The following is a 111,844-nucleotide window of genomic DNA, read 5'->3' as shown; positions in this document are numbered from 1 at the left end:
AACTAGACGCAGACGATGTGTTTTTTTACGAAGGCGTACCAAAGCTATCTTCGCTATCTGTTCTGGATCTAGAAAAGACCTATGTTGATTTTCACAAACTTGATCCAGTAAAAGACTGGCGCGGGAAGTTTTTGCTGCGTATTTTTGTGGATTTTCTTGTGCATTTAAAAATGGATCGCGGCTCAAAAAATCCGAAATTATTTATGAGGCGCGCCAAAATGACGTTCAGCCCCCTGAATGATGCAATTCGCGCACTGACGGTGCTCGCGACGCTTCCTGATTGCCTGAAGACCTTTCTCTGTTCGGTCCCTACGCCAAGGAATTGACTCCCCGTCCCCCGCCCTCCACCACTTCCCCCATGCCCAAGCTCCAAGCTGCCCAGATCCCCGTCACCCCCTTCCAGCAGAACTGCGCCCTGATCTGGGATGCGGAGAGTCTGCGCGGCACGGTCATCGACCCGGGCGGCGACGTGCCGCGCATCCTGGCCGCCATCGCCAAGGCGGGGGTAGCGGTGGAGAATATCCTGCTCACCCATGGCCATCTGGACCATGCCGGCGGCGCCGATGCGCTGCGCGCCGCGCTCACCGCGCAGCAGGGCGCGCCGGTGCAGGTGGAGGGGCCGCATGAGGCGGATGCCTTCCTGCTGGCGGGCATCGCCGCCCAGAGCCGGCAATACGGCATCGAGGGGCTGGAGAATGCCACGCCCGACCGCTTCCTGGCGGAGGGTGAAAGCGTCTCCATCGCCGGCCAGCCTTTTGGCGTGCTGCATTGCCCGGGCCATGCGCCGGGGCATGTGGTGTTCGTGAACCAGGCGCTGGGCTTCGCGGTGGTGGGGGATGTGCTGTTCCGCGGCTCCATCGGGCGCACGGATTTTCCCTATGGGGATCATGAGGCGCTGATCCAGGCCATCGTCACCAAGCTGCTGCCGCTGGGGGACGAGATGCGGTTCCTGTGCGGGCATGGGCCGGGGGGGACGTTCGGGGAGGAGCGGCGGGGGAATCCGTTTTTGCCGCGGTAGGGGGGGCGCTTTCGTCAGGGAGCGGTGGTCTGGGCGGCGAAGACCCCCTCACCCAACCGTTGGACGCATGCGTCCAACCCCCCTGTCAGGGGGAGAGGGCTCTTGCGGGCAAAGGGGTACCTTACGGCCGGCGCGCCGCCGCGCGTTCGCTCATGATGCAGGCGAAGACCACCACGGCGGCGCCGGCCAGCATGGCCAGCGGCGGCACGCGGCCCCAGAAGGCGAAATCCCAGGTCAGGCTCCAGACCAGGCCGGAATAGCCGAAGGGCGCCAGGCGGCTGGCGGTGGCGTGGCGAAACGCCTCGGCCAGGCAGACCGTGGCGATGCCGACGATCACGCCATTGCCCGCCATCTGCGCCAGGGTCAGCGCGCTGGGCGGCGACCAGTGGGTCAGCCCCAGCGGCAGCATCACCGCGAAGCCGAGCAGCGACGGCCAGACCAGCACGCGGCCAATCCCGGGCTCGGCGCGCAGTTGCCGGTTCAGGGTGAAGACCGCCGAATAGCAGAAGGTGCCGCCCAGGGCGTAGAGGTAGCCGAGCAGCGGCGCGCCGCCAGCCTCCCCGCCCCCCAGCAGCCCCGGCGCCAGCCCGATCGCCACCCCCGCAAAACCCACCGCGCACCAGGCCCAGGCTACGGGCGGCGGCGCCTCCTTCAACAGCCAGGCGGACAGCGCCAGCACCAGGAAGGGGGAGGTGAAGAACACCAGGTAGCCCTCCGCCAGCGGCAGCAGCCGGAACGCCTGGAAGAAGCAGATGGCGCTGCCCAGCATCACCAGGGACCGCGCGGCGTGCAGCCGCGGGAATCGGGTGGTCAGCGCGCCGCCCCAGCCGGGGACCAAAGCGCGGATGGTGAAGACCACCAGCAGCAGCGTGGCGAAGCGCACCAGCAGCACCTGCCAGACCTCATGCCCCGCGGACAGCAACTTGCTGTTGGCGTCGAGCAGGCCGAACAGGCCGATCCCGGCCAGCATCAGCGCGGGACCGCGCACATCACCCTCCCCCCCGGAACCCGACAACTATGGCGCGCGGGATATGGCCCGCGACACAGGGCGAAGTCCATGCGGGGCGCCGCGCATGGCAGCTTTGCGGCCCCTGCTCCGGCCCCGGATCGCGGGAAAGCTTCCCAGGGACGCCGAGACAGGGCACAAGCCGCGCGCCATGACCCCCCAACTCGCCTCCGTCCTGATGCCGCTGATGCGCGGCATGGACCCCGAACGCGCCCATGACCTCGCGTTGCGCGCCCTCCGATTCGGCCTCGCCGGCGCGGATCGCAGCGCGGACGACCCGATCCTGGCCACGCGCGCCCTGGGCTGCGACTTCCGCAACCCCATCGGCCTCGCCGCCGGCTTCGACAAGTCGGCGATGGCCATCCTGCCGCTGATGCGGCTGGGCTTCGGCTTCGTGGAGGCCGGATCGGTCACCCCGAAGCCGCAATTCGGCAATCCGAAGCCCCGCCTGTTCCGGCTGGCGGAGGACCGGGCGGTGATCAACCGCATGGGCATGAACAATGGCGGCCTGCCGGCCTTCCTGGCGCGGATCGCGCAGTTGCCTGCGGCGCGGCCGGCCGTGCTGGGCGTGAACATCGCCATCAACAAGGATGGCGCGGCGCCGCTGCGGGACTATCCGGCGCTCTATGCCGCGGTGGCGCCGCATGCGGCCTATGTCGCCATCAACATCTCCTCCCCCAACACCCCCGGCCTGCGGGATCTGCAGGGGGAGGCGATGCTGCGGGACATCCTGGCCGCCCTGGCCGAGACCCGCGCCGGCCTCACCGGCCCCCGCCCGCCGGTATTGATAAAAATCGCGCCGGACCTGTCGCCGGCGGCGGTGGAGCCGATTGTCGAGGCCGCGGTGGCGCAGGGGATGCAGGGGCTGATCGTCTCCAACACCACCATCGCCCGCCCGGCGCCGCTGCGCTCCGCGCTGAAGTCCCAGGCCGGCGGCCTCTCCGGCCCGCCCCTGCGGGCGGCGGCGACCGAGATGCTGCGCCGCGTGGCGCGGCTGGCGGCGGGGCGCGACCTGGTGCTGATCGGCTGCGGCGGCGTCTCCAACGGGGCGGAGGCGCTGGAAAAAATTCGCGCCGGGGCCGCGCTGGTGCAGCTCTATGCGGCGTTTGCCTATGACGGGCCGGCGCTGATCCCCCGCATCAAGCGGGAATTGGCGGCGGCGCTGCGGCGGGACGGGTTCAGGAACGTGGCCGAGGCCATCGGGGTAGACGCGCGATGATGATGCTGGACGGGGTTGCGAGCCTGGCGGACCGCTATGACGGCTTCATCCTGGACCTCTGGGGCGTGGTGCATGACGGCCGCAAGCCCTATCCGGGCGTGGCGGACGCGCTGGGCCGGCTGAAGGCCCGCGGCAAGCGCATCGCCTTCCTGTCCAACGCCCCGCGCCGGTCCTTCGTGGTGGATGCGCTGCTGACCGGCATGGGCCTGGACCGCGCGCTGTGGGACGGCACCATGACCTCCGGCGAGCTGGCCTGGCGGCATCTGAAACACCGCGACCGGCCGGACTTTGCCGCACTTGGCACCAGGGCCCTGCATATCGGGCCGGAGCGGGACCTTTCGGTGCCGGCGGAGACCGATGTGGTGCTGGTGGCCACGGCGGCGGAGGCGGATTTCGTGCTGAACACCGGGCCGGAGCCGGCGCGGGGCAATACCGACATCGCCCCCTACCGCGAGGCGCTGGCCGCCTGCGCCGCGCGGCAATTGCCGATGCTCTGCGTCAATCCGGACCGTCATGTGATGGTGGGGGATGAGCGGGTGCTCTGCGCCGGGGCGCTGGCCGATCTCTACCGGGAACTGGGCGGGCCGACGGCGATCGAGATCGGCAAGCCCGACCCGGCCTGCTACCCGCCGGTGCTGGAACTGCTCGGGCTGACCGATCGCAGCCGCGTGGTGGCCATCGGCGACAGCCCGCATACGGACCTCGCCGGCGCGCAATCCGCCGGCATCGACGCGGTCTGGGCGCTGACCGGCCTCGCCGCCCATGCCCATGGGGCGTCGCCGGACCCCGAGGTTCTGGCCCAGGTGGCGGCGACCGAGGGCGTGCGCCCGGTCGCCGCGCTGCTGGGGCTGCGCTGGTAGGACAGCCCCGCGCGGTGGGCGCGGGGGCGGGTTGCGGGCGGCGGGGCTGTCCCGCGCCCGGATGGGGGGCGTAAACTCCCATATCGTGGAACCTCATGCATTGACCGGGGCCGCGCCCGTGCCGCGCGCCGCCCCTCCCCGCCCGCCGATCTGGCTGCTGGTCGCGATCATCGGCATCGGCCCTTTCACCATGCAGGTGCTCGTGCCCTCCCTGCCCGCCATGGGGCGGGACCTCGGCGCCAGCACCTCCACCGTCCAGCTGACCGTCACGCTGTACCTGCTGGGGGTGGGTGCGGGGCAGTTGATCTATGGCCCGCTGTCGGACCGCTTCGGGCGGCGGCCGCTGCTGATGGGGGGCCTCGCGCTCTATGCCGTGGCGAGCCTGGCGGCGGCGCTGGCGCCGGGGATCGGGGAATTGCTGGTGGCGCGGGTGGCGCAGGCGGTCGGCGCCTGTGCCGGGGTGGTGCTGGTGCGGGCGGTGATCCGCGACGTCTGGGCGCGGGACGAGGCGGCGAGCGTGCTCGGCTATGTCACCATGGGCATGACCATCGCGCCCATGGTCGCGCCCATCCTCGGCAGCCTGCTGGAACAGAATTTCGGCTGGCGGGCGAGCATGGTGGCCTGCCTCGGCTTCGGCCTGCCGCTGGCGCTGGTCGCCTGGCTGCGGCTGGAGGAAACCCTGCCCGCGCCGCAGCCGCTGCCCGGGCTCGGCGCCATCCTGCGCGCCTATCGCAGCCTGTGGGCGATCCCGTCCTTCCGGGCCTATGCCGCGCTGACGGCCTGCGCCACCGGCATCTTCTTCGCCTTCCTGGGTGGCGCGCCCTATGTGGTGGTGCAGGGCATGGGCTATTCGCCGGTGCAGTTCGCCCTGGCCTTCGCCGCCATCTCGGTCTTCTTCGCCGCCGGCAACTGGCTGGCGGGGCGGCTTTCGCGCCGGCTCGGCATCCTGCGGATGCTGGGCGTGGGCACCATGATCGCCACGCTGGGCGCGGTCGGCGCGGCGGTCGCCATGGTGGTGTTCCCGCCGCATATCCTGGTGTTCTTCGTGCCGATGGCGGCGGTGGCGGTGGGCAACGGGATGACCCAGCCCAATGCCATCGCCGGCGCACTCAGCGCCCGTCCGCAACTGGCCGGCACCGCCTCCGCCCTGGTCGGCGCCTTGCAGATGGGCTTCGGTGCGCTGATGACCTTCATCGTGGGCCTGGTGGAATTCGGCAGCGGCATCGGCACCTCCCTCACCATGGCGGCAACCGGCGTGGCGTGCCTGATGGCGTTGCGCGGGGCGCGGCGTGCGGGTGGCTGAGGCAAAGGGAAGGGGCGGCGATGAGCGACAGCTACATGCAGGAACAGGCCGAGGCGCTGGCGCAGCATCTTCGGCTGACGGATGGCAAATCCGGCTATGTGGAGGCGACCGCGGACGGCTTCCGGGTGTTCGTGCGGAAGAAGTGGCCGGGCAAGCCGCCGACGAGTTGGGACGGGCTGCCGGTGGAATGGAACGAGAATGTGGGGACGAACAAGGCGCGGGGCCGGTAGCGCCTCTGCCTCGTCCCATGCCCGCACAGCCCAAGGCTATATCGCCCCTCGTCCGCGGATTATAGGAAGCTGGCACAGCCAGATGAGGAACGCCCCGCCATGACCCAGACCTACGACCTGATCCTGCGCGGCGGCACCGTGGTCCTGCCCTGGGGGATGGAGGCGACGGAGGTGGGCGTGCGCGCCGGCCGCATCGCCGCCATCGGCGACCTGCGCCTGGCAACGGCGGCCGAGGTGATCGACTGCACCGGCCTGCATGTGCTGCCCGGGCTGATCGACAGCCATGTGCATCTGCGCGAGCCCGGCGACCCGGCCGTGGAAACGATCGAGACCGGCACCAGGGCCGCCGTGCTGGGCGGCATCACCACCGTCTTCGACATGCCGAACACCAACCCCTCCATCACCAACCGCGAAAAGCTGGACTGGAAGCGGGACTTCGTCGCCGGCCGCGCCTGGACCGATATCGGCTTCTATGTCGGCGCCGCGAAGTCCAACATCGCCGAATTGGCCGCGCTGGAGGCCGAGCCCAATGTCTGCGGCGTGAAGGTTTTTGCGGGTAGCTCCACCGGCGACCTGCTGGTGGAGGATGATGCCAGCCTGGAGGCGGTGATGCGCAGCGGCCGGCGGCGCATCAGCTACCATTCCGAGGATGAGTACCGGTTGCAGGCGCGTAAGGGCGCCTACACCACGGGCATGCCGCACCGGATGCATGCCGAATGGCGCGACGTGGAATGCGCCTTCCTCGGCACCCGCCGGCTGATGGCGATCGCCCGCAAGACCGGCCGCCCGGCGCATATCCTGCACGTCTCCACGGCGGAGGAACTCGCCTACCTCAAGGATTACCGGGATGTCTGCACGGTGGAGGTGCTGCTGAACCACCTGACCCAGACGGACGAGGCCTATGACCGCCTCGGCGGCTATGCGGTGATGAATCCGCCGATCCGCGACGCCCGCCACATGGCAGCGGCGTGGGAGGCGGTGGCCAATGGCACGGTGGATTCCATCGGCTCCGACCACGCGCCGCACAGCCGCGCCTCGAAGGAGAAGCCCTGGCCGGAATGCGGCGCCGGGCTGACGGGCGTGCAGACCCTCGTGCCGGTGATGCTGGACCATGTCAGCGCCGGGCGGCTTTCCCTGCCCCGGCTGGTGGACCTGCTGAATGCCGGCCCGGCGCGGGTCTTCGGTCTGGTCGGCAAGGGGCGGCTCGCGGCCGGATACGACGCCGACTTCACCCTGGTGGACATGAAGAAGACCCGCAGCATCGAGGAAAGCTGGATCGCCTCCCCCTGCGGCTGGACCCCCTTCGCCGGGCATCGCTGCACCGGCTGGCCGGTGATGACCATCATCCGTGGCCAGGCGGTGATGCGGGAGGATGCGGTGCTGGGCGCCCCCATCGGCACCCCGGCGCGTTTCGCCCCCTGAAGCCCGCCGGCCGCATCGGCGGTTGAGACGTCCCGGCGCGGCTGGTAGAGCCGGGACAGGGATGCGGAGGCTCAGGATGGCGAAGCAGGACAAGGCGGGGGATTGGGGGGCCCGGCTGCGCGCGGCCCTGGTACCGGCGGCAGTGCCAATGGCTGCCCCATCGGCCGAGGCGCCGCCGCCCGCCGAACCAGACGCTGCCGCGGCGAGTCCCGCCGAGGAGGGTCCCGGCACGACCTTGTCGAGCGAGGCACCCGCCGGCACGCCGCCCGAGGATGCCTCCCTCGATGCGACGGCCGCCGCGCAGGCAGCACCGGCTTCCGATCATTTCAGCCTGCTCGCCACCATCATCCCCGGGCCATTGCAGCCCGCCCCGGCACCGGACAGCCCCTTGCTGGCCATGCTGGGCGCCCGCGGCCCGTCCCTGGCCGTGATGCCCCCCACCCCCATGCCCGCTGCCGCCGAGGCGGTGCCGGAGGCCCCGGTGGAGGCCCTCGAAGCGCAGTTCCCCATGCTCGTGCCGGCCCCGCTGGCGCCGGAGGCGGAACCGCCGGCCAGGCCGGAGGCCGAGACCCTCGAAGACCGCTTCCCGATGCTGGCGGCGGCCGGCCCCGGCGCGGCGACGCAGGCGCGGCACACCCCCGAAAGCGCGCCCTTCCCGCCCGTGACGCCGCCCGCCACGACAACCACGGTGGATATCCTGGCCGCGCCAGCGCATCTGGCCGAGGCGCCGGCCGGACCGACCGTCGCGCCGGAGGCCGCGCCTGTCGCCGAGCCGGAGACCGCGCCTGTCGCCGAGCCGGAGGCCGCGCCCGACGCCGAGCCTGAGGCCGCGCCTGTCGCGGAGCCGAAGGCCGCACCTGCCGTCGCGGCAGGGTCCGAGGGCGAAGCCGTGGCGCCGCAGGTCGCGGCCGATCCCTCCGCGGCCGCCGCCGATCGGCTCGCGGATCCGCTGGGCCAGGCGAGCATCGCCGCCGCCTATCTCGCGGTGCGCGGCCTGCCCATGCCAATGGCCGAGGCCCAGGCGGCGATGGGGGCGGCCATGGGGGCGGACTGGCTGGCCGTGGCGCTGAGCCTGGAGCAGGCGCGCGGCCATTGGCGGGCGCTGTTCATCGGTGCCGGCCCCGCCGATCTGGCCACCGCCGGCGCAGGCGCGGCCCGGCGCGCCGGCCTGACGCCTGTGCTGCATGTGGCGGAGGCGCATCCCGGCCTGTTCGGCCAGCTTCAGGCCGCCGTGGAGGCCGAGGGGCTGGCGGATGAGGACACCATGCTGCTCCAGGCCGTGATCGGCGCCGATGAGGCGCGCCTGCCGCCCCGCGGCGCCCTGGCTCAGGGCCTGATCGAAGCGCAGGAGAGCTGGGACCTTCTGCGCATCGGCACCGCCAAGGTCGTCGGCCAATTGCTGACCCATGCCGTGCCGCTGCTGACGGAAAGGGTGCGCTGGCTGGCCGTGGCCCCCATCAATCGCGGGGAGGAGGCCGCCGCCGTCCGCGTGCTGGGACGGAACGGGTGGACCCTTCGGGCGGAGCGCCCGGCGGCGATACGCCTCACCCGCCCAGACACCTCGAACAAGGCCGGCGTGCAGATCTGGCGCGGACCCCTGGCCTGATCCGACGTCCGGGGTCCTGGCGGAACCCCGCCAGGGCTTTCAGTGCAGTGGCGGATCCGCGACCGGGCGGGCGGCGCCGGAGGGCGGCGCGGTCCAGCAATCCACCGCGCCGAGGGAGCGGGTGCAGAAGGCTTGCGGGGCTGGCGGCGTGGCCAGCGGCGCGCACCACGGCTCCCGCCGCTCCACATGCACCAGGGAACAGTCCCGCCCCGTCACCAGGCTGGCCACATGGTCGATCGGCGTTCGCCCGGTCAGCACCAGCGACGCACCGCTGGCCACCAGGATGGGGCCGGAGGTGGCGGCCACGGTGGGCCCTATCTGACAGCCCGCCAGCGCCGGCAGGGTCAGGACCAGGCCAAGCACGGCCATCGGAGAGCGGACGAAGATCGCGGTTTTGCGGGGATCGGGCCGGGGCATGGCGGTAAGCTAACCGCTCGGGCTTAACGCGGCCTCACCGCGCGGCTATGGTCCGGCTCCCTGACGGTTCTGAAGGACAGACCTTGCCCGATATCTTCGACGAGATCGAAGAGGACCTCCGCGCCGACCGCGCCCGCCGCATGGCGAAGCGCTGGGGCGGGCTGGCCCTTGGCGTGGTCCTGCTGGCCCTGGCCGGGGCCGGCGGCGTGCAGGCCTGGCGTTGGCAGCAGGCGCGGGATGCCGCGACGGTCGCCAATACCTTCCTCACCCTGCACCGCAATGCCGAAGCCCAGGGCGCCGACCTGCCGGCCGTGGCCAATGGCTTCGCCGCGCTGTCCCGCGAATCGCCCGCCGGCTACCGCACCCTGGCCCGGCTGCGCGCCGCGGCGCTGAAGGCGGAAACCGGGGACCGCGACGCCGCGCTGGCGCTGTGGGACCAGGTGGCCCAGGACAATGAGGCCGACCGGCTGTATCGCGACCTCGCCAGCCTTCTGTATGTCGGCCATGCGCTGGACAGCGGCGATCCCGCCCAGCTCGCCAGCCGCATCGCGCCGCTGACCGAATCCGGCAATGCCTGGCAGGCCCCGGCGCGGGAATTGTCCGCCCTGGTCGCCATCCGCCGTGGCGACAATGCCGCGGCGCGGCAGCAATTGCAGGCCCTGGCCGCCGATACGGCCGCCACACCCGGGCTGCGCGAACGCGCGCAGCGCCTCGCCGCGGGGCTCGGCTCATGATGCACAAGAACCTCTCCCGCCGTGCCGGCCTGCTCGGCGCCGCCGCCCTGCTCTCCGGCTGTTCCAGCCTCGACAACCTGTTCGGCAGCAGCAAGACGCCGCTGCCGGGCGAGCGCCGCAGCGTGCTGCGCGCCGACCCGCCCCTGGCTGCCGATACCGGGGCCTCCGGCACCGTCGCGCTGCCGCCGCCAGAGACCATCTCCGAATGGCCGCAGGCCGGCGGCCCGCCGAGCCATGCGCCCGGCCATGCCGCCTTCACCACGGAGCCGCGCCAGGCCTGGCGCGCCTCGATCGGCGGCGGCTCCGGCTACCGCCAGCAGCTCACCGCCGGGCCGGTGATCGCCGGCGACACGGTCTATGCCGTCGATGCCTCCGGCCAGGTTTCCGCCTTCGCACTGGCCGATGGCGCCCGCCGCTGGCGGGTGGAGACGACGCCGGAGGATGAGAGTGCCGGCACGGTGGGCGGCGGCGCCGCCTTCGCCGATGGCGTGCTCTATGTCGCGACCGGCATGGCGGAGGTTCTGGCCCTGTCGCCGGAGGATGGCGCGGTGCGCTGGCGCGTCCGCACCCCCTCCCCCACCCGTGGCGCCCCGACGGTGGCGGGCGGACGGATTTTCGTCACCACGCTGGAAAACCATCTGCTCGCCCTGTCCGTCGAGGATGGCCGCCGGCTGTGGACGCATCGCGGCGGGGCACAGAACACCCTGCCGCTTGGCCTGCCCGCCCCGGCGGTGGAGGGGGAGGCCGTGGTGGCCGGCTTCGGCACCGGGGAGATGGTGGCCGCCCGCGTCACCGATGGCCGCGTGCTGTGGTCCGAGGGCCTGGGCACCACCGGCGCCACCAGCCTGGCCGATATCGTCGGCATCACCGGCCTGCCGGTGATCGACCGTGGCCGGGTGCTGGCCACCGGCCTCGGCAATACCACCATCGCCGTCGATCTGCGCAGCGGCCGGCGGCTGTGGGAACGCACCTTCGGCGGCGGCACCGGCGTGGCCTCGGCCGGCGACTATGTTTTCTCCGTCACCCGCGCCGGCGATGCGGTGGCGGTGGGGCGGGAGGATGGGCGCATCCGCTGGGTCGCCGAGCTGGACCCCACCCCGGAAGGCGGCCGCCGCCGCGACGCGGCGCGCTTCGGCCCGCCGATCCTGGCCGGTGGCTTCGTGATGATCCCCTCCAGCCGGTCGGAACTGATCCTGCTGGCCCCTGCCGATGGCACCATCGCCGGGCGCATCCCGCTGTCGTCCGGCGTGACCCTGCCGGTGGCGCTGGCGCAGGGCACGCTGGTGCTGCTGGGCGATGACGGGACGCTGATGGCGCTGCGGTAGCGCCAGCGGGCCGGGACCCGGCTATTCGCGGCAAGCGCGCGCCATCCGGCGCGCGTGGTGCTAAGAGGGGCACGGCCGCGCGCACCGCGGGGCCGGGACCTTTGGAATACCATGCAGACCGTTGCCATTCTCGGCCGGCCCAATGTGGGCAAATCCTCGCTGTTCAACCGCCTGGCCGGGCGGAAGATCGCGCTCGTGGACGACACCCCTGGCGTCACCCGCGACCGCAAGCAGGTGGAAGCCGAGATCGGCGGCGTGCCTGTCATGCTGATCGACACGGCGGGGCTGGAGGAAGCGGCGCCGGACACGCTGGCCGGGCGGATGACCGCGAGCAGCGAGGGCGCGCTGCGCCAGGCCGACCTGGTGCTGTTCGTGGTCGATGTCCGCACCGGGCTCACCGCCGCCGACCGCGCCTTTGCCGACTGGCTGCGCAAGGCGCCCTGCCCGGTGCTGCTGGTGGCCAACAAGGCCGAGGGCCGGCTGGGCATGCAATCCGCCATGGAGGCCTATGAACTCGGCCTCGGCGACCCCATCGCCGTCTCCGCCGAGCATGGCGACGGTTTCGGGAATTTGCATGACGAGGTGCGGGATCGCCTGCACGCCGATCCGCGGCGGGGCAAGGAAGACCGGGAGAGGCCGCTGCGGCTGGCCATCCTCGGGCGCCCCAATGCCGGGAAATCCACCCTGCTGAACGCCCTGGTGGGCGAGGAACGCATGATCACCGGGCCGGAGCCGGGCCTGACGCGCGATTCCATCGCCGTCGATTTCCGCGACGCCGAGGGCCCGATCCGGCTGGTGGACACCGCTGGCCTGCGCAAGAAGGCGCGGATCGAGAAGCTGCTCGAAAAGATGTCCACCGAGGCCAGCATCGCCGCGCTGAAGGAGGCGGAGGTGGTGATCCTGGTGGTCGACGCCCTTCAGGGCATGGATGAGCAGGACCTGCGCATCGGCCGCCTGGCGGAGCGCGAGGGCCGCGCCTTGGTGATCGCCTTCAACAAATGGGACGCGGTGGAAGACCGCACGGCGACCCGGCGAAAGCTGGAAGACACGCTGCTGAGCAGCTTTGCCCAGATGAAGGGCATTTCGGTGGTGCCAATTTCCGCCGCCAATGGGCGCGGCCTGGAAAAGCTGATGCCGACGGTGCGCACCGTCTATGATCTTTGGAACCGCCGCGTGCCGACGGGCGAGCTGAACCGCTGGTTCGAGACGATGAAGGAACGCCACCAGCCGCCGCTGGTGGAGGGCAAGCGCATCAAGCTGCGCTACGCCACCATGCCGAAGGCGCGCCCGCCCACCATCACCGTCTTCGGCACCCGCGCCGAGCAGCTGCCCGAGGACTATCGCCGCTACCTGGTGAACAGCTTCCGGGAGAAGTTCGACATGCCGGGCGTGCCGATCCGGCTGCATCTGCGGGGGACGGAGAACCCCTACGGCGAGGAAGAGTAGCCACTGGCACGGGGCATGCTTGCCTTTCGGCGGACCCCGCCGGAGAGGCCAGCATGCTCGCCACGCAGCACCCCGTCTTCCGCCGCTTCTGGTACCCCATCTTCCAACTGACCGAGCTCGCGGAGGGGCCGCGCGGCTTCCGGCTGCTGGGGGAGGATATCGTGCTCTGGCTGGATGCGGAGGGTGCGCCAGCCTGTCTCCAGGACCGCTGCCCGCACCGCTCCGCCAAGCTCTCCGTCGACAGCCAGGTGGTGAACGGCGCCCTGGCCTGCGGCTATCACGGCTGGCAGTTCGGCAGCAGCGGCACCTGCCTGTTCGTGCCGCAGATGCCGGAATTGCGGGCGGGGGCGCGCAGCGCCGCCAAGGCCTATGCCTGCGTCGCCCGCTACGGCTTCGCCTGGGTCTGCCTGGATGAGGACCCCTTGCTGCCGATCCCGGACCTGCCGCACGCGGAGGATCCCGGCTTCCGCCAGATCTTCGAATATGCCGAAGACTGGGACGCCAACTTCCTGCGCGTCGCGGAGAATGCGCTGGATGTCGGCCATGTCGCCTTCGTCCACCGCGCCACCATCGGCGACGACAGCAAGCCCACCATGCCGCGGCTGACCCTTGTGCCGATGGCCAATGGTGTGAACTTTCGGTGCCACCTGCCCGTTGCCAACCGCAGCGACCAGCAGCGCAACCTCCGCATCGCGGAGGAGGAGACGGTGCGGACCGTCGATATCAAATGGCTGATGCCGGGCGCCTTCACCCTGCACTTCACCTATCCGAACGGCCTGATCCACGCGATCTGCGGCTTCGCCACGCCGATTGATGACCACACCTGCCGCCGCATCCAGTTCGTCTATCGCAGCGATACGGAGGCGGATGCGCCGGGCGCGGATATCGCCGCCTTCGACCGCCGGGTCGGCAGCGAGGACCGGCGGCTGCTGGAATCCTGCCCCGCCGACTTCCCGCTGGACCCGAAGGCGGAGGCCCATATGATCCTGGACCGCCCCAGCCTGGTCATGCGCCAGACGCTCCGCCGCCTGCTGCGGGAGCATGACCCCAACGCCCATCTGGCGGCGGCGGAGCTGGCCGCGCCGGATACGCTGGCGGTCGAGGCGGCCTGACCCTTCTTCAGGCCGCGGTGATCGCGGCCTCGATGTCCTTCAGGGGATGGCCTGTCAGGTCCTTCGGGATCTCGCCCAGCAGCTTGGCCGACAGCGTCTTGTGGTAGTGCTTGCGCAGCTCCCCCAGGGTGCGCGGTGCGGCGATGATGACCAGGCCCCCCACATGGCCGGCCATGACCTGCTTGTTCAGCATGTCGGCAACCCCGGCCGCGAAGCCGTCCTCATCCTGCTGGCTGTCGGAGGGGTTGGCAGAGCTGCTGGCATGGCGGCCGCCCGAGCCCTTGTGGTCGCTGTCCACCTCTGGCGGCTGCATCTCGGTCAGTTCCAGCGCACCGGCATCGCCGGTGTTCATGAACAGGTTCAGCTTTTCACCGTCGACGACGGCGACATAGGCGTTGTTCGGAAGCTGCATGACATCTCCTGGGCCGCAAGGGCCGCATCGCGCCGGGTGACGGGCGCCGCCAGGGGCTGTTGCCCGCTGGCTCACAGCCTCAACGCGGCAGCGGGCGGTTGGCTCCATGCCCGTCGGTTCGGCGGCCCGGCCGCACAACTGTCACCTCGCTGCAACCGGCCTGCCGCCGGGCTTTCGCGCGCCTTCGCTAGAAGGCGGCAACCGAGCCAACAGCCAGGATGCCGCATCATGCCGGACACCCTTCCCAACCTGCCCTACGACCTCGAGGCGGGCGACGAGATCCCCTCCAACACCTCCGCCAACCCGCATTTCACCGAAATCGCCGAGGCGCGCCTCGGCCGCCGCGGGATGCTGATGGGCAGCCTCGGCGCCGCCCTCACCGGCTTCATCGGCGCTGGCGCCGCCCGCCCGGCCGCGGCCCAGGGCGCCGCGCAGGGCCCGGTCATCGGCTTCAAACCGGTGCCGATCAGCCCGAACGACACCGTCGTGGTGCCGGAAGGCTATTCCGTGCAGGTCATCATCCCGCAGGGCACGCCGCTCAGCGGCCAGCCGGCCGGCAAGAGCCTCGGCGAGATGACCGCCGCCGAACAGGCTGCGGCCGTCGGCGCGCATCATGACGGCATGCATTTCTTCCCCATCGAGGGGCGCGAGCCGGATCAGGGGAGCAGCTCCGACGGCTTCCTGGTGCTGAACCACGAATACATCGAGCCGCGCTTCCTGCATGCCCGCGCTGCCGGCATGTCCATCGGCAGCGGCCGCATGCCGCTGGTCGATGGCGGCCGCGATGCGGATGAGGCGCGGAAGGAAATCAACGCGCATGGCGTGTCGATCGTCCGCATCGCCAGGGGTGCCGATGGCGCCTGGGCGGTGAAGGCCGATCCGCGCAACCGCCGCATCACCGGCGCGACGCCGATGGAGATCGCCGGGCCGGTGCGCGGGCATGCGCTGGTCCGCACCCAGTACAGCCCGGATGGCACGCGGGTGCGCGGCACGCTGAACAATTGCGCGCATGGCGTGACGCCCTGGAACACCTACCTGGCCGCCGAGGAGAACTGGGCCGGCTATTTCCGCAACGAGGACCAGCAGGACCAGAAGCCGAACCTGCCGCGCGAACATGCCCGCTACGGCGTGCCGACCGGCCAGGGCCGCTACAACTGGGACCAAGTGCGCGGTGGCGGCGATGAATTCGCCCGCTTCAATGTCTCCACGACCGGGGCCGATGCGACGCAGGACTATCGCAACGAGGTCAATGCCTTCGGCTGGGTTGTCGAGATCGACCCCTGGAACCCGGACAGCACGCCGGTGAAGCGCACCAGCCTCGGCCGCTTCGCGCATGAGGGCGTGGTCTTCGGCCCGGCCCGCGAAGGCCGCCCGGTGGTTGCCTATGCCGGCGACGACTCGGTCAACGAGTACATCTACAAATTCGTCTCGGCCCGCCCCTTCGCCCGCGCCACCGCGAATGGCGGGTTGCTGGATGAGGGCACGCTCTACGTCGCGAAGTTCAACGCCGATGGCAGCGGCGAATGGCTGCCGCTGGTGCAGGGCCAGGGTCCGCTGACCGCGGCCAATGGCTTCGCCGACCAGGGCGAGGTGCTGGTGAACACCCGCCTCGCGGCGGATGCGCTGGGCGCCACCAGGATGGACCGCCCGGAATGGGGCGCCGTCGATCCGCGCGATGGCCGGGTCTATTTCACCCTGACCAACAACACCCGCCGCACGGCCGAACAGGTCGATGCCGCCAACCCGCGCGCGCGAAACCAGTTCGGCCAGATCATCCGCTGGCGCGAGGCGAATGACGACCACGCGGCGACGCGCTTCGCCTGGGACCTGTTCCTGATCGCCGGCCCCGAGTCCGACAGCCGCGTCGCCGGCAATGGCAACCTGACCGCCGACAATATCCTGGCCTGCCCGGACGGGTTGTGGTTCGACGCCGATGGCCGGCTCTGGATCCAGACCGATATCGGCGAGGGGCAGCAGTTGCGCGGCGATCTGGCCACCTTCGGCAACAATGCGATGCTCTGCGCCAACCCGATCACCGGCGAAACCCGCCGCTTCCTGACCGGCCCGAACGGCCAGGAAGTGACCGGCGTGGTGACCACGCCGGACCGCCGGACCATGTTCGTGAACCTCCAGCATCCGGGCGCCACCACCAGCGCGGCGGATTGGGCGGCGGGCAAGGTGAACACCAGCTTCCTGACCGGCGGCGTGCCGCTCTCCGCGACGCTGGTCATCACGAAGAACGACGGCGGCATCATCGGCACCTGATGGTGCCACCGACGCTGAAGGCGGGCCTGCCGGCCGGCCTTCAGCGGGCCGTGCCGAGGCCCTTCACCAGCAGGTCCAGCACCGCGTCCAGCCGCGCGGGCGCGGTTTCATCGGCGGCCTGGTCCCGGACATGGTGCGGGTGGTGGAAGCGCATGGTGGCCTCCAGCAGCAGCACGGCCGTGGCGTCGGGGTCGGCCACCTGCCAATCCCCCGCCGCCGCGCCCTGGCGCAGGATGGTGGCGACATGGCCGCGCAACGTCGCGACATGGGCGGCCACCGCGTCCCGGTGTTCCTCCGCCAGAAGGTGGTAGGCGGCGAACAACTCGGGGTCGCCCAGCACCTTCTGGCGCTTCAGCCCGGCCAGGGTGCGGATGTAGCGGGCCAGCCGCGCAGGGGCCGGGTCTGGGCTGGCGACGATCGGCTCCAGCGGCACCACCACCGCATGCAGCCAGCGCGCCACCACCGCCTCCCGCAGCGCCGCCTTGCTGGGGAAGTGGCGGTAGACATTGCCATGGCTCATGCCCAGGGCGCGGGCGACATCCACCACCGTGGCCTTGGCCGGGCCGTGCCGGCGGATCAACGCCTCCGCCGCATCGAGCATGCGCAGCGCGGCGGGGTCGAGGGTGGTGGAGTCGGTCATCCCATCCTTGTCATGCGGCAGGGCGCTCGCTGTCCAGCATGGCCATATGCTCCGCGGCGTAGCGGGTGCCGGCGACGGCCTCCGCCGGCACCGCCGCCTCCAGCGCGGCCAGGTCCTCCGGCGTCAGCCGCAGCGCCAGCGCGCCCAGCGATTCGGCCAGGCGGGTCGGCGTGCGGGCACCCACCAGCGGGATGATGTGCGGCCCCTGCGCCAGCACCCAGGCGATGGCGAGTTGCGCCGGCGTCGCGCCGCGTTCCTCGGCGACGCCGGCCAGCGCCGCGGCCAGGGCCTGGTTGCGAACGTAATTCGCGCCCTGGAAGCGCGGCGAATGGGCGCGGAAGTCGCCACGGCCCGGGGTGGTGCCGCCCAGCAGCCCGCGTGCCAGCACGCCATAGGGATTGAGCGCGATGCCGAGCTCGGCCAGCACCGGCATGATCTCCGCCTCCGGCCCGCGCGACATCAGCGAATATTCGATCTGCAGCGCCGCGATGGGGTGGGTGGCATGCGCGCGGCGGATGGTGGCCGGACCCATCTCGGACAGGCCGATGTGGCGGACATAGCCGGCGGCCACCAGCTCCGCGATCGCGCCCACCGTCTCCTCGATCGGCACGGCGGGATCGAGGCGGGCGGGCTGGTACAGGTCGATATGGTCGGTGCCGAGGCGCTTCAGCGTATAGGCCAGCGCGGTCTTCACCGCGGCCGGGCGAGTGTCGAAGCCGATGAAGGCACCGGTCGGGTCGCGCTGGGCGCCGAACTTCACCGCCAGGAAGGCGCGGTCGCGGCGGCCGCCCTTCAGCGCCTCGCGCAGCAGCATCTCGTTATGGCCCATGCCGTAGAAATCGCCGGTGTCGAGCCAGGTGATCCCGGCCTCCTGCGCCGCACGGATGGTGGCGATGGAGGTCGCCTCGTCGGCCGGGCCATAGAAGTCGGACATGCCCATGCAGCCGAGGCCGAGGGCGGAGATGCGGGGGCCGTTGGGGCCGAGGTTGCGGTAGTCCATGGGGGTCGCTCCGTCACTTGGTGTGACGGGCAGATAGATCGCACCCTGACGAATAACAATAGACAGATTTTGTCATTTTGTTTCTGGCATCAGCCCGTGACGTAGCTCCGGTAGATGCGCGCGGCCGTGCCATCCGCCTCCAGCCGCGCCATCGCCGCCTGCAATTCCACGATGGGCAGGTCGCGGGGGTCCGGATGGGCGGCGAGCCAGGCGGCAATGGTCTGCAAGGCCGGTCCGGTGCGGACACCGCCGGAGCGGCCGATGGCGGCGAATTGCTGGATGATCTCGGGCTCCGTCGCGTACCAGGCAGCGATCCGGCCCTCGGCCAGGGCCAGCGCCAGGTCCCGTCCCGTCTCCAGCACGACCAGGTTGTCGAAGCCGTTCTGGCGTAGGAAGACCTCCTGCAGCCCGTTGCGCACCACGCCGATGCGGGACAAAGCGCGGGCGCCCGCCAGATCCACCGCGGGCCGGTCGGCCAGGGTGCCCATCGCCTGCGGCACCTCCACCACCTGCGCCACCCAGCGAAACTGCGCCTCCCGCGCCGGGGTGCGGCCGATCGGGCAGAGCAGCGTGCCGGGGGTGCTCCGCGTGCGGTCCACCCCCTCGCCGAAGGTGAGGAAGGTGAAGCGTGGCGTGCGCCCGATGGCCGTGATGGCCTCGGCCAGGATGTCCAGGGTGATGCCGCGCCGCCCTGAGCCGGAGGGGTCGGTGCCCGGGAAGGAGAGCGGCCGGATGTCGGAGGTCACCACCTCCAGCGGCGCGTCGGCCCGCGCCAGCCCCGGCAGGGCCAGCGCGGCGGCGACCAGGCCGCGGCGCGGGAGGAGGGCCGTCATCCGGCGATCAATGCGTCGGCTGCGCGGGCGCGAAAAGCACCCTCTCGCCATGCCGCGTCTCGCTTGGCAGGCAGAGCGCGGCCAGGGCCGGCGCCACCTCCGCCGGCTGGGTCAGTTGCGAAGCGTCCTCGCCCGGCATGGCCTGGGCGCGCAGCCTGGTGGCGACGATGTCCGGGTCGAAGAGGTTCACCCGCAGCGGGGTATTGGCCACTTCCTGCGCCCAGCTCTGCACCAGATGCTCCATGCCGGCCTTGGTGGCGCCGTACATGCCCCAATAGGCCTTGGGCCGCAGCACCCGGCCGGTTGTGACGAAGACGGCACGGCCGGCCTCCGCCGCCCGCAGCGGCGGATCGCAGGACCGGATCAGGCGCCAGGCGGCAGTGAGGTTCACGCCCACGGTCTGCGCCCAGTCCTTCGGGTCGATATGCGCCACCGGGGTCAGCTTGTTCAGCACCCCGGCATTGTGCACCAGGATATCCAGCCGCCCGAAGCGTTCCATGATCGAAGGCCCGATCAGGTCGAGCTGCTTCTCGGCATCCTTGTGCAGATCGAGCGGCAGCAGCGTGGCGCCGCGGCCGGAGACGGCGCGGACCGCGTCATCCGTCTCCTCCAGCCCGCCCTGGGTGCGGGCGATGAGGACGAGCTGCGCACCCATCCGGGCCAGTTCCACCGCCAGCGCGGCGCCGATGCCGCGGGACGCGCCGGTGACCAGGGCAACACGGTCTTGGAGGGGAAGGCTCACGGCGATGTCCTGCTGCTGGGATGGCATGGCGTTGCTGGCCATCTCCTCCCCGTCCCGGGGCCGCGCGTCAATCCATCGGGTGACAAGTGGCGCCGACCGCGCATATCGGCTTCAACAAGGGCGCCGATGCCGGGCCGTGGGGACGATGGGAATGAGGCGTGCCATGATGATCCTCGCCGGGCTGCTCCTCGTCCTGATCCTGGGCGCCGGCGCCTGGCTCTACACGCCCGACCGGCCGCGCGCGGCGCTGGAGGCGGCCTATGCCACGCCACCCTCCGCTTTCCTGGATGTCGCCGGCCTGCGCCTGCATCTGCGCGACACCGGCCCGCGCGATGCGCCCGCCCTGCTGATGCTGCACGGCTTCGGCGCCAGCCTGCACACATGGGAGGATTGGGCGGCGGGGCTGGAGGCGGATTACCGCGTGATCCGCATCGACCTGCCCGGCTTCGGCCTGACCGGCGCCGATCCAAGCGGCGACTACAGCGACGCCCGCGCCCATGCGGTGCTGCTGGCGCTGCTCGACCGCCTCGGCCTGCCGCGCGCGACGCTGATCGGCAGTTCCATGGGCGGGCGGATCGCCTGGGGCTTTGCCGCCGCGCATCCGGACCGGGTGGCGAAGCTGGTGCTGGTCTCGCCGGATGGTTTCGCCTCGCCGGGCTCGGACTATGGCAGGCGCGCCTCGGTGCCGCTGCTGATGCGGGTGCTGCCCTATACGCTGCCACGGGGGATGCTGCGGGGGACGCTCGCCGCCGCCTATGCCGACCCCGCCCGCATGACGGCGGAGGTGGAACAGCGCAGCTACGAGCTGATGCTGGCACCCGGCGTGCGCCAGGCGGTGCTGGACCGCATGGCAGGGCATGTGCTGCCGGACCCGGTGCCGCTGCTCGGCCGGATCACCGCGCCGACGCTGCTGCTCTGGGGCGAGCGGGATGGGATGATCCCGGTGACCAATGCCCAGGACTATCTGGCGGCCCTGCCGGATGCGACGCTGGTGACGCTGCCCGGCATCGGACATGTGCCGCAGGAGGAAGCGCCGCGGGAAACGCTGGTCCCGCTGCGCGACTTCCTGATGCGGTAACCTACCGGTTGGCGACCTGCAGCAGCGGCAGCGGCCGTTCGGAAGGGTCGCCCTGGTCGGTCAGCGCGATGGCGTAGTCGCCGGTGAAGCAGGCGTCGCAATAGGCCGGCGCCTTGGGGTCGCGACCCTCGCGCCCCAGGGCCCGGTACAACCCATCGAGGGAGATGAAGGCCAGGCTGTCGGCGCCGATGATGCGCGCCATCTCCGCCACGTCGTGATTGGCGGCCAGCAGCTTGGAACGCTCCGGCGTGTCGATGCCGTAGAAGCAGGAATGCGTCGTCGGAGGAGAGGAGATGCGCATATGCACCTCCGTCGCCCCGGCCTGCCGCACCATTTCCACGATCTTGCGGCTCGTGGTCCCGCGGACGATGGAATCGTCCACCAGCACGACGCGCTTGCCCTCGATCATGCTGCGATTGGCGCTGTGCTTCAGCTTCACGCCGAGATTGCGGATCTGGTCCGTCGGCTCGATGAAGGTGCGGCCGACATAATGGTTGCGGATGATGCCGAGTTCGAAGGGGACCCCGGCCTCCGAGGCATAGCCCATCGCCGCCGGCACGCCGCTGTCCGGCACGGGCACGATGACATCCGCCTCGACGCCCGATTCCCGGGCGAGTTCGGCGCCGATGCGCTTGCGCGTGTCATAGACCGGCGTGCCCTCCACGATGGAATCCGGCCGGGCGAAGTAGATGTATTCGAAGATGCAGAAACGCGGGCTGGACGGCCGCGCGAAGGGGCGAACGGAACGCACGCCGGCATCGTCGATCAGCACGATCTCCCCGGGCTCGACGTCGCGGACGAAATCGGCGCCGACGATGTCCAACCCACAGGTCTCGCTGGCCAGCACGAAGCCGCCGGTGGCGAGCTTGCCCAGCACCAGCGGCCGCACGCCCAGCGGGTCCCGCGCGCCGATCAGCGCGCCATTGTGCAGCGCCACCAGGGAATAGGCGCCCTGCACCTGCTTCAGTGCATCGATCAGCCGGTCCATCACCGTCGAGTAGAGCGAGATGGCGATGAGATGGATGAACACCTCGGAGTCCGTGGTGGACTGGAACAGGCAGCCACGGCGCACCAGGGCGCGTTTCAGCACATGGGCATTGGTCAGGTTGCCGTTATGCGCCACGGCGAAGCCGCCGAATTCGAAATCGGCATAGAGCGGCTGCACATTGCGCAGTGCCGTCTCGCCGGTGGTGGCGTAGCGGTTGTGGCCCAGCGCGGCATGGCCGGGCAGGGCCGCGATCACCGCCGCGTCGCCAAAATTGTCGCCGACCAGCCCGCGACCCTTATGGGCGTGGAACTGACCCTGGGCGGCGAGGGAGACGATGCCCGCCGCCTCCTGCCCCCGGTGCTGCAAGGCGTGCAGGCCGAGCGCCGTGAGGGCTGCTGCATCGCTGCTGCCCCAAACGCCGACGACTCCGCATTCCTCATGCGGGTGGTCGTCGTCGCCAATGTCCCACTGGCTGGCAAACGGGGCCTGATCCATGCGCATCCTTCAGATCCGGCTGCGCGCGGGGGGGCGAAGCAGCTGGTCCATGCTCGGTTCCTGACGTCCCGCGCCTTCCGGCAGACGCGGGCGGAACTCCTCGGGCAATTGAGCCACAATCCAGGCCGCCCCCTGCGCCGCGAGGGGCAGGGAACGGGCCTGACGAACCGGATCCGGCCAGCGATCACTGTCCGGCAACACCAGGCCTGCCACGATATAGGCGATCACAACCACGAAAGCACCCCGCGCGAGGCCGAAGACCAACCCAAGCACGCGATCCACGCCACCCAGGGCCGAGCGCTGCACATGGCCGGCCAGCCAGGCGATCAGCAGCTTCAGGACCACCAGCACCACCAGGAACACGCCACCCACCGCGAGGCCCGTGGCAAGCCAGGGTGGATCGACATGCTCGGCGATCAGCGGCGTCACCTGCGGCTCCGCCATTATGGCCAGCACGATGGCGCCGGCCCAGGCGCCCACGCCCAGCACTTCCCGCACCAGGCCACGAAAATACGCCAGCACTGCCGAGAGCAGCAGCAGCGCGAGGATGATGGCATCGACCCAGGTCATTGGCGGAGCCTATAGCGGGCAAGGCGGCGGGTGTCATGCGCCCAACCCGGGCCGCACATCACACCCCGTTCCATTCCCGGAACCAGGTGACGAATTTCGGAATGCCCACGGAAAGCGGCGTGGTCGGGGCGAAGCCGCACAGGGCCTGGATGGCGGAGATATCGGCGAAGGTCTCCTCCACATCCGCCACCGGGCGCGGCGCGTCGATGATGGTCGCGCGGCGGCCGAGCCCTTCCTCCAGCAGCCGCACCAGGGTCATCACCCGTTCCGACCGATGGTTGCCGATGTTCAGCAGGCGGGCGCGGTCCCCCGCCCCGGGCGGATGCGGCAGGCAGCCGATCACGCCCTGCACGATATCGTCGACATAGGTGAAGTCGCGCTTGAGCTCCCCGCCCTCATACAGCGTGATGGGCTCGCCCGCCGCGATCGCCTTGGCAAAACTGTAATAGGCCATGTCCGGCCGGCCCCAGGGGCCATAGACGGTGAAGAAGCGCAGCCCGGTCTGCGGCAGGCCGTAGAGATGGCTATAGGCCTGGCCGATCAGCTCATCCGCCCGCTTGGTCGCGGCGTAGAGGGAGACCGGCAGTTCCACCGCATCCGTCTCCCGGAACGGCAGCCGGGTATTGCCGCCATAGACGGAGGAGGAGGAGGCATAGACCAGATGGCGCAGCTTCGGCATGCGCCGCGCCGCTTCCAGCATCACCACATGCCCCATGACGTTGGAGGCGACATAGGCATAGGGATCGACCATGGAATACCGAACCCCGGCCTGGGCGGCCAGGTGGATCACCTCCGTGATCCCGTCGAATTCCGGCGCCAGGGCGGCGAAGAACGCCTCCCGGTCGGCCAGGTCCAGCCGCAGGAAGTGGAAATCGGGCGACAGCCTCAGCCGGGCCAGCCGCGCCTCCTTCAACGCCACACTGTAGTAGCTGTTGACGTTGTCCACGCCCACTACGCGTTCCCCGCGCGCCAGCAGCGCCGCCGCCACATGCGACCCGACGAAGCCCGCGACGCCCGTGACGAGGATCGTCATCCGGTCCCTGTTCCCTGCCAAAAGCTGGTTACCGCGCGTCTTGGCGGGTGCCGTCAAGCCTCGCCGGTGCGTTCCGGATCATTCTTCGGGCCGCGCTTGACCGTGCGCGCCGCGAAGCCGGCGACCAGATCGGCCAGATGGCCGGTTTCCTCCAGCTTCAGGCCGGGGATGGCGGGGGGCGTGGCGCTGCCACGCGCCACGCGCCGCGGCAGGGTGGCGGCGGTGAAGCCGAGCTTCTGGGCCTCCCGCAGCCGCGTTTCCGCCTGGCTGACCTGGCGCACCTCACCGGAGAGGCCGACCTCGCCGAAATAGACGGCGCCCGGGTCGGTCGGCCGGTCGGTGGCGGCGGAGATCAGGGCGGCGGCCACGGCCAGGTCCGCGGCGGGCTCGACGATGCGCAGCCCGCCGGCGACGTTCAGATAGACGTCGTTCATGCCGACCCCCATGCCGCAGCGCGTTTCCAGCACCGCCAGCAGCATCGCCAGCCGGCCGGAATCCCAGCCCACCACCTGCCGCCTGGGACTGCCGCCGGCACTGGGCGAGAGCAGGCACTGCACCTCCACCAGCACCGGCCGCGTGCCCTCGATTCCGGCGAAGACCGCGCTGCCCGAGACATTGCCGCGGCGTTCCGCCAGGAACAGAGCGGAGGGGTTGGCCACCTCCACCAATCCGCGCTCCGTCATCTCGAAGACGCCGATCTCATCGGTGGCGCCGTAGCGGTTCTTCACCGCCCGCAAGATGCGGAACTGGTGGCCACGATCGCCTTCGAAATACAGCGTGGCGTCGACCATGTGTTCCAGCACCCGGGGGCCGGCCAGCGTGCCTTCCTTCGTCACATGGCCAACCAGCACGATGGCGAAGCCGCGCGCCTTGGCCAGGCGAATCAGCTCCGCCGCGCAGGCGCGCACCTGGCTGACGGTGCCGGGCGCGGAATCCAGCGCATCGAGCCAGACGGTCTGGATGGAATCGATGATGACCAGGGCGACATCGCCCTCCCCCTCCAGGCTGGCGACGATGTCGCGCAGGCTGGTGGCGGCGGCGAGGCCCATGGGGCTGTCGGTCAGGCCGAGGCGCGCGGCGCGCAGCCGCACCTGCTCCACCGCCTCCTCGCCGGAGATGTACAGGCTGCGGCGGCCGGTGCTGGCGATGCGGGCCGCGGCCTGGAGCAGGATGGTGGACTTGCCGATGCCCGGATCACCGCCGACCAGCACGGCGGAGGCCGGCACCAGCCCGCCGCCCAGCACGCGATCCAGCTCCGCGATGCCGGTCAGGATGCGCGCCGGCGGGGCCGACTTGCCCTTGAGGCCGACGAATTCCACCCGCCGCCCCCCCACCGCCTTGGCGGCCGGGCCGGGGCCGCGGGCCTCGGCGACTTCCTCGGACAGGGTGTTCCATTCGCCGCAGCCATCGCAGCGGCCCTGCCATTTCGGGAAGGCGGCGCCGCAGGCCTGGCAGACGAAGCGGGTGACGGGCTTGGCCATGGGTCAGCCCGCGACCTGGGAAACCGACGGGGCGGGACGCCCCGACCAGCGCAGCCGCCAGACCGCCCCCTGCGCCGGGGACTGCACCGCATGCGGCCAGAGCGCCACCAGGCAGGTGCCGCCGGCATCGCGCACGGAGGGGTAGAGGATGCCGTTATGCCCTTCCGCCATCACGGCGGCCGCGAGCGCATTGCCGGCCGGGTAGCCGATGGCCGGGTCCGGGTGCAGGCAGGCCGGCGGGGGTGTCGCCTCCCGCAGGTCGAGGAAGGCGCCGGCGAAGGCCGCATGCATCTCCACGTAATCCACCTCCGCTTCAAAGACCCCGGTTTCGGCCAGATGGCCGGTCAGATGATGCGTCACCTCCGCCAGCGCGGTGCGGACGGCAAGCGCCGCATACCAGGCGCCGCGTTCCGGCCCGTTGAAGCGGTTCAGCCCGCGCGGCCGCGCATAGGCGAAGGCGGCATTGACGAAGGCGGCATGCGGCACGCGCGCCACCAGATCCTCCGGCGGCAGACCCGGACGCAGGCCCATGGCGGCCTGCTGCCGGGCGCTGGTCGCGCCTTCCAGCGCGGCCAGCAGGTCCAGCTCCTCCGCCGTATCGACCAGGGCGCGCAGCACGGATTCCCGCAGCCGGGCCGTGGTGACCAGGCGGATGGTGCGCGGCAGGGCCTCCGTGCGGACCGGAAAGCCCGTCACAAGCCGCCGCGCATGGCGTCCACATGGCGCCGTACCTCGATCAGACGGGGGATGCCGCCCTCGATCATGGCGGCGACCGGCGAGAGCCCGCCAAACAGCGGGTTGCGGTTGGGCAGGCGCGGCCAGCGATCCGCCATGCCATCCGCAAAGAGCAGGTGCAGCGCCTTGAACACGCCGATCAGGGCGGAGGCGCGGGTGAGCTGGTCCTGCGATAGCGTGCTCGCCCAGCGCCCGGCCCGCATCCGGTCCCAGGTGGTGGTGGAGACGCCGAGCAGCGCCGCCGCTTCCTGCCCCGTCAGCCCCCAGGCCTCCGCCAGACGCAGCAGCGCCTTCAGGGCGACGGGGGTGAAACGCCCCCGCTCCGCCTCCGTGGCGAAACCCGGCGGGATGGGCGGGGATGGGATGAAAGGCAGGATCTGCATGGCTGGCTCCATCTGATGCCGAAGATGGCACCAGATGGGGCGATATTCAAGTTTTGTTCCCGGGACGACCGACTACCGCCGCAACTCCATCTGGATCGGCCCCTCACGCTCCCCGCGCGCGAACTGGTCCACCATGGCATTGCCTGTATCGCCCAGGCTCTGCGCCCCACCGCGCCAGATGATCTGGCCCTTATGGATCATCGCCGCGTCGTCGCCGATGCGCCGTGCGCTGGCCATGTCATGCGTGATGCTGACCGCCGTGGCGCCCAGGCGCTTCACGCAGTCCACGATCAGCCCGTCGATCACCGCGCCCATGATCGGGTCGAGGCCCGTGGTCGGCTCGTCGAAGAAGATGATGTCAGGCTCGGCGGCGATGGCCCGCGCCAGGCCGACGCGCTTCTGCATGCCGCCCGAAAGCTCGGCCGGCGACAGGTCGCCGACGCTGGCGGCCAGGCCCACCTGGGCCAGCACCTCCGCCGCCTTGTCGCGGGCGGCGCGGCGGCTGATGCGGTTCTGGGCGAGCAGCTTGAAGCAGACATTCTCCCAGACCGGCAGGCTGTCGAACAGCGCGCCATTCTGGAACAGCATGCCGATGCGGTCGTTGACGAGTTCCCGCTCCCGCCTGGAGAGGGTTGCGACATTCCGGCCGTCGATCTCGATCAGCCCCGCATCGGGCGGGATCAGCCCCAGGATGCATTTCAGCGTGACGGACTTGCCGGAGCCCGACCCGCCCAGGATCACCATGGAATGGCCGGCCCGGATATCCAGGTCCACGCCATCCAGCACCTGCTTCGCGCCAAAGGCCTTGCGCAGGCCTCGCAGGCGGATCTTCGGAACGTCGCTCGTCACAGCGGGCTGTGCGTCACTCATCGGCTGAACAACACCGCGGTCAGCACATAGTCCAGCGCCAGGATCAGGATGGAGGAGGCGACGACGGCCGAGGTCGTGGCCCGCCCCACGCCCTGCGCCCCGCCGCCCGACTGATAGCCGGACCAGCAGCCCATCAGCGTGATGACGAAGCCGAAGACCGCCGCCTTGATGAGGCCGGAGACCACATCCGCCACCTGGAGGAAGTCGAAGGTGGCCTTGAGATAGGCGCCCGAGCCGAAGCCGAGTTGCTGCGTGCCGATCAGCCAGCCGCCCATCACGCCCAACGTATCCGCCACGATCACCAGCAACGGCAGCGCCAGCGTGCCGGCCAGCAGCCGCGGCGCCACCAGGTATTTCATCGGGTTGGTGGACAGGGTGGAGAGCGCGTCGATCTGGTCCGTCACCCGCATCGTGCCGATTTCGGCGGCGAAGGCCGCGCCGATGCGCCCGGCCACCATCAGACCGGCCAGCACCGGGCCGAGTTCGCGGGTGATGGACAGCACCACCACATTCGCCACCGCGCCCTCCGCATTGAATCGCGCAAAACCGGTATAGGATTGCAGGGCCAGCACCATGCCGGTGAAGACCGCGGTCAGCGCCACCACGGGCAGGCTGAACCAGGCGATCTCGATGAAGGCCTTCAGGAACAGCCGGCCATAGAAGGGCGGCCGCAGCAGATGGCTGATCGCCTCCGCCGCGAAGAGCGCGATGGCGCCGACGCTGCGCAACAGGCCGAGCACGGCCCGGCCGAGCGCGGCGACGGGATCGAGGAGGCGGTCCACCAAGGTGCTGGCCAAGGCCTCAGGCGCCGCCGACATGGGCGCGCAGATAGCGCGGGCCAAGGGCGGTCAGCACCTCATAGCCGATGGTGCCGCAGCGCGCGGCGATATCGTCAGGCGTATTGCCCGGCCCGCCGACCAGCATCAGCCGGTCGCCAGGGCGCATTTCAGGAAACTCGGTCGCGTCGAACGTTGTCAAATCCATCGAGATCCGGCCTATGAGCGGCACGGCTCGGCCCTGGAAAAGCGCCAGGGACCGGCCGGACAGGCTGCGAAGGTAGCCATCGGCATAGCCCGCCGCAACGGTGGCGACCCGCAACCTGCCGTGCGCAGTGTAACCGGCGCCGTAACCCACCGTGGTGCCGGCCGCGATCTCCCGGATCTGGAGCACCGGCACCTCCAGCGTCACCACCTGCCGCATCGGGTTCGCCACCCCCGGCGTCGGGTTGATGCCATAAAGCGCGCAGCCCGGCCGGGCGAGGTCGGAGCGATAGGCCGGGCCAAGAAAAAGCCCGGAGGAATTGGCGAAGCTGCGCGGCACGCCCGGCGCGATACGGGCGGCCGCCTCGGCGAAGCGCGCGGCCTGGGCGGCGTTCAGCGGATGCGCCGGCTCATCGGCGCAGGCCAGGTGGGTCATCACGAAGCGCAGGTCGAGGCCCGTGAGGCGCGAACGGTCGGCCGCCAGCGCCGCCTGTTCCGCCGCATCCAGCCCGAGGCGGGACATGCCCGTGTCGAGATGCAGCAGCGCCGGGCGCGGCCTACCCTCGGCGCGGCCGGCCGCCGCATGGGCCGCGACATCGCCCAGGCTGTTCAGCACCGGCATCAGCCCGGCCTGTTCATCGGCGCCGGGCGGAAAGCCGTTCAGCACGATGATCTCCGGCCCGGCGCCGAGGCCGGCCCGCAGCACAAACCCCTCCGTCAGATGCGCCACGAAGAAGGTCCGGCAGCCGGCCGCCAGCAGCGCGCGGGCCACCGGCACCGCACCCAGCCCATAGCCATCGGCCTTCACCACCCCGGCGCAGGGGGCGCCGTGCCGGGCGCCAAGGTCGCGCCAATTCGCCACGATCGCATCCAGCTCGATGCGCAGCACCCCCTGCCCGGCCGCCGCCTCGCCCATGTTCACAGATCCTGCCGATAGACGATGAAGCCCGAGCGTTCCGCCACCTGGTCATACAGCCGCATGGCGACCGCATTGGTCTCATGCGTGTGCCAATAGACCCGCCGCGCCCCGGCGGCCCGCGCGCGGGCATAGACGCCCTCGATCAACGCCCGGCCGATGCCCCGGCCCCGGATGTCCGGCGCGGCGAACAGGTCCTGGAGGTAGCAGGTGGCGCCCGGCATGCCGGTGTTGCGGTGGAAGATGAGATGGGCCAGCCCGACCAGACGGCCGTCCAGCTCCGCCACCAGCGCCTCCATCGGCTCCAGCCCGTCGAAGAAGCGCGCCCAGGCCAGTTCGGTGACGGCGGCCGCCGGAGCGGTATCCCCGGCCCTGCCGTAGAAGGCGTTGTAACCCTCCCACAACGGCAGCCACTGGGCAAAATCCCCCGGCGCCGCGGGCCGGACCAGCAGGGGTTCAGTCCCCATAGCCGGCGTCGTAATGGGTATCCAGGTCGCCGAACCGGGTGAACTCGGCCTCGAAGAACAGGCGGATTGTGCCGGTGGGGCCGTGGCGCTGCTTGGCGATGATGAGTTCCGCCTTGTTATGGGCGTCCTCCATATCCTTCTGCCACTTCTCCATCGCCTCGGTGAATTTCTGCGGGTTGTCGAAGCTGAGCTCCTTCGGCTGCCGCTGCTGCAGGTAGTATTCGTCGCGATAGATGAACATGACCACGTCGGCATCCTGCTCGATCGAGCCGGATTCGCGCAGGTCCGACAACTGCGGCCGCTTGTCCTCCCGCTGCTCCACGGCGCGGGAGAGCTGGGACAAGGCGATGACCGGCACCGACAATTCCTTGGCGATGGCCTTCAGCCCCTGAGTGATCTGGCTGATTTCCTGCACCCGGTTCTCCGGCTTGCTGCCCGCCGCGGGCCGCATGAGCTGGAGGTAGTCGACGATGATGAGGTTCAGACCCTTGGTCCGCTGCAAGCGCCGGCACCGGGTCCGCAGCGCCGAGATGGTGATGGCCGGCGTGTCGTCGATATAGAGCGGCAGCGCCTGCAATTCCCGGCTGACCTCCAGGAACTTGTCGAAGTCGCGCTGGCTGATCTCGCCGCGGCGGATGCGGTCGCCCGAGATCCGGCTTTCCTCCGACAGCAGACGCGTGGCGAGCTGGTCGCAGGACATTTCCAGCGAGAAGATGGCGACGCCGCCGCGCGGGATGGCGTTGGGGTCCTTCTCCCGCGCCTCCCGCAACACAGCCCGGGCAGCGCCGAAGGCCAGCTTCACCGCCAGCGCCGTCTTGCCCATGCCGGGTCGGCCCGCGAGGATCAGAAGGTCCGAAGGGTGCAAGCCGCCGAGCTTGGCGTCCACATCCCGCAGCCCGGTCGGCAGGCCGGCCACGCCGCCCGGATTGGAGAACGCCTTCTCCGCATGCTGCACGGCCGTCGACAAGGCGCGTTCGAAGGAGACAAAGCCGCCGCCGGATTCGCCGGCCCGCGACAAGTCGAACAGCGCCTGCTCGGCGCTTTCCATCTGAAGCTTGCCGTCGAGGTCCGAATCCGCCCCGAAGGCGCGGTTCACCATCACCTCGCCCAGGTCCAGCAACTGCCGGCGCAACCAGGCGTCGTGAATGACGCGGCCATACTCACCGGCATTGATGATGCCGACCATCGCGGTCAACAACTGGCCCAGATAGGCCGGGCCACCGACATCATCCAGCAGGCCCGAATGCTCGAACTCCGCCCGCAGCGTCACCGCATCGGCCAACTGCCCGGCCTCGATGCGCCGCTGGATGGCGGTGAAGATGCGGCCATGCACCGCATCGGCGAAATGGTCGGCCGCCAGGAACTCGGAAACCCGCTCATAGGCCTTGTTGTTGGCGAGCAACGCGCCGAGCAGCGCCTGCTCGGCCTCCAGATTGGCAGGCGGCAGCCGCTGCGAGAGACCAAGAAGACCCTCACCACCAAAGCCGGCGGAGGGGGAGGCGGAAACCGAGCCGAACGTGTTCATCCCCCCATCCTACCCCGCCCCCCGAGTCGCGCGCGCCCCCACCAGCCTGTGGATCACTGTGGATAACGGGGGTGGTTTTCCAGCCGGGGTGTCTGGCGTTGGCAGGGAGGGCTCCGCCCTCCCCGCACCCCACCCGCCAAGGGGCAGTGGCCCCTTGGAACCCATTGATTCATGAGTGGAAATGGAGAGGGGGCCAGAGGAGCCGCTTGTTCAGCGGTCCTGCTGGCCCCCTCTCCATTTCCACTCAAGGTCCCGTGGTCCAGGAGGCCACTGCCTCCTGGTGGGGGGTGCAGGGGGGCAAAGCCCCTCTGCAAATCGCCCGGACCTCCCCGGCCGAAGCCGCCCCCGTAACCCGCGGTGGGGTCTTCAGTCGCGGTCGGCGGCGGCGCCGAGTTCGGCCAGTTCGGCGGCCAGTTCGGCTTCCAGGCTTTCTTCCTCGGCCTGGTCGGCGGCGCGCAGGTCTTCGCCGCGGGCCTGCTTCTCGGCTTCCTCGACCGAGCGGGCGACGTTCACGCCGACCTCGATCACGACTTCCGGATGCAGCGCGACGCGCACCGGGGTCAGGCCGAGCAGCTTGATCGGCTGTTCCAGCAGGATCTGGTTGCGCTCCAGCGTCAGGCCGCTGCCCTTGCAGGCGTCGGCGATGTCGCGGCCGGAGACGGAGCCGTAGAGGCCGCCGCTTTCGCCCGCCGAGCGGATGATGACGACGGTCAGGCCGTGCACGCGCTCGGCCACCCGCTCCGCTTCCTCGCGGCGCTTCAGGTTCTGGGCTTCGAGCTGGACGCGCTCACGCTCGAAACGCGCGAGGTTGTCCTTGTTCGCGCGGATCGCCTTGCCCTGGGGCAGCAGGAAATTGCGCGCATAGCCGGGGCGGACCGTGACCAGCTCGCCCATCTGGCCAAGCTTTTCGACCCGCTGCATCAGGATGACTTCGATCATGGCTGCACCGTTCAGCTTCGGGGGGGCGCAGCGCGCCGGGCCCGTGTTCCATTGAGAATGTCGTAGAAGCCGTAGCCCGCGACGCCAAGCGCCACTGGCACGGACAGAATCAGCAGCGCCGCATAGGCGCCACCCAGCAGGAAGGCGCGGCCCCGCAGCGCCACGCTGGCGCGATGCAGGCCGGCGAGCCCGTGCAGGAAGACCGGCACCAGCAGCACCAGCAGCACGGAGAGGGTGACGGCATCGCCGCCTTCCTCCGCCGCCAGCCAGAAGCCGGCGGCGACCGCCGGCAGGATGGGGTACCAGCCCGGCAGCCGGGCCTCGCGCCAGGATGGCGCGGCGGCGATGACCTTGGCCCGCACCAGCAGGGAGGCGGCGGCGGCGGCATTCACCAGCAGCGCCAGCGCCACCCAGAAGCCAATCGCCGCGGCCTTGATCCGCACCAGTTCCTCGACCAGCCCGTCATGCGCCGGCAGGCCCATGCGTTGCAGCCCGACCTCCGCCGCCTGTCGCATGGCCCCTTCCAGCCCGCCGGGCGCATCGCCCAGCAGGAAGGCCGCCATCAGCACGCCGATGGCCGGGATCACGCCGAGCAGCGCGAAGGGCAGGTCCAGCCGGCCGTCATGTCCCCGGGCCAGCACCAGCGCTGCGGCGGGAACGCCGAACAGCGCCAGGAACAGGCCAAGGCCGAGCGAGTTGCCCAGCACCAGCAGGACCAGGCTGGCCACGGCCAGCGCCGCCAGCGCCGCGAAGGCGCCAAAGCCGATGCCGGCCAGGAACAGGGGCATGGCGGTGAGCCAGAGCGCGAAGGCCCCGCCCGGTAGCCCGCGAAAGGCCCAGAGCGCCAGCACCGCTGACGCCAGGCCCGCCGCGCCGGCCGCGAGCAGGCGCGGATCGGCGGCGATGCCGCGACCCTCCCCCATCCCGCGATCCAGGCCGTCCGCCATCATCCTGTGTCCCGCGCCCTTGTCAGTCGTTGATGACGTAGGGCAGCAGCGCAAGGAAGCGGGCGCGCTTGATGGCATTCGCCAGTTCGCGCTGCTTCTTGGCGGAGACCGCCGTGATGCGGCTCGGCACGATCTTGCCGCGCTCGCTCAGGAAGCGGGACAGCAGGCGCACGTCCTTGTAGTCGATCTTCGGCGCGTTCGGGCCGGAGAAGGGGCAGGACTTGCGGCGGCGGTAGAACGGCCGGCGCGCGCCCACGGCGGGGCGGCGCTGGGCGGGGTTCAGGGCGACGTCTTCGTTACGGTCGGACATGATGGATTACTCCTCGCCCCCGGGGCCCATATCGAGTTCGTCGCGCGGACGGGCGCGGAATTCCTCGCGGTCGTCACGCTCGCGGCCACCGGTGCGGCCGGAGCTGAAGCGGCCGGCCGGGCGCGGGCCGCGGAAGCCGCGCTCACGCTCACGGTCGTCGGAGCGGCGGGCCAGGATGGCCGACGGCGCGTCGTCGATCGCCTCGATGCGCAGCGTCAGGCTGCGCAGCACGTCCTCGTTCAGGCCAAGCTGGCGCTCGACCTCAAGCAGGGCGGTGGGGGTCGAATCCAGGCCCAGCAGCATGTAGTGGGCCTTGCGGTTCTTCTTGATGCGGTAGGCGAGGCCACGGAGGCCCCAATATTCCCGCTTCTTGATCTCGCCGCCGCTCATTTCAGTGAGGGTCGCCTGCACCTGGTCGGCGATCGCCTCGACCTGGGCCTGCGTGATGTCACTGCGTGCCAACAGCACGCATTCATACAAGGGCATCCGGTTCCCTCCGGCTGTCTCAGCCCAGCGGCCCCGGGCACCATGCCTGGAACACGCACGAACGGGCATAGCCAGGACCGATGCCTCGGGTCCCGGCAGGGGAGCGCGGCGTAAAGCACGGCGGGGGGTGTGGGGGCAAGCGGATTCAGCGGCGGGCGGCGCTGGACCCTTGACGCCCGACCCGCGACCGCCCTAGGCCGCCCGACCGCCACAGACAGAATCGCACGGACCCAAAAAAATGGCGCTCGCCTTCACCTTCCCCGGCCAGGGTAGCCAGGCCCCCGGCATGGGCCGCGACCTCGCAGCGGCCTTCCCCGCGGCCCGCGAAGTGTTCCAGGAGGTGGACGAGACCCTGAAGCAGAAGCTGTCGAAGCTGATGTTCGAAGGTCCAGCGGAAGACCTGACCCTGACCACCAATGCCCAGCCGGCGCTGATGGCCGTGTCGCTGGCCGTGCTGCGGGTGCTGGAGGTCGAGGGCGGCTTCGTGCTGAAGGACCGCGTCGCCCTGGTGGCCGGCCATTCGCTCGGCGAGTACGCCGCGCTCGCCGCCGCCGGCGCCTTCGACCTGTCGACCACCGCCCGGCTGCTGCGGCTGCGCGGCGATTCGATGCAGCAGGCGGTGCCCGCCGGCATCGGCGCCATGGCCGCCCTGCTGGGCGCGGAGCCCGAGCAGGCGCAGGCGATCTGCGACGCCGCCGCCGAGGACCCGCTGACCAAGGCGCGGGAGGTGGTGCAGATCGCCAATGACAATGGCGGCGGCCAGATCGTGATCTCCGGCCATGCCGGCGCGGTGGAACGCGCCATGGAGGCGTCGAAGGCGGCCGGCGTGAAGCGCGCCATGAAGCTGCCGGTCTCCGCCCCCTTCCACTCCGCCCTGATGGCCCCGGCCGCCGATGTGATGGCGGAGGCCCTGGGCGCGGCCACCATGCGGGCGCCGCTGGTCCCCCTGGTGGCCAATGTCTCCGCCGCCAAGGCCACCGACCCGGTGGAAATCCGCGACCTGCTGGTGCGCCAGGTGACCGGCACGGTGCGCTGGCGCGAATGCATCCTGGCCATGGCCGGCATGGGCTGCGACCGCTTTGTCGAGATCGGCTCCGGCAAGGTCCTCACCGGGCTGATGAAGCGCCTGGCGCCCGAGGCCACGGCCAGCGCCATCGGCACGCCCTCCGATATCGAAGCCTTCCTGAAGTCGCTGTGACCCACTGGTTCGACCTCACCTCCCAGCCCAGCGCGGAGGAGGAGAAGGCGGCGCGGGATGCCCTCTGGGCGCATAACGGCGAGGCCGGCTATCCGCGGGACCGCAAGGGGCTTTCGGTGCTGCTGCGGGATGCGACCGGGCAGGTGGTCGGCGGGCTGGTGGGCGCCACCGGCTGGGGCTGGCTCTATGTCGAGAACCTGGCGGTCCCGCCGCCGCTGCGGGGCGCCGGCTGGGGAAGCAGGCTGATGGGCGCGGCGGAGGCCGAGGCCCGGCGGCGTGGCTGCACCGGTATCCGGCTCGATACCTATACTTTTCAGGCACGTGGCTTCTACGAGAAGCTTGGCTTTGGCGTCGTCGGCCAGATCGAGGACTGCCCGCCGGGGCATACCCGCTTCACCATGACCAAGCGGCTGGATCGACCCGAGCCGCTCGCCACGCCCTGGCCGGACGCGAGCACGCCGCGCGTGACCATCACGGAAACCACGGCGCAGGCCGATCCGGTGATCCCGGTGCTGGTCGCCGGCCTGACCGCCCATGCCGCGCCGCATGCCGGCCGGTCCACCCCCGAGAACTTCAATCTGGTGGTGCGCCTGCCCGGGGACGCCGCGCCGGTCGGCGGGCTGAATGGCAGCTTTTTCTACGGCTGGATGTACATCAACCTGTTCCACCTGCCGGAAGCGCTGCGTGGCCAGGGCCTCGGCCGTGCCCTGATGCGGCAAGCGGAAGCGGCGGCCCGCGCCCGCGGCTGCACCGGCATCTGGCTGGACACCCTCAGCTTCCAGGCGCGGCCTTTCTACGAATCCCTCGGCTACCGGGTCTTCGGCAGCCTCGATGACTGCCCGCCCGGCCATAGCCGGCACTACCTCATGAAGCGCCTCACGGACGGAGAAGCCTGATGTTCGACCTCACCGGCAAGGTGGCCCTCGTCACCGGCGCCACCGGCGGCATCGGCGCCGCCATCGCCACCGCCCTGCATGCGCAAGGCGCCAAGGTGGCCATCTCCGGGCGGCGGGAGGCGGAGCTGGCCGCCCTGGCCGGGACGCTCGGGGACCGGGTGCTGGTCGCCCCGGCCGACCTCGCCGACCCGGCGGCGCCCGCGGCGCTGATCGAGACGGTGGAGGCCGGGCTCGGCGGCTTCGACATCCTGGTGAACAATGCCGGCTTCACGCGCGACATGCTGGCGCTGCGCATGGGCGATGCCGACTGGAACGCGGTGCTGGAGGTGGACCTGACGGCCCCCTTCCGCCTGGCCCGCGCCGCGCTGCGGGGGATGATGAAGCGCCGATCGGGGCGAATCATCTCCATCGCCAGCATCGTCGGCGTGACGGGCAATGCCGGCCAGGCCAATTACGCCGCCGCCAAGGCCGGGCTGATCGGCATGAGCAAGTCGCTCGCCCAGGAAGTGGCGACGCGCGGCGTGACGGTGAATGTGGTGGCGCCAGGCTTCGTGAAGACGGCGATGACCGATGCCCTGCCGGAGGCGGCCCGCACCGCGCTGCTGACCCGCATCCCGACGCAGCGCATGGGCACGCCGGAGGATGTGGCCGGCGCGGTCGCCTATCTCGCCAGCGCCGAGGCCGCCTGGGTCACCGGCCAGACCATCCATGTGAATGGCGGGATGGCGATGATCTGACCGGCCGGGTTGCGGCCCTGGGTTGCGACCTCGGGTTGCGACCTTGGCGCCGCAAACCGGTGAAAATCGCCCCTGGGCGCTTCGCGCGGCTTGCGCGGCGGCGGCGCCTAGGCCAAGTGACGCTTCCATGTTAAGCCGCGCCGCCCCGGACCCGAAATCACGGGATTCCAGGCTCCGGGCGGCCAGACACGCACGGCACGACCAGCAGGAGACATCGCGGGATGAGCGACACCGCCGACAAGGTGAAGAAGATCGTTGTGGAGCACCTCGGCGTCGAGGAATCCAAGGTGACCACCGAGGCGTCGTTCATCGACGATCTGGGCGCGGACAGCCTGGACACGGTCGAGCTGGTGATGGCCTTCGAGGAAGCCTTCGGGGTCGAGATCCCGGACGACGCCGCCGAGAAGATCACGACCGTCAAGGACGCGATCGACTACATCGAGAAGCAGAAATCCGCCTGATTTCGACGGATTGACGAGTAGATAGGGGAAGCAGCGGTGTTCGGTCATCTCGTTGCGCCGCGGCGCGTTGTCGTCACGGGCATGGGTATCGCGTGCCCGCTGGGAGTTGGCGTCGAAAACGTCTGGAAGCGCATGCTCGCCGGCGAAAGCGGGCTGGCGGCGATCCAGAATTTCGATGTCAGCGCGCTTCCGGCCAAGATCGCGGGCCAGGTGCCCGTCGGCACCAGGGCCGAGGGCAAGCTCGACATCAATGAGTGGATCCCGGTCAAGGACCAGAAGAAGATGGACCGCTTCATCCAGCTCGCGCTGGTGGCGGCCACGGACGCGGTCGAGGACAGCGGCTGGAATCCTGGCGAGGACCAGGAGGAGGAGCGCTGCCGCACCGGCGTGATGATCGGCTCCGGCATTGGCGGCCTGCCGACCATCTACGAAGCCTCCATGCTGATCCAGCAGGGCAAGACGCGGCGGATCTCGCCCTTCTTCATCCCCTCCGCGCTGATCAACCTGGCCTCCGGCCATGTCTCCATCAAATACGGCTTCAAGGGTCCGAACCACGCCGTGGTCACGGCCTGCGCCACCGGCGTGCATGCGCTGGGCGATGCGGCGCGGCTGATCGCGCTGAATGACGCCGATGTCATGGTCGCCGGCGGCGCCGAGGCCGCGGTGGCGGAGATCGGCATGGCGGGCTTCTGCGCCTCCCGTGCCTTGTCCACCGCCTTCAACGACGACCCGACCAAGGGCAGCCGCCCCTGGGACCGCGACCGCGACGGCTTCGTCATGGGCGAGGGTGCCGGCGTGGTGGTGCTGGAGGAGCTGGAACATGCCAAGGCGCGCGGCGCCAAGATCTATGCCGAGGTGATCGGCTACGGCATGTCGGGCGACGCCTATCACATCACGGCACCGACCGAGGATGGCGACGGCGCCTTCCGCGCCATGCGCGCCGCGCTGAAATCCGCCAGCCTGACCCCGGCCGACATCCAGTACGTCAACGCGCATGGCACCTCCACGCCGATGGGCGACGACCTGGAACTGCAGGCGGTGGAGCGGCTGTGGGGGGATGAGGCGAAGAACCTCGCCATGTCCTCCACCAAGTCCGCCATCGGCCATCTGCTGGGCGCGGCGGGCGCAGTGGAAGGGATTTTCTCCATCCTGGCGATCCGCGACGGCGTCGCGCCGCCGACCCTGAACCTGCACAACCCCTCCCGCGAAAGCGCGATCGACCGGGTGGCGCTGGAAGCGCAGCCGCGGAAGATCGACACGGTGCTCTCCAACAGTTTTGGGTTCGGCGGCACCAACGCCAGCATCATCTTCCGCCGGGCGGGCTGAACACCCCGCCAGCCGCCTTGCCATGGGCGGCTGGCGAGGCCAGTCATAGGCCATGCGCCGTCTCATCGCCCTTCTGCTTCTCCTGCTCATCCTCGGCGCTGGCGCCGGGGGAGCCTTCTGGTATGCCCGGCAGCAATGGGAGGCGCCCGGCCCCCTCGCCGCCCCGGCCCAGATCGTGGTGCCGCGCGGCGGCACGACGGCCATCGCCGAGGCTCTGGCGGAACGCGGCGTCATCGCCCAGCCGCTGTATTTCCTCGCCGCCACCTGGCTGACCCGGACCGAGGGGCCGCTGCGCGCCGCCGAATTCCAGTTTCCCGCCCGCGCCAGCCTGCGCGATGTGCTGAACGTGCTGCGCGACGGTCGCCCGGTGCAGCGACGCCTGACCATTCCGGAAGGCCTGACCGCGCAGCAGATCGCCCGGCTGGTGGAGCAGGCGGAGGGCCTGGTTGGCGACCTGCCCACCTTCGCCGAGGGCGAGATCCTGCCCGAGACCTACGCCTATCAATGGGGTGACAATCGCGGCGCCCTGCTGCGCCGGGCGAAGCAGGCCATGGACCAGGCCCTGGCCGAGGCCTGGGCCGCGCGCGCACCCAACCTGCCCCTGCAATCGCCACGGGAAGCCCTGATCCTGGCCAGCATCGTCGAGCGTGAAACCGGCCAGCGGGAGGAACGCGCCCGCGTCGCCGGCGTCTTCATCAACCGCCTGCGCCGCGGCATGCCGCTGCAATCCGACCCCACCGCGGCCTATGCCGCCGCCGATGGCGGGGTGCTGGACCGGGCGCTGACCCGGGCCGACCTGGACCGCGACCATCCCTTCAACACCTACCGCATCCGCGGCCTGCCGCCGGCGCCCATCGCCAGCCCGGGATTGGCCGCGCTGCGCGCCGTGATGCGGCCGGAAGCCACGGACTACCTGTATTTCGTCGCCGACGGCACCGGCGGCCACGCCTTCGGCCGCACGCTGGAGGAGCACAACCGCAACGTGGCGCGGTGGCGGGAGATCGAGAGGTCCCGCGCGCCCCAGCGATGAACCCCCCGGCGCTGCTCAGCGGCCCGGCCCTGTGGTGGCGGCTGCTGGTGATCGGCGGGCTCTGGGGCAGTTCCTTCCCGCTGCTGCGGCTGATCGCGGCGGAGATGTCGCCCTTTGCCCTGGCCGCCGTGCGGGGCGGCTTCGCGGCGCTCGCGGTGCTGGCCTTCCTGGCGGCCAGCGGACAGTTGAAGGGTCCGATCCGGCGCTATGCGATCCCGGCGCTGGTGCTGGGCACCTGCAATGGCTGGGTGCCCAACCTGCTGACCGCCTTCGCGCTGGGTCATATCCAGGCGGCGCCGGCGGCGCTGATCCATGCCGGCACGCCGCTGCTGGTGGCGCTGATCGCCTTCGTGGTGCTGCGGGAGGAACGGCCTGGGCCGCGCGGCCTGGCGGGGTTGCTGCTGGGCTTTGGCGGCATCGCGGTGATCCTGGGGCCGGATGCGCTGGCGGGCGGGGCGAGCTTCACCGGCGGGCTGATGATCGTCGTCTCCGGCGTCTTCTACGCGCTGGGCACCGTCTATGCCCGCAAGGCGCGGATCGGCGCGGCGCCGCAGATCGTGCTGGGGCAGCAGGTGGTGGCGGGGCTGGTGGCGGGCGGGCTGTCGCTGCCGCTCGGCGGGGTCGAATCCTACGCCCAGCCGGCCTGGGTCTATGGCGTGCTGGCGCTGCTGGGCGTCGTCACCTCCGCCTTGCCGCTGACCATGTTCCTGCGGCTGCTGGCCCGGGCGCGCGTCACCGATGCCTCCATGGTCGGCTATATCCAGCCGCCCTTCGCCGCCGGGGTGGGGGCGCTGCTGCTGGGGGAATGGCCCTCGCCGCTGGTGCTGGTGGGCGGCGCCATCGTGCTGGCCGGGGTGTGGCTCGCCACCTCCCGCCGCTGAGGTCAGCCCTCCCGCGGCTTGGCCGGCACCTGGGACATCAGGCGGTTGCGCCAGGCCGGCGGCAGGGCACCGATGATCCGCGCCAGGGCATAGAGCCGGCGCGGATAGACCACGCGGACCTTCCCCGCCGCGATGCCGGCCAGGGTCCGCGCCGCGGCCTGTTCCGGCGTCATCAGCCAGGGCATGGGGAACGGGTTCTTCGAAGTCATCGGAGTGCGGATATAGCCGGGGCAGATGGCATGCAGGCGGATGCCGAGCTTCCGCTGCGACCCATCCGTCGCCTCCGCCCAGCGCTGCACCGCGGATTTGCTGGCGCAATAGGCCGGCGCGCCCGGCGCGGCGACGAAGGCGGCGAGGCTCGCCACCACCGCCACCCGCCCGCGCAGCCCATCCGGCCCCGCCTCCTGCCCGGCCATCTTCTCCAGCGCCGGCAAAGCGGTGTTCAGCACGCCGGTGATATTGGTGGCGAAGACGCGGGCGGCCTGCGCCGGCGGCTCCGTCGCATCGCCGGTGCCGCCCGAGATGCCGGCATTGGCGATCACCAGGTCGAGCCGCCCCGCCCCGCCGATCCAGCCCGCCATCGCCGCCGCATCGGTCACGTCCAGCACCACGGGCCGCACCGCGGCGCCCTTCGCCGTGCAGGCGGCCGCGACATCCTCCAGCCGCCCGGCATCGCGGCCGGACAGGTGCAGGGTCACGCCCGGCGCGGCGCAGGCCTCCGCCAGCGCCCGGCCCAGGCCGGAGGAAGCGCCGGTGATGAGCACGCCCTGCCAGGAATCGCTCCGCATGCCTTGCCCTCCGTCACGGCCCGGAGGACAAGGCGCGCATGAGCACCCTCGCCTCGATGACCGGTTTCGCCCGCGACAGCGGTTCGCTGCCGGATGGCTCCTCCTTCGTCTGGGAGTTGCGCAGCGTCAACGGCCGCGGCCTGGATGTGCGGCTGCGCCTGCCGCCCGGGCTGGATGTGCTGGAAGCGCCTTTGCGGGAGGCGGTGGGCAAGCGCCTGAAGCGCGGCAATCTTTCCGCCAATCTGACCCTGAAGCGCGAGGATCGGGCGCCGCGGCTGACGCCGGACCCGGTAGCGCTGGAAGCTGCCATCGCCCTGGTGCTGGAGGTTTCGGCCCGCCTGCCCGGCGCCCCGGTGCCGAGCGCGGAGGCCGTGCTGTCGCTGCCTGGCGTGCTGCGGGCGGAGGTGTCCGAAATCGACGAGGCCGATGAGGCAGCCAAGCGCGCCGCTTTGGCCGCCTCCTTCACCGTGGCGCTGGATGGGCTGGTCGACTCCCGCGCCCGCGAAGGCGCGCAATTGCAAAAAATCCTGGAGACGCTGCTGGGCGAGATCGCGGCGTTGCGGGAGGCCGCGGCCGTGGAGGCCGCCGGCCAGCCAGCCGCCCAGCGCGCCCGGCTGCTGGAAAACCTAGCGAATCTGCTCGGCGAGGGCGATGTCCGCGCCCGGGTGCCGGAGGAGCGGCTGGCCCAGGAAGTGGCCATGCTCGCCCAGCGTTCCGATGTGCGGGAGGAGCTGGACCGGCTTTCGGCGCATATCACGGAGGCTCGCACCCTGCTGGCCTCCGGCGACGCGATTGGCCGCAAGCTGGAATTCCTGACCCAGGAATTCGTCCGGGAGGCCAATACGCTGTGCAGCAAGTCAGCCAGTGTGGCGCTGACGCGGGTCGGGCTGGAGCTGAAGGCGGCGATCGAGCGGTTGCGGGAGCAGGCGGCGAACGTCGAATGACCGACCCTTCGCACGCCCCCCGTCGCGGCGTCTGCCTGGTGCTGGCCTCCGCCCCCGGCGTCGGCAAGACCAGCGTCTCCCGCGCCCTGCTGGAGATGGAGCCGGAGCTGGCGCTGTCGGTCAGCGCCACCACCCGCGCGCCCCGGCCCGGGGAGCTGGAGGGGGTGCACTACTTCTTCCGCACGCCCGAACAATTCGACGCCATGGTCGAGGCCGGTGAGTTTCTGGAATACGCCAAGTTCATCGGCCGGTCCTACGGCACGCCGCGCGCGGCGGTGGAGGCCAGCCTCGCCGCCGGGCGGGATGTGCTGTTCGATATCGAGTGGCAGGGCCACCGCCAGTTGCGGGAAAGGCTGCCCGGCGATGTCGTCGGTGTCTGCCTGCTGCCGCCCAGCATGGCGGAGTTGGAACGCCGCCTGCGCGGCCGCGCCCAGGACAGCGAGGCGGAGATCGCGCGCCGCCTGATCGCCGCGAAGGACGAGATCGCCCATTGGGCGGATTTCGACCACGTGCTGGTGAACCGGGATTTCGACCGCACGGTGGCGGAAGTGCGCGCCATCCTGCACGCTGCCCGCAACACCCGCGCAAGGCAGCCCTGGCTGCCGGACTTCATCGCCGGGCTGATCGGGGAGTAGCGCGCCGGATGGGTGGGGTGGTGGAGGTCGTATTGCCGGTCTTCGCCCTGATCGCCCTGGGCTATGCGGCGGTGAAGCGAAAGATGGTGGGGGACGAGGCGCTGAAGGGCATGACCCTTTTCGTCTTCGGCCTGGCCGCGCCGGCCCTGCTGTTCGCCGGCGGCACCCAGCCGCATGAGGGTTCGGGCGGCGGCGCGCTGGCGATCCTGACAGCCTCGATCCTGATGTATGGGCTGGTGGTGGTCGGCGCCCGGCGGATTTTTGGCGTGACGCTGGCGGAGGCGGCGCTGTTCGCCCTGGCCTGCGTCTTCGGCAATTCCGTGATGATGGGCGTGCCGATCATCGTCGCCGCCTATGGCGCGCCGGGCGTGCCGCCGATGCTTGGCATCCTGGCGCTTCAGACCATGATCCTGCTGGGGCTCGCCACCATCGTCACGGAGGTCGGGCTGCATGCCAATGCGCCCTGGCGGCGGGTGCTGACCTCATCGGCGCAGGGCATCCTGAAGAATCCGGTGGTGCTCTCCGTCATCGCCGCCTTCATCTGGGTGACCTTCGGGCTGCCGGTGCCAGGCGTGGTGCGGCGGACGCTGGAATTGCTCGGCGGCGCGGCGCCGCCGCTGGCGCTGTTCTGCCTCGGCGGCGGGCTTGCCGGGATTTCGGCGGCGGCGGCGTGGAAGGAGACCGCGGCGATTGTCGGTCTCAAGCTATTGGCGCTGCCGCTGATGACCTGGGGGCTGGCGCTGGCCCTCGGCATCTCCGCCATCGACACGGCCGTGGCGGTGACCATGGCGGCGCTGCCGACCGGGGCCAATGCCTTCATCCTGGCGCGCCGCTACGCCACGGGCACGGACCGCTCCGGCGCGGCGGTCGTGGTCTCCACGGCGATCTCCATCCTGACCCTGTCGGCCCTGATCGGGCATTTCCGAGGCGTGCTGTCATGACATTGGTGATCGACCCCGGCTGGGTCTGGGATGCGGATAACGGCCTGCGCATGGGCCATTCGGTCATCATCCAGGACGGCGTGGTGGCCGATGTGGTCGCCGGGTCGCCGACGCTGGAGGCGGAGCGCATCGTCGCGCCCGATTCCCTGCTGATGCCGGGCCTCATCAACCTGCACAACCACGCTTTGTCCGCGCCGCTGTTCCGCGGCTTGGCGGATGACCTGGCGCCGGGGGACCTGCCCGGCCACATCGTCTATTCGCTGCTGATGCCGCTGGGCGATGTGGCGGCGCAGGTGATGACGGCGGAGGATATCGGCGACGCCGCCGAAATGGCGCTGCTGGAGGGGCTGCGCAGCGGCACCACCGCCCTGCTCGACGTCTTCCGAGTTGCGCAATGGCCCTTCATCGAGCGCGCCAGGCGCCTCGGCCTGCGAAGCTGGTCCTGCCCCTATCTGTTCTCGGCCCCGGTCGGCATGACGCCCGACGGCAAGCCAACCTACAGCCCCACCAGCGACACCGGCTTCGACGCCATCCTGAAGCTGTACGACCGCTACGACGAAGGCCCGCGCGGCGTCACGCGCGTGGGCTTCGGCCCGCACGGGCCGGATAGCTGCACGCCCGAGCTGCTGCGCGCCATCGATGCGGCGGCGCGCGAGCGCAACACCATCGTCTCCATCCACGCCGCCCAGAACCTGATCGAGATCGAGAAGGTACAGGCCGCCCATGGCAAGGGCTCCATCGAACATATCCGGGAGATGGGCCTGCTGCGGCCGGGCGTGGTGCTGGCGCATGGCATGTTCGCGACCGATGCCGAGATGGCGATGATCGCGGAATCGGGTGCGGCGCTCGCCTCCTGCCCGCTCGCCTTCGCGCGGTCCGGCCGCTTCGTGCCGCTGGCGCGGGTGGAGGCTTCGGGGCTGCGGCTCGGCATCGGCACGGATGGCGTGACGCTCGACATGCTGCACGAGTTGCGCACGGCTTCCGTCTTCGCCAAGGCCCAGTCGGGCACGCCCTATGGACTGGCTGCCCCGCGCATCCTGCGGGCGGCGACACGGGATGCGGCGCTGGCTTTGGGGCGGGAGGATCTTGGCCTGGTGGCGAAGGGCGCGCGGGCAGATCTGGTGATGTTCGACCTGGGATCCTCGCGCTACCAGCCGGTCTGGGACCCGCTGAAATCCCTCATCACCAATGGCAGCGCGGCCGATCTGACGCTGGCGATGGTGGAAGGGCGCGTGCTGCTGCGGGACGGGAAGGTGCTGACCGCCGATGCCGCCGCCGTCACCCGCCGCGGCCGCGCCGCCATCGAGCGGGTGTGGCGGGAGGCCGCCCGGCGCGGTGCGATTCCGGCATCGATCGCCGCGCGGGCCGCGATCGCGTTGCATTGAATCGATCCGTTTCCCTAGGGTGTGACGATCCTGGGAGACTCCGTCGCATGACCATCCTGAAGCCCGGCCGCCGCGCGCTTCTGCTTGGCGCCCTCGCCACGCCGTCGCTCGCTTTCGCACAAACCCGCCGGCCGCTGCGCGTGGTGATCCCGTTCCCGCCCGGCGGCGGCGTGGACAGCCTGGGCCGGCTGCTGGCGGAGCGCCTGACCCCGCTGCTGGAGGGCCAGCAGGTGGTGGTGGAAAACCGCAGCGGCGGCGGCGGGCTGATCGGCGCGGATGCGGTGGCCAAGGGGCCGGCGGATGGCACGATCATCGGCGTCATCGGCGCCGCCACGCTCTGCGCCGCGCCCTTCATCCAGCCCAGCATGCCCTTCGACGTGACGAAGGATTTCCGGGCGATCTCCCAGATCTCGGACAGCGCGGTGGTGATCGCGGCGGGCGCAGATGTGGCGGCGCGGCATGGCTGGACCGACATGGCCGCCCTGCTGGCCTGGGCGAAGGCCCATCCGGGCGGGGTGCGCGTCGCCAATGCCGGGGTCGGCACGGTGACGCATCTCGTGCTTTCCGCCATCAACACCGCCGCGGGGGTGGATCTGACCAGCGTGCCCTATCGCGGCGGCGCGCAGCAGGCGATGGATGTGATCGCCGGCACGGTGGAGGCCACCGCCGACCTGCCGGCCGCCCTGCTGCCCCACATCGCTTCCGGCCGCATGAAGGCGATGGGCGTCAGCTCCGGCAGCCGGCTCGCCTTTTTGCCGGAGGTGCCGGCGCTGGCCGAGACCGGCGGGTTGCAGACCATCGACGTGCGGTCCTGGAACACCATCCTGGCCCCGGCCGCGACGCCGGAGGCGGAGGTGCAGCGGCTGTTCACCGCCATCCGCCGCGTCGGCCAGGACCCCGGCTTCGCCACGGCGCTGCGGCCCTTCGGCTATGACGCGGTGGTCAGCGAGAGCCCGGCGGCGATGACGGCGCAGATCGCGCGGGAGACGCCGGTCTGGCGCCGGCTGGTGGAAATTTCGGGGGCGGCGCGGCAGTAGCGGGGGGGGGGCGGTTCGGCCCCCGCGCTGAGGCCCCCCTCACCCCACCGTTGAACGCATGCGTTCAACCCCCCCGTCGGGGGGATAGGGTGCGACGGGTTGCTCAATCCACCCGGGCGCCGACGGCCTCGATCACCACGCGCCACTTGGCGCTTTCCGCCGCCATATAGGTCGCGAATTCGGCGCGGCCCATGGCGCGCGGAATGGCGCCGCTGGCCGAGAGCCGCGCGGCCAGTGCCGGGTCCCGCACGATGGCCTGCAATTCCGTGTCGAGCTTCGCCAGGATCGGCTCCGGCACGCCGGCCGGGGTGCACAGGCCGAACCAGCCGGTGGAGGTGATGTCCACGCCCTGCTCCTGCATCGTCGGCACATCGGGAAAGGCGTCGACGCGACCGGTGCCGCTGACCGCGATGGGGCGCATCCGCCCGGCCTGCGCCATCTGCGTCACCGCCGAGATGGATTGGAACAGCATGTCGATGCGGCCCTCCATCAGGTCCGAGTTCATCTGGCCGCTGTTGGTATAGGGCAGGTGCTGCAGTTGCAGCCCGGTGATGATCTGGAATTGCGACCCGGCCAGGTGCTGCGAGGACCCGGCGCCGACCGAGCCGAAATTGATCGGCCGCCCCTGCGCCTTCGCCCAGGTGATGAATTCCTGCAGGGTCCGCGCCGGCACCGCAGGCGGAATCACCACGATATTCGGCACCAGGGCGATCAGCCCGACACTCGCAAAATCCTTCTCCGGGTCGAAGGGCATGTTGCGGTACAGCCACTTGTTCGCGGCATTGGCGGCGATGGTGGCCAGGCCGACCGTGTAGCCATCCGGTGCCGCGCGGGCGACCGCCGTCATGCCGATATTGGTGCCCGCCCCCGGGCGGTTGTCCACCACCACCGGCTGGCCCAGCGCGCCCTGCAGGCGGTCCGCGATCAGCCGCGAAATCACATCGCCCGCGCCGCCCGCCGGGCCGGGATTGATCCAGCGGATCGGCCGGTTCGGCCAGTCGCCGACCGAGGCGGTAGTCTGCGCCCGGCCGCCCGCCAGGGGCAGGCTGGCGGCAGCAAGTCCCAGCAGCGCCGCGCGGCGCGGCAGAAGCGGTTCGGCCATCGTGAAGTCTCCCTTATTTGTACGGACAGCAGACGTCGGACGACACCTTCTTGCAAGGGGATAGCTGCTGAAAAGTGGCGCATCGGGTCTGGCGCCCGCCCGGCGATGTGGCAAGCTGCCGCCGATTTCGGCGCAAGGATGCGGATGATGGGCGACGTTCTCGGCTGGCGGTGCAAGTTCGGCGTGATGGGGCCCTCCACGAACACCGTGGTGCAGCCCGATTTCGACATGATGCGGCCCGCCGGGGTGACCAACCACTACGCCCGCATCTTCACGCCCAATGCCGATGCCGTCTCCAACGAGACCTTCCGCGCCGGCGCGGAACTCATCGGCCGCAACACGCTGGATGCGGTGAAGTCGGTGATGACCTGCCTGCCGGATGCGCTGGTGATGGGCATGTCCGCGGTCACCTTCTTCGACGGCGCCAAGGGCGCCGACCGCTTCGTGAAGGAGGTGGAGGAGGTCTCCGGTCTGAAGATCAGCGTCGGCAGCCATGCCTGCACCGCCGCGCTGAACGCCTATGGCGGCGTCAGGCGCCTGGCCATCATGTCCCCCTACTGGCCCGCCATGAACATCGAGGTCGCCCGCTATTTCACCGACATGGGCTTCTCCGTGGTGCGCGACACCGCCTTCCGCTGCACCTCCTGGACCGACATCGCCGCCCAGACCCCGGCGCGCTGCGTGCAGGGCATCAAGGAGATCGATGGCGACGACGTGGACGCCATCGTTCAGGTCGGCACCAACCTGTCGATGGTGAAGCTGGCCGCCATGGCGGAGATGTGGCTCGGCAAGCCCGTCATCGCCATCAACACGGCCACCTATTGGCACGCGCTGCGCTCGCGCGGCATCACCGACAAGGTCGCCGGATGCGGCAGCCTGCTCGAACGGTTCTGACATCGGCGGGCGCGGCCTGAACGGGATTTTTCAGTCGGTCGCTAAACCCGCCCGGTGGCGATCCAACGCGCCACCGCCGGCTTGCCGTTCTCCCGCGCCTGCCGGGCGGCACCCTCCCAGTCATAGGCGACCGCGCGCAGGTCGATCGACCAGCGGCCGCCCGGCCCTCGCGTGGCCACCGCGTAGCGGGCATGCGGCGCCCCGGTCTCGATCGCGTGCGGCACCGGGTTGTCGTCGCTATAGGCCGGCATGCCGATGCTGCCCGGGTTCACCACGGTGACGTCCCCGAGCTGGACGATGCGCGGCATATGCGTATGGCCGCACAGGACGAGGCGTGCCGGCCCGATACCGGCCATTCGTGGCCGGATGACCTCCTCCGAAGCAAGCACCGCCCGGCCGCTGGCCACATCCTCCAGAAAGTAGTCGAGGTCGCCACCGGCAGGGCTGCCATGGCAGGCAAACACCTCCTCATCCGTGAGCCGAAGCGTCCCGGGCAGGCGACCGATCCAGTCCATATGCGCCGCCGATAGCCGCGGACGTGCGAAGGCGACGGAGCCGCTGGCGTCGTTGCCTTCAAGCAGGTCGCGCTCATGGTTGCCGGCCAGGGTCGGGCATCCCAGTGCGATCTGTGCATCGGCGCTGCCGGCCGGATCGAAAGGGCCCGCGCACAGGTCGCCCAGATTGACGATCAGGTCCGGCGCCTGCGCCCGCATATCCGCCAGCACGGCTTCGAGGGCCAGCAGATTGCCATGGGCATCGGCGAGGACGGCAATGCGCATCAGCCCGGACCCTGGCCGGGCCGCGGAACAACACCCAACGGGCCGCCAGCCTGCCGCCCCGAACCATGCGCGGCATTGTCGAGAATCAGAGCGTCATGCGCCATGTCCAACCTCCGCCTCGTCGAGCTGATGGACGCCGTGGCGGTGACCCGTTCGATTGCCGGTTCGGCCACATCCTTCCTTGCGGGAGCACCACCTTGCCCGGGTGGGCAGGTTGGCGTGGGGCGTCCACCCAACTCCTGATGTGCTGCCGCTACCAGGATTTCCCATGCAGCCCCGCAATCCTGCCCGCTCGGCGACGATCGCACCCCTGTCCTCGCCACAGCGCGACGCGCCGCCTCGCAACCACTTGTCATCCGCAGTGTTACCTCCGCAGCCACAAGCTATGGAGCAGTCATCATGAGCGACGAGAAGGCGAAGGACGCGATCCGGGACGCAGCCGCCAAGGGGGGCGAGACGGCCAGGAAGGTGGCGGATCGCGCCGAGGACACCGCGCGGGACATGGGCGATTCGGTGCAGAACGAACTCGCCTCGCTGCGGGAGCAGGTGAAGAAGCTGATGGACGAGCGTGTGACGCCCGCCCTGGCGAATGCCGCGGATACCGCCGGCAGCTATTCCCGCCAGGCGCGGGACAGCGTCGTCAGCGGCGCCGAGCGGACCACCGCGATGGTCAAGGAACACCCGGCCTATGCCATCGGCATTATCGCGGCGGTCGGCGTGCTGGTGGGCTGCATCATCGCGCAGCGCTCCACCCCCCGGCCCTGGTATTCCCCCGACCGGTATCGGTGATTGACCGGGACTGGCCCCAAGGCCGGTCCCGATCCGTGATGCCGGCTGACGCGAGTGAGTCGGCATCTTTCGTTCACCCCGCCGTGGCGCCACTGGCGCGGACGATGGGACCCCAGCGGGTGATCTCGGACTTGATGAAGGTCGCGAAATCCGCGGGATCGGCGTTCAGGATCTGCATCCCTTGCCCGGCCAGCCTTTCGCGGATGGCCGGGACCTGAAGCGCCTCCCGCGTCGCATCGTGCAGGCGGCTGATGACCGGCGCTGGCGTGCCGGCCGGGGCGACCAGGCCGAACCAGGCGGAGACGTCGAAGCCCGGCAGGCCGAGTTCGGCCAGGGGCTTCACCTCCGGCCAGCTCGCCATGGGCGTGGCGCTGCTGAGGCCGATGGCGCGCAGGGCCCCGCCGCGCACCTGGCTGAGCGCCACGGGGACCGAGGCGAAGGTCATGCTGGTGGTGCCGGCCAGCACCGCATTCACCGATTCCGGCGCGGATCGGAACGGCACATGCGTCAGCTTCACCCCGGTCATCTGCTCCAGCACCGCGCCGCCCAGGTGCTGCGACGTGCCGGACCCGCCCGAGGAATAGGTCAGCTCCCCCGGCTTCGCGCGGGCGGCGGCAATCAGCTCCGCCACGCTGGTGATGGGGGAGGATGGGTGGACCACCAGCACATTCGGGCTGCTGGCCACCAGGGTGATGGGCGCGAAATCCGCCACCGGGTCGAAGGGCATCCGGGCATAGAGCGCCGGATTGATGCCATGGGTGCTGACGGTGGCCATCAGCAGCGTATGGCCATCCGGCTCGGCCCGGCGCACCACCTCCCCGGCAATGTTGCCGCCCGCGCCGGGACGGTTTTCCGTCACCACATTCTGGCCGAGGCGCCGGCCGAGATCATCGGCCAAAGCGCGGGTCAGGATATCCGCCGCCGACCCCGCGCCGATGGTGACCAGGATGCGGATCGGCCGTGTCGGGAAGCCTTGCGCCAAGGCCGGGGCGGCCAGGGCCAGGGCGGGCATCGCGCCGAGCAGGCCGCGACGGGTCAACATGCTCATGGCACCACTCCAATACCCTGGATTTCCACCACGATGCCCGGCCGGGCGAAGGCGCTGACGGTCAGCAGGGCGCTGCAGGGGAAGTGGCCGCCGGGGAAATGCTCCGCCCGCAGCTTCACCAACTGGTCGCCATGCCGGGGGTCCAGGATATAGACGGTGGTCCAGACGAGGCTGGCCAGGCTGCCGCCGGCGCGCGCCAGGGTGCGGTCCATCAGGGCATAGCAGGTGCGGACCTGCGCCTCGAAGTCCCAGGAAATGTCACGGCCTTCCAGGTCCTGGGTGGCGGTCTGGCCGGACATCCAGACGGTGCGACCGCCCTGGGTGATGACGGCCGGCGAGAAGGCGCGGGACTTCTGGAACTCCGTGCCTTCGAGATGGGTGACGCTGAGGCTCACGATGATCCCTTTCACGGAAACGCGAGGGGATTATGCAAACGATTGCATCGACGTCAAATAAATCTCCGTCAACCTTTGGACGAAAATCTAGCGTCCCGAGGCCAGCGCCCGCGCGAAGACCGGCACCGCGTCCCGCAGATCCTGCGCCCGCACGCATTCGCGCGGCGTATGGGCCATGCCGATATCGCCCGGCCCGAGCACCACGCAGGGGGCGAGCGCCTGCAACTCGCTGGCATCGGTGCCGTAGGGGGCGGTCTTCGCGGCGTGGTTGGTCAGCCGGGTGGCGAGGCCGACCAGCGGATGCGTCGCGGGCAGTTCCGGCGGCGCGCCCTCCACCTGCTCCGACAGGTCGATCCCGGCCTCCCGCGCCGCGCTGCGGACGGCGTGGAGGATCGGCTTCGGGTCCACCTTGGCGCTGTAGCGGAACTTGATCTGTGCGGTGGCTTTCGCGACCGTGACGTTCATCGCGGTGCCGTGGTTGTCGAGGATCAGGTTGAAGTCGGAGAAGGGCGGGTCGTAATCCGTATCCTGCAGCGCGGGATTGCTGCGCAGCTCGTCATGCACCTGCCGCATCGCGGTCAGGAAGGGCAGCAGCTTCCAATTGGCGTTCGTGCCCTTGCCGGTGGAGGAATGCGCCTGCACCCCATGCGCCGTCGCGGTGAAGGCGATGTGGCTGCGATGGCCGCGCACCGGCACCAGACCGGTCGGCTCCACCACGAAGATGCCGGCCAGGTTCAGCGACCGCGCCAGCGCGCTGTCCCGCGCGATGCGCCGCGCGCCCTGCTTGGTGGTTTCCTCATCGGTGGTGATCAGCAGCGTCACCGGCACATCCGCCGGCGCCTGCTGCGCGGCGATGATGGCGGCGGCCACCTGGCCCTTCATGTCCACGCTGCCCAGGCCGTGCAGCAGGCCCGCTTCGTCCAGGCGCGGCGCCCAGGGGTCACTCTCCCATCCCGTCGCCGGCACCGTGTCCATATGGCCGGACAGGGCATACCCGCCCTTCGGCCCCTTATGTGCCACCAGCGCCCGCTTCGGGATGCCGTTCGCGTCCGTGTAGTCCAGCCGCTCCACCTCAAATCCCGAGAGCTCCTGCGCGATCCGGTCGGCGACCGGCAGGTTGGAGAGGCTCGATCGGCTGTCGATCGCGATGAGGTCGGCTGCCAGGCGCAGCACCGGTTCGGTCAGGCTCATGCGCCCCAGGGTCGCTTGCCGGGACCGGGCCGGCAAGGGAGGATGGCGGCATGAACGCGCAAAGCTATCTCGACCCCCGCAGCGGCCGCACCTGGTCGCTGGATGCCCCCCGCTGGTGCGGCGACGAACAGGCCCCCCTGCTGCTGACGCCGCGCCCCGGCCTCACCCGCGAGGAGATCATGGGCGGCACCCGCAGCATCTGGCGCTACGCCGCCGCCTTTCCCTGGATGCCCAAGGCACCGATCAGCATGGGCGAGGGCTGCACCCCGCTGGTGGAGCGCGCCTTGCCCGGCGGCACGGCGCTGCTGAAATGCGAATGGTTCATGCCGACCGGCAGCTTCAAGGACCGCGGCGCCAGCGTCATGCTTTCGTTGCTGCGCGACCAGGGCATTTCGAGCGTGCTTGAGGACTCATCCGGCAATGGCGGCGCAGCGGTTTCCGCCTATGCGGCAGCAGGCGGGATGCAGGCCACCATCTTCGTCCCCGCCAGCACCAGCCCGGCCAAGACCGTGCAGTCCCGCGCGGCGGGTGCGGCCATCGAGCTGATCCCCGGCAGCCGCCAGGACTGCGCCGATGCGGCCCTCGCCAAGTCGGCGGAGCTTTTCTACGCCAGCCACAACTGGCAGCCCTTCTTCCTGGAAGGGACGAAAACCCTCGCCTATGAGCTGTGGGAGGATCTGGGCTTCAAGGTCCCGGACAACGTCATCGTCCCCTGCGGCGCCGGCTCCAACGTTCTGGGCTGCTGGCTCGGCTTTTCCGAACTTTTACGGGCTGGCCAGATCGCGAGGCTCCCAAAAATCTGGGCGGCGCAGCCGGCGAATTGCGGGCCGATCGCGCGCGCGGCGCTGGGCCTGCCGGCCATGGAGGCCAAGCCCACCGTCGCGGAGGGCACGGCCATCGCCCAGCCGATCCGCCTGCCGGAATGCCTGACCGCGCTGCGCGAATCGCAAGGCGGCGCCGTGCTGCTGGAGGAGGCGGAGATCGCCGAGGCCGCGCTCGCCCTGGCCCGCACCGGCCTCTATGTGGAGCCCACCTGCGCCCAGGCCGCCGCCGCATTCAGCAAGCTGCGCGCCGAGGGCCGGATCGCGGAGCGGGAGACGACCGTGGTGGTGCTGACCGGCACCGGGCTGAAGGCCACGCCGCGCTATGCCGAATTCCTGGGAGTCGCGATCTGATGTCGCTGGATGACCTGCCGACCCCTTGCCTGCTGCTCGACCTGCCCATCCTGAAGCGCAATATCGCCCGCATGGCGGCGGCCATCGCCCGCCACCCCGGCCTGGTGCTGCGCCCGCATCTGAAGACCGCGAAATCCGCCGCCGTCGCGCAGCTTGTGGCGCCAGGCGGCGGGCCGATCACCGTCTCGACCCTGGCGGAGGCGCGCTACTTCGCCGCCCACGGTTTCCGGGATCAGGTCTATGCCGTGGGCATCACGCCGTCGAAGCTGGACGCCATCGCCGCGCTGAACGCGGAAGGTGGGCAGGTGCGGATCATCACGGATGACCTGGAGACGGCGCAGGCGATCGCCGCCCATCCCGGCCGCCTGCCGACGCTGATCGAGGTGGATATCGGCGAGGGCCGCGCCGGCGTGGCGCCGGACAGCGATGCGCTGTTGGCAATCGGCGCCGCACTGGGCGCGAAGCTGGCGGGCGTGCTCTCCCATTCCGGTCATTCCTATGCCGGCCGCAGCGAGGCCGCGATGGCGGAACTCGCGGAGGTCGAGCGCGCCGGCATCGTGCTGGCCGCGACGCGGCTGCGCGCGGCGGGGCATGTCGTGCGCATCGTCTCCGCCGGCGCCTCCCCCACCGCCATGTATGCCGCGCATCTGGAAGGCGTCACGGAGATGCGGGCCGGCGTCTATATGATGGGCGACCTGCTGCAGGCGCAGCTCGGCGTGCATCCGCTGGAGGATATCGCCGTCACCGTGCTGACCAGCGTCACCGGCCGCTACCCGGCGCGCAACGCCGTGCTGGTGGATGCCGGCGCGCTGGCCCTGTCCAAGGACCGCAGCACGGAAGCCGCGCCGCGCGACTGGAAGTTCGGCCGCGTGCTGGATGCGGCGGGGCAGCCCAGCCTGGGCGACGCCATGGTGGTCCGCGTCCATCAGGAACATGGCGAGGTCCGCGCCGCGGAGGGTGGCACGCTGGATCTCGACCGGCTCAAGGTCGGCACAAGGCTGCGCATCGCGCCGAACCATGTCTGCCTGACGGCAGCGGCGCATGACCACTACCATGTGCTGGATGAGACGGGCCGCGTGGTGGCGGTCTGGGACCGGGTGAACGGCTGGTAGGGGCGGATCAGCCCGCCAGCCAGGCCTCGAAGCGCCGCTCCAGCATTTCCAGGTGCCGCGCCCAGAAGACCTCGTCGACCGGCACGGCCTGGGCCAGCGCGGCCGGCGCGGTCGGCAGGCTGGCCTGGACCGGGGCCGGGATCAGCGCCGCCGCGTCCCGCACCGTGACCCCGTGCAGGATGCGCTGGGCGAGGCGTGCCTGCACCGCGGGGCGCCCGGCATAGGCCAGGAAATCCAGCGCCCGCACCCGGTTCGGGCTGCCGCGCAGGATCGCCCAACTGTCCATCGCCGACAGGTTCTGGGCCCAGACCAGGCCGAAATCCCGCCCATCGACCGCATTCGCCACGGAAATGCGGCCATTCGGGGCGACGACCAGTGCCACCTCCCCCCCCGCCAGCCAGGCGGAGGGCTGCGCGCCACGCTCCCACCAGACCGTCTCCGCCCGGATGGATTGCAGGCGGCGGAAGGCGCGGTCCTGGCCCTCCGTCTCCGCCAGCGCCGCATAGAGCTCGGCCGGTGCCACACCATCGGCCAGAAGCGCGATCTCCAGCGTGATGCGGGGGCCACGGCGCAGCGCCCGGCGGCCGGGAAAGCGCTCCAGGTCGAACAGGTCGGCCCAGCCGGTGGGTGCGCCCTGCGACCGGGTGCGATCCCAGGCGAGCACATAGGCATGGCGGCTGGCGCCGACACCGCAATCCTGCACCGCTTCCGGAATATAGGCGTCCCGCCCGCCGATCGCCGCCCAGTCCATCCTTTCGAACAGCCCTTCGGCGCAGCCGATCAGCAGCTCATGCCCCGGCACCTGCACCAGGTCCCAGGTGCCGGCCTGGGCGCGTTGCCGCAGGGTGGCGAGGCCACCATCCCAGGTCTCCTCCAGCAGCCGCGCCTCGCGTTCCGTCATCCAGGGGCGGAAGACCGCGTCGCGCTGGGCGTCCTGGTAGGCGCCGCCGAAGGATACGATGGTGAGGTCGCGCGGCGCCTGGGCGCTGGCCTCGGGCGCGCCCCGGCCCAGCAGGGCCCCCGCGCCAAACCCCGCCAGCCAGTCCCGCCGTCGCATCGCCCGCACTCCCGTCAAGCTGGCGGCAGCCTATCCCAGGCGGCGGTCGCTCCGGAAGGCGCGCCGCGCCGGCCCAGGCAGATTCGGGGCCATTGAAACGGCATCATCATGGCTTCACACTGCAACCGGGCCCAGATTGGCGCGTTCCGATGGCGCCAATGATCCCGAAGGAATACGACCATGTCCCAGATGGGCAACGACATGCGCAACATCCGCGACGAAGCCAACGCCGCCGGCGGCCGTCTGGCCGATGACGCCCGCGCCGAACTGGCCCGCCTGCGCAGCCAGGTGGAGCGGCTGATGGAGGAGCGTGTGACCCCGGCGCTGGGCCAGGCCGCCGAGACGGTCGAGGATTACGGCCGCCGCGCCCGCCACAGCATCGAGGACAATGCCCATGCGATGTCCGAGACGGTGCGCGCCCAGCCGCTGCTCTATGTCTCGATCGCGGCGCTCGGCGGCTATCTGATCGGCCGGCTGATGGGCACGCGCACCTACGTCTACCCGGATCGCAAGTAAGCGGCGGCCGGCCTCATGCGCCTGATCAGCCTTGCCCGAGCCGCATTCCAGGCGGAGAAGCTGTATCTGCGCCGCAGCGGCCGGGGCTATGCCATCCAGGCCGGCTACGGCGTGGCGGCGGCGGTCTTTGGCATCCTGATGCTGGTGATGCTGCATATCGCCGGCTTCGCCGCCCTGGTGCCCAGCCAGGGCCCGGTGGTCGCTGCGCTGATCCTGGCCGGTGCCGACCTGGTGCTGTTCGCGATCCTGGCGTTGATGGCCCGCAACCCGCCGCGTGACGCGGTGGCGGAGGAAGCCCTCCAGCTTCGCCAGGCAGCGCTGAACCAGATGGGTGACACCGCCACCCAGGCGCTGATCCTGGCGCCGCTGCTGCGCAGCCAGACGCTGAAGAAGGGCGCCTTCGGCGCGGCGATCACCGCCGCGCTGGTGGCCTTCTTCAACCGCCGCTGAGGGCCTTCTTCACGCGGCGCGAAGCTGCGTGACGAAGCGCGCCATCTCATCCCGCAACCCGCGCGACTGGGTGGCGATATCGCCGGAGGCGGCGCGCACCGCCTCCGCCGCCTCCCGCGCCGTCTCGGCCCGTTCCTCCACCGCCAGCACGGCGCCGGACACGGCGGCGGTGCTTTCCGCCGCCTGACCGACGCTGCGGGCGATCTCCGCCGTGGCGGAGCCCTGTTCCTCCACCGCCGCGGCGATGGAGGCGGCGATCTCGTCCAGCTCCGCGATGGTGGTGCCGATGCGCGCCACGGCGGCGGCATTGCCGGCGGCGGCCTGGCGCATCTCCTCGATCTTCTGGCTGATCTCCTGCGTCGCCGTCGCGGTCTGCGCGGCAAGCTGCTTCACCTCGCTCGCCACCACGGCGAAGCCCTTGCCGGCATCGCCGGCGCGTGCCGCCTCGATGGTGGCGTTCAGGGCGAGAAGGTTGGTCTGGCCGGCGATATTGGTGATCAGCCGCACCACGTCGCCGATGCGCGACGCCGCCTCGTTCAGCGCCTCCACCTGCTGGGTGGTGCCCATCGCCTCCTCCCGCGCCCGGCGGGTGACGGTGGTGGTCTGGCCCATCTGCCGGGCGATTTCGGAGATGGAGGCGCTGAGTTCCTCGGTCGCCGCGGCCGCGGTGGTCGCGTTGCGGCTGGCATCGCCACCGGCACCACGCGCCAGGCTGCTTTCGCGCCGGGTATCGGCCACCGCCTCCCCCATGCTGTCCGCCGCGCCGGTCAGGCCGGTGGCGGATTGCGCCAGGGCGCCGGCGATGCCGCCGAGGCTGGCCTCGAAGCCGCGCACCAGCGTCTCCCGCATCGCATGGCGTTCCGTCCGCGCTGCCTCGGTCGCCGCCTTCTGCTCGGCTTCCATCGCATGCTGGCGCTGGGTATGGCCGCGCAGCACTTCCAGTGCCCGGGCCATCACGCCGATCTCATCGCCGCGTGACACGCCCGGAACGGCCTCAGCCGTTTCACCCGCCGCGAGGCTCTCGGTGCGCTGGATCAGCCCGCCGATCGGCCGGGCGATGCCGCGCGCCAGCAGCAGGCTGCAGAGCAGCGCCACCACCAGGGCGGCCGCCATTGCGCCGAGCAGCCACATACGGTCGGCGGCCGCGCGCGCCACCGTGCCTGTCTGGTTCAGCAGCAGTTCGGCGGTGGCCACGGGGCGGCCGGCGAAATCGGTCAGCGGCATCGTGGTGACGGCGAGATGACGGTCACCATCGGCCAGCACGCGCGCCGGGGTCATCCCCACCAGCCCCGCCTGCAGCATCGCCGCATCGGCGAGGCCCTGCGGCCGGGTGCCGGAAATGCGGGCCAGGCGACCCTCCGGCCCGGCATGGATCACGATCTCCGCATTCACCGCCTGGCCGATGCGGCCGAGCAGGTCGGGGCCGATATTGGACTGCGCCAGGATCACACCCAGCACCTGGCCCTGGCGCGTCACCGGCACGACGGAGGCGGCGGTCAGCCCGGTGCTGCCGCTGGCGAGCCCGGCGACGGCGCGCCCGTCGCGTGAGCTGGCGACCACATCCGGGCGGCGCCCGCCGATATCCTCGGGCGCCGACATGGCGGCGTGCGAGCGGTAGTGCAGCATCGCGGGTGGCGTCGCGATGCCGAAATTGGTTACCAGTCGTTCTGCCGTCAGCGCCGCATGCACCGGCGCGATCACCGCCGCCATGCCCGCCTGGTCGGCGCGGCCGACCGCCTCCACCAGGGCCGGATCGGCGGCCAGGGCGCGGTTCAGGGTCTCCAGCCGCGTCAATTCCAGGGCGAAGATCTGCTGGGTGGCGGAGGCGGTGCGGCGCGCCGCCACCTCCACCGCCGCTTCGTGCTGGGCGTTCTGCTGCATCAGGGCCATGCCCAGCAGCAGCGCCGCGACCGCACCCGCAAGGGCCATGAAGGCGAGGATGAGTCGTGACTGGATGGAGCGAAGGCGATGCATGCGCGTTTTCCCGGACTGCTGGGGGCAACTTGCGGGCACCGGGGTTCCGGGAGCGTTAAACGGCGCGGCTGCCGTCCCTGCGATCACAGACTCGTGACAATACCAGTGCACCGGTATTCCGATAAAGCTGTGCCATGCCCCGCCCCCGCCTCGCCGCCCTGCCGGACCGCCTGCCCGACCTGCCCGCCCTCGACCGTGGCCGCCCGGCGCCCGAACAGATCTACACCGCGCTGCGCCGCGCCATCCTGCGGCTGGATTTCGCGCCAGGCGCCCCGGTGCCGGAACCCGCCCTCGCCGCCCAGGCCGGCGTCAGCCGCACCCCGGTGCGCGAGGCACTGCGCCGGCTGCGGGAGGATGGGCTGGTCGAGATCTTCCCCAATCTCGGCAGCTTCGTCTCCCGCCTCTCGGCCGCGCGGCTGGAGGAAGCGGTGGCCCTGCGCCTGCTGCTGGAGGGGGAGGCCGCCGCCCGCCTCGCCGCCACCCCGGCCCAGGCCGGCCTGCTTGCGCTGCGCCGCGTGCTGGCCGACCAGCGGGCGGCGATGGCGGAGGCCAATCGCGACGCCGTCTATGCCCTGGACGATGCCTTCCACGCCCTGATCTTCGAGACCGCCGCTCTGCCCCTGATGTGGTCCGCCTGCCGCGCCGCCCGCGCGCATATGGAGCGCGTGCACCACGCGGCCGTGGCCGACCTCACCCGCGCCGCCGCCGCCATCGCCGCGCATCAGGCGATCCTCGACCGCATCGCCGCCGGCGACCCGCCTGGTGCCCGCGCGGCGATGGAGACGCATGTGCGGGCCAATACCACCGACTTCGCGGCGATCGCCGCGGCCCATCCGGAGTGGCTGGCGTGACCCCCTTCCCCGACCGCATGCTCGGTATCACCGTCATGCCCGAATACCTCCAGACGGAGGGGGCGGAGGCGGTGCTCGACAACCTCCAGCACCGCGCCGGCGCCACCGCCATCGCCACCTCCCCCTATGTGCTGGCGCAGGCGCCGGATGGGCAGGGCGGGCGGGAACCGCCGATCGATGGCGGGGCGGGCGCGGTGCGCCTGCTCGACCGGCCGCTCTGGGGCCGGCGGGAATTGTGGGTGCGCACGGCGCCAGCCTTCGTGCCGGACACCTCGCTGTATCGTGGCCTGCGCTACCAGCCCGCCGAGCCCGATGCGCTGACCCTGGCCGAAGGCCCGCGCCTGACCGCCGCCATCACCGCCGCCAAGCGCCGGGGCCTGGCCGTGCATCTCCAGGTCCAGGCCGCCATCCCGCCCGGCTACCGCGTGCAATTCGGCGGCCCGCTGCCGGAGGACCGGCCGCGCCTGCCGGATGGCAGCGAAGTGCCGGGCCGTGTGGACCTCAACGCCTCCCTCGCCTCCGACGCCGTGCTGGACTACCAGCGCGCCCTCCTGCGCGACCTGGCGCGGGCCTATCCGATGGTGGACGCCATCCGCCTCGACTGGCCGGAATACCCGCCCTACGCCTTCCGCGCGCTGTTCTTCGACTTTTCCCCGCCCGCCTGCGACCTCGCCCGCAGGCTCGGCTTCGACCTCGATTCCATGCGGCGGGATGCCCAGGCGACCTTGGACGATGTGGCCAGCGGCGCGGCGGCCCACGCCCTGGTCGCGGCGATGGCGGGCGGCGCCACCCAGGCGGCGCTGCGCCTGTTCGCCGCACGGCCGGGCCTGCTGGAACTCGCCCGCTTCAAGGCCGCGGTCACCACCCGCTTCCTGGCCGCCCTGGCCGAGACCCTGCACGAGGCCTCCGCCGGCCGCATCGCCCTGATCCCGCAGGCCTTCCCGCCGCCCTTCAGCTTCGCCAGCGGCTTCGACTTCGCCGCCGTCGCGCCCCATGTCTCGGCCATGGGCATCAAGTTCTACACCATGCACTGGCCGATGATCCTGCATGAATGGGCCGGCGCCCTAGGCGGCGCACAGGACCCCCGCCTGCTCTCCGCCCTGGCCACGGCGCTCGACCTGACCGACGGCCCCATCGACCCGGCCCGCTTCCGCTACCCGGAGCCGGAGGAGCCCCACCCCGTCGGCCTCGCCGCCCAATCCCGCAAGATCGCCGCCGCCCGCGCCGCCGCCGGCACCACCCCGGTCATCGCCTATTCCCACGGCTACGGCCCGCCGGAGGATGTCGCCGCCCGCTTCCAGACCGCCTGGGACGCCTCCGGCGGCCGCGTCTTCGTCAATCGCTACGGCTATCTCTCGAACGACAAGCTCGACGCCATCGGCCAGATCGGGCGAACAGGAGGAACCTCATGCTGACCCGCCGCGCGACCCTCGCCGCGACTCTTCTCCCCCTCGCCGCCCAGGCGCAGGAAGGCTATCCGAGCCGTCCCGTCACCCTGATCGTGCCCTTCGCCCCCGGCGGCGCCACCGATATGATCGGCCGCATGGTCGCCGAAGCCCTCACCCCCCGCCTCGGCAAGCCCGTGGTGGTGGAAAACCGGCCCGGCGCCGCCGCCAATATCGGCGTCGCCGCCCTCGCCCGCGCGGCACCGGACGGCCACACCATTGGCATCGTCAGCCTGACCACCCTCGGGCTGAACCCCTGGCTCTACAAGGACCGCCTGCCCTTCAACCCCGAACGCGACTTCGCCCCGATCAGCAACGGCGCCATCACACCCAACGTGCTGGTCATCAACCCGCGCAAGATCCCGGCGACCAACCTCGCCGAACTCGTCGCCTGGCTGAAAGCCCATCCGGGCCAGGCCAATTACGGCTCCTCCGGCGCCGGCACCGCCATCCACGTCGCCATGGAAATCTTCCTCGCGGCCGCCGGACTGACCGCGACCCACGTGCCCTATCGCGGCTCCGGCCCGATGATGACCGACCTCATCGGCGGCCAGATCGACCTGGCGGTGGACGGCGCCGCCGTGGCCTGGCCCCATGTGCAGGGCGGCAGCGTGCGCGCCATCGCCACCACCGGCGCCGAACGCGCCTTCTTCGCCCCCGACCTGCCCACCCTGGCCGAAACCTACCCCAACGCCATCATCGCCCCCTGGCACGGCTTCGCCGCCCCCGCCAACACCCCCACCCCGATCGTCGAACGCCTGTCCCGCGACATCCAGGCCGTGCTCGCCGACCCCACCATCATCACCCGCATGCGCACCCAGGTGATGATCCCCGCCCCCATGTCCCCCACCACCTTCGCCACCTTCATCACCACCGAACGCACCCGCTACGGCCGAGTGATCGAAGCCGCCGGCATCCGGGTGGAGTAGGGCGCGGCACTGGGCGGTTCTGCAGGGGGACGCTGTCCCCCTGCACCCCCTGCCAGGAGGCAGTGGCCTCCTGGACCTCAGGACCTTGAACGGAAATGGAGAGGGGCCGGAGGAACCGCCGAACATGCGGTACCGCTGGCCCCTCTCCATTTCCGTTCATGAATCAAAGGGTTCCAAGGGGCCACTGCCCCTTGGCAGGGAGGGTGCGGGAGGGGCAGCGCCCCTCCTGCGAACAACCAGCGCTGCCCTACCCCACCCCCGGTGCCAGTGCTTCGAACACCAGCATGTGGCGGCTGCGGTGGGTGAAGGTGTCGTGGGGGGTCATGCCGATGTCGGTGAGGACTTGGCGGGAGGCGGTGTTCTGGTCCCAGGCGATGGCGATGATGCGGGGCAGGCCGCGTTTGAAGCCGAAGGCCAGGGCGGCGCGGGCGGCTTCGCGGGCGTAGCCTTTGCCGCGGCAGTGGGGCCATAGGGCGAAGCGCAGCGCGATGCCGCGGCCGTCCGGCCGTTCCATGAGGCCGGTGATGCCGAGGAAGTCGCCGGTCGCGCGGTCGTAGACGGCCCAGGTGCCGTAGCCGCGCACCAGCCAGAATTCCATGTCGTCCTCCAGCTCCTCCCGCGCCCGTTCGGGGGTGCGGGTGCCGTGGAGCATGAGGCCGAAGGCGGCTTCGTCGCTTTTGAGGGCGATGAGGTCCGGCAGGTTTTCCGGCGCGACCGGGCGCAGCGAAAGGCGTGGCGTGGTGATGCCGTTGCCTTCCGCCAGACGCGGGACGACCAAATCCCTACCGGGCCAACTTGAGGACCATGTGGCCCTACCGGGCCAACGGCCGGTATTTGATGCGGTGCGGCTGGTCTGCCGCGGCGCCGAGTCGACGTCGCTTATCCGCTTCGTAGGCTTCGAAGTTCCCCTCGAACCACTCGACGTGGCTGTCGCCCTCGAAGGCGAGGATGTGGGTGGCGAGGCGGTCGAGGAACCAGCGGTCGTGGCTGATGACCACGGCGCAGCCGGCGAATTCCTCCAGCGCGTCTTCCAGGGCGCGCAGCGTGTCGATGTCGAGGTCGTTGGTCGGCTCGTCCAACAGCAGCACGTTGTGTTCGCGCTTCAGCATCTTGGCGAGATGCACCCGGTTCCGCTCACCGCCCGAGAGCACGCCGACGCGCTTCTGCTGGTCGGCGCCCTTGAAGTTGAAGGCGGCGACGTAGGCGCGGGAGGGGATGGTGCGCTTGCCGATGGTGATCTGGTCCATCCCGTCGGAGATTTCCTGCCAGACGGTGCGCGTGTCATCCAGGCTGTCGCGGGACTGGTCGACATAGCCGAGCTTCACCGTGTCGCCGACGACGAGGCTGCCGCCATCGGGCGTCTCGACGCCGGTGATCATCTTGAACAGCGTGGACTTGCCGGCGCCGTTCGGGCCGATGATGCCGACGATGCCGCCGGGGGGCAGCTTGAAGGTCAGGTCCTCGATCAGCAGGCGGTTGCCGTAGCCCTTCCGCAGATCCTCCGCCTGGATGACAATATTGCCGAGGCGGGGCGCGGGCGGGATGACGATCTCGGTATCGCCGCTGGCCTTCTCCTGGCTCTTCGCCAGCATTTCCTCATAGGAGGCGATACGCGCCTTGGACTTGGCCTGGCGTGCCGCGGGGCTGCGGCCCATCCATTCCTGTTCCTTGGCGAGTTGCCGCTGCCGGGCGCTTTCCTCGCGCTCCTCCTGCTGCAGGCGCTTCCGCTTCTGGTCGAGATAGGCGGAGTAGTTGCCCTGGTAGGGGAAGCCCCGGCCGCGATCGACTTCCAGGATCCAGTTGGTGACGTTGTCCAGGAAGTAGCGGTCGTGGGTGACGATCAGGACGGCGCCCTTGTAGTCCTTCAGCGTCTGTTCCAGCCAGGCGACGGATTCCGCGTCCAGGTGGTTGGTCGGCTCGTCCAGCAGCAGCAGGTCCGGCTTTTCCAGCAGCAGCTTGCACAGCGCCACGCGGCGGCGTTCACCGCCCGAAAGATGCGCAACGGGGCTGTCGAAGGGCGGGCAGCGCAACGCGTCGAGCGCGATCTCGATGCGCCGGTCCAGTTCCCAGCCTTCGGCGGCCTCGATCTTTTCCTGCAGCTCGGCCTGCTCGGCGAGCAGATCGTTCATCTGCTCCTCCGTCATCTCCTCGGCGAATTTGTCGGAGATTTCGTTGAAGCGCTTCAATTGGCCGGTGAGGTCGGCGAAGGCTTCCATGACGTTCTCGCCGACCGTCTTGGTCTCATCCAGGTGCGGCTCCTGCGGCAGGTAGCCGACCTTGGCGCCTTCCGCGGCCCAGGCCTCGCCGCCGAACTCCTTGTCCTGGCCGGCCATGATCTTCATCAGCGTGGACTTGCCGGCGCCGTTCGGGCCGAGCACGCCGATCTTCACATCGGGCAGGAAGGACAGGGTGATGCCCTTGAAGACCTCTCGCCCGCCCGGATAGGACTTGGTGAGGTCTTTCATGACGTAGACGTACTGCCAGGCGGGCATGAGCAGAGGATCCCAGCGCAGAGGATGAAGCGGCGGGTTCTACCGCGCCGGGGGGGTGGATGCCAACCGCGGTGGGATAGAGGCTCATTCGGGCTGCTGTCACCAACAACCACGCTGATCGCGCCACCACATGAGATTGAGCTTTTATCACCAACGCGGTCGGCGTATCTTTTTCGTAACGTTGCGGAACAATCCGATGTGGCCCTTCAAGAGTAAGTCCCCGAAGCTTACAGCACCTAACCGAAGACTCACATTCAAGAACGGTCATAGTTACTTAGAGTACCAGTGCAAATTCGGGCACACGTCAATAGAGCCCCGCGTGGCGATCGCCGCGCTTGTTCTTGATGCACGGAAGGAGTTCGGAACTGACACCGCTGTCGCGGTCAACAAGGACGGCGTCCAGACCGCTGTGCTACGCGTCGCAAGCGACGACGGCGGCTTTATCGTCCCAAGCAAGACCGCTACCGGAAAAGGATTGCGGCTCCGGCCTGATGATGTGGTGCTTTGGGTGCCGCTGCTGAAAGGAGTCGCTCTTGGCAACGATGAACGCAGCGCCTGGATTGGTACAATCGTTGCTACGATCGCGCCGGAGCTGGACTTCGAAAACCCTGAATTTCGAATCTTGTGCCGCTATACCTAGGTTGCGTGATCACCGTCCAAACCTCTTCGGCATGTACAAGGTGGTGAAGACGCGAAGTAACATTGATCCGCGCTTCGCGCGGTGCCTCATGCCTCCGGCGGATTTCGCCCTCGCGCGGCAGTGCCGCGCGCCGCTCCGCGGGCGGGCGAAATGGGCCCGGAGGGACTCGAACCCCCAACCAAGCCGTTATGAGCGGCCCGCTCTAACCATTGAGCTACAGGCCCAGAGCCCCCGCCTGCATGGCAAGCGCCGGGCTTTCATGCAAGCCCGGCGAGCACCTTCGCCGTCGCGCCGCTGACATCGCCGAGCTTGACGCCCCCGGCCACGCGCCCCTGCGTCGCCAGCCCGCGTTCCTGGCGGGCGATGGCGGCGCGGGCTTCTTCCTCCGCCTCGCCGGGCGGCAGGATCAGCACGCCGGACTCGTCGGCCAGCACGGCATCGCCCGGCATCACCACCACGCCGCCGATGGACACCGGCACATTCATCCGCCCGCCCAGGTCGTAGATGCGCGTGGTGATGGGCGCGAGGCCACGGCACCAGAGCGGGAAATCGCTCGCCTCCACCTCCTCCACATCCGTGCAGGCGCCGTCGACGATGCCGGCCTTGGCGCCGGCCGCCTTGGCCGCCACGGTCACGCCGCCGCCCCAGCAGGCGTGGCGGTCATCGCCCAGCCGGTCCACCACAAGGATGTCGCCCGGCCGCAGCAGGCCCAGCGCATGGTGCAGGATGGTGGAATCCGGCCCCGGGCACTGCACCGTCACCGCGGTGCCGGCGACCCGGCGGCGCAGCAGCCCCTGGATCTTCCGGTCCACGAAGCCCCAATGGCGCCAATGGCCGACAGTGGCGGTCTCGGTCTGCTCCAGCAGGGCCACCACCTCCGCGCTGATCTGGCCGGGCATGGGTTCGACGACATAGCGGGGCGGCATGTTCAATTCCTTCCAACGGCGCGGGTGAAGCCGACAAGACGCTCCACCAGCAGGACAATGGCAAGAGCGACGACGATCAGCGTCATCGCCAGCGCCGCCACCAGCGGATCGGTGCGGCTTTCCGCATAGCGGAACATCTCGACCGGCAGGGTGGTCAGACGGGGGCCGACGAGGAACAGGCTGATGACCGTCTCGTCGAAGGAGATCAGGAAGCACAGCGCCCCGGCCGCCAGCGCGCCGGGGGCGGCCAGCGGCAGGGTCACCCGCAGCGCCGCGCGGAAGCGGCTGGCGCCGAGCGTCCAGGCGGCTTCCTCCAGATCCTTCGGCACGGCGCCGAAGGCGGTGGTCATGATCCGCACCGCGAAGGGCACGGCGACCATGGCATGGGCCAGCAGCAGCCCCGGCCAGGTCGCCGCCAGCCGCGCCGGCTGCAGCGCCAGCAGCAAGGCGAGGCCGAGCACCAGCGTCGGCAGCAGCAGCGGCGCGGCGAGGAAGCCCGCCATCGCCGTGCGGCCGGGGAATTCCAGCCGCGCGATCGCATAGGCAGCCGGCATCCCCGCCGCCAAGGCCAGCGCGGCGACGCAGAGCGCCAGCAGCGCCGAATTGCGCAGCGCGGTCATCAGCTGCGCATTGTCCAGCAGCGCCACATACCAGCGCAGCGAGAACCCCGGCGGCGGGAAATTGAGAAAATCTCCCGCCGAGAAGGAGATGACGCAGACCAGCAGGGCCGGCGCCAGCAGCAGCGCATAGCCGCAGAAGGCGGCCGCGCGCAGGAACCAGCCGGGCCTCATCCCGCCACCTTGCGCGCGGTCAGCACGCCGCGCAGCACCATGGCGGCGATCAGCGTGCCCAGCAGCAGCATCGCCATGGCCGCCGCCGCCGGCCAGTCCACCGTCTCCAGCGCCAGGTCGAAGATCTCGGTGGCCACCACGAAGACCCGCCCGCCGCCCATCAGCCGCGGCGTGATGAAGGCGGAAACGCCCAGCACGAAGGCCAGCAGGAAGGCCGCCAGCAGCGCCGGGAAGGCGAGTGGCAGCGTTACCCGCAGGAAGGTGCGGCTGCGCGTGGCACCCAGCGTCGCCGCCGCTTCCTCCAGCCGCGAATCCAGCCGGCCGAGCCCGGCGATCAGCACCAGGCAGCAATAGGGCATCAGGCTTTCGGTCAGGCCGATGCGCACGCCGGTCAGGTTGTTGATGAGGCGCAGCGGGTCGCTGGTGATGCCGAGGCCGGTCAGCAGCGCGTTCACCATGCCCTGGTCGCCGAGGATCGCCATCCAGCCGACGATGCGCGCGGTGCCGGAGACCAGCAGCGGCGCCACCGCCATCAGCGCCATCAGCCCGCGCCAGCGCGGCGGGGCGTTGCGGATCAGCAGCGTCACCGGCAGGGCCAGCGCCACCGCCGCCGCGGCGCAGCCCGCCGAGAGCGTGATGGTGTTCCAGGCGAGGTCCCAGGTGAAGTCGTCGGTGACGATCCGGGCATAGGTGTCGAGGGTCCAGGCCTCCTCCATCGCGCCCATGTCGGTGGTGCGGTTGAAGCTGATTCGGGCCAGCAGAACCACTGGCCAGACGAAACCCACGCCCAGGATCAGCGCCGCCGGCAGGCACAACAGGAGGCCAATCATGCTGCGGACCTCAGGCGCCGGCGTGCCCTCCGGGCACTTGGCTCATCGCGCCGAAGGCGCGCCTTCGGCGCGACGCATAGGCGGCGGGCCGCATTCCGGGACCCCAAGCACGTTGCAGAGCAACGTGTTTGGGCACCCGTCGCGGCCTCGGCCGGCAGTGCCGGCCGCATATCGCAAAGACCGGTCATGCGGGGAACACCCGCAGATCGGCGGCGGCAAAGCCCAGGCGCACCTCCTGCCCCGGCTGCAGGGCGGCGCCGGGGGAACCGCCGGCGACCTCGGCCAGCAGATTGCCGGCCGCCGTCTCGCAATCCAGGGTGATGATGTCGCCGGTATAGACGCGGCGCAGCACCCGGCCCGGCAGCACATTCTCGGCCATCACATCCCCGGCCAATGGGCGGATGTGGTGCGGGCGGATGAAGATCTCGGCCTTGCCGGGGCGCGGCGTTTCGGCCGCCAGCAGCGTGGCGCCGCCGGCGCGCAGCATGCCCTCCCCCACCACCTCGGCGCCCAGGATCGCGGCGCGGCCGACGAAGGTGGCGACGAAGCGGGTGGCGGGACGCTCGAACACCTCCTCCGGCGTCGCCAGTTGCTCGATGCGGCCCTGGTTCATCACGGCGACGAGGTCCGCCATGGCGAGGGCCTCCGTCTGGTCATGGGTGACGAAGACGGTGGTGGTGCCGAGTCGCTGCTGCACGGCGCGGATTTCATCCCGCACCTCCTCCCGCAGCTTGGCGTCGAGCGCCGAGAGCGGTTCGTCCAGCAGCAGCAGGTCGGGCTGCGGCGCCAAAGCGCGGGCGAGTGCCACGCGCTGCTGCTGGCCGCCGGAGAGCTGGCGCGGCTTGCGCTGCGCCAGGGCCTCCAGCCCCACCAGTTCCAGCGCGCGCGCCACGCGCGGGCCACGCTCGGCCCTTGGCACGCCGCGCATCTCCAATCCGAAGGCGACATTGCGGGCCGCGGTCAGATGCGGGAACAGCGCATAGGACTGGAACACCACCCCCATATTGCGCCTGTGCGGCGGCAGCGCCGTCACGTCCCGCCCCGCGACCAGGATGCGGCCGCCATCCGGCGCCTCCAGCCCCGCAATCATGCGCAGCGTCGTGGTCTTGCCGCAGCCGGAGGGGCCGAGCAGCGCGAGCAGGGCGCCCTGCGGCAGGTCGAGCGAAATCCCATCCACCGCGGGTGTCGCGGTGCCGGGGAAGCGCCGTGTCAGGCGCTCCAGCCCCAAATGGCTCACAGGTGATGACTCACCGGCTGCTGGCGGCGATCACTTCACGACGCCAGCGCTGGTTCCAGCTATCCCGCAGCCGCACCATCTCGTTCCAGTCGAGCGGGATGACACGCTCGCGGAACTCCGGCGCCAGGGCGGTGCGGCCGAGGGCGGCGGCGGAGACCTGGGTGCGGGTATTGGTCGGGCCGTAGAACATGCGCTCAGTGAAGGCGGCCTGTGCCTCCGGCGACAGGGCATGGGCCATGAAGGCCAGCGCCTGGGCGCGGTTCTTGGAATTGGCGACCAGGTTGATGGTATTGATCTGGAACACCGTGCCCTCCGAGGGCAGCGTCACGCCTATGCGGCCCTGGGACTGGTCGCTGTAGAGCTGGGCGCGGGCGTTCCAGCCGGTGGCGAAGCGCACCTGGTCGTTCAGGATCAGGGTGTAGCCGTCCGGATTGGGGGTGAAGGTCTGCACGCTGGGGGCCAATTCCCGCAGCCGCGGCATGGCCGCGTTCAGGTTGCGCCAGTTGCCGCCATTGGCATGCGCCAGGATGGCCGTCAGCGCCAGGCCCTGGATGTTCGGCGGCGCCGACAGCGCGATGCGGCCGCGATGCTCCGGCGCCCACATGGCGGCGAGGCTGGTCGGCGCCGGCGTCACGGCGCGGCTGTCATAGACCATCACCAGGTGGTCATAGGTGACGGCCGGCCCGCATTCGCCGCCCGCCTGCCGCCCCTGTTCGCCCACATCGGCGATCACCGGCAGGGTGGTGGCGTCGATCTTCTCCACCAGCCCCTCGGCGCAGGCGATGGCGGCGGTGGTGACATCCATGATGACCACGTCGATCTGCGGATCGGCGCGCTGGGCGCGCAGCGTGCCGAGCATCGCCGCGCTGGTGCCGCCATCATGATACTGCACCGCCGTGCCGCGCGCGGCGGTGAAGGGCGCGACCACGGTCTCGGTGTAGTTGTCGCGGAAGATGCCGGCGTAGGCCTGGAGGGTCATGCGCCCGCCATCCTGGGCGGCGGCGATATCGGGCGCCGCCAGGGCCAGACTGGCGCAGGCGGCAAACAAGGTGCGGCGCATGGTTTTGAAGCCCCCGGGTCTGTTCTGGTGACAATCATGGCAAGCACCGCCACCCCTTGCCAAGCACCCCGATCACGACCAATTGAGGTCGTTGCGCTTCCGTCTGCCTATGGCGCGGTCAGAAAGGCGCGGATGCGGTCGGCCAGCGGTGCCATGCCGACCACGCCGTTCAGATGGCCAAGCGGCCCCGTCACCTCCAGCAGTTCCGCCGGCCGGCCGGCCCGTTGCAGGGTCGCCAGCAGCTCCCGGTTGTAGTCCAGCATGAAGACCCGGTCGGTGGGGCTGGCGATGACCAGCCAGCGCGCCTGGCTACGGCCCAGCGCCGCCTCCGTGCTGGGGTAGTCGTTCAGGAAAAGCTGGTTGGCGCGGGTCAGGTACAGGAAGTGGTTGGCATCCGAGGCGCGGGCGCGGGCCATCGCCGCCTCATCCAAGACCCGCTCCGCCTCGAACCGGTCGCCCAGGCGGCGGGCGGGGTCCTGGCCCTCCGGCACCGCGCGGCCGAAACGGGCCATGGCGGGGCGGTCCTGCGCATGGACGCTGACGATCTTGAGCGCCGCCGCCAGCCCGGCCAGCGGCGGCTCCCGCCCTGCCGCGTAGTAGTCGCCATTGCGCCAGTTGGGGTCGAGGCGGATCGGCGCCTCCCAGATATCCAGCCAGTTCAGCATCCAGGGATCGACGGCCCCGGTGCCGATCACCGGCATGACGCGGTCGATCATCTCCGGATAGGCGGCGGCCCATTCGATGGCTTGCAGCGCGCCCATGGAGGGGCCGGTGACCAGGGCCAGCCGCTTCACGCCCAGGCTGTCCAGCAGCCGCTTCTGCACCTCGATGAAGTCGCGCATGGAAACCACGGGGAAGTCCGTGCCCCAGTTCCGCCCGGTGGCCGGGTTCACCGAGACCGGGCCGGTGGTGACGGTGCGGCCATCCCGCACATTCAGGTTCACCAGCGTGTCGGAGGAGACGACGAAGAAGCGATCCGTGTCGATCGCCTTGCCCGGGCCGATGATGGCGTCCCAGTAGCCGGGCGGCTGGTCGGCGGCGTAGCGGCCGAAGGCGTGGCTGTTGCCGGAGAAGAAATGCGCCACCAGCACGGCATTGTCGCCCGCCGCGTTCAGCGTGCCGGCCGTCTGGTAGCCGATGCGGAGCCCGGGCAGGGTGGCGCCGGAGCGCAGCCGGTGCTCCCCGGCCTCGAAGATGCGCTTCTCGACGATGTCGGTCTGGGCCAGGCCGGGGACGGCCCGGCACAGGGTCACGGCCGCCAAAGCGGCGGCCAGCAGCAGGCGAAGGCGCATTCTTTTGTATCCCTCCCAGGAAACGGCGGGAGCCTGGGGCCGCGACCAGCCTCGGCGCAAGGCACCAGTTCGGGAGGGTCCGACAGCCCGTCTCGCCCGCCGTCGCGGGGCGCGCTAAACTCGCCGCCACAACTGCCAGCCAAGGTCCTCCCCACCATGAACCTCGCCAAGATCCCCACCGGCAAGGCGCCGCCGCATGACATCAATGTGGTGGTGGAAATCCCCCAGGGCAGCCAGGTGAAGTATGAGCTGGACAAGGACAGCGGCGCGGTGGTGGTGGACCGCTTCCTGTTCACGCCCATGGCCTATCCGGCCGCCTATGGCTTCATCCCGGGCACGCTGGCCGATGACGGCGACCCGGCCGATGTGCTGGTGCTGACCCCCGCCCCCGTGGTGCCCGGCTGCGTCATCCGGGCGCGGCCCATCGGCGTGCTGCACATGGAGGATGAGGCCGGGTCGGACGAGAAGCTGATCTGCGTGCCGCATGACAAGGTGCATCCGATGTATTCCGGCATCACCAGCGCCGAGGAACTGCCGCAGATCACCCGCGCCACCATCGAGCACTTCTTCGCCACCTATAAGGACCTCGAATCCGACAAGTGGGTGAAGGTTCGCGGCTGGGGCTCGGCCAATGAGGCGGCGGACATCATCATGGCCTCCATGGCCGCCTATGAAAAGACGGGCGAGAAGGACCCGGCCGAGTAACAACCGGCCCCAATCCCCCCTCCCCGGCCCGATTTTTCTTTCTGATTTTTCTTGGGCCGGCCTGACCGGCGGCGTGGACAGCGCGTCTCCTGACCTGCAAGCTTCCCCCGGCCCGCGGTGCGGGACGGCATCCGTGCGGCTCCCCCCGCGCCTGGAACCGGCCCGCCGAGGACCGGGGGACAGGAAAGAAAAAGCAGGGGGAGTTCGTCGCTTGATGACGCTCGCATTGTTGCTGATAATCGCACTGGGCACGCTGTCCATCGCCTATGGCGTGGTCACGGCGAAGGAGGTGCTGGCGCGGGACGCCGGCACCGCCCGCATGCAGGAAATCGCCAAGGCCATCCAGGAAGGCGCCAACGCCTATCTGAAGCGCCAATACATCACCATCGCCGTCGTCGGCGTGGTGCTGTTCTTCGTCATCCTCGCCGCCTTCGGCTTTGGCGGCCACGCCTTCGCGGTCGCCATCGGCTTCCTGATCGGGGCACTGCTGTCGGGGGCGGCCGGCTTCATCGGCATGAACGTCTCCGTCCGCGCCAATGTCCGCACCGCCCAGGCGGCGACGCAGTCGCTGGCCGCGGGGCTCGACCTCGCCTTCAAGTCGGGCGCCATCACCGGCATGCTGGTGGCCGGCCTCGCCTTGCTCGGCGTCGCGACCTATTTCCTGATCCTGGTGCCGATCGGCGGGTTTTCCGCGAACAGCCGGCTGGTGATCGATGCGCTGGTGGCGCTGGGCTTCGGCGCCTCGCTGATCTCCATCTTTGCCCGGCTGGGCGGCGGCATTTTTACAAAAGGCGCCGATGTGGGTGGCGACATGGTCGGCAAGGTCGAGGCCGGTATCCCGGAGGATGACCCCCGCAACCCGGCCACCATCGCGGACAATGTGGGCGACAATGTCGGCGACTGCGCCGGCATGGCGGCAGACCTATTCGAGACCTATGCCGTGACCATGGTGGCGACGATGGTGCTGGCCGCCATCTCCTTCACCGAGGAAGCGCGGATCGCCGGCATGCTGTTCCCGCTGGCCATCGGTGCCGTCTGCGTCGTGACCTCCATCGCCGGCACCTATTTCGTCAAACTGCCGGCCAGCAACAACATCATGCATGCGATGTATCGCGGCTTCATCGTCACGGGCGCGCTGTCCCTCGCGGTGCTGCTGCCGCTTTGCTACCTGGTCTTCGGCACCGGCACGATCGTGGCCGGCGGGCACACATTTGGTGCCTTCGCGCTGTTCCTGTGTGGCGCCGTGGGGCTCGCGGTGACGGCGGCCATCGTGGTGGTGACGGAATACTACACCGGCACCCAGTTCCGCCCGGTGCGCTCCATCGCGGAGGCTTCGCAGACGGGCCATGGCACCAATGTGATCCGTGGCCTGGCCGTGTCGATGGAAAGCACGGCGCTGCCGGCGCTGATCATCATCGCCGGCGTGCTGTCCTCCTATGGTCTCGCCGGGCTGTATGGCATCGCCATCGCCACCACCACGATGCTGGCGCTGGCCGGCATGGTGGTGGCGCTCGATGCCTTCGGCCCGGTGACGGACAATGCCGGCGGCATCGCGGAGATGGCGGGGCTTCCGGCGGAGGTCCGCGTTTCCACCGACGCGCTGGACGCGGTGGGCAACACGACCAAGGCGGTGACGAAGGGCTATGCCATCGGCTCCGCGGGCCTCGGCGCGCTGGTGCTGTTCGCGGCCTATACCCAGGACCTGAACCACTTCATCGCCAACCCCGAAACCTACCCCTATTTCGCCGGAATCGGCGTGCTGAACTTCAGCCTGTCGGACCCCTATGTCGTGGTCGGCCTGCTGTTCGGCGGGCTGCTGCCCTATCTGTTCGGCGGCATGTCGATGACCGCCGTGGGCCGCGCGGCGACCGCGGTGGTGGAGGAAGTGCGCCGCCAGTTCCGCGAGCATCCGGGCATCATGACCGGCGCCGAGAAGCCCGATTACGGCCGCGCGGTGGACATGCTGACCAAGGCGGCGATCCGGGAGATGATCATCCCCTCCCTGCTGCCGGTGCTGTCGCCGATCGTGGTGTTCTTCGTGATCCTGACCATCGGCGGCAAGGCGGCCGCCTTCTCCGCCGTCGGCGCCATGCTGCTCGGCGTGATCGTCACCGGCTTCTTCGTCGCGGTCAGCATGACCACCGGCGGCGGCGCCTGGGACAATGCCAAGAAGTACATTGAGGAGGGCCATTTTGGCGGCAAGGGGTCCGAGGCACACAAGGCCGCGGTCACCGGCGACACGGTGGGCGATCCCTACAAGGACACCTCCGGCCCGGCGGTGAACCCGATGATCAAGATCACCAATATCGTGGCCCTGCTGCTGCTGGCGGTGCTGGCACATAGCTGACTGACCGGTCGCCATCGCGGCCATGGCCGGGGTCCTCCCCGGCCATGGCGAAACCCCCGACCGGCATGGTCCGCCGGGGCATCCAGCCGCTGCCGGCCGGCATGGCGGAGAGCAGGTCCTTCTGCGCCTCCACGATCGCGACCCCGGCCAGCCTGGGGCAGATCTGCCGGCCCAGCCTTTCCCAGGGGCCGGCGGCCGGGCTGAACAGGCGGAGCCCGAAGGGCGGCAGGAACAGCGCCGCCTCCCGCCGCTCCGTCCGGAACAGGTGCCGCGCCAGAAGGCGGGAAAGCTGGCCGGCGGAATAGGGCTGGCCATGGCCGAAGGGCGTGCGCTCCATCTGCGCCCAGAGGCCGACGCGGTTCGGCGCCACCACGATCAGCCGCCCATCGTCGCGCAGCACGCGCCAGACCTCCCGCAGCAGGCGCCGGGCATTGTCCGCCTGTTCCAGGCCATGCACCAGCAGCACGCGGTCGAAGCTGGAATCGGCGAAGGGCAGCGCATCCTCCTCCGCCATCAGGGCGGCGGAGCGGCTTCCGGGGCCGGGTGGCGGAGACTGGGGCGGCCAGGGGGCCAGCGCGCCCTGTGCCGGGGTCATCGCGATGCAGCGCGCCGCCTCCCGCGCCCAGAGGCCGAGATAGGGCGCCGGATGGCCGATGCCGAGCACATCGAGCCCCGGCAGCGCCGGCCACAGCACCGCCAGCCGGTCCCGCACCAGCCGCGCCGCCACCGCACCACCCGGGCTGGCATAGAATCCCGGTAAACCATGGACCTCGATCGTCATGCCGGGGATATAGGGAGGAACGGTCCCGATTGGGACCGGCATCTGTCCCCGCTGGGGACCAGCACTTGTCAGGGAAGGGGCTCGGCATGTCGGTCAAGGTGGAGGCAGTGGCCTGCCTCGAGGACAATTACCTGTGGCTGCTGAAGGACGGGCCGACCGGCGCGGTCGCCATCTGCGACCCCGGCGAGGCCGGCCCCGCCATCGCGGCGGTGGAGGCGGCGGGCGGCAAGCTCGATCTCATCCTGCTGACCCACCATCACGGCGACCACATCAATGGCGTGGCGGAGCTTCACGCCCGCTTCCCGGAAGCGCGCATCGTCGGCGGCAAGCCGGATGCGCACAGGCTGCCGAAGCTCGACCTGGCGGTGGATGAGGGCGACGTGGTGAAGTTCGGCGCGGCGGAGGCGAAGGTCATGCACCTGCCCGGCCATACCACCGGCCATATCGCCTTCCACTTCGCCGCCGACCATATTCTGCTGTGCGGCGACGTGGTCTTCGCGCTCGGCTGCGGACGGCCGCTGGAGGAAGGCGGCATGGAGGCGCTGTACAAGTCCTTCCGCCGCCTGGCCAAGCTGCCGCCGGAGACGCGCTTCTGCTGCGGTCATGAATATACCGAGGCGAATGCCCGATTCGCCCTGAGCATCGACTCCGAGAACAAGGCGCTGCGGGCGGAGGCGGAGGCCGCCGGCGCGTTGCGCGCGGCGGGCCGCCCCACCGTGCCGACGACGCTGGCGCAGGAACTGGCGGCCAACCCCTATTTCCGCGCCCGCGACCTGGCGGAATTCACCGCGCGGCGGGAGGCGAAGAACCACTTCCGGGGATAGGTCGCGCCAAGCTTTCATTTCCCCCCGGCACGGATGCCTGCGATGCTGCGGCGCACACGCGCTTCGCCGCGGCGCCTTGCCGCGGCCAGATCGGGAAACGCCTCATGAAACTGCACCACGCCCATGCCAGCCCCTTCGCGCGCAAGGTCATGGCCTGCGCCATCCTGCGCGGCATCGAGGGGCGGATCGAGATCATCGTCACCGATCCGCATGCCTCTCCGGCCGAGCTGCTGCAGGACAATCCGCTGTCGAAGGTGCCGACGCTGGTGGCCGATGACGGCCGGCCGATCTTCGACAGCCGGGTGATCTGCGAATATCTGGATACGGTGGGGGAGGCCGTGCCGCTGTTCCCGCCGACCGGCAGCCTCGCCCGGCTGGCCGCCCAGATCCGCCATGCTTTGGCGGATGGCATCATGGATGCGGCGGTGGCGCGGCGGATGCGCTTCGGCAAGCCGATGGACGACACCCGCCTCGCCTATGTCGCCCGTCAGAAGGCGGCGGTGGAACGTGGCCTGGCGGCGATGGAGGCCGATCCGCCGCAGGGCCTGTCGGATATCGGCGCCGTCGCGACCGCCTGCGCCCTCGGCTACCTGGATTTCCGCTTCGCCGATGAGCCCTGGCGCGCCGGGCATCCGCGGCTGGCCGACTGGTTCGCCGAGGTCTCGCGCCTGCCGGCTTTGGCCCGCACCGCGCCGCCCGGCTGAACCATGGACCTGACCGATCCCAGGCTGACGGCAGCAGAGGTGGTGGCGGCGCTCGGCCTCGCCCCGCATCCGGAAGGCGGGCACTACCGCGAGGTCTGGCGCGATGCGCCGGAGGGCGGCGGGCGCGGTGCCGGCACGGCGATCCATTTCCTGCTGGAGGCCGGGCAGCGCAGCCATTGGCACCGGGTGGATGCCGCCGAATGCTGGTTCTGGCAGGGCGGCGGGCCGCTGATTCTGGCCCTGTCGCGGGATGGCGGGCAGGTGGATGCCGAAATCCTGCTCGGCCCCGGCATCGGCGCGGGGGCGGCGCTGATGGGCGTGGTGCCCAAGGGCTGGTGGCAGGCGGCCTGGCCGGTGGCGGATCGCTGGAGCCTGGTCTCCTGCACCGTCTCCCCGGCCTTCCACTTCGCCGGATTCGAGCTGGCGCCGCCGGGCTGGGCGCCGGGCGCATGAGCACCTCGATCGCCTGGGACGAGCGCTATGCCGGCGGCGACTTCCAGTTCGGGCAGGCGCCGAACCGCTACCTGGAAAGCCTCACCCCCTGGCTGCGGCCGGGGATGCGGGCGCTGGCGCTGGGCGATGGGGAGGGGCGGAACGGCGCCTGGCTGGCGGGGCAGGGGCTGGCGGTGACCTCGCTGGACTGGTCGCCGGTCGCCTCCGCCAAGGCCGCCGCGCTGGCAGCGGCGCGCGGGGTTGCGATGGCGACCGTCACCGCCGATGCCGCCGCCTGGACCTATCCCGAAGCCGGTTTCGACCTCGTCGCCTGGATCTTCCTGCACCTGCCGCCCGAGGATCGCGCCGCCGCCGCGGCCGGGGCGCTGCGCAGCCTGGCGCCGGGCGGGCTGCTGGCGCTGGAGTGCTTCTCCCCCGCGCAGCAGGGCCGCCGCAGCGGCGGGCCGAAAATGCCGGAGCTGCTCTGGACCCGTGCGATCGTGGAACAGGCCTTCGGCGGGCTGGAGGTGCTGGAACTGCTGGAAGGCACCGTCCATCTGGACGAAGGCCCGCGCCACCAGGGCCATGCGGAGGTGGTGCGGGCGCTGCTGCGGAAGCCGGCCGCGGCCTGATCTGGGTCAGACGCGCCGCGACAATGGGCCTGCCTCATAGGGCAGACCGGTCGAACGACCGGTCTGAGCGGCCGAATGGCCGCCGCCGCTCATGCGTCGCGCCAAGGGCGCGCCTTCGGCGTGATGAGCCAAGCCCGCGAAGCGGGCGCCCGGCGACTGAGGGTCGCATGAGCAGGCTCAGCCTGCGACCGGCAGGCCCTTGCTGGTCGAATACTCGAAATGCAGCGCCTCTCCCGGGAAGACCCGGGGGTGGATCGCATGCGCCGCCATCGCAGCCTCGGAAAAACCCTGCAGGATCAGCTTGAGCTTGCCGGGATAGGTGGCGATGTCGCCGATGGCATGCACGCCGGGGATATTGGTGGCGCAGGTCGCAGGCTCCACCGTGATGTGGCTGCGGTCGAGGTCGAGGCCCCAATCGGCGATCGGGCCGAGTTCCATCGACAGGCCGAAGAAGGCCAGCAGATGGTCCGCCGGCACCGTCTTCACCTCCCCCTTCAGGGTCGCCAGCGACACGCCGGTCAGCACGCCGCCCTCTCCTTCCAGGCCATGGAGCTGGTAGGGGATGGCCATCTCGATCTCGCCGCGATCCGCCGCCTGCTTCAACTGCGCGGCGCTTTCGGGCGCGCAGCGGAACTTGTCGCGGCGATGCACCACCGTCACCTGGGCGGCCACCTGCTTGAGGCTCAGCGCCCAGTCCACCGCCGAATCGCCGCCGCCGGCGATGACCACGCGCTTGCCCCGGAACTCCTCCCGCTTGCTGACCAGGTAGCGCACGGCGCCGCTGGCCTCGAATTCCGGCAGGCGTTCCAGCGGCGGGCGATTCGGGCCGAAGGCGCCGGCGCCGGCGGCCAGGATGACGGCGCGGCAGGTGATGCTGTCGCCCTCGCTGGTGGTCAGCACCAGCTTCTCACCCGCCTGCCGCAGGGATTCGACGCGGCGGCCGAGCATCATCAGCGGGTCGAAGGGCGCGCATTGCTTGTGCAGCGCCGCGATCAGGTCGGCGCCGGCAATCTCCGGATAAGCGGGGATGTCGAAGATCGGCTTTTCGGGATAGAGCGCGCTGCACTGGCCGCCGATCTCGGACAGTGCATCGATCACCACCGTTTTCATCCGCAGCATGCCGCATTCGAACACGGCGAAGAGCCCGACCGGACCCGCGCCGATGATCGCCACATCCGTCTCGACAACCGCCGACATCCTGCCCTCATCTTCCAGATCGGCAGGGTGCTTGGACCATGGCGCCGGCCGGATCAAGGCCAGGGGGCCAAGGCCGCGCCTTGTGCGGCGCGGCAGCGGCGAGGCAAATAGCGCCCGCGCATGACCCTGACCCTCCCCCTGGATGATGAGGCCGCGACCGTGGCGCTGGCGGCGAAGCTGGCGAAGCGCGCGCGGCCGGGCGATGCGATCCTGCTGGAAGGGCCGCTCGGCGCCGGCAAATCGGCGCTGGCCCGTGCCTTCCTGCGCGCGGCCTGCGGCGATCCGGGGCTGGAAGTGCCCTCCCCCACCTTCACCTTGGTGCAGTCCTACGACCTGCCCGCCGGCCCGGCCTTCCATTTCGACCTCTGGCGGCTGGATGGCCCGGCCGGGCTGGACGAGTTGGGGTGGGAGGAGGCGCGGGAGGGGATCTGCCTGATCGAATGGCCCGACCGGCTCGGCGCGCTGCGGCCGGCGGATGCGCTGGCCATCACCCTGGCGCCCGGCGCCACCGAATTTTCGCGTGTCGCGACACTGACCGGCTGGGACGGCCGGCTTGAAGGATTGGCGGCATGAAGGCCGAAGCGGTGGCATTCCTGACGGAGCATGGCTTCGTCCAGGCCGAACGGCAGCCCCTGCCGGCCGATGCCTCCTTCCGCCGCTACACGCGGCTGGTCGGCGGCCCGCGCCCGGCCTTGCTGATGGAGGCGCCGCCGCCGCAGGAGGATCTGGGCCCCTACCTCCACATCGCCGTGCACCTCGCCACCGCCGGGCTCTCGGCGCCGGAGGTGCTGGCCGCCGATCCGCATCAGGGCTTTGGCCTGATCGAGGATTTCGGGACGGAGACGGTGGCCCAGCGGCTCGATGCCGGCGAGGATCCGGCGCCGCACTACCTGGCCGCCACCGCCGCCCTCGCCCGACTGCATGCGGTGCCGCCGCCCGACGGCCTGCCGGACTGGGGCGCGGTGCGCATGGCGGACACCGCCGCGGCCACCTTCCTGGAATGGTGGTGGCCGGAGGCGCTGGGTGAGGCGCCGACCGAGGCCATCGGCGTTCAATTCGGTGAGGCGATCCACGCCATGCTGGCGCCCTTCGCCGCCGCCGGCTTCGTCCATCGTGACTATTTCCCGGCCAACCTGATGCCGCTGCCGGATCGCGCCTCGCCCGCCGATGTCGGGCTGCTGGATTTCCAGGACGCGGCGCTGGGCCACCCGGCCTATGACCTGGTCTCCCTGGTCGAGGATGCGCGGCGGGATGTGGACCCGGCGCTGCGGGAGGCCTGCATCGCGCATTACCTGGCCCTGCGGCCGGATCTGGACGCGGCGGATTTCCGCGCCGCCATGGCCGCCCATGCGGCGCAGCGCCATCTGCGCGTCGCCTGCCTCTGGGTGCGACTGGCGCGGCGGGACGGCAAGCGGCATTACCTGCGCCACGGCCCGCGCTGCTGGGCGCTGCTCGGCCAGGCGCTGGCGCATCCGGCGGCGGCGCCGCTGGCGGATTTTCTCGACACGCATGTTCCCCCGGCGCTGCGGCGCAATCCGGCGGGGCTGGAGACGGACGCGGCATGATCACCCTGACCCATGGCATGGTGCTCGCCGCCGGCCTCGGCACGCGGATGCGGCCGCTGACCGACGACCGGCCGAAGCCCTTGCTGGAGCTGGACGGCAAATCCCTGCTGCACCACGCGCTGGACCGGCTGCGCGATGCCGGCGTCGCGCATCACGTGGTGAACGCCCATTGGTTCGCCGACCAGGTGGCCGCGGCCGTGGACAGCCACGACGCCCCCGGCCGCGTGGTGGTGCGGGAGGAGGTGCTGCTGGAAACCGGAGGCGGCGTGGTGAACGCCCTGCCGCAACTCGGAGAAGGCCCCTTCGCCGTGGTCAATGGCGACGCCTTCTGGCTGGACGGCCCGACGCCGGCGCTGGACCGGCTGGCGGCGCGCTTCGACCCGGCGGAGATGGACGGCCTGCTGCTGCTGGTGCGCACCGCCCAGGTGGATGGGGAGGCCGGGCGCGGCGACTTCTTCATCGACCCTATGGGCCGCATGCGCCGGCCGAAGGAGCGGGAGATTTCCCCCTACATGTTCGGCGGCGTGCAGATTCTCTCGCCCGCCCTGTTCCAGGACGTGCCGGAAGGCCCCTTCAGCCTGAACCTGCTCTATGACCGCGCCATCGAGAACGGCCGGCTGTTCGGCCTGGTGCATGACGGCGCCTGGTTTCATCTTTCGACGCCGCGTGACCTGGAACGCGCGGAGACGATGCTGCGGGCGGGGATGCTGACCGCACTGTTCTGAAAGACGCCGGGCTGTTAGGCTGGGAACGGACCATGAATCTGTTCGATATCCCCGCCGAGCTGCCCTTCCTGGACTGCCTCGCGGCCGGGGTCCTGGCGCAGCATCGCGACCAGCCGGCGGAGGCGCTGTCTCGCGCCACCATCCTGCTGCCGACGCGCCGTTCCGCCCGTGGGTTGCGCGATGCCTTCCTCGCCCGGGCCGGCGGGCGCGCCCTGTTGCTGCCGCGCATGCGGGCGCTGGCCGGGCTTTCGACCGAGGATGCGGATGAGCTGGCGCTGCCGGCGCTGCTCGACCTGCCGCCGGCCGTGCCGGCGCTGACGCGGCAGGCGGTGCTGACCAGCCTGGTGCTGCGCCTGCCGCCACGCCATGGCGGCCCGACCACGCCGGAACAGGCCTGGGGCCTCGCCGCCGAAATGGCGCGGCTGTTCGACGAGATCGCGCTGGAGGAGAAGGACACCGACCTGCTCGCCGAGGGCAGCCCCGCCGACTTCGCCGAGACCTGGCTGACACGCCTCGAATCCCTGGTGCCGGAAAGCCAGGCCGTCCATTGGCAGATCACCACCACCTTCCTGCGCGGCGTCGCCACCACCTGGGCCGGATGGCTGGAGGAGGCGGGGCTGCTGGATATCGGCCTGCGCCGGGTGCTGGCCCTGCGCGAACAGACCAGGGCGTGGCGGGAGCATCCGCCCGAACATCCGGTGATCGCGGCCGGCATCGGCGTCGGCGGCACCATCCCGGCGGCGGTGGAGCTGATGCGGGTGCTGGCCGGGCTCGACCAGGGCGCGGTGGTGCTGCATGGCGTGGACCGCATCGGCCTGGCGGCGGTGTGGGACGCCATCCGCGCCGCGCCCACCCACCCCTTTTCCAGCCAGGCGCGGCTGTTGGATGCGATGGGGGCGGAGCCGCGGCAGGTGCGCCCCTGGCCCGGCTGTGCCGAGGTGGCGGGCGCCATCCCCGCCGCGCGCCCCCGGCTGCTGGACATGGCGCTGCGCCCGCCGGAGGGGATGGCCGACTGGACCCGCCCCGATCCCACACGCTGGTCCCCCGGCCTCACGGGATTGCAGATTCTCGCCGCGCCGGATGCCCAGGCGGAGGCCGCCGGCATCGCGCTGCTGCTGCGGGAGGCGCTGGAATCGCCCGGCGCCCGCGCCGCGCTGGTGACGCCGGATCGCGACCTGGCGCGGCGCGTCTCGGCGGAGCTGGTGCGCCACGGCATCCGCGCCGATGACAGCGCCGGCCAGCCTTTGGCGCAGACCCCCACCGGCGTCTTCCTGCGCCTGCTGGCGCGCACCGTGGCGGAGGATTTTGCGCCGGTCCCCCTGCTGGCCCTGACAAAGCACCCGCTGGCGGCGGCGGGCATGCCGCGCGCGGCCTTTCTGGACGCCGTGCGTCTGCTGGAACGCCGCGTGCTGCGGGGGCCAAGGCCCTTGGGTGGGTTGGACGGGCTTTCGCAGGCCATCGAGGCCCTGCCCGACGACGACCGCAAGCCGCTGCTGCTTCGGCTGCATGAGGCTTTGGCGGGCGCGCTCGGCGATTTCGCCCTGTCCCACGCGGCGGCCCGGCCGCCCGCCGACCTGCTGGCCGCGCATCTGGCGGCGGCGGAGGCGCTGGCCTCCACGCCGGAGGAGCCGGGTGGGCTGCGGCTCTACGCGGCGCAGGAGGGAGAGGTGCTGGCCAGCCACATGGCCGACCTCGCCCCGGCCCTGCGGCATCTGCCGCCCGTCGATCCGGCCCGCTGGCCGGCGCTGTTCGAGGCCTGCCTGGAAGGCGTCGCCACCTACCAGGTCCGAAAACACGAGACGGCGCATCCCCGCGTCGAAATCCTCGGCCTGCTGGAAGCCCGGCTGCTGACCTTCGACCGGCTGGTGCTCGGCGCGCTGGACGAGACGGTCTGGCCGCTGGCCACCGATCCCGGCCCCTGGATGAGCCGCCCGATGCGCGCGCAATTCGGCCTGCCGGAGCCCGAGGCCCGCATCGGCCGCGTCTGCACCGACTTCTTCCTGTTCGCCTGCGCGGCGCCGGAGGCCGTGCTGTCCCGCGCCGCGCGGCGCGGCGGGGCGCCGACGGTGCCGGCGCGCTGGCTGACGCGGCTGGAGACCTTTCTGGCCGGCCAGGGCCTGGCGCTGGCCGACAGCGTGGCGGCGCGGCTGGCGGCGGCGCTGGATACGCCGGAGCGTGTCACCCCGATCGGCCGGCCAGCGCCTCGGCCCGCCTTGGCCCTGCGGCCGAAGGAGATTTCGGTGACGGAGGTCGCCACCCTTCTGGCCGACCCCTACGCCTTCCATGCCCGCCGCGTGCTGCGGCTGCGGCGGCTGGACCCGCTGGATGCCGATGTCGGCGCGCTGGACTACGGCATCATCGTCCATGCCGCCCTCGCCCATTTCATCCAGGCCGTCGGCGCCGCCCCCGGCGGCTGGCCGGGGGAGGAGGCGGCACTGGCCGCATGGGGGGAGGCCGCGGCCGCCGCCCTCGCAGCCCAGGGGCCGCGCCCCTCGCTGGCCGCCTTCTGGCGCCCCCGCCTCGCCCGGATCGGTGCCTTCGTGGTGACGCTGGAGGCGGAGATGCGGCGCGACGGCCAGATCGCCCGGAGCTGGACGGAGGTGGAAGGCCGGCTGGAGCTGAAGCGCCCGCGCGGCAGCGTGGCGCTGAAGGCGCGGGCCGACCGGATCGACCGCCTGGGCGACGGCAGCCTGCAGATCCTCGACTACAAGACCGGCACCCTGCCGAAGCCCGACGACCTGGCCGATGGCAGCGCCCCGCAACTGCCGCTGGAAGCCGCTTTGGCCGAGGCCGGCGCCTTCACCGGCCTGCCCGCCGCCACGGTCCGGGCGCTGTCCTACTGGAAGCTCTCGGGCGGCGAGACGGCCGGGGAGGTGAAGGGCATGCTGTCGGAGCCGGAGGATGTCACGGCCCTGGCGGCGCAGGCGCTGGAATCCCTGGGCCGGCTGGTCGACCGTTTCCTGCTGGGCGACGCCGCCTTCCCGGCGAGGCCGCATCCGGGGCGCGCGGCGCGGGGGGGCGACTACGACCACCTGTCGCGGATCGCGGAATGGGCGGATGCGGAGGCCGAGGAAGGATGAGCCTCACTCTCACCGCCCGCCAGGAAGCCGAGCGCGACCAGGAAGCGGCCTCCGACCCCAATGCTTCCGCCTGGGTCGGGGCCTCGGCCGGCTCCGGCAAGACCAAGGTGCTGACCGATCGCGTGCTGCGGCTGCTGCTGGCGCCGGGCACGCGGCCGGGGGCGATTCTCTGCCTGACCTTCACCAAGGCCGCGGCGGCCGAGATGGCGCAGCGCCTCGCGCGCAGCCTGGGCGCCTGGGCGGTGCTGCCGGAAGCCGATCTGGCGTCCCGGCTTGCCGGGCTTCTGGGCCGGGCGCCGGACCGCCGCGACCTGGATGCGGCGCGGGGTCTCTTCGCGCGGGTGCTGGACCTGCCGGGCGGCATGCGCATCAGCACCATCCACGCCTTCTGCCAGTCCCTGCTGCGTGCCTTCCCGCTGGAAGCCGGCCTCGCCCCCCAATTCGGCGTGGTCGAGGACGCCGATGCCGCCGCCTTGCTGGCGGAGGCGCGGGAGGCGGTGCTGGCCAGCCCCGCCCAGGCCCCGGCGCTGGAGGCCCTGGCCAGCCTGGTGCCGCCGGATGCTTTTGCGCGTCTGGTCGGCGCGCTGGACCGGGACCGGGAAAGGCTGGGCGCGGCCTTGCGCGGCGCCGGCTCCCTGCCCGCGTTGTGCGACGCCATCGGCCGCCATCTCGGCCTGCCGGAGGGGGCGGAGGAACAGGCGCTGGTCAGCGCCGGGGCGCAGATGGTGGAGGAACAGGCGGTGGTCGCCGCCCGGCTGCTGCAGGGCAGCCGCAACGCCAATGACCGGGCGCGCGGCGACCGGCTGCTGGCCTGGCTGGAGCTGCCCCCCGCCACCCGCGCCGCCCGCTGGTCCGACTGGGTGGAATGCCTGCTGACGCTGGAAGGCACGCCGCGCGCCCGCATGGCGACCAAGGATGTCGGCCCGCGCCAGGCCGAATGCGCCGAAATCCTGCGGCGTGAGGGCGAACGTGTCGCCGCCGTGGAGGGCAGCCGCAGGGCGGGCCGTCTGCTGGCGGCGACCCGCGCTTTGCTCAGCCTCGGCGCCCCGGTGCTGGAGGGCTATCGCGCCCGCAAGCAGGCACGCGGGCTGATGGATTACGACGACCTGATCCTCGCCGCGCGGCAGGTGCTGCGCGACCCGGGCAGCGCCTGGGTGCTGTTCAAGCTGGATGGCGGGCTGGACCATGTGCTGCTGGACGAGGCGCAGGACAGCAACCCGGCGCAATGGGGCATCGCCGCCGCGCTGACCGAGGAATTCTTCGCCGGCGACGGCGCCGAACGGCGCAGCGAGGCGCCGCGCACCATCTTCGCGGTGGGCGACGTGAAGCAGTCCATCTATGGCTTCCAGGGCGCCGACGCCGCCGGCTTCGGCCGCTGGAAGCGGCATTTTGCGGAAAGGTTGGCGACGCGCGGGGCGAAGCTGCGGGACGTGCAGCTTCAGGTCTCCTTCCGCTCCACCGCGCCGGTGCTGGCCCTGGTCGATGCCGTCTTCGCCGAGGGCGCGGCGCGGGAAGGTGTGGTGGCGGAGGGGGAGGGGGAGGTGCTGCGTCACCGCCCCGACCGCATCGGCCAGGCCGGCTGCGTCGAGCTCTGGCCCGTGCTGAACGGCACGGAGACGGAGCCGCCGCCGCCCTGGGAGGTCCCCGAGACCCCCGCCGCCGCGACCGGCGCCGATGCGCAACTGGCGGAGGCGATCGCCGCCCGCATCGCCACCTGGCTGCGGGATGGCGAAATGCTGCCCAGCCGGGGACGGCCGATGCAGGCCGGCGATATCCTGGTGCTGGTCCGCAAGCGTTCCGGCGGGTTGCTGCCGCGGCTGGTACGGGCGTTGAAGGAGCGCGGCGTGAAGGTGGGCGGCACCGACCGCATCCGGCTGGTCGAGCAGATCGCCGTGCAGGATCTGCTCGCGCTGGCGGATGCGCTGTTGCTGCCGGAGGATGATTTGCAGCTGGCGGCGGCGCTGAAATCACCCCTGGTCGGGCTGGATGACGACCAACTTTTGGCACTTGCGGCGGGCCGGGAGGGCAGTCTTTGGCGGCAGTTCGCGATGGCGCGCGGGCAGGCGACGCCGGAGGGCCGGGCGGCCGATTTCCTCGCCGGCCTGATGTCCCGCGCCGATGTCATCACCCCGCATGCGCTCTTCGCCGAAATCCTGGGCGAGCATCGCGGCCGCCAAAAACTGCTGGCGCGGCTGGGGCCGGATGCGGCGGATCCGGTGGATGAATTCCTGAACGCCGCGCTGGACCATGGCAGCCGCCACCCACCCAGCCTGCAGGGCTTCGTCGAATGGCTGCGGCGCGGCGGGGCGGTGGTGAAGCGGGAACAGGAAGCGGCCGGCGACGCCGTGCGGATCATGACCGTGCATGGCGCCAAGGGCCTGCAGGCCCCGGTGGTGATCCTGCCGGACACGGTGGGCAGCGGCCGCGACAGCACGGAGGTGCGGTGGGTGGAATCGGAGGCCTCGCCGCCCCTGCCCCTCTGGGCGCCCAACAAGGACCACCACGCCCCCGCCTTCACCGCCTTGCTGGCGGAGGAAAAGGCGGCGCGGGCGGCGGAGGAACACCGGCTGCTCTATGTCGCCTTGACCCGGGCGGAGGACCGGCTGCTGGTCTGTGGCTGGCAGCGCCGCCGCCCCAAGACCCGCGACCTGCCGGAAGGCTGCTGGTACGACCTCATCGCCCAGGGTTTCGGGCGGCTCGACGCGGCCGAACTGCCTCTGGGCGATTTCGGCGCCCCGGCCGATTGCGGTTTTGCCGGCACCACGCTGCGCCGGGCGGAAACGCCGCAGGAGGCGCCGCCCCGGCCGGATGGGCGCGACGCGCCGCCGCCCGCCGCCGCCGACCTGCCCGAATGGGCCCGCCGCCCGGCGCCGCTGGAGGTGGTGGTGGATGCGCTCGCCCCCTCCGCCGTGCCCGGGGAGAATGCCGAGGGTCCCGCCGCCGCGCCGCATGGCGTCGCCGACCCCACGGGCCAGCGTTTCCGCCGCGGCCGGCTGGTGCATGCCCTGTTGCAGCACCTGCCCGACCGCCCAGCCGCCGAGCGGGAAGCGGCGGCCCGCGGCTTTCTCGCCCGGCGCGGCCAGGGGCTGGCAGCGGAGGAGCAGGCGGCGACGCTCGCAGAGGTGATGGCGCTGCTGTCCGCGCCGGAATTCGCCGAGGCCTTCGGCCCCGATGCCCTGGCGGAGGCGCCGATCGCCGGGCGGGTGGGTGACCGGCTGGTCAGCGGCCAGGTGGACCGGCTGCTGGTGACGCCCGGTCGCGTGCTGGTGCTGGACTACAAGACCAACCGCCCACCGCCGGCGGAGGCCGCGCAGGTGCCCGCGCTGTATCTGCGCCAGATGGCCGCCTACCGCGCCGTTTTGGCCCAGGCCTTCCCCGATCGGCCGGTGGAATGCGCCCTGGTCTGGACTTTCGGGGCACGCCTCATGCAACTGCCAAAGGGGCTTCTGGACCAGCATGCGCCGGGCGCATGACGGCCTGCGCCCAGCGCAACATGGCCCTTGCTTGACCCGGCCCCTCCCCGCCACGATCTTGCCTTCAAAGCGCCAGCCCCCCGCGAGGCGCCCGGAGACTCCCGATGAGCGAATTCACCAAGGCTGTCACCGATGACAGCTTCAAGCAGGACGTGCTGGAAGCCTCCGGCCCCGTCCTGGTCGATTTCTGGGCCGAATGGTGCGGCCCCTGCCGCATGGTGGCCCCGATCCTGGACGAGATCGCCCAGGAATATGCCGGCAAGCTGACCATCGCGAAGGTCAACATCGACGACAACCCGATGACGCCGAACGATTATTCGGTGCGCGGCATCCCCACCATGATCCTGTTCAAGGATGGCAAGCCGGTGGACACCAAGGTCGGCGCCCTGCCGCGCAGCGCGCTGAAGGACTGGGTCGCCACCAAGCTGGCGTGATCGGGCTGGCGGTGGGCCGCGAACGCCTTACATCGGCGTCATGATCCACCGTCTCCTCCCCCTCGCTTTCGCCGCCCTTCTCCCCCTGTCCGCCTGGGCGCAGGAGGGTGAAGTGGTTCGTTCGGAGCACGCCAGCTTCCGCCTGACCACCTTCGCCACCGGCCTGGAACGCCCCTGGGGCGCCGCGCTACTGCCGGATGGGCGGCTGCTGGTGACGGAACGCCCCGGCCGGCTGCGCATCGTCGGCCGCGACGGCAGCCTGTCCCCGCCCCTGCCGGGGGTGCCGGAGGTGGAGGCCGCGAGCCAGGGCGGGTTGCTCGACGTGGAACTCGGCCCGGATTTCGAGACCAGCCGCGAAATCTTCCTCTGCCAGGCCATGCTGGTGCAGGGCGGCGCCCTGACCCGGCTGGTGCGTGCCCGGCTGGGTGAGCAAGGGCTGGAGGCGGTGACGCCGATCCTGGATGCGACGCCGGCGCAATCCTCCGGCCGCCAGCATTACGGCTGCCGCATCGCCTTCGGCCCGGATGGGCGGCTGTATCTGTCCACCGGTGACCGCAATGTGGACCGCATGCGGGCGCAGCGGCTGGACGACCTGGCGGGCAAGGTGCTGCGGGTGGACCGCGAGGGCCGCCCCCAGCCGGACAACCCCTTTGTCAATCGCGCCGGCGCGCGGGCGGAGGTCTTCACCTATGGCCACCGGCATCCCCAGGGCCTGGCCTTCAACCCCTGGACCGGCAGCCTGTGGTCGCTGGAACACGGCCCGCGCGGCGGGGATGAGGCGAACATCATCCGTGCCGGACGCAACTACGGCTGGCCGTTGGTGACGCATGGCGTGAACTACAGTGGCACCGGCATCAGCGACCGAACCTCGGCGCCGGGGATGGAGGACCCGATCCGGGTCTGGACCCCGGTCATCAGCCCCTCCGGCATCGCCTTCTATGATGCGGCGGCCTTCCCCGAATGGCGGCGCAGCCTGTTCGTCGCCGCGCTGAACCAGCCGGGCCTGGTGCGGCTGACCACCGATGGCGACCGGATCACCGGAGAGGAACGGCTGCTGTTCGACCGCCGCATCCGCATGCGGGATGTGCTGGTGGCACAGGATGGCGCCGTTCTGGTCCTGACCGATGAGGCGCGCGGTCGCATCCTGCGGCTGGCGCCGGGCTGACCGCGCCGCGCATATCAGCTGTATTCATGGTCTTCACCACAGACGCCGGGCGCGTATGCTTCGTTGAGAGCATCGAAGCAACCCCGGCCTGAGCATCCCGGGGCTCCGCCGAACCGAGGAGAGCCGTGCATGCAGATCACCAGGCGACTGGCGCTGGCGGGCGCCGGCATCACCCTCCTCGGCACAACCCCCCGCGCCCGGGCGCAGGCGGCGCCCTTCCGCTTCATCGTCAATGTCGGGCTTCAGAACCTCGACCCGATCTCCAGCCCCAGCTTCGTCACCCGGAATTTCGCGTACCTTGTCTTCGACACGCTGGTCTCGATGGACAGCCGGGGCGACTACAAGCCGCAGATGCTGCAGGGCTGGGAGGTCAGCGCGGATCGCCTGACCTGGACCTTCGCGCTGCGCCCCGGCCTCGCCTTCCATGACGGCAGTCCGGTGACGGCGGAGGATTGCGTCGCCTCGCTCAAGCGCTGGGGTGGTCGCGATTCCATCGGCCGCCGCCTGATGGCCTCCACCGAAAGCCTCACCGCGACCGATGCGCGGCACTTCGTGCTGAAACTGGCAAAGCCCTTTGGCGGCGTGCTGGAGGCGCTCGGAAAGCCTTCCGTGCATGTGCCCTTCATCATGCCGGCCCGCATCGCCAATGGCACGCCACCGTCGCAGCAGGTGCCGGAGATCATGGGTTCCGGCCCCTTCATCTTCCAGCGCGCCGGCTGGATACCCGGGGAGCGTGCGAGCTTCATCCGCAACCCGCGCTACGTGCCGCGCGACGAACCGGCCGATGGGCTGGCCGGCGGCAAGGTGGCGAAGCTCGACCATGTCGAGATGGGCACCATGGCCGACCCCGGCCTGCGCGTCGCGGCGCTCCAGACCGGGGAGGTGGACTATCTGGAATACGCCCCGGTCGACTACCTGCCACGGCTGCGCAGCAATCGCGCGATGAAGATCGCCGAGGCCGGCGGCCAGGCGACGCTGATGTATTGCGCCAGCCTCAACCACTACCTGCCGCCCTTCGACAATGTGCTGGTGCGCCGCGCCGTGCAGCAGGCGCTGGACCGGACGGAGGTGCTGGCGGGCGCGGGCTTCGGCGAGGGCCTGGGCCAGCCGGATTGCGCCAGCCTGTTCATGTGCGGCGCGCCCTATTCCAGCACCAATGGCAGCGAGCTGATCGCCCAGCCCAGCCTCGATCGCGCCAAGGCCCTGTTGCAGCAGGCCGGCTACACCAACCAGCGCGTGGTGCTGCTGCACCCGGCGGACAGCCCGCTGCTGAACCCCTATGGGCTGGTGATGATCGACCGGCTGAAGCGGGCCGGCTTCAACCTGGATGTCCAGGCCAGCGACTGGGCCTCCATCGCGCAGCGCTGGGTGCAGCGCCAGCCGCTGGACCAGGGCGGCTGGAACATCGTGCCGGTGGTCTATACCGGCTTCGACCTGGCCAATCCGCTGTCCAACATGGGCGTCGGCTTCAACTGCACCGACAACCAGCCCTGGGGCTATTGCGACGCGGCGATGTCCCCGGTGCTGCAGCAGTTCGAGGCGGAGAGCGACCCGGCGCGGCGGCGGGAGCTGGCCGGGCAGTTGCAGAAACTGTCCTTCGAGGCCGCCACCTTCCCCATCGCCGGCCAGTTCCGCAGCCCGGCGGTCTGGCGCAGCGAGCTGCGCGGCGTGATCGATTTCGGCTTCCCGGTGATCTGGAACATCGAGAAGCCGGCGCGCTGAACGGCACGGCTTGATCCGGCGCAAGCCAGGGCCGGCGGAAATGGCGCAGGATGGCCCTCGCCAGCCATCCTGACCGAGGACAAGCCAGCCCATGCGCCGACATCTGTTGCTGATCTGGGCTATGGCCGGGCTGTCGGTGGGCGCCGGGCTGCTGCTGGCCGGGCGGGGCGACCTGGCGCCCTGGGCCTTCGGCCTCACCTGCCTGCCGGTCGCCCTGCATGTCGCGCTGAACCTGGCACGGGCGCTGCTGGGCGGGCGGCTCGGCGTGGATGTGGTGGCGCTGGCGGCCATGCTCGGCGCGCTGGCCGTGGGGGAAGCGGCCGCGGCCGCCGTCATCGCGCTGATGGTGGCGGGTGGCGAGGCGCTGGAGGAATGGGCGCAGGGCCGGGCGCGGGATGCCCTGACCAGCCTGATGGCCCGCGCGCCCCGCCTGGCCCTGCGGCTGGAGGGGGAGGCGGTGGCGGAGGTGCCCGTCGCCGAGATCCGCCCCGGCGACCTTCTGCTGATCCGCCCCGGCGCCCAGATTCCGGCCGATGGGCGGCTGGAGGGTGATGCCGCCACCCTCGATGAAAGCGCCCTGACCGGGGAGGCGCTGCCCGTCTCCCTCGCCCCCGGCGCCGCTTTGCGCAGCGGCGCGGTGAATGCCGGCGCCGCCTTCCGCATGCGGGCCGGGCAATCCGCCGAAGCCAGCACCTATGCCGCCATCATCCGCCTGACCCGGCAGGCGGCGGAGGCGCGCGCGCCGCTGGCCCGGCTGGCGGATCGCTGGGCGCTGGGCTTCACCGCCGCCACGGCGCTGCTGGCCGGCGGCGCCTGGATGTTTTCGGGCGATCCGCTGCGGGCGGTGGCGGTGCTGGTGGTGGCGACGCCTTGCCCGCTGATCCTGGCCGCACCGGTGGCGCTGATGGCCGGCATCGGCCGGGCGGCGCGGCGCGGCATCGTGGTGAAGGGCGGCGGCGCGCTGGAGAGGCTGGCGCGGCTGCGCACGGTGGTCTTCGACAAGACCGGCACACTGACGCCCGGCCAGCCGCGCCTCGCCGCGATGGATGCCGATCCGGCGCTGGGGCGGGAGGCCGGGCTGCGGCTGGCGGCGGCGCTGGCCCAGGGCTCCACCCATCCGGTCTCCGCCGCCCTGGTCGCCGCCGCCGCCGCGCGCGGACTGGTGCTGCCGGTGCCGGACCGGGTGGAGGAGGTGGCGGGCGGCGGCCTGTCCGGCCAGGTGGAGGGCCAGGCGCTGCTGCTGGGCTCGGAGGGGTTCCTGCGCGACCAGGGTATCGCCCCACAGCCGGGCTTCGGCCTGACCGCGGAGGTCGCGGCGGCGGCGGGCTCGGTCGCCTGGCTGGCGGTGGAAGGCCGCATGGCGGCGGCCTTCGTCATGGCCGATGGGCTGCGCCAGGATGCGCCGCGCGCGGTGCGCCGGCTGCGCGCCCTGGGCATCACCCGCATCGTCCTACTGAGCGGGGACCGGGAGGCCGCGGTGGCGCCGATCGGCCGGGCGCTGCGGCTGGATGCGGTGCTGGCGGAGCAGTCGCCGGAACAGAAGCTCGCCGCCATCCGCGCGGAAGTGGGCGCGGCGCCCACCGCCATGGTCGGCGATGGCGTGAATGACGCGCCGGCCCTCGCCGCGGCCGATGTCGGCATCGCCATGGGCGCCGCCGGCACCGCGGCGGCGGCGGAGGCCGGCGATGTGGTGCTGCTGGTGGACCGCGTCGACCGGGTGGCGGAGGCGGTGGCGATCGCCCGCCGGTCGCGGGCCATCGCGCTGCGCGCCATCTGGCTCGGCATGGCGCTGTCCGGCCTCGCCATGGGCTTCGCCGCCGCCGGGCTGCTGCCGCCTTTGGCCGGCGCCCTGGTGCAGGAGGCGATCGACGTCGCCGCGATTCTCTATGCCCTGACCGCCCTGCGCCCGGGACGGGAGGATGCGGCGCCGGCCGTCCTGCCGGAAGCCGCCGGTCTGGTGGCGCGGCATGGCGAACATGCCGGGCTGCGCCAGTTGGCGGAGGCGCTGGGCGCCGCCGCGACCAGGCCCGACCTGCCCGTGCTCGCGGCGCTGGAAGCCCGGCTGCGCGCCGAATTGCTGCCGCATCAGCGGGCGGAGGAACAGACCCTGTATCCTGAAGCCGCGCGGCTGCTCGGCGGCCAGGACCCGATGGCGCCGCTGATCCGCATGCATGCCGAGATCGAGACCCTGGCCGAGCGCCTCGCCACCCTGCTGCGCCACGCCGCGACGGCGGGGGTGGCGGCGGGGGAGGCGGAGCTGCGCCGGACCCTCTTCGCGCTGGAGGCGCTGCTGCGCCTGCACCTGGCGGTGGAGGAGGAGGTGCTGGCGGGGCTGGATGCGCCGGAGAAGTCGGGGCGCTAGGCCTGACGGCGGCGCAGCATCCGCGCCGCCTCCCGCAGGTCCATCCCCCCCAGAAGCTGGGCGCTGCCGAAATAGGTGACGAGCCCAGCGGCGATCAGCGCCGCCAGCGCCAGGAAACGCGGCAGCGTGCCATCCAGCGGGAACAGCACGGCGGCCATCGCCCACAGGACCACGCCCATGACCACCCCCGCCGCCAGCAGCCGCGGCGCCCGCCGGCGCAGCCGCCGGTCCAGCAGCAATTGCCGCCGCCGGGTCAGCAGCACCGCCAGGATCGCCACATTCACCCAGGCGGCGATGGAGGTGGCCAGCGCGATGCCGACATGGGCCAGGAAGGGGATCAGCGCCAGATTCAGCGCGAGGTTCAGCACCACCACCACCAGCCCCACCTTCACCGGTGTCGCCGTATCGCCCCGCGCGAAGAAGCCGGGCGTCAGCGCCTTCACCAGCACGAAGGCCGGCAGGCCGATGGCGCCGGCCACCAGCGCCCCGGCAGTGGCCGCAGTGGCCGCGGCATCGAACCGGCCGCGCTCGAACAGGGCCATGATGATCGGCGTGGCGGTGACGGCGATGGCCAGCGCCGCCGGCAGGGCGAAGGCCAGGGACAGTTCGATGGCGCGGTTCTGGCTGCGATGCGCCGCCAGCGCCTTGCCGGTGCGGAGCTGCCGCGCCAGCAGCGGCAGCAGCGCCGTGCCCACCGCCGCGCCGATGACGCCGAGCGGCAATTGCGCCACCCGGTCGGCATAATACAGGTAGCTGACAGCCCCGGCCGGCAGCAGGGAGGCGAGCACCACGTCGATGGCGAGGTTCAACTGCGTCACCCCCGCGCCGAACAGCCCCGGCACCATCCGCCGCAGCACCGCCCGCACATCCGGCGTCAGCACCGGCCGCGACAGCGGATTGATCGCCATCCCCGCCTGCCGCACCGCCACCAGCAGCAGGCCGAGCTGCAGCACGCCCGATGCCACGACACCCCAGGACAGGGCATGGCCCGGCGTCGCCACGAAAGGCGTCAGGCCGAGCAGGGCCGCCATCGCCGTGACGTTGAACAGCACCGGCGTGGCCGCCGCCGCGCCGAAGCGGTTCATGCCGTTCAGCACGCCGGAAACCAGCGCGGCCAGGCAGATGAACAGCAGGTAGGGGAAGGTGATCCGCGTCATCTCCACCGCGAGATCCAGCCTTTCCCCCGAAAAGCCCGGCGCCAGCACAAACAGCAATTGCGGCATGAAGACCATGCCGAGGATCACCAGGAAGGCCAGCCAGATCGACATCAGCCCGGCCAGCGAATTGGCCAGCGCCCGCGCCCTGGCCGGCCCGTCCAGCGCGAAGCTGCCGGCGAAGGCGGGCACGAAGGCGGCATTGAAGGCCCCCTCCCCGAACAGCCGCCGGAACAGGTTGGGCAGCTTGAGGGCGATGAAGAAGGCATCGGCCACCGGCCCGGCGCCGAGGCGCGACGCGATCAGCATGTCCCGGGCGAAGCCGAGGATGCGGCTCGCCATGGTCCAGCCGCCGACGGTGAAGACGCTGCGTAGCATCCGGCCTGTGTAGGCCGGAACAGGGCCGGTGCAAGTGCTTGCCCCGCCGCCACCGGGCGCCTAGGTGAAGGGCCAGCGATTCCGACCCACTTCGCGCGAGTCAGACAGTCGATCCATGAGCGATACCCAGGACACGCCAACCCCCGCCGAGACCCCGGCCGAAGCCGCCACCGAGGCCGCGCCGCCGCAAAGCGATGCCGAGCGCATCGCCGCGCTGGAGGCGGAGCTGGGCCAGATGCGGGAGAAGTGGCTGCGGGCCGAGGCCGAGATGCAGAACCTCCGCAGCCGCACCAAGCGCGAGATCGAGGATTCGCGGCTCTATGCCGTGCAGAAATTCGCCCGCGACGTGGTCGAGACCGCCGAGAACCTCCGCCGTGGCCTGGACAGCCTGCCCCCCGCCACCGAGGACGAGCCGGAACTGATCGGCAAGATGCGCGGCGGCTTCGAGGGTGTGGAGCGCGCCTTCGTCACCATGCTGGAACGCCATGGCGTGGCGAAGCTCGACGCCCAGGGCCAGCCCTTCGACCCGGAACTGCACCAGGCGATGGCGGAGCAGCCGGCGCCGGAGGGCATGGAGCCCGGTACCGTGATCCAGGCCTGGACGCCCGCCTGGACCCTGCATGGCCGCCTGCTGAAGCCGGCCATGGTGGTGGTTGCGGGCAAATAGGCTGATCCTGTCGTCGATGAAGTAGGACCCTCCGCAACCAAGTCCGGATTGTGGCGTTGCCCGCGTGTGAATTTGACGTAACGCGCGGGGATCAGCCATGGAACAGTCGGATCGGGTAGCGACGGCGCCGCCGTCGCGCGGCTGGTTCTATCTGCATCGCGGGCTGCTGCTGCTGCTGGGGCTGCTCGGCCTCGGCCAGGCTGTCCTGGGCGGCTGGCTGCTGACCCTGGGTGGCACGCCCATGCATCTGGTCTGCGGCCTGCTGCTGCTGGTTGCCGCCTGGCTCGGCTTCCGCGCCTCCGGCCGGGCCGAGGCATGGGGGGCCGGCCTCGCGGCGGTCATCGCCATCGGCTGGGCGGTGGCGGAAATCGCCGGCAAGGGCTGGATGCCAAGCTGGATCATCGATTTCGCCAGCCGCGTGGCCCTGGTGCTGGTGTTGCTGGCGGCAGTGCTCGCAGCCTCCGCCATGGCGCGGCACCGGCCAGGTCATTGGGCGCGCAGGGCCGTGGGCGGCGCCCTGGCGATCTGCCTCCTGCTGGTCGGCGGGCTGGTCGCCCTGCTGTGGGAACGACCGGAGGACCCGGCCCGGACGGCCGTTCGCACGCCCCTGCCTGCCAATACGGCGGAGGTCACCAACACGGCGGAAAACTGGCGCGCCTATGCCGGGTCGAATCTCGGCCGCCACTACTCCCCGGCCGCGCAGATCACCCCGGCCAATGTGCACCAGTTGCAGGAAGCCTGGAGCCACCGTTCCGGCGATACCGCGCCGAATGACCGCGTTTTCTATTCCTCCCAGAACACGCCGCTGAAGGTCGGCGACTCGCTGTATTTCTGCTCCAGCAGCGCCCAGGTCTTCGCCCTGGACCCCGCCACCGGGGAGCAGCGCTGGCACTACGACCCCGCCACCCCGGCCGGCGCCATGGAATCGCTGTTCAGCGTCGCCTGCCGCGCCGTCGGCCATCACGGCGCGCCGGGCGAGGCCGCCTGCAGCGAGCGCATCTTCGCCGCCACGGCGGATGGCCGGCTGATCGCGCTGGATGCGCGGCTGGGGCAGCCCTGCGAGGGCTTCGGCACCGCCGGTGTCGTCGATCTGACGGAGGGGATGGGGCTGCGCGATCCGGGCTTCGCCTCCAACACCTCCGGCCCCGCGGTGGTCGGCGATTTCATCATCATCGGCCAGCAGGTCAGCGACAATCAGCGGCGCGATTCCCCCTCCGGCGTCGTGCGCGCCTATGACGCGCGCAGCGGCGCGCTGGCCTGGGCCTGGGACGCGCATCGCCCCGATGCGCAGGCCCCGCTGGCGCCGGGCGAGATCTATCCGCGCGGCACGCCGAATGTGTGGAATGTGATCTCGGCCGATGAATCGCTCGGCCTGGTATTCCTCGGCACCGGCAATTCCGGCGCCGACCATTGGGGCGGCGACCGCACCGAGGCGGAGGACCGCTTCACCTCCGCCATCGTCGCGGTGGAGCTGGCAACCGGCGCCACCCGCTGGTCCTACGCCACGGTCCAGCACGACCTGTGGGACTACGACATCGGCGCGCAGCCCACGGTGCTCGACATCCCGATCGAAGGGCAGTTGCGCCGCGCCGTGCTGCTCGGCACCAAGACCGGATCGCTGTTCCTGTTCGACGCCGCGACCGGGGAGGCGCTGCGCCCGATCGAGCAGCGCCCCGCGCCGCAGGGCGCGACCTTGAGTGCCGAGCGCCTGTCGCCAACCCAGCCGCAATCCACCTTCTACCCGAATTTCGCCGCCCATCCGGGCCCGGAGCCGGAGCGGATCGATGCGCGCCACACCTTCGGCATCTCGCCGCTGGATGCCGCCTGGTGCCGCATCCAGTTCCACCAGATGCGCTATGAGGGCATCTACACGCCGCCGGTCGCCGGCGAACACGGCATGCTGCTGTTCCCCGGCACCATCGGCGGCATCAACTGGGGCGGCGTCGGCGTGGACAACGGCCGGCTGATCGCCATCACCAACCACAGCCGGCTGCCGAACCATGTGGTGATGGTGCCCCGCGCCGAGGTCACCGACGTCGCCGTGGGCGATGGCGGGGCGCGGCCGGACCAGGAGGTGGCACCGCAGGCCAACACCCCCTACGGCGTCAAGCGGCCGATCTGGTTCTCGCCGCTCGACATGCCCTGCATCGCGCCGCCCTGGGGCTATCTGGCGGCGACCGATCTCGCCTCCGGTGAGTTGTTGTGGTCGCGGCCGCTGGGCACGGCCTTCGACACCGGGCCGCTCGGGACGCCGCTGCGCCTGCGTATCCAGGTCGGAACGCCGAACATCGGCGGCCCGCTACTGACCGCCAGCGGCCTGACCTTCATCGCCGCCGCGCAGGACAATTATCTGCGCGCCTTCCAGACCGAGACGGGCCGCCTGCTCTGGACCGCGCGGCTGCCGGCGGGCGGCCAGGCTTCGCCGATGACCTATGTGCATGAGGGACGGCAGTATGTGGCCATGGTCGCCACCGGCCATTCCCGGCTGGAAACGACGACGGGCGACCACCTGGTGGTCTATGCGCTGGCGGAGCGGTAGGGATGCAGCCGGCCTCGCCGCAGCAGCAGCCAGGCCATGATCGTAAGGTTCATCGCATTCCAGGCGATGCCGTTCAGGAAGGCCATGGCGTAGCTGCCGGTCCAGTCGAAGACGAGGCCGGATAGCCAGCCACCCAGCGCCATGCCGAGCAGGGTCGCCATCAGCACGATGCCGACCCGCGTGCCGGCCTGGCGGGCCGGGAAATACTCCCGCACCACCACCGCGTAGCTCGGCACGATGCCGCCCTGGAACAGGCCGAACAGGGCGGAGATCAGGTACAGCGACACCAGGCTGTCGAAGAACAGGTAGAAGGCCAGCGCCACCGCCTGCAGCAGCGACCCCAGCAGCAGCGTCGCCAGCCCGCCGATCCGGTCGGCGATGAAGCCCGATGCGATGCGGGAGACGATGCCGCAGGCCAGCATCAGGGACAGCATCTCCGTCCCCCGCGCCACGCCGTAGCCGAGGTCGCCGCAATAGGCGACGATATGTACCTGCGGCATCGCCATGGCGACGCAGCAGCCCACCCCGGCGATGCAGAGCAGCGCCGTCAGCACATTCGGCCGCAGCCCGAGCGGCCGTGCATCGGCCGGCGGCGGCGCCCCCGCCGCGCGCGGCGCGATGCGCGGCATCGGCGCGCGGATGCGCAGCAGCAGGGACAGGGGCAGCATGGTGACCAGCAGCGCGAGCCCCACCAGCAGATGCGCCGTCCTCCAGCCCTGCGCCACGATCAGCGCCTGGAGGATCGGCGGCCAGACCGTGCCGGCCAGGTAGTTGCCGGACGCCGCCAGCGCCACGGCGATGCCGCGCCTTCGCCGGAACCACAGCGAGGCGTCGGCCATCAGTGGCCCAAAGGCGGCCGAGGATCCCAGCCCGCCGATCAGCACCCCCTGCGCCAGGGCGAAGGCCGTCAGGCTGCCGGCCATCGAGGCGAGCACATAGCCGGCGGAGAGCATCACCGTGCCGAACAGCACCGGCACCATGATGCCGAAGCGGTCCGCCAGACGGCCCATCAGGATGCCGCCGCCGGCGAAGCCGATCATGGTCAGGGTATAGGGCAGCGAGGCCTCGGCCCGCGTCGCCCCGAATTCCGCCTGCACATATGGCAGTGCCACCACCACGGTCCACATGCCGGCGCCGCCCAGCGTCGCCAGGCCTACGATCGCCGCCAGGCGGATCCAGGCCTGGCGGCTGTCGATCAGCGCCTCCGCCGGGTCCGGCGACTCGGCTGGTGTCACGCCTCGGTTCCGAAGGTGACGAAGTCGGCCAGCGGCGCGCGCTCCGTCACCAGGCGGTTCACCGCGACATCGGGGTCCGCGACGCCCAGCGACATGCCGCAGACCAGCATCTGGTCGTCACGCAGGCCGAGCACCCGGCGGACGATGTCATGGTGGTCGCACCAGGCGGCCTGCGGGCAGGTGTCCAGCCCCAGCCCGCGCGCCGCCAGCATGATGGATTGCAGGAACATGCCGTAATCCAGCCAGGATCCCTGTTCCATGTCCCGGTCGATGGTGAAGAACAGGCCGACCGGGGCGTCGAAGAAGTCGAAGTTCCGCAACCGCTGCGCCTGCCCCGCCGCCTTGTCGCCGCGCGCCACCCCCGCCAATTCATAAAGTCCGAAGCCGCAGGCGCGGCGCCGTGCCTGATAGGGTTCGCGCCACTGCCGCGGATAGTAGTGGTATTCCCGGGGCACCATCGCGCCGGCCAGATGCGCCGCGCGCACCTCCGCCGTCAGCCGCGCCTGCTCCGCCCCCTGCGTCACCCGCACATGCCAGGGCTGGATATTGGAGCCGGAGGGGGCGCGGGCGGCGGCTTCCAGCAGCCGTTCCAGCGTGGCGCGCGGCACCGGGTCTGGCCGGAAGCCGCGGATGGAGCGGCGGCTGGCCAGGGCCTCGAACACATCCATGTGAGGTTCTGTCCTTCCTCGTACCGCAGGTGGTGGCGTTATCCCCTTGTTCATCCTGCGGCGGTGGTCGGAGTCGCGCAACCCGTTCACGCGTGGGTAATTTTTAGACGATTGTGGGTAAATTATTCATCTTCCTCACCAAAGGGTTGATGAAGCAGGATGCGCGCCATGCGCCGCACCTCCCTGCTGACCGCCGTCTTCGCCATGCCGGGCCTGACCCTGCCCGGCTTCGCCGCCGCCCAGGCCCCCGATGCCCGCCCCCAGGGCGGCGCGGTGGTCGCCGGCCAGGCGAGCATCAGCCAGACCACCGGGCGCACCCAGGTGCAGCAGACGACGGACCGCGCCGTTCTGGAATGGCAGTCCTTCAACGTCGGCACGAACCATCAGGTCGATATCCGCCAGCCGGCCGCGACAAGCTGGTCGCTGAACCGGGTCACCGGCCCCGACCCCTCCGCCATCGCCGGGCGGGTCACCAGCAATGGCGGCGTGGCGCTGGTGAACCCCAATGGCGTGCTGTTCCACCAGGGCGCGCAGGTGGATGTCGGCGCGCTGATCGCCACCACGGCCGATACCGCCAACCGCGCCTTCATGGACGGGCGGATGACCTTCGACCGCCCCTCCCCCCGCCCTGGCGCCCGGGTGGAGAATCGCGGCCGCATCACCGTGGCGGATCGCGGACTGGCGGCGCTGGTCGGCCCGCAGGTGGCCAATTCCGGCACCATCCAGGCCCGGCTCGGCCGCGTCGCCCTGGCGGGTGGGGAGGCCTTTGCCCTCGACCTGGCCGGGGATGGGCTGCTGTCGCTGGATGTGACGCAGCAGGTGCGCAGCGCCCCCAATGGCGCCACCGCCCTGGTCACCCAGACCGGCACGATCGAGGCGGAGGGCGGCTCGGTCCTGCTGACCGCCGCCGCCGTCTCCGGCGTGCTGGAAACCCTGGTGCAATCCGGCGGCAGCACCAGCGCCCGTCAGGTGGCGCTGCGGGCGGAAGGCGGCGGGGTGCGAATCGACGGCGCGCTCGCCGCCCAGGCCATCGAGGCGACGGCCAGCGGCACCGTGCAGGTGGCGGGCACCGCCCGGCTGCGCGCCGCGCCCGGCGGGCAGGTGACCATCGGGGCCGGGGCCGAAAGCCGCCTCGGCCAGCCCCGCCGCCTTGCCGCCCGCACCCTGGTGGAACGCGGCGCGGAGATCGAGGCGCCCGGCGGCACCGTCATCATCCACGCCGCCGAGCGCAGCGAGATGCGCGGCACCATCCGCGCCGAGGGCGGCGCCATCGAGGTCTCCTCCCGCGGCGCGCTGGCGCTGGATGGCGTGATGCAGGCCGGCGAGGGCGGCCAGGTGCTGGTGGACCCGGAGACGCTGCGCATCGTCGCCAGCCTCAGCGGCGCCACGGAACCGGCCGAGATCACCGCCGATGCCATCGCCGCCGTCACCGGCAGCCTGACGCTCCAGGCGGAACGGACCATCCGGGTGGAGACGGCCGTCAACAAGCCCTTCGGCCCTTTGACGCTGGAGACCACGAATGCCACCGCCGCGCCCGGCGAGGGCATCCAGATCCTGCGCGGCCTGACGGTCGCCGGCGATCTGGTGCTGCGCTCGGCCGGGGACATCACCCAGAGCAGTACCGGAGCGCTGAATGTCGGCACGCTGGAGGCGCATTCCAGCGGAGGGCTGGTGCGGCTGAACCAGGCCAATAACAGCATCCGCGCCATCGCCGGCGGCAGCGCCGCGACGCGCTTCGACCTGACCACCCGGCTGGCCATGACGGTGGATGGCGCGCTGACGGCGGCCGACATCACCATCGACACCCTGCAGACCATCGGGCTCTTCGCCCCCATCACCGCCAGCGGCACGCTGGACCTGATCGCGCTGCGCGGGGTGACGCAGCAGCCGACGGGGGCCGGCGTCTCGGCCGGGGTGCTGCGGCTGGATTCGGCGCTGGGCGCGGTGACGCTGCAGGGCGCGGGCAACCGCATCGCCCAGCTCGGCGACGCCTTCGTGCCGCGCGGCCTGTCGCTGCTGAACGGCCAGGGAATGCAGGTGGTGGGCGGCGTCAATGCCGGGCCGCTGCTGCTGGATATCCAGGGCGGCGACCTGACCCAGGCGGCCAGTTCCCGGATCATCGCCGAAAGCCTGAACCTGCAGGTGCTGGATGGGTCCGCCCTGCTGGACGCCCCGCTGAACGGCATCGCGGAGATCAACGGCCGTGTCGGCGACAGGCTGCATGTCGCCAGCCAGGGCGACCTGCTGATCGCTTCCGCGCTGGCGGCGCCGGAGGTGACGCTGAACGTCGCCGGCGCCATCGCCCAGGACCAGGGCGGCCGGCTGACCACGTTGCGGCTGGACCTCGACGCCACCGGCCCCGTGACCCTGACCGACCCCCAGAACGCCATCACCAGCCTCGGCACGCTGCGCAGCGATGGGGCGCTGGCGCTGGCCACCAGTGGCGGGCTGACGGTGGAGGGCAGCGTCACCGCGCCTTCCATCCGCCTGACGGCGGGCGGTGCGCTGCTGGCCGGGGCCGGCAGCGCGCTGGTCACCGATGTCCTGGCGTTGCAGGGCGGCAGCCTCCTTGTGGAGGGGCCGGGGCACAGCTTCACCCGGCTCGGGGCCGGTGGCGCCGCCGGGGATTTCCGGCTGGCCGCTCCGGGATCGCTGCGGGTGGAGGGCGCGCTGGCGGTGGGCGGGGCGCTGGTGCTCGAAGCGGCCTCGCTCGCCCTGGACGCCACGGTCGGTGCCGGCAGCGCCACGCTGCGCGCCAGCGCCGGCGACATCACCCAGGCGGCCGCCCTGACCACCGGGGCGCTGCTGGCCGAGGCACCGGGCGGTTCCGTGCTGCTGGAGGGCGCGGGCAACCGGGCCAGCCAGATCGGTGGGCAGGCCGGTGGGCAGCTCCTCTTCGCCGGCAGCGGCGATGCCGTGCTGGATGCGGCGGCGGGGCTTTCGGCCGCCGAGGTCGCCCTGCGCCTGGCCGGCAGCCTGACCCAGGACCCCGCCGCCAGCGCCGGGCTGCGCACGGGGCTGCTGACGCTCGACCTCGGTGAGCGGGCGGAGCTGCGCGCCACCGCCAATGCCATCGCCAGCCTCGGCAGCGTCACCGCGCCGCTGGGTCTGGCCCTGGCCACCGATGGCGCCCTGGCCCTGACCGGGCCGGTGACGACCGGGGGCGAGGCCTGGTTCGCCACCCCGCTCGGCCTCAGCCAGACCGGCGGCGGCAGCCTCTCGGCCGGGCTGCTGACCGTGCAGGCCGGCGGCGGCGCCATCGTCCTGGAGAATGCCGGCAACCTGCTGCCCCGCATCGCGGCGCTGACGGCGGGCGGTGAAATCCGGCTGGTGACCGGCGGCGCCATGGCGCTGGAGGCGCCGATCACCGCCGGCAGCCCCGTCTCCCTGCTGGCCGTCGACAGCCTGACCCAGGCGGCGACAGGCGCCGGCATCACCGCGCCGCTGGTCCAGGCGCGATCGGTCTTCGGCAATGTCTCGCTCTGGGGCACGGGCAACAGGCTGGGCGCAGTGGGCGCCAGCGGCGCGGCAGGCGATTTCGCCCTGGCGCAGGAGGGGATCTTCGCCCTGGCCCTGGCCGGGCCGGTCGCGGCGCCGAGCCTCGCCTTCCGCACCGAAAGCGGGCTGTCGGACCTCGGCGGCGGATCGCTGCGCGGCGCGGCCCTGATGCTGGAGACGAATGGGCCGGTGCGGCTGGATGCGGTGGGGCGGCACAGCATCAGCGCGGTGGGTGGGCAGGCGGGCAGCCTGGCCCTGGCGGTGGAGGGACCCCTTCAGGTCACCGCCGCCCTGGCCGCGCCGGGGGCGCTGACCCTCTCGGCCAGCAACCTCGATATCCTCGCCCCGGTCTCGGCCGGCACGGCGCAGTTGGAGGCGACGGCGGGGGACATCACCCAGACGCTGCGCGGCGCGGGCCTGTCCGCCAGCCTGCTCTCCGCCCGGGCGCTGAACGGGCAGGTGCTGCTGGATGGGCAGGGCAACCAGGTGGCCGCCCTCGGCCAGGGCGCGGCGGCGGGGGCCTTCGCCCTGGCGCAGGAAGGCAGCGCGCCGCTGCGCCTGACCGGCGACCTGACCGCCAATACCCTGTATCTGCGGGCCGGGGCGGGCATCCTGGACAGCCCGGGCATCACCCTCTCGGCCGGGCTGCTGCGGATGGACACGCCGGGCGCGGTGGATTTTTCCAACAGCCACGCGGTGGAGCGCCTCGGTGGGCAGGTGGGCGCGCTGCGCCTGGCCAGCGCCGGCGCCCTGGCGCTGGAGGAGGCGCTGGATGTCGCCGGGGTGCTCGACCTCTCCGCCACCACGCTGCACCTCGCCGCCCCGCTGCGCGCCGGCACCGCGACGCTGGCGGCGCGGGAAGGTGACATCACCCAGGCGGCGAGCGGCGCCGGCCTCCAGATCGGCGCGGCGGGGCTGAGCCTGTCCGCCGCCGGCTCCGTCATGCTGGAAGGCGGCGGCAACAACCTGCCTTTGCTGCGCGCCGTCAGCGCCGCCGGCACGGTCGGCGTGCTGGCCGAGAGCGCGATGACCCTGGGCGGCACCGCCAGCGGCAGCGATGTGGTGCTGCGCGCCGCCGGGCCGCTGCGGCTGGATGGCGCGGTGCTGGAGGCTGATCGCGCCGTCCTGCTGGCCAGCCCCCAGGGCTTCACCGCCGGCAGCGCCAGCCGGCTGGTGGCGCGCGATGCGGCGCAACTGCCGCTGCTGCTGCTGGACAGCCGGGCCAATGGTCTGGCGGCGATCCCCGCCGGGCTGCAACCCGACCAGCCGGGCCTGGCCCCGGCGCAGCAGGCAACGCAGCTCGCCAGCTTCGGCCCGGTGCAGGCGGCGGCGGGTGGCTCGGCGGTGTTCGACCTGAATGCCGGGACGGCGCCCGTTTTCCTGCTGCTCGACGGCGGTTCGGCGCTGGGCACATTGGAGGCCGGGCGGCTCGGCCTGCTGGCCCAGGGCGGTTCCGCCTTCATCCTCGGCGTGCTCGGCGGGGTGGGGGGCGAGGCGGCGGCGCAGCTTGTCTCGGTGCCGGCCTCGGGCAACAGCTACCAGTTCAACAGCTGCGTCATGGGCTCCGCCTTCTGCTCCGGCGCGCCGCCGGTGCAGCCGGAACTGCCGGTCGATCCGCCGGTCGTCACGCCGCCCGTGGTCGAGCCGCCCGTGGTGGAAATCCCGGTCGAACCGCCGGTGGTGACGCCGCCGGTCCTGGTGGCGCTCGGCCTCGCCTTGCCGGCGGCGGATGCGGCGCCCCGACTGGTGGAATGGGATCTGCGCCGTGGCGTGCCCAGCCTGTTGCTGCCGCAACGGCGGGAGGATGAGGAGGAGGAGTAGCCGCCGGCCTCAGCGCCAGTTGGCCAGACTCTCCATCAACCCGCGCAGCATCCCGGCGCCTTCCGCCACGCCGTCCATCCGCAGCGGCCGGCCCTCCGCAGTGCCGGGGGCGGTGGCGAAGGTGGTGCGGTCCTGCGCCAGTTCGGCGGCGGAAATCCGGCCGTCGCCGTCATAATCCAGGCTTTCCACCAGCAGCCGGGCGGCGGCGAGGCCCGTCAAGCCGCCAAGGCCCAGCGTCGCCAGCATGGCCTCCTGCCCCGCGCCTTCCTGCACCGCGGCCAGCCAGGCGGCGCCGCGCAGCAGCCGGGCGATCTCGGCGGAGGACAGCAGCCGGTCGCCGCTGACATCGCCCTGGGCCAGGATGGCGGCGGCGCAGCTTTCCGCCGTGCCGCCACCGCAGCCCGCCTCCAGATGTTCCAGCGCCGCCAGGAAGGCCGCGCCCTCGCCATGCAGGGCGGCCAGCGCCGCGGGCGGCGCGGCGCAGCGTTGCCAGGACTCGACCGCCGTATCGCCGGGCAGGCGGTCGTCGCGCAGCTTCGGGTCGGGCTCCGCCGTCTCCAGCCGCGACCCGTCCCCGCGCAGCAGAAGGCGCGGCGCCATGGGGCCGCCGGCGGTGCCGAGGCTCCACCCCTCCAGCATGCGCATCGCGCGGAAGCGGAACAGGCGGGAGCTGTCCGGCTGCAGCCGGGCGGCGGCGCGCGGGGTGACCAGCAGCATCGCCTGGGGATCGGCGCAGTCGCCAAGGAACCAGGCGCCGCGCAGCGGCTCCGCGAGGCCCTGCGCCCGCGCCGCCATCGGCGCGCAGGCCAGCAGCAGGGCGGCGGCCATCGCCAAGGCCCGCTTGCGGAAGGGGGTCATGGCAGCGCGATCTCCTGTTCCTCGCACAGATCGACGCCGGGGCGCGTCACTTCCCGCCCGTCGCGGAACACCGCCACCAGATCGGCGCGGCAGGCATCGGCATCCGGAGGGTCGAGTTCCAGCACCTCCCCCACCCCCAGCACATCGGCGCCCAGCCGGTCGGCGCCACGCGGCTCCCCGGGCGGGGCGGCGTAGAGTTCGACGATGGGCAGCGTGCCGGCATTGCGCAGCGTCAGCTTGCTGGCCGCCGCCGGCGCCGCTTCCACCACCGCCTCCGCGCCCAGCACCCAGCCGGGGGCAAGCTGGATGCGCGGGGCGGCGCAGATATCCACCTCCCGCCGTTCCTCCGCCCCGCCATTGGGGAAGACGATGCGCAGATCGACCAGGCATTCGCCGTCCAGCGCCAGCGCCGCCTCCGCCCCCACCGCCAGCGGCGCGGAGTCATCCAGCCGCTCCGGCCCCCAGTCGCCGTCATTGCTGGCGGCGGCATAGACCTCCTGCACCGGCGCCAGGTGGCGATTGGCCAGCACGAAGCTCCGGCGCGGCTGGGTGAGGCCGCTGCGGTCGAAGGCCACGCCGCGCTGGGCGCAAAGGTCGAGGCCGAGCATCACCTCCTCCCGGTCATCGGCATGGATGGCGCGCAGGTCGAAGACGCAGGCGCGGGTGCGGATGCGCAGACGGAAGCCTTCGCCGGGCTCCAGGGATTCGCCGCCCAGGCGGTCCGGCCCCCAGCCCGCGGCGCTGTCGGGCGCGGCGTAGAGGGCGCGGATCGGCCCGGTCGCGCGATTGGCGATGGCGGCTTCCAGCGTCGGCATGGCGGGGTCACCGAAGACCAGGCGCTGGTTGCGGCAGATGTTGAAGGCGCTGCGCAGCTCCTCCCGCCCATCCTGCCAGATGGCGACGACATCGAAGATGCAGACGGATTGCCGGCCGAGGCGAAGGCGGTGGGTGGTGGCCGGGGGCACGACCTCATCCCCCAGCCGCTCCGGCCCGCGTTCCGCGGCGCCGGGGGGAAACAGGTACAGGCCGTGCAAGGCGAGATCGGTCTCGTTCTGCACCATCACCTGGCGGTTCTGCGCCGCCGGCTGCGCCAGCGCCGGGCCGCAGGCCAGGGCCAGCATCAGCGCCAGGGCGCGCAGGGCGCCAAGGGCGCGCAGGGCGCGACGCGCGCGCACGGCGCACAACGGCGTCACGCCCAGGGCGTGCAACGGCAACCGGGCCGGAACACCGCGCATCGCAACCGGAATCCTTTTTGGGAGGCACAAGAATGCGGGGCGGCAGGCGCGCATGCAAGATGCCCCGTCATCCCTGCATCGCCTCCGCCGTCACCTTCGGCCGCAGCACCGCATAGCCCAGCAGGATCAGCGCGATCAGCGCGCCGGCCAGGGCGGGCGCGCGCCAATCCCCGGTCGCCAGCCGGTTCAGCAGCAGCGCGCCGCAGACCAGCGCGCCGGCCGCGGGCACCGGCCAGGGCACCTCGAAACCGCCCTTCGCCTCCCCAGGCCGGCGCTGGAGCACCAGCAGCGCCACATTCACCACCGTGAAGACCGCGAGCAGCAGCAGCACGGTCGCGGCGGCGAGCTGGCCGATATCGCCCGCCAGGATCAGCGCCACCAGCACCGGCAGCAGCGCCAGCGTCGCCACATGCGGCGTGCGGCGCCGGGCATGCACCGCCGCCAGCGCCTTCGGCAGCAGCCCCTGCCGCGCCATGCCGAACAGCAGGCGCGATGCGGTGACGTAGTTCAGCAGCGCGGTATTCGCCACGGCGAAGACGGTGATGGCGACATAGAACCAGCCCGGCAGCCAGGGCGCGGCGCGGGCCATCACCTCCGCCAGCGGTCCCGGCGCCGCCGCCAGTTCGCGCCAGGGCACGACGGAGACGGCGGTGATGGCGATGGCGATATAGAGGAGGGTGGCCACCAGCATGGCGCCGATGATGCCGAAGGGCAGGGTCCGGCGCGGATCGCGCGCCTCCTCCGCCACATTGATCGTGTCCTCGAAACCGATGAAGGCGAAGAAGGTCAGGATGGCGCCGGTCATCAGGAAGGAGAGGCCGATACCCTCCCCATCCGGGGTCTCCAGCAGGTCGGCGCTGCCCCAGTGGGGGATGCCCACGGCGATCACCAGCAGCAGGCCGGCGGACTCCACCGTGGTGCAGAGGATGTTCACCCACATGCTTTCCTGGATGCCACGCAGCACGATGCCGCAGACGATCAGCAGGAAGCCGAGCGCGATCACGATTGCCGGCACAGCCTCCAGCCCCGCCAGCCGCAGCAGGTTCTCCGCCACCACCCGGGACTGCGTGGCGACGGAAGACAGGCCGGAGGCCATGACGGCCAGCCCCACCACCCAGGTCAGCAGCGGCCGGGCGAAGGCGCGCTGGGTGATGGTGGCCGCGCCGCCCGCCTGCGGGTAGCGGCTGCCGAGCGAGGCATAGGACAGGCCCGTCAGCAGGGCGGCGACCATCGCCACCAGGAAGCCAAGCCACAGCGCCGCGCCCAGCTCCCCGGCGGCGCGGCCGACCAGCCCATAGATGCCGGCGCCGAGCATGCCGCCCAGCGTATAGGCGAAGAGCTGGAAGGGACCGATGCTGCGCGCCAGGGTCGGCGTGACACCGGGCGGGGCGGGGCCATCGGCGATCGCGGGCGTGCTCATGACGAACATCTCCTTCGCCTGAGGCCAGACGCATGACGAATAGGCAAGGTTCCGTCCTGATCGCGGGGCGCCACTTGCCAGCCAAAGCACGCGGCAGCAGCTTGATTCAGCTTGGCTTCATACGACGCTCCTGGAGGAAACATGACAAGCCGTCGCACCCTGATCGCCGCCACCGCCGGCCTCGCCGCGGCCGGCCTGCTCGGCCGCCCCGCCTCGGCGCAGCAGCGCTTCGAGAGCCTGTTCGTCTTCATCCCCGCCGGCCCCGGCGGCGGCTGGGACGGGTTGGGCCGCGCGCTGGAACAGGCCTCCCGCGCCGCCGGCCTGGTCGGCAGCTTCCAGTTCGAGAATGTCGGCGGCGCCGGCGGCATGGTGGGCCTGCCCCGCTTCATCAGCCAGCGCCGCGGCCGCCCCAATGCGCTGCTGGTGGGCGGCGCCGTGATGGTCGGCGCCGGCATCACCAACCGCACCCCGGTCAGCATCCGCGACGTGGTGCCGATCGCGCGCATGACCTCGGAGCCGGGGATCATCGTGGTGCCGGCCAACAGCGAGATGCGCACGCTGACGGACTTCACCAATGCGCTGAAGGCCAATCCGGGCGGGGTGGCCGTGGCCGGTGGCAGCGCCGGCGGCATCGACCACATCATCCTCGGTCTGATGCTGAAGTCGCTCGGCCGCAACGCCCGGGAAGCCAGCTATGTGGCCTTCGCCGGCGGCGGCCCGGCCCAGGCGGCGATCCTCGGCGCGCAGGTGAAGGCCGGCATTTCCGGCGTTTCCGAATTCGCCGAGCAGGTGAAGGCGGGCCGCATGCGGGCGCTGGCCACCACCGGCGAGACCCGCAGCCTGGACGGCGTGCCGACGCTGAAGGAAAGCGGCATCGACATCGTCATGGGCAATTGGCGCGGGCTGTTCGGCGCGCCCGGCATCAACCCGGCGCAGACCCGCGCGCTGGTGGACTATGTCACCGCCGTCCACGCCACGCCGGCCTGGCGGGAGATCGTGACGACGCGCGGCTGGGACGATGCCTTCCTGGTGGGCGACGCCTTCGCCCAGTTCCTGACCCGCGACCACAGCGAGACGGAGCAGGTGCTGCGCGACATCGGGCTGGCCAGCTAGCATGCCGCACGGCACGGCCCGCCGCGGCCCCGATCTCGCCGCGGCGCTGTTCGTGCTGGCGGTGGGCCTGCTCGCCGCCTGGCAGACCGCCATCATCCCGCCCTCGCCGATCTATGCGCAGGTCGGGCCGAAGTTTGTTCCCGCCCTCATCGCCGCGGTGCTGCTCGTGCTTGGCGCCGGCCTCACCATCGTGGCGCTGCGCCGCGGCTGGTCGCAGGACATCGAGGAATTGCAGGATGCGGCGCCGCTGAACCTGCGCGCGCTGGGCCTGCTGCTGGCCGGGCTGCTGGCGAACCTGGTGCTGATCGAACCGCTCGGCTTCACCATCGCCGCCTCCGCGCAATTCGTGCTGGTGGCGGCCGCCTTCGGGTCGCGCGCCATCCTGCGCAACCTGGTCATCGCCTTCATCGTCTCGCTGTCCGCCTACGGGCTTTTCGTGAAGGGGCTCGGCGTGAACATCGGCGCGGGCGTTGTGGAATCCCTGATCTTCGGAGCCCCCTTCTGATGGGCGCGATCGAGGGCCTGACGCTCGGCTTCGGCCATGCGCTGACGCTGTCCAATCTCGGCTGGGCGCTGCTCGGCTGCTTCCTCGGCACCGCCATCGGCGTGCTGCCCGGCATCGGCCCGGCGCTGACCATCGCGCTGCTGCTGCCGATCACCTTCAGCGTCTCCGCCACCGGCGCCTTCATCCTGTTCTGCGGTATCTTCTACGGCGCCATGTATGGCGGATCGACCACCTCGATCCTGTTGAACACCCCAGGCGAGTCGGGGTCGATCATCACCGCGCTCGAAGGGGCGAAGATGGCGAAGAACGGCCGCGCGGGGCCGGCGCTCGCCACCTCCGCCATCGGCAGCTTCATCGCCGGCACGGTGGGGACCATCGGCATCGCCTTCCTCGGCCCGATCGTGGTGGAACTCGCGCTGAAGCTCGGCCCGGCCGAGTACTTCATGCTGATGGTGCTGTGCTTCGTCACCGTCTCCGCCGTGCTCGGTGGCTCCGCGCTGCGCGGGCTGACCAGCCTGGGCTTCGGGCTGCTGCTGGGGTTGGTGGGCGTGGATCTGCAGACCGGCCAGCCCCGCCTGACCTTCGGCGTGCCCGAATTGCTGGACGGCGTGAATGTGGTGCTGGTCGCCGTCGCGCTGTTCGCGGTGGGGGAGACGCTCTACCTCGCCTGGCGCTACATCGAAGGCCCGGTGGAGGTGCGCGAGGTCGGTCGCATCATGATGAGCAAGTCCGACTGGAAACGCTCCTTCTGGCCCTGGATCCGCGGCGCCGGCGTGGGCTTCCCCTTCGGCGTGATGCCGACCGGCGGCAGCGAGATGCCGACCATGCTGAGCTACTACATGGAACGCAAAATGGTGAAGCCGGAATTCGCCAGGGAATTCGGCACCACCGGCGCCATCGAGGGCGTGGCCGGGCCAGAGGCCGCGAACAATGCCGCCGCCGCGGGCGTGCTGGTGCCGATGCTGACCCTCGGCCTGCCGACCAGCGCCACCGCCGCCATCATGCTCTCCGCCTTCCAGTCCTATGGCATCCAGCCCGGGCCGATGCTGTTCACCAGCCAGGCCGATCTGGTCTGGACGCTGATCGCCTCGCTCTTCATCGCCAATGTCATGCTGGTGGTGCTGAACCTGCCGCTGGTGGGCCTCTGGGCGCGCATCCTGAAGATTCCGCAGCCGCAGCTCTATGCCGGCATCCTGGTCTTCGCGACCATCGGCACCTACGGCATCAGCAACTCCGTCATCGACCTGGTGCTGCTGTATGGCATCGGCATCATTGCCATGTTCATGCGCCGCTTCGACTTCCCCGTAGCGCCGGTCATCATCGGCATGATCCTGGGGCCGATGGCGGAACAGGCGATGCGGCAGGCGCTGACCATCAGCCAGGGTGACTGGACCGTCTTCGTGACGCGCCCGATCAGCCTGGTGATCCTGCTGATCGCCGTGACCGCCCTGATCGGCCCGCGCCTCTACGCCGCCTGGCTGCGTCGCCTGGCGTAGAGGCGCCTCATCAGCGGCGGCGCCCATCCGGGCGCCCGGACCGGTCAAGCGACCGGTCCGCTGGCATCACTCCCCCATGAAG

General features: G+C 71.2%; 104 protein-coding genes, 1 tRNA gene and 1 riboswitch (2 of these 106 cut by a window edge). Of the genes, 57 read left to right on the top strand and 48 right to left on the bottom strand.

Annotation, left to right across the window (positions count from 1 at the left end):
- Together JJQ90_RS21505 and JJQ90_RS21500 are read left to right on the top strand one after the other, a co-directional pair.
- Positions 1–326, top strand: partial view of a DUF4435 domain-containing protein gene (locus tag JJQ90_RS21505; protein WP_216878325.1) — the 3' end only. Its footprint begins 607 nt before the window's first position; only the last 326 of its 933 coding nucleotides appear in the window; its start codon lies off the left edge, out of view; the stop codon is at positions 324–326.
- 32 nt (positions 327–358) lie between these two features.
- Positions 359–1,018 (top strand): MBL fold metallo-hydrolase, encoded by a 660-nt coding sequence (locus tag JJQ90_RS21500; RefSeq protein WP_216878324.1) that lies wholly within the window; start codon positions 359–361, stop codon positions 1,016–1,018.
- 121 nt (positions 1,019–1,139) lie between these two features.
- Here the strand turns inward: JJQ90_RS21500 and JJQ90_RS21495 are convergent, their stop codons facing one another.
- Positions 1,140–2,006 (bottom strand): DMT family transporter, encoded by an 867-nt coding sequence (locus tag JJQ90_RS21495; RefSeq protein ID WP_329959494.1) that lies wholly within the window; start codon positions 2,004–2,006, stop codon positions 1,140–1,142.
- Positions 2,007–2,175: 169 nt separating this feature from the next.
- On the opposite strand from JJQ90_RS21495, the gene JJQ90_RS21490 reads away from it, so the two are divergent.
- From JJQ90_RS21490 to JJQ90_RS21465, 6 genes are all read left to right on the top strand, one after another.
- Complete coding sequence (locus tag JJQ90_RS21490; protein WP_216878323.1) at positions 2,176–3,243, top strand: quinone-dependent dihydroorotate dehydrogenase; 1,068 nt, start codon at positions 2,176–2,178, stop codon at positions 3,241–3,243.
- On the top strand, positions 3,240–4,103 hold the full coding sequence (locus JJQ90_RS21485; RefSeq protein ID WP_216878322.1) for a TIGR01459 family HAD-type hydrolase: 864 nt from the start codon (positions 3,240–3,242) through the stop codon (positions 4,101–4,103). Before JJQ90_RS21490 ends, JJQ90_RS21485 begins: the two co-directional genes overlap by 4 nt.
- Before the next feature lie 100 nt (positions 4,104–4,203).
- Complete coding sequence (locus JJQ90_RS21480; RefSeq protein WP_230410877.1) at positions 4,204–5,406, top strand: multidrug effflux MFS transporter; 1,203 nt, start codon at positions 4,204–4,206, stop codon at positions 5,404–5,406.
- 20 nt (positions 5,407–5,426) lie between these two features.
- Positions 5,427–5,636 carry a hypothetical protein gene (locus tag JJQ90_RS21475; RefSeq protein ID WP_216878320.1) on the top strand — a complete coding sequence of 70 codons (210 nt, stop codon included), beginning with the start codon at positions 5,427–5,429 and terminating at the stop codon, positions 5,634–5,636.
- 99 nt (positions 5,637–5,735) lie between these two features.
- The gene (locus JJQ90_RS21470; RefSeq protein WP_216878319.1) at positions 5,736–7,058 is read left to right on the top strand and encodes a dihydroorotase; all 1,323 of its coding nucleotides are present in this window, start codon (positions 5,736–5,738) and stop codon (positions 7,056–7,058) included.
- Positions 7,059–7,134: 76 nt separating this feature from the next.
- Positions 7,135–8,664, top strand: a complete 1,530-nt coding sequence (locus JJQ90_RS21465) for a hypothetical protein (protein ID WP_216878318.1) — start codon at positions 7,135–7,137, stop codon at positions 8,662–8,664.
- A 39-nt stretch (positions 8,665–8,703) separates the two neighbouring features.
- On the opposite strand, the gene JJQ90_RS21460 is transcribed toward JJQ90_RS21465, so the two are convergent.
- Positions 8,704–9,081 carry a hypothetical protein gene (locus JJQ90_RS21460; protein ID WP_216878317.1) on the bottom strand — a complete coding sequence of 126 codons (378 nt, stop codon included), beginning with the start codon at positions 9,079–9,081 and terminating at the stop codon, positions 8,704–8,706.
- 83 nt (positions 9,082–9,164) lie between these two features.
- Between JJQ90_RS21460 and JJQ90_RS21455 the strand changes: the two genes are divergently transcribed.
- The 4 genes from JJQ90_RS21455 (at position 9,165) to JJQ90_RS21440 (ending at position 13,698) form a co-directional block, all read left to right on the top strand.
- On the top strand, positions 9,165–9,815 hold the full coding sequence (locus JJQ90_RS21455; protein WP_216878316.1) for a tetratricopeptide repeat protein: 651 nt from the start codon (positions 9,165–9,167) through the stop codon (positions 9,813–9,815).
- Positions 9,812–11,140 carry an outer membrane protein assembly factor BamB family protein gene (locus tag JJQ90_RS21450; RefSeq protein WP_216878315.1) on the top strand — a complete coding sequence of 443 codons (1,329 nt, stop codon included), beginning with the start codon at positions 9,812–9,814 and terminating at the stop codon, positions 11,138–11,140. The genes JJQ90_RS21455 and JJQ90_RS21450 overlap by 4 nt, the downstream gene beginning before the upstream one ends.
- A 111-nt stretch (positions 11,141–11,251) precedes the next feature.
- Positions 11,252–12,586 carry a ribosome biogenesis GTPase Der gene (gene der, locus JJQ90_RS21445; protein ID WP_216878314.1) on the top strand — a complete coding sequence of 445 codons (1,335 nt, stop codon included), beginning with the start codon at positions 11,252–11,254 and terminating at the stop codon, positions 12,584–12,586.
- Between the two features lie 53 nt (positions 12,587–12,639).
- Positions 12,640–13,698, top strand: coding sequence for an aromatic ring-hydroxylating oxygenase subunit alpha (locus JJQ90_RS21440; RefSeq protein ID WP_216878313.1), 1,059 nt, complete (start codon positions 12,640–12,642; stop codon positions 13,696–13,698).
- Between the two features lie 7 nt (positions 13,699–13,705).
- Here JJQ90_RS21440 and JJQ90_RS21435 read toward each other — a convergent pair whose 3' ends face one another.
- A complete protein-coding gene (locus JJQ90_RS21435; protein WP_216878312.1) occupies positions 13,706–14,110 on the bottom strand; it encodes a host attachment family protein in 405 nt (134 codons plus the stop codon).
- Between the two features lie 228 nt (positions 14,111–14,338).
- Here JJQ90_RS21435 and JJQ90_RS21430 point away from each other — a divergent pair, with 228 nt between their 5' ends.
- A complete protein-coding gene (locus tag JJQ90_RS21430; RefSeq protein ID WP_216878311.1) occupies positions 14,339–16,375 on the top strand; it encodes a PhoX family protein in 2,037 nt (678 codons plus the stop codon).
- Between the two features lie 40 nt (positions 16,376–16,415).
- Here JJQ90_RS21430 and JJQ90_RS21425 read toward each other — a convergent pair whose 3' ends face one another.
- From JJQ90_RS21425 to JJQ90_RS21410, 4 genes are all read right to left on the bottom strand, one after another.
- Entirely contained in the window at positions 16,416–17,015 is a 600-nt protein-coding gene (locus JJQ90_RS21425) for a TetR family transcriptional regulator (protein ID WP_216878310.1), read from the bottom strand.
- 10 nt (positions 17,016–17,025) lie between these two features.
- On the bottom strand, positions 17,026–18,015 hold the full coding sequence (locus tag JJQ90_RS21420) for an aldo/keto reductase (RefSeq protein WP_216878309.1): 990 nt from the start codon (positions 18,013–18,015) through the stop codon (positions 17,026–17,028).
- Between the two features lie 89 nt (positions 18,016–18,104).
- On the bottom strand, positions 18,105–18,848 hold the full coding sequence (locus JJQ90_RS21415; RefSeq protein WP_216878308.1) for a substrate-binding periplasmic protein: 744 nt from the start codon (positions 18,846–18,848) through the stop codon (positions 18,105–18,107).
- 7 nt (positions 18,849–18,855) lie between these two features.
- Positions 18,856–19,617, bottom strand: a complete 762-nt coding sequence (locus JJQ90_RS21410) for an SDR family NAD(P)-dependent oxidoreductase (RefSeq protein ID WP_216878462.1) — start codon at positions 19,615–19,617, stop codon at positions 18,856–18,858.
- A 136-nt stretch (positions 19,618–19,753) separates the two neighbouring features.
- On the opposite strand from JJQ90_RS21410, the gene JJQ90_RS21405 reads away from it, so the two are divergent.
- Positions 19,754–20,668 carry an alpha/beta fold hydrolase gene (locus JJQ90_RS21405; RefSeq protein WP_230410876.1) on the top strand — a complete coding sequence of 305 codons (915 nt, stop codon included), beginning with the start codon at positions 19,754–19,756 and terminating at the stop codon, positions 20,666–20,668.
- A 1-nt stretch (position 20,669) separates the two neighbouring features.
- On the opposite strand, the gene purF is transcribed toward JJQ90_RS21405, so the two are convergent.
- From purF to rpsF, 15 genes are all read right to left on the bottom strand, one after another.
- A complete protein-coding gene (purF, locus tag JJQ90_RS21400; RefSeq protein WP_230410875.1) occupies positions 20,670–22,151 on the bottom strand; it encodes an amidophosphoribosyltransferase in 1,482 nt (493 codons plus the stop codon).
- Positions 22,152–22,160: 9 nt separating this feature from the next.
- A complete protein-coding gene (locus JJQ90_RS21395) occupies positions 22,161–22,721 on the bottom strand; it encodes a CvpA family protein (RefSeq protein ID WP_216878305.1) in 561 nt (186 codons plus the stop codon).
- A gap of 58 nt (positions 22,722–22,779) precedes the next feature.
- The gene (locus tag JJQ90_RS21390; RefSeq protein ID WP_216878304.1) at positions 22,780–23,754 is read right to left on the bottom strand and encodes an NAD-dependent epimerase/dehydratase family protein; all 975 of its coding nucleotides are present in this window, start codon (positions 23,752–23,754) and stop codon (positions 22,780–22,782) included.
- A 53-nt stretch (positions 23,755–23,807) separates the two neighbouring features.
- Positions 23,808–25,235, bottom strand: a complete 1,428-nt coding sequence (gene radA / locus JJQ90_RS21385; protein ID WP_216878303.1) for a DNA repair protein RadA — start codon at positions 25,233–25,235, stop codon at positions 23,808–23,810.
- 3 nt (positions 25,236–25,238) lie between these two features.
- The gene (locus JJQ90_RS21380; RefSeq protein ID WP_216878302.1) at positions 25,239–25,931 is read right to left on the bottom strand and encodes an RES family NAD+ phosphorylase; all 693 of its coding nucleotides are present in this window, start codon (positions 25,929–25,931) and stop codon (positions 25,239–25,241) included.
- Positions 25,928–26,353 (bottom strand): antitoxin Xre-like helix-turn-helix domain-containing protein, encoded by a 426-nt coding sequence (locus tag JJQ90_RS21375; protein ID WP_216878301.1) that lies wholly within the window; start codon positions 26,351–26,353, stop codon positions 25,928–25,930. The genes JJQ90_RS21380 and JJQ90_RS21375 overlap by 4 nt, the downstream gene beginning before the upstream one ends.
- 72 nt (positions 26,354–26,425) lie before the next feature.
- On the bottom strand, positions 26,426–27,223 hold the full coding sequence (locus JJQ90_RS21370) for an ABC transporter ATP-binding protein (protein WP_216878300.1): 798 nt from the start codon (positions 27,221–27,223) through the stop codon (positions 26,426–26,428).
- Positions 27,220–28,005 (bottom strand): MlaE family ABC transporter permease, encoded by a 786-nt coding sequence (locus JJQ90_RS21365; RefSeq protein ID WP_216878461.1) that lies wholly within the window; start codon positions 28,003–28,005, stop codon positions 27,220–27,222. Before JJQ90_RS21365 ends, JJQ90_RS21370 begins: the two co-directional genes overlap by 4 nt.
- A 19-nt stretch (positions 28,006–28,024) precedes the next feature.
- Positions 28,025–29,119, bottom strand: coding sequence for an alanine racemase (gene alr / locus JJQ90_RS21360; RefSeq protein WP_216878299.1), 1,095 nt, complete (start codon positions 29,117–29,119; stop codon positions 28,025–28,027).
- A gap of 2 nt (positions 29,120–29,121) precedes the next feature.
- Positions 29,122–29,586: a GNAT family N-acetyltransferase gene (locus JJQ90_RS21355; RefSeq protein WP_230410873.1), complete on the bottom strand. Its 465-nt coding sequence runs from the start codon at positions 29,584–29,586 to the stop codon at positions 29,122–29,124.
- A complete protein-coding gene (locus JJQ90_RS21350) occupies positions 29,576–31,111 on the bottom strand; it encodes a replicative DNA helicase (protein WP_216878298.1) in 1,536 nt (511 codons plus the stop codon). The genes JJQ90_RS21355 and JJQ90_RS21350 overlap by 11 nt, the downstream gene beginning before the upstream one ends.
- A gap of 366 nt (positions 31,112–31,477) precedes the next feature.
- The gene (gene rplI / locus JJQ90_RS21345) at positions 31,478–32,050 is read right to left on the bottom strand and encodes a 50S ribosomal protein L9 (protein WP_216878297.1); all 573 of its coding nucleotides are present in this window, start codon (positions 32,048–32,050) and stop codon (positions 31,478–31,480) included.
- A gap of 11 nt (positions 32,051–32,061) precedes the next feature.
- On the bottom strand, positions 32,062–32,997 hold the full coding sequence (locus tag JJQ90_RS21340; protein WP_216878296.1) for a hypothetical protein: 936 nt from the start codon (positions 32,995–32,997) through the stop codon (positions 32,062–32,064).
- Positions 32,998–33,019: 22 nt separating this feature from the next.
- Entirely contained in the window at positions 33,020–33,307 is a 288-nt protein-coding gene (gene rpsR / locus JJQ90_RS21335; protein ID WP_216878295.1) for a 30S ribosomal protein S18, read from the bottom strand.
- Positions 33,308–33,313: 6 nt separating this feature from the next.
- Positions 33,314–33,793: a 30S ribosomal protein S6 gene (rpsF, locus tag JJQ90_RS21330; protein WP_216878294.1), complete on the bottom strand. Its 480-nt coding sequence runs from the start codon at positions 33,791–33,793 to the stop codon at positions 33,314–33,316.
- A gap of 238 nt (positions 33,794–34,031) precedes the next feature.
- Between rpsF and fabD the strand changes: the two genes are divergently transcribed.
- The 7 genes from fabD to JJQ90_RS21295 all read left to right on the top strand — a co-directional run bounded on the left by fabD (position 34,032) and on the right by JJQ90_RS21295 (position 40,322).
- Positions 34,032–34,991 carry an ACP S-malonyltransferase gene (fabD, locus tag JJQ90_RS21325; protein WP_216878293.1) on the top strand — a complete coding sequence of 320 codons (960 nt, stop codon included), beginning with the start codon at positions 34,032–34,034 and terminating at the stop codon, positions 34,989–34,991.
- A complete protein-coding gene (locus JJQ90_RS27535; RefSeq protein WP_216878292.1) occupies positions 34,988–35,887 on the top strand; it encodes a GNAT family N-acetyltransferase in 900 nt (299 codons plus the stop codon). Before fabD ends, JJQ90_RS27535 begins: the two co-directional genes overlap by 4 nt.
- Positions 35,887–36,624: a 3-oxoacyl-[acyl-carrier-protein] reductase gene (gene fabG, locus JJQ90_RS21315; protein WP_216878291.1), complete on the top strand. Its 738-nt coding sequence runs from the start codon at positions 35,887–35,889 to the stop codon at positions 36,622–36,624. The genes JJQ90_RS27535 and fabG overlap by 1 nt, the downstream gene beginning before the upstream one ends.
- A gap of 221 nt (positions 36,625–36,845) precedes the next feature.
- Positions 36,846–37,085: an acyl carrier protein gene (locus JJQ90_RS21310; protein WP_092963667.1), complete on the top strand. Its 240-nt coding sequence runs from the start codon at positions 36,846–36,848 to the stop codon at positions 37,083–37,085.
- Between the two features lie 36 nt (positions 37,086–37,121).
- On the top strand, positions 37,122–38,411 hold the full coding sequence (fabF, locus tag JJQ90_RS21305; RefSeq protein ID WP_216878290.1) for a beta-ketoacyl-ACP synthase II: 1,290 nt from the start codon (positions 37,122–37,124) through the stop codon (positions 38,409–38,411).
- A 52-nt stretch (positions 38,412–38,463) separates the two neighbouring features.
- On the top strand, positions 38,464–39,441 hold the full coding sequence (mltG, locus tag JJQ90_RS21300; protein WP_216878289.1) for an endolytic transglycosylase MltG: 978 nt from the start codon (positions 38,464–38,466) through the stop codon (positions 39,439–39,441).
- On the top strand, positions 39,438–40,322 hold the full coding sequence (locus JJQ90_RS21295; RefSeq protein ID WP_216878288.1) for a DMT family transporter: 885 nt from the start codon (positions 39,438–39,440) through the stop codon (positions 40,320–40,322). Before mltG ends, JJQ90_RS21295 begins: the two co-directional genes overlap by 4 nt.
- A 2-nt stretch (positions 40,323–40,324) precedes the next feature.
- Here JJQ90_RS21295 and JJQ90_RS21290 read toward each other — a convergent pair whose 3' ends face one another.
- Positions 40,325–41,110: an SDR family NAD(P)-dependent oxidoreductase gene (locus tag JJQ90_RS21290; protein WP_216878287.1), complete on the bottom strand. Its 786-nt coding sequence runs from the start codon at positions 41,108–41,110 to the stop codon at positions 40,325–40,327.
- A 38-nt stretch (positions 41,111–41,148) separates the two neighbouring features.
- On the opposite strand from JJQ90_RS21290, the gene JJQ90_RS21285 reads away from it, so the two are divergent.
- From JJQ90_RS21285 to JJQ90_RS21265, 5 genes are read left to right on the top strand one after another with little or no spacing between them, the layout of a single operon-like run.
- Positions 41,149–42,054, top strand: a complete 906-nt coding sequence (locus tag JJQ90_RS21285; protein WP_230410871.1) for a YicC/YloC family endoribonuclease — start codon at positions 41,149–41,151, stop codon at positions 42,052–42,054.
- Positions 42,051–42,689 (top strand): guanylate kinase, encoded by a 639-nt coding sequence (gene gmk / locus JJQ90_RS21280; protein WP_216878286.1) that lies wholly within the window; start codon positions 42,051–42,053, stop codon positions 42,687–42,689. The genes JJQ90_RS21285 and gmk overlap by 4 nt, the downstream gene beginning before the upstream one ends.
- Positions 42,690–42,709: 20 nt before the next feature.
- A complete protein-coding gene (locus tag JJQ90_RS21275; RefSeq protein ID WP_216878285.1) occupies positions 42,710–43,630 on the top strand; it encodes an AEC family transporter in 921 nt (306 codons plus the stop codon).
- The gene (locus tag JJQ90_RS21270) at positions 43,627–45,015 is read left to right on the top strand and encodes an amidohydrolase family protein (protein ID WP_216878284.1); all 1,389 of its coding nucleotides are present in this window, start codon (positions 43,627–43,629) and stop codon (positions 45,013–45,015) included. Before JJQ90_RS21275 ends, JJQ90_RS21270 begins: the two co-directional genes overlap by 4 nt.
- A gap of 47 nt (positions 45,016–45,062) precedes the next feature.
- The gene (locus JJQ90_RS21265; protein ID WP_216878283.1) at positions 45,063–46,052 is read left to right on the top strand and encodes a Bug family tripartite tricarboxylate transporter substrate binding protein; all 990 of its coding nucleotides are present in this window, start codon (positions 45,063–45,065) and stop codon (positions 46,050–46,052) included.
- Between the two features lie 103 nt (positions 46,053–46,155).
- On the opposite strand, the gene JJQ90_RS21260 is transcribed toward JJQ90_RS21265, so the two are convergent.
- On the bottom strand, positions 46,156–47,154 hold the full coding sequence (locus JJQ90_RS21260; protein WP_216878282.1) for a Bug family tripartite tricarboxylate transporter substrate binding protein: 999 nt from the start codon (positions 47,152–47,154) through the stop codon (positions 46,156–46,158).
- Positions 47,155–47,301: 147 nt separating this feature from the next.
- On the opposite strand from JJQ90_RS21260, the gene JJQ90_RS21255 reads away from it, so the two are divergent.
- Complete coding sequence (locus JJQ90_RS21255; protein ID WP_216878281.1) at positions 47,302–48,048, top strand: maleate cis-trans isomerase family protein; 747 nt, start codon at positions 47,302–47,304, stop codon at positions 48,046–48,048.
- Positions 48,049–48,089: 41 nt separating this feature from the next.
- Here the strand turns inward: JJQ90_RS21255 and JJQ90_RS21250 are convergent, their stop codons facing one another.
- The gene (locus JJQ90_RS21250) at positions 48,090–48,827 is read right to left on the bottom strand and encodes a metallophosphoesterase family protein (RefSeq protein WP_216878280.1); all 738 of its coding nucleotides are present in this window, start codon (positions 48,825–48,827) and stop codon (positions 48,090–48,092) included.
- Positions 48,828–48,970: 143 nt separating this feature from the next.
- Positions 48,971–49,078, bottom strand: a riboswitch (SAM-I-IV-variant riboswitch).
- A gap of 148 nt (positions 49,079–49,226) precedes the next feature.
- Here JJQ90_RS21250 and JJQ90_RS21245 point away from each other — a divergent pair.
- Positions 49,227–49,616, top strand: a complete 390-nt coding sequence (locus tag JJQ90_RS21245; RefSeq protein WP_216878279.1) for a DUF883 family protein — start codon at positions 49,227–49,229, stop codon at positions 49,614–49,616.
- Positions 49,617–49,689: 73 nt separating this feature from the next.
- Here the strand turns inward: JJQ90_RS21245 and JJQ90_RS21240 are convergent, their stop codons facing one another.
- The 3 genes from JJQ90_RS21240 to JJQ90_RS21230 form a co-directional block, all read right to left on the bottom strand.
- Positions 49,690–50,664 (bottom strand): Bug family tripartite tricarboxylate transporter substrate binding protein, encoded by a 975-nt coding sequence (locus JJQ90_RS21240; RefSeq protein WP_216878278.1) that lies wholly within the window; start codon positions 50,662–50,664, stop codon positions 49,690–49,692.
- Complete coding sequence (locus tag JJQ90_RS21235) at positions 50,661–51,059, bottom strand: RidA family protein (RefSeq protein ID WP_216878277.1); 399 nt, start codon at positions 51,057–51,059, stop codon at positions 50,661–50,663. The genes JJQ90_RS21240 and JJQ90_RS21235 overlap by 4 nt, the downstream gene beginning before the upstream one ends.
- Positions 51,060–51,146: 87 nt before the next feature.
- The gene (locus tag JJQ90_RS21230; protein ID WP_216878276.1) at positions 51,147–52,250 is read right to left on the bottom strand and encodes a M20/M25/M40 family metallo-hydrolase; all 1,104 of its coding nucleotides are present in this window, start codon (positions 52,248–52,250) and stop codon (positions 51,147–51,149) included.
- Between the two features lie 50 nt (positions 52,251–52,300).
- On the opposite strand from JJQ90_RS21230, the gene JJQ90_RS21225 reads away from it, so the two are divergent.
- Together JJQ90_RS21225 and JJQ90_RS21220 are read left to right on the top strand one after the other, a co-directional pair.
- The gene (locus tag JJQ90_RS21225; RefSeq protein ID WP_216878275.1) at positions 52,301–53,425 is read left to right on the top strand and encodes a pyridoxal-phosphate dependent enzyme; all 1,125 of its coding nucleotides are present in this window, start codon (positions 52,301–52,303) and stop codon (positions 53,423–53,425) included.
- On the top strand, positions 53,425–54,537 hold the full coding sequence (locus JJQ90_RS21220; protein ID WP_216878274.1) for an alanine racemase: 1,113 nt from the start codon (positions 53,425–53,427) through the stop codon (positions 54,535–54,537). Before JJQ90_RS21225 ends, JJQ90_RS21220 begins: the two co-directional genes overlap by 1 nt.
- A 7-nt stretch (positions 54,538–54,544) precedes the next feature.
- Here JJQ90_RS21220 and JJQ90_RS21215 read toward each other — a convergent pair whose 3' ends face one another.
- Complete coding sequence (locus JJQ90_RS21215) at positions 54,545–55,594, bottom strand: extracellular solute-binding protein (RefSeq protein ID WP_216878273.1); 1,050 nt, start codon at positions 55,592–55,594, stop codon at positions 54,545–54,547.
- Between the two features lie 180 nt (positions 55,595–55,774).
- Here JJQ90_RS21215 and JJQ90_RS21210 point away from each other — a divergent pair, with 180 nt between their 5' ends.
- Both JJQ90_RS21210 and JJQ90_RS21205 read left to right on the top strand, forming a co-directional pair.
- A complete protein-coding gene (locus tag JJQ90_RS21210; protein ID WP_216878272.1) occupies positions 55,775–56,110 on the top strand; it encodes a hypothetical protein in 336 nt (111 codons plus the stop codon).
- 15 nt (positions 56,111–56,125) lie between these two features.
- The gene (locus JJQ90_RS21205) at positions 56,126–56,560 is read left to right on the top strand and encodes a phage holin family protein (RefSeq protein ID WP_216878271.1); all 435 of its coding nucleotides are present in this window, start codon (positions 56,126–56,128) and stop codon (positions 56,558–56,560) included.
- Positions 56,561–56,569: 9 nt separating this feature from the next.
- On the opposite strand, the gene JJQ90_RS21200 is transcribed toward JJQ90_RS21205, so the two are convergent.
- A complete protein-coding gene (locus JJQ90_RS21200; RefSeq protein ID WP_216878270.1) occupies positions 56,570–58,534 on the bottom strand; it encodes a methyl-accepting chemotaxis protein in 1,965 nt (654 codons plus the stop codon).
- Between the two features lie 134 nt (positions 58,535–58,668).
- Between JJQ90_RS21200 and JJQ90_RS21195 the strand changes: the two genes are divergently transcribed.
- From JJQ90_RS21195 to JJQ90_RS21185, 3 genes are read left to right on the top strand one after another with little or no spacing between them, the layout of a single operon-like run.
- On the top strand, positions 58,669–59,385 hold the full coding sequence (locus JJQ90_RS21195; protein ID WP_216878269.1) for a GntR family transcriptional regulator: 717 nt from the start codon (positions 58,669–58,671) through the stop codon (positions 59,383–59,385).
- Positions 59,382–60,800 carry a hypothetical protein gene (locus JJQ90_RS21190; protein ID WP_216878268.1) on the top strand — a complete coding sequence of 473 codons (1,419 nt, stop codon included), beginning with the start codon at positions 59,382–59,384 and terminating at the stop codon, positions 60,798–60,800. Before JJQ90_RS21195 ends, JJQ90_RS21190 begins: the two co-directional genes overlap by 4 nt.
- Positions 60,794–61,759 (top strand): Bug family tripartite tricarboxylate transporter substrate binding protein, encoded by a 966-nt coding sequence (locus tag JJQ90_RS21185; protein ID WP_216878267.1) that lies wholly within the window; start codon positions 60,794–60,796, stop codon positions 61,757–61,759. Before JJQ90_RS21190 ends, JJQ90_RS21185 begins: the two co-directional genes overlap by 7 nt.
- Positions 61,760–62,006: 247 nt before the next feature.
- Here JJQ90_RS21185 and JJQ90_RS21180 read toward each other — a convergent pair whose 3' ends face one another.
- Both JJQ90_RS21180 and ettA read right to left on the bottom strand, forming a co-directional pair.
- The gene (locus JJQ90_RS21180; RefSeq protein WP_216878266.1) at positions 62,007–62,537 is read right to left on the bottom strand and encodes a GNAT family N-acetyltransferase; all 531 of its coding nucleotides are present in this window, start codon (positions 62,535–62,537) and stop codon (positions 62,007–62,009) included.
- A gap of 34 nt (positions 62,538–62,571) precedes the next feature.
- Complete coding sequence (gene ettA / locus JJQ90_RS21175; RefSeq protein WP_216878265.1) at positions 62,572–64,251, bottom strand: energy-dependent translational throttle protein EttA; 1,680 nt, start codon at positions 64,249–64,251, stop codon at positions 62,572–62,574.
- A 319-nt stretch (positions 64,252–64,570) separates the two neighbouring features.
- On the opposite strand from ettA, the gene JJQ90_RS21170 reads away from it, so the two are divergent.
- Complete coding sequence (locus tag JJQ90_RS21170; RefSeq protein WP_216878264.1) at positions 64,571–64,891, top strand: hypothetical protein; 321 nt, start codon at positions 64,571–64,573, stop codon at positions 64,889–64,891.
- 151 nt (positions 64,892–65,042) lie between these two features.
- Here JJQ90_RS21170 and JJQ90_RS21165 read toward each other — a convergent pair.
- From JJQ90_RS21165 to JJQ90_RS21135, 7 genes are all read right to left on the bottom strand, one after another.
- Positions 65,043–65,115: transfer RNA gene (locus JJQ90_RS21165), tRNA-Ile, on the bottom strand.
- Positions 65,116–65,148: 33 nt separating this feature from the next.
- Positions 65,149–65,817, bottom strand: coding sequence for an RraA family protein (locus JJQ90_RS21160; RefSeq protein WP_216878263.1), 669 nt, complete (start codon positions 65,815–65,817; stop codon positions 65,149–65,151).
- A gap of 2 nt (positions 65,818–65,819) precedes the next feature.
- The gene (locus tag JJQ90_RS21155) at positions 65,820–66,608 is read right to left on the bottom strand and encodes an ABC transporter permease (RefSeq protein WP_216878262.1); all 789 of its coding nucleotides are present in this window, start codon (positions 66,606–66,608) and stop codon (positions 65,820–65,822) included.
- Positions 66,605–67,438: an ABC transporter permease gene (locus JJQ90_RS21150; RefSeq protein WP_216878261.1), complete on the bottom strand. Its 834-nt coding sequence runs from the start codon at positions 67,436–67,438 to the stop codon at positions 66,605–66,607. The genes JJQ90_RS21155 and JJQ90_RS21150 overlap by 4 nt, the downstream gene beginning before the upstream one ends.
- Before the next feature lie 184 nt (positions 67,439–67,622).
- Positions 67,623–68,675, bottom strand: coding sequence for an ABC transporter ATP-binding protein (locus JJQ90_RS21145; protein ID WP_216878260.1), 1,053 nt, complete (start codon positions 68,673–68,675; stop codon positions 67,623–67,625).
- A gap of 10 nt (positions 68,676–68,685) precedes the next feature.
- Complete coding sequence (locus JJQ90_RS21140) at positions 68,686–69,735, bottom strand: ABC transporter substrate-binding protein (RefSeq protein WP_216878259.1); 1,050 nt, start codon at positions 69,733–69,735, stop codon at positions 68,686–68,688.
- Between the two features lie 107 nt (positions 69,736–69,842).
- The gene (locus tag JJQ90_RS21135) at positions 69,843–71,027 is read right to left on the bottom strand and encodes an E22 family MetX-like putative esterase (RefSeq protein ID WP_216878258.1); all 1,185 of its coding nucleotides are present in this window, start codon (positions 71,025–71,027) and stop codon (positions 69,843–69,845) included.
- Positions 71,028–71,183: 156 nt separating this feature from the next.
- Here JJQ90_RS21135 and ppa point away from each other — a divergent pair, with 156 nt between their 5' ends.
- Complete coding sequence (gene ppa / locus JJQ90_RS21130; protein WP_216878257.1) at positions 71,184–71,732, top strand: inorganic diphosphatase; 549 nt, start codon at positions 71,184–71,186, stop codon at positions 71,730–71,732.
- Between the two features lie 214 nt (positions 71,733–71,946).
- Complete coding sequence (locus tag JJQ90_RS21125) at positions 71,947–74,079, top strand: sodium-translocating pyrophosphatase (RefSeq protein WP_216878256.1); 2,133 nt, start codon at positions 71,947–71,949, stop codon at positions 74,077–74,079.
- On the opposite strand, the gene JJQ90_RS21120 is transcribed toward JJQ90_RS21125, so the two are convergent.
- Positions 74,030–74,860, bottom strand: coding sequence for a class I SAM-dependent methyltransferase (locus tag JJQ90_RS21120; RefSeq protein WP_216878255.1), 831 nt, complete (start codon positions 74,858–74,860; stop codon positions 74,030–74,032). The genes JJQ90_RS21125 and JJQ90_RS21120 overlap by 50 nt on opposite strands.
- 86 nt (positions 74,861–74,946) lie before the next feature.
- Here JJQ90_RS21120 and gloB point away from each other — a divergent pair, with 86 nt between their 5' ends.
- From gloB to JJQ90_RS21100, 4 genes are all read left to right on the top strand, one after another.
- Complete coding sequence (gene gloB / locus JJQ90_RS21115) at positions 74,947–75,684, top strand: hydroxyacylglutathione hydrolase (protein ID WP_216878254.1); 738 nt, start codon at positions 74,947–74,949, stop codon at positions 75,682–75,684.
- A 104-nt stretch (positions 75,685–75,788) separates the two neighbouring features.
- Positions 75,789–76,388, top strand: coding sequence for a glutathione S-transferase N-terminal domain-containing protein (locus JJQ90_RS21110; protein WP_216878253.1), 600 nt, complete (start codon positions 75,789–75,791; stop codon positions 76,386–76,388).
- Positions 76,389–76,391: 3 nt separating this feature from the next.
- Positions 76,392–76,841 (top strand): cupin domain-containing protein, encoded by a 450-nt coding sequence (locus JJQ90_RS21105; RefSeq protein WP_216878252.1) that lies wholly within the window; start codon positions 76,392–76,394, stop codon positions 76,839–76,841.
- Positions 76,838–77,452, top strand: coding sequence for a methyltransferase domain-containing protein (locus JJQ90_RS21100; RefSeq protein ID WP_216878251.1), 615 nt, complete (start codon positions 76,838–76,840; stop codon positions 77,450–77,452). The genes JJQ90_RS21105 and JJQ90_RS21100 overlap by 4 nt, the downstream gene beginning before the upstream one ends.
- 177 nt (positions 77,453–77,629) lie before the next feature.
- Here the strand turns inward: JJQ90_RS21100 and JJQ90_RS21095 are convergent, their stop codons facing one another.
- Positions 77,630–78,649: an NAD(P)/FAD-dependent oxidoreductase gene (locus JJQ90_RS21095; protein WP_216878250.1), complete on the bottom strand. Its 1,020-nt coding sequence runs from the start codon at positions 78,647–78,649 to the stop codon at positions 77,630–77,632.
- 120 nt (positions 78,650–78,769) lie between these two features.
- On the opposite strand from JJQ90_RS21095, the gene tsaE reads away from it, so the two are divergent.
- From tsaE to JJQ90_RS21050, 9 genes are all read left to right on the top strand, one after another.
- The gene (tsaE, locus tag JJQ90_RS21090) at positions 78,770–79,222 is read left to right on the top strand and encodes a tRNA (adenosine(37)-N6)-threonylcarbamoyltransferase complex ATPase subunit type 1 TsaE (protein ID WP_216878249.1); all 453 of its coding nucleotides are present in this window, start codon (positions 78,770–78,772) and stop codon (positions 79,220–79,222) included.
- Complete coding sequence (locus JJQ90_RS21085) at positions 79,219–80,214, top strand: aminoglycoside phosphotransferase family protein (RefSeq protein ID WP_216878248.1); 996 nt, start codon at positions 79,219–79,221, stop codon at positions 80,212–80,214. The genes tsaE and JJQ90_RS21085 overlap by 4 nt, the downstream gene beginning before the upstream one ends.
- Positions 80,211–80,939, top strand: coding sequence for a nucleotidyltransferase family protein (locus tag JJQ90_RS21080; protein WP_216878247.1), 729 nt, complete (start codon positions 80,211–80,213; stop codon positions 80,937–80,939). Before JJQ90_RS21085 ends, JJQ90_RS21080 begins: the two co-directional genes overlap by 4 nt.
- A gap of 32 nt (positions 80,940–80,971) precedes the next feature.
- A complete protein-coding gene (gene addB, locus JJQ90_RS21075; RefSeq protein WP_216878246.1) occupies positions 80,972–84,019 on the top strand; it encodes a double-strand break repair protein AddB in 3,048 nt (1,015 codons plus the stop codon).
- On the top strand, positions 84,016–87,492 hold the full coding sequence (gene addA, locus JJQ90_RS21070; protein WP_216878245.1) for a double-strand break repair helicase AddA: 3,477 nt from the start codon (positions 84,016–84,018) through the stop codon (positions 87,490–87,492). The genes addB and addA overlap by 4 nt, the downstream gene beginning before the upstream one ends.
- Positions 87,493–87,596: 104 nt before the next feature.
- Positions 87,597–87,926, top strand: coding sequence for a thioredoxin TrxA (gene trxA, locus JJQ90_RS21065; RefSeq protein WP_216878244.1), 330 nt, complete (start codon positions 87,597–87,599; stop codon positions 87,924–87,926).
- A 112-nt stretch (positions 87,927–88,038) separates the two neighbouring features.
- Positions 88,039–89,091, top strand: a complete 1,053-nt coding sequence (locus JJQ90_RS21060) for a PQQ-dependent sugar dehydrogenase (protein ID WP_329959492.1) — start codon at positions 88,039–88,041, stop codon at positions 89,089–89,091.
- A 129-nt stretch (positions 89,092–89,220) separates the two neighbouring features.
- The gene (locus JJQ90_RS21055; RefSeq protein ID WP_216878242.1) at positions 89,221–90,813 is read left to right on the top strand and encodes an ABC transporter substrate-binding protein; all 1,593 of its coding nucleotides are present in this window, start codon (positions 89,221–89,223) and stop codon (positions 90,811–90,813) included.
- A 91-nt stretch (positions 90,814–90,904) separates the two neighbouring features.
- The gene (locus JJQ90_RS21050) at positions 90,905–93,175 is read left to right on the top strand and encodes a heavy metal translocating P-type ATPase (protein ID WP_216878241.1); all 2,271 of its coding nucleotides are present in this window, start codon (positions 90,905–90,907) and stop codon (positions 93,173–93,175) included.
- On the opposite strand, the gene murJ is transcribed toward JJQ90_RS21050, so the two are convergent.
- Positions 93,172–94,707 carry a murein biosynthesis integral membrane protein MurJ gene (gene murJ, locus JJQ90_RS21045; RefSeq protein WP_216878240.1) on the bottom strand — a complete coding sequence of 512 codons (1,536 nt, stop codon included), beginning with the start codon at positions 94,705–94,707 and terminating at the stop codon, positions 93,172–93,174. The genes JJQ90_RS21050 and murJ overlap by 4 nt on opposite strands.
- Positions 94,708–94,822: 115 nt before the next feature.
- Here murJ and JJQ90_RS21040 point away from each other — a divergent pair, with 115 nt between their 5' ends.
- Positions 94,823–95,374, top strand: a complete 552-nt coding sequence (locus JJQ90_RS21040; RefSeq protein WP_216878239.1) for a nucleotide exchange factor GrpE — start codon at positions 94,823–94,825, stop codon at positions 95,372–95,374.
- Between the two features lie 97 nt (positions 95,375–95,471).
- On the top strand, positions 95,472–97,913 hold the full coding sequence (locus JJQ90_RS21035; protein WP_216878238.1) for a pyrroloquinoline quinone-dependent dehydrogenase: 2,442 nt from the start codon (positions 95,472–95,474) through the stop codon (positions 97,911–97,913).
- Here the strand turns inward: JJQ90_RS21035 and JJQ90_RS21030 are convergent.
- A complete protein-coding gene (locus tag JJQ90_RS21030) occupies positions 97,892–99,148 on the bottom strand; it encodes an MFS transporter (RefSeq protein ID WP_329959491.1) in 1,257 nt (418 codons plus the stop codon). The two genes, JJQ90_RS21035 and JJQ90_RS21030, sit on opposite strands and share 22 nt — an antisense overlap.
- Complete coding sequence (locus tag JJQ90_RS21025) at positions 99,145–99,816, bottom strand: nitroreductase (RefSeq protein ID WP_216878237.1); 672 nt, start codon at positions 99,814–99,816, stop codon at positions 99,145–99,147. Before JJQ90_RS21025 ends, JJQ90_RS21030 begins: the two co-directional genes overlap by 4 nt.
- Before the next feature lie 168 nt (positions 99,817–99,984).
- Between JJQ90_RS21025 and JJQ90_RS21020 the strand changes: the two genes are divergently transcribed.
- The gene (locus JJQ90_RS21020) at positions 99,985–105,135 is read left to right on the top strand and encodes a two-partner secretion domain-containing protein (protein WP_216878236.1); all 5,151 of its coding nucleotides are present in this window, start codon (positions 99,985–99,987) and stop codon (positions 105,133–105,135) included.
- Between the two features lie 9 nt (positions 105,136–105,144).
- On the opposite strand, the gene JJQ90_RS21015 is transcribed toward JJQ90_RS21020, so the two are convergent.
- The 3 genes from JJQ90_RS21015 to JJQ90_RS21005 all read right to left on the bottom strand — a co-directional run bounded on the left by JJQ90_RS21015 (position 105,145) and on the right by JJQ90_RS21005 (position 108,648).
- On the bottom strand, positions 105,145–105,993 hold the full coding sequence (locus JJQ90_RS21015; RefSeq protein ID WP_216878235.1) for a hypothetical protein: 849 nt from the start codon (positions 105,991–105,993) through the stop codon (positions 105,145–105,147).
- Entirely contained in the window at positions 105,990–107,228 is a 1,239-nt protein-coding gene (locus JJQ90_RS21010) for a hypothetical protein (RefSeq protein WP_216878234.1), read from the bottom strand. Before JJQ90_RS21010 ends, JJQ90_RS21015 begins: the two co-directional genes overlap by 4 nt.
- 67 nt (positions 107,229–107,295) lie before the next feature.
- Positions 107,296–108,648: an APC family permease gene (locus JJQ90_RS21005; protein ID WP_216878233.1), complete on the bottom strand. Its 1,353-nt coding sequence runs from the start codon at positions 108,646–108,648 to the stop codon at positions 107,296–107,298.
- Positions 108,649–108,789: 141 nt separating this feature from the next.
- Between JJQ90_RS21005 and JJQ90_RS21000 the strand changes: the two genes are divergently transcribed.
- The 3 genes from JJQ90_RS21000 to JJQ90_RS20990 are packed head-to-tail and all read left to right on the top strand — an operon-like array spanning position 108,790 to position 111,762.
- Entirely contained in the window at positions 108,790–109,761 is a 972-nt protein-coding gene (locus tag JJQ90_RS21000) for a Bug family tripartite tricarboxylate transporter substrate binding protein (RefSeq protein WP_216878232.1), read from the top strand.
- A gap of 1 nt (position 109,762) precedes the next feature.
- The gene (locus JJQ90_RS20995; protein ID WP_216878231.1) at positions 109,763–110,266 is read left to right on the top strand and encodes a tripartite tricarboxylate transporter TctB family protein; all 504 of its coding nucleotides are present in this window, start codon (positions 109,763–109,765) and stop codon (positions 110,264–110,266) included.
- On the top strand, positions 110,266–111,762 hold the full coding sequence (locus JJQ90_RS20990; protein WP_216878230.1) for a tripartite tricarboxylate transporter permease: 1,497 nt from the start codon (positions 110,266–110,268) through the stop codon (positions 111,760–111,762). The genes JJQ90_RS20995 and JJQ90_RS20990 overlap by 1 nt, the downstream gene beginning before the upstream one ends.
- A 66-nt stretch (positions 111,763–111,828) precedes the next feature.
- On the opposite strand, the gene JJQ90_RS20985 is transcribed toward JJQ90_RS20990, so the two are convergent.
- Positions 111,829–111,844, bottom strand: the 3' portion of a protein-coding gene (locus JJQ90_RS20985) for an enoyl-CoA hydratase-related protein (RefSeq protein WP_230410869.1). It continues 977 nt past the right edge of the window; 16 of the gene's 993 nt are visible here — the last part of the coding sequence; its start codon lies beyond the right edge, outside the window; it ends in the stop codon at positions 111,829–111,831.

The sequence above is a fragment of the Falsiroseomonas oleicola genome (assembly GCF_019029495.1).
Classification (GTDB): domain Bacteria; phylum Pseudomonadota; class Alphaproteobacteria; order Acetobacterales; family Acetobacteraceae; genus Falsiroseomonas; species Falsiroseomonas oleicola.
The sequence above is the reverse complement of the archived record's forward strand: the minus strand, read 5'-3'. Positions and strand labels throughout refer to the sequence as shown.

Excerpts from the sequence above, each read along its gene's own strand:
- JJQ90_RS21500 (WP_216878324.1), top strand. The coding sequence starts at position 359 with ATGCCCAAGCTCCAAGCTGCCCAGATCCCCGTCACCCCCTTCCAGCAG.
- JJQ90_RS21490 (WP_216878323.1), top strand. The coding sequence starts at position 2,176 with ATGACCCCCCAACTCGCCTCCGTCCTGATGCCGCTGATGCGCGGCATG.
- JJQ90_RS21485 (WP_216878322.1), top strand. The coding sequence starts at position 3,240 with ATGATGATGCTGGACGGGGTTGCGAGCCTGGCGGACCGCTATGACGGC.
- JJQ90_RS21475 (WP_216878320.1), top strand. The coding sequence starts at position 5,427 with ATGAGCGACAGCTACATGCAGGAACAGGCCGAGGCGCTGGCGCAGCAT.
- JJQ90_RS21470 (WP_216878319.1), top strand. The coding sequence starts at position 5,736 with ATGACCCAGACCTACGACCTGATCCTGCGCGGCGGCACCGTGGTCCTG.
- JJQ90_RS21465 (WP_216878318.1), top strand. The coding sequence starts at position 7,135 with ATGGCGAAGCAGGACAAGGCGGGGGATTGGGGGGCCCGGCTGCGCGCG.
- JJQ90_RS21460 (WP_216878317.1), bottom strand. The coding sequence starts at position 9,081 with ATGCCCCGGCCCGATCCCCGCAAAACCGCGATCTTCGTCCGCTCTCCG.
- JJQ90_RS21450 (WP_216878315.1), top strand. The coding sequence starts at position 9,812 with ATGATGCACAAGAACCTCTCCCGCCGTGCCGGCCTGCTCGGCGCCGCC.
- der (WP_216878314.1), top strand. The coding sequence starts at position 11,252 with ATGCAGACCGTTGCCATTCTCGGCCGGCCCAATGTGGGCAAATCCTCG.
- JJQ90_RS21440 (WP_216878313.1), top strand. The coding sequence starts at position 12,640 with ATGCTCGCCACGCAGCACCCCGTCTTCCGCCGCTTCTGGTACCCCATC.
- JJQ90_RS21435 (WP_216878312.1), bottom strand. The coding sequence starts at position 14,110 with ATGCAGCTTCCGAACAACGCCTATGTCGCCGTCGTCGACGGTGAAAAG.
- JJQ90_RS21430 (WP_216878311.1), top strand. The coding sequence starts at position 14,339 with ATGCCGGACACCCTTCCCAACCTGCCCTACGACCTCGAGGCGGGCGAC.
- JJQ90_RS21425 (WP_216878310.1), bottom strand. The coding sequence starts at position 17,015 with ATGACCGACTCCACCACCCTCGACCCCGCCGCGCTGCGCATGCTCGAT.
- JJQ90_RS21420 (WP_216878309.1), bottom strand. The coding sequence starts at position 18,015 with ATGGACTACCGCAACCTCGGCCCCAACGGCCCCCGCATCTCCGCCCTC.
- JJQ90_RS21415 (WP_216878308.1), bottom strand. The coding sequence starts at position 18,848 with ATGACGGCCCTCCTCCCGCGCCGCGGCCTGGTCGCCGCCGCGCTGGCC.
- JJQ90_RS21410 (WP_216878462.1), bottom strand. The coding sequence starts at position 19,617 with ATGCCATCCCAGCAGCAGGACATCGCCGTGAGCCTTCCCCTCCAAGAC.
- JJQ90_RS21405 (WP_230410876.1), top strand. The coding sequence starts at position 19,754 with ATGATGATCCTCGCCGGGCTGCTCCTCGTCCTGATCCTGGGCGCCGGC.
- purF (WP_230410875.1), bottom strand. The coding sequence starts at position 22,151 with ATGGATCAGGCCCCGTTTGCCAGCCAGTGGGACATTGGCGACGACGAC.
- JJQ90_RS21395 (WP_216878305.1), bottom strand. The coding sequence starts at position 22,721 with ATGACCTGGGTCGATGCCATCATCCTCGCGCTGCTGCTGCTCTCGGCA.
- JJQ90_RS21390 (WP_216878304.1), bottom strand. The coding sequence starts at position 23,754 with ATGACGATCCTCGTCACGGGCGTCGCGGGCTTCGTCGGGTCGCATGTG.
- radA (WP_216878303.1), bottom strand. The coding sequence starts at position 25,235 with ATGGCCAAGCCCGTCACCCGCTTCGTCTGCCAGGCCTGCGGCGCCGCC.
- JJQ90_RS21375 (WP_216878301.1), bottom strand. The coding sequence starts at position 26,353 with ATGCAGATCCTGCCTTTCATCCCATCCCCGCCCATCCCGCCGGGTTTC.
- JJQ90_RS21370 (WP_216878300.1), bottom strand. The coding sequence starts at position 27,223 with ATGAGTGACGCACAGCCCGCTGTGACGAGCGACGTTCCGAAGATCCGC.
- alr (WP_216878299.1), bottom strand. The coding sequence starts at position 29,119 with ATGGGCGAGGCGGCGGCCGGGCAGGGGGTGCTGCGCATCGAGCTGGAT.
- JJQ90_RS21355 (WP_230410873.1), bottom strand. The coding sequence starts at position 29,586 with ATGGGGACTGAACCCCTGCTGGTCCGGCCCGCGGCGCCGGGGGATTTT.
- JJQ90_RS21350 (WP_216878298.1), bottom strand. The coding sequence starts at position 31,111 with ATGAACACGTTCGGCTCGGTTTCCGCCTCCCCCTCCGCCGGCTTTGGT.
- rplI (WP_216878297.1), bottom strand. The coding sequence starts at position 32,050 with ATGATCGAAGTCATCCTGATGCAGCGGGTCGAAAAGCTTGGCCAGATG.
- JJQ90_RS21340 (WP_216878296.1), bottom strand. The coding sequence starts at position 32,997 with ATGGCGGACGGCCTGGATCGCGGGATGGGGGAGGGTCGCGGCATCGCC.
- rpsR (WP_216878295.1), bottom strand. The coding sequence starts at position 33,307 with ATGTCCGACCGTAACGAAGACGTCGCCCTGAACCCCGCCCAGCGCCGC.
- rpsF (WP_216878294.1), bottom strand. The coding sequence starts at position 33,793 with ATGCCCTTGTATGAATGCGTGCTGTTGGCACGCAGTGACATCACGCAG.
- fabD (WP_216878293.1), top strand. The coding sequence starts at position 34,032 with ATGGCGCTCGCCTTCACCTTCCCCGGCCAGGGTAGCCAGGCCCCCGGC.
- fabG (WP_216878291.1), top strand. The coding sequence starts at position 35,887 with ATGTTCGACCTCACCGGCAAGGTGGCCCTCGTCACCGGCGCCACCGGC.
- JJQ90_RS21310 (WP_092963667.1), top strand. The coding sequence starts at position 36,846 with ATGAGCGACACCGCCGACAAGGTGAAGAAGATCGTTGTGGAGCACCTC.
- mltG (WP_216878289.1), top strand. The coding sequence starts at position 38,464 with ATGCGCCGTCTCATCGCCCTTCTGCTTCTCCTGCTCATCCTCGGCGCT.
- JJQ90_RS21295 (WP_216878288.1), top strand. The coding sequence starts at position 39,438 with ATGAACCCCCCGGCGCTGCTCAGCGGCCCGGCCCTGTGGTGGCGGCTG.
- JJQ90_RS21290 (WP_216878287.1), bottom strand. The coding sequence starts at position 41,110 with ATGCGGAGCGATTCCTGGCAGGGCGTGCTCATCACCGGCGCTTCCTCC.
- JJQ90_RS21285 (WP_230410871.1), top strand. The coding sequence starts at position 41,149 with ATGAGCACCCTCGCCTCGATGACCGGTTTCGCCCGCGACAGCGGTTCG.
- gmk (WP_216878286.1), top strand. The coding sequence starts at position 42,051 with ATGACCGACCCTTCGCACGCCCCCCGTCGCGGCGTCTGCCTGGTGCTG.
- JJQ90_RS21270 (WP_216878284.1), top strand. The coding sequence starts at position 43,627 with ATGACATTGGTGATCGACCCCGGCTGGGTCTGGGATGCGGATAACGGC.
- JJQ90_RS21265 (WP_216878283.1), top strand. The coding sequence starts at position 45,063 with ATGACCATCCTGAAGCCCGGCCGCCGCGCGCTTCTGCTTGGCGCCCTC.
- JJQ90_RS21260 (WP_216878282.1), bottom strand. The coding sequence starts at position 47,154 with ATGGCCGAACCGCTTCTGCCGCGCCGCGCGGCGCTGCTGGGACTTGCT.
- JJQ90_RS21255 (WP_216878281.1), top strand. The coding sequence starts at position 47,302 with ATGGGCGACGTTCTCGGCTGGCGGTGCAAGTTCGGCGTGATGGGGCCC.
- JJQ90_RS21250 (WP_216878280.1), bottom strand. The coding sequence starts at position 48,827 with ATGCGCATTGCCGTCCTCGCCGATGCCCATGGCAATCTGCTGGCCCTC.
- JJQ90_RS21245 (WP_216878279.1), top strand. The coding sequence starts at position 49,227 with ATGAGCGACGAGAAGGCGAAGGACGCGATCCGGGACGCAGCCGCCAAG.
- JJQ90_RS21240 (WP_216878278.1), bottom strand. The coding sequence starts at position 50,664 with ATGAGCATGTTGACCCGTCGCGGCCTGCTCGGCGCGATGCCCGCCCTG.
- JJQ90_RS21230 (WP_216878276.1), bottom strand. The coding sequence starts at position 52,250 with ATGAGCCTGACCGAACCGGTGCTGCGCCTGGCAGCCGACCTCATCGCG.
- JJQ90_RS21225 (WP_216878275.1), top strand. The coding sequence starts at position 52,301 with ATGAACGCGCAAAGCTATCTCGACCCCCGCAGCGGCCGCACCTGGTCG.
- JJQ90_RS21220 (WP_216878274.1), top strand. The coding sequence starts at position 53,425 with ATGTCGCTGGATGACCTGCCGACCCCTTGCCTGCTGCTCGACCTGCCC.
- JJQ90_RS21215 (WP_216878273.1), bottom strand. The coding sequence starts at position 55,594 with ATGCGACGGCGGGACTGGCTGGCGGGGTTTGGCGCGGGGGCCCTGCTG.
- JJQ90_RS21210 (WP_216878272.1), top strand. The coding sequence starts at position 55,775 with ATGTCCCAGATGGGCAACGACATGCGCAACATCCGCGACGAAGCCAAC.
- JJQ90_RS21205 (WP_216878271.1), top strand. The coding sequence starts at position 56,126 with ATGCGCCTGATCAGCCTTGCCCGAGCCGCATTCCAGGCGGAGAAGCTG.
- JJQ90_RS21200 (WP_216878270.1), bottom strand. The coding sequence starts at position 58,534 with ATGCATCGCCTTCGCTCCATCCAGTCACGACTCATCCTCGCCTTCATG.
- JJQ90_RS21195 (WP_216878269.1), top strand. The coding sequence starts at position 58,669 with ATGCCCCGCCCCCGCCTCGCCGCCCTGCCGGACCGCCTGCCCGACCTG.
- JJQ90_RS21185 (WP_216878267.1), top strand. The coding sequence starts at position 60,794 with ATGCTGACCCGCCGCGCGACCCTCGCCGCGACTCTTCTCCCCCTCGCC.
- ettA (WP_216878265.1), bottom strand. The coding sequence starts at position 64,251 with ATGCCCGCCTGGCAGTACGTCTACGTCATGAAAGACCTCACCAAGTCC.
- JJQ90_RS21160 (WP_216878263.1), bottom strand. The coding sequence starts at position 65,817 with ATGCCGCCCCGCTATGTCGTCGAACCCATGCCCGGCCAGATCAGCGCG.
- JJQ90_RS21155 (WP_216878262.1), bottom strand. The coding sequence starts at position 66,608 with ATGAGGCCCGGCTGGTTCCTGCGCGCGGCCGCCTTCTGCGGCTATGCG.
- JJQ90_RS21150 (WP_216878261.1), bottom strand. The coding sequence starts at position 67,438 with ATGATTGGCCTCCTGTTGTGCCTGCCGGCGGCGCTGATCCTGGGCGTG.
- JJQ90_RS21140 (WP_216878259.1), bottom strand. The coding sequence starts at position 69,735 with ATGCGCCGCACCTTGTTTGCCGCCTGCGCCAGTCTGGCCCTGGCGGCG.
- JJQ90_RS21135 (WP_216878258.1), bottom strand. The coding sequence starts at position 71,027 with ATGCGCCTTCGCCTGCTGCTGGCCGCCGCTTTGGCGGCCGTGACCCTG.
- ppa (WP_216878257.1), top strand. The coding sequence starts at position 71,184 with ATGAACCTCGCCAAGATCCCCACCGGCAAGGCGCCGCCGCATGACATC.
- JJQ90_RS21125 (WP_216878256.1), top strand. The coding sequence starts at position 71,947 with ATGACGCTCGCATTGTTGCTGATAATCGCACTGGGCACGCTGTCCATC.
- JJQ90_RS21120 (WP_216878255.1), bottom strand. The coding sequence starts at position 74,860 with ATGACGATCGAGGTCCATGGTTTACCGGGATTCTATGCCAGCCCGGGT.
- gloB (WP_216878254.1), top strand. The coding sequence starts at position 74,947 with ATGTCGGTCAAGGTGGAGGCAGTGGCCTGCCTCGAGGACAATTACCTG.
- JJQ90_RS21110 (WP_216878253.1), top strand. The coding sequence starts at position 75,789 with ATGAAACTGCACCACGCCCATGCCAGCCCCTTCGCGCGCAAGGTCATG.
- JJQ90_RS21105 (WP_216878252.1), top strand. The coding sequence starts at position 76,392 with ATGGACCTGACCGATCCCAGGCTGACGGCAGCAGAGGTGGTGGCGGCG.
- JJQ90_RS21100 (WP_216878251.1), top strand. The coding sequence starts at position 76,838 with ATGAGCACCTCGATCGCCTGGGACGAGCGCTATGCCGGCGGCGACTTC.
- JJQ90_RS21095 (WP_216878250.1), bottom strand. The coding sequence starts at position 78,649 with ATGTCGGCGGTTGTCGAGACGGATGTGGCGATCATCGGCGCGGGTCCG.
- tsaE (WP_216878249.1), top strand. The coding sequence starts at position 78,770 with ATGACCCTGACCCTCCCCCTGGATGATGAGGCCGCGACCGTGGCGCTG.
- JJQ90_RS21085 (WP_216878248.1), top strand. The coding sequence starts at position 79,219 with ATGAAGGCCGAAGCGGTGGCATTCCTGACGGAGCATGGCTTCGTCCAG.
- JJQ90_RS21080 (WP_216878247.1), top strand. The coding sequence starts at position 80,211 with ATGATCACCCTGACCCATGGCATGGTGCTCGCCGCCGGCCTCGGCACG.
- addB (WP_216878246.1), top strand. The coding sequence starts at position 80,972 with ATGAATCTGTTCGATATCCCCGCCGAGCTGCCCTTCCTGGACTGCCTC.
- addA (WP_216878245.1), top strand. The coding sequence starts at position 84,016 with ATGAGCCTCACTCTCACCGCCCGCCAGGAAGCCGAGCGCGACCAGGAA.
- trxA (WP_216878244.1), top strand. The coding sequence starts at position 87,597 with ATGAGCGAATTCACCAAGGCTGTCACCGATGACAGCTTCAAGCAGGAC.
- JJQ90_RS21055 (WP_216878242.1), top strand. The coding sequence starts at position 89,221 with ATGCAGATCACCAGGCGACTGGCGCTGGCGGGCGCCGGCATCACCCTC.
- JJQ90_RS21050 (WP_216878241.1), top strand. The coding sequence starts at position 90,905 with ATGCGCCGACATCTGTTGCTGATCTGGGCTATGGCCGGGCTGTCGGTG.
- murJ (WP_216878240.1), bottom strand. The coding sequence starts at position 94,707 with ATGCTACGCAGCGTCTTCACCGTCGGCGGCTGGACCATGGCGAGCCGC.
- JJQ90_RS21040 (WP_216878239.1), top strand. The coding sequence starts at position 94,823 with ATGAGCGATACCCAGGACACGCCAACCCCCGCCGAGACCCCGGCCGAA.
- JJQ90_RS21035 (WP_216878238.1), top strand. The coding sequence starts at position 95,472 with ATGGAACAGTCGGATCGGGTAGCGACGGCGCCGCCGTCGCGCGGCTGG.
- JJQ90_RS21025 (WP_216878237.1), bottom strand. The coding sequence starts at position 99,816 with ATGGATGTGTTCGAGGCCCTGGCCAGCCGCCGCTCCATCCGCGGCTTC.
- JJQ90_RS21020 (WP_216878236.1), top strand. The coding sequence starts at position 99,985 with ATGCGCCGCACCTCCCTGCTGACCGCCGTCTTCGCCATGCCGGGCCTG.
- JJQ90_RS21015 (WP_216878235.1), bottom strand. The coding sequence starts at position 105,993 with ATGACCCCCTTCCGCAAGCGGGCCTTGGCGATGGCCGCCGCCCTGCTG.
- JJQ90_RS21010 (WP_216878234.1), bottom strand. The coding sequence starts at position 107,228 with ATGCGCGGTGTTCCGGCCCGGTTGCCGTTGCACGCCCTGGGCGTGACG.
- JJQ90_RS21005 (WP_216878233.1), bottom strand. The coding sequence starts at position 108,648 with ATGAGCACGCCCGCGATCGCCGATGGCCCCGCCCCGCCCGGTGTCACG.
- JJQ90_RS21000 (WP_216878232.1), top strand. The coding sequence starts at position 108,790 with ATGACAAGCCGTCGCACCCTGATCGCCGCCACCGCCGGCCTCGCCGCG.
- JJQ90_RS20995 (WP_216878231.1), top strand. The coding sequence starts at position 109,763 with ATGCCGCACGGCACGGCCCGCCGCGGCCCCGATCTCGCCGCGGCGCTG.
- JJQ90_RS20990 (WP_216878230.1), top strand. The coding sequence starts at position 110,266 with ATGGGCGCGATCGAGGGCCTGACGCTCGGCTTCGGCCATGCGCTGACG.